This window comes from Sphingomonas yabuuchiae, from assembly GCF_014199595.1.
Classification (GTDB): Bacteria; Pseudomonadota; Alphaproteobacteria; order Sphingomonadales; family Sphingomonadaceae; genus Sphingomonas; species Sphingomonas yabuuchiae.
This window is the reverse complement of the sequence record NZ_JACHNX010000001.1, coordinates 391,284-502,678: the sequence shown is the minus strand read 5'-3', so window position 1 is coordinate 502,678 and position 111,395 is coordinate 391,284. Positions and strand designations below refer to the sequence as shown.

At 66.5% G+C, this 111,395-nt stretch carries 116 protein-coding genes, 2 tRNA genes and 1 pseudogene (2 of these 119 cut by a window edge); 58 read left to right on the top strand and 61 right to left on the bottom strand.

From position 1 onward, the window contains the following. The 6 genes from GGQ89_RS02465 to GGQ89_RS02440 form a co-directional block, all read right to left on the bottom strand. Positions 1–231, bottom strand: the beginning of a protein-coding gene (locus GGQ89_RS02465; RefSeq protein WP_338112392.1) for a thermonuclease family protein. Its footprint begins 312 nt before the window's first position; 231 of the gene's 543 nt are visible here — the first part of the coding sequence; the start codon lies at positions 229–231; its stop codon lies off the left edge, out of view. 345 nt (positions 232–576) lie between these two features. Next, positions 577–792, bottom strand: a complete 216-nt coding sequence (locus GGQ89_RS20370) for an SH3 domain-containing protein (protein WP_380865497.1) — start codon at positions 790–792, stop codon at positions 577–579. Between the two features lie 48 nt (positions 793–840). Next, positions 841–1,809 (bottom strand): hypothetical protein, encoded by a 969-nt coding sequence (locus tag GGQ89_RS02455; protein ID WP_156360969.1) that lies wholly within the window; start codon positions 1,807–1,809, stop codon positions 841–843. After that, a complete protein-coding gene (locus tag GGQ89_RS02450) occupies positions 1,809–3,083 on the bottom strand; it encodes a hypothetical protein (protein ID WP_184103777.1) in 1,275 nt (424 codons plus the stop codon). Before GGQ89_RS02450 ends, GGQ89_RS02455 begins: the two co-directional genes overlap by 1 nt. After that, positions 3,083–3,919, bottom strand: coding sequence for a hypothetical protein (locus tag GGQ89_RS02445; protein ID WP_056430388.1), 837 nt, complete (start codon positions 3,917–3,919; stop codon positions 3,083–3,085). Before GGQ89_RS02445 ends, GGQ89_RS02450 begins: the two co-directional genes overlap by 1 nt. Next, positions 3,909–5,339 (bottom strand): hypothetical protein, encoded by a 1,431-nt coding sequence (locus tag GGQ89_RS02440; protein ID WP_056430392.1) that lies wholly within the window; start codon positions 5,337–5,339, stop codon positions 3,909–3,911. The genes GGQ89_RS02445 and GGQ89_RS02440 overlap by 11 nt, the downstream gene beginning before the upstream one ends. A gap of 718 nt (positions 5,340–6,057) precedes the next feature. Between GGQ89_RS02440 and GGQ89_RS02435 the strand changes: the two genes are divergently transcribed. The 3 genes from GGQ89_RS02435 (at position 6,058) to GGQ89_RS02425 (ending at position 8,615) form a co-directional block, all read left to right on the top strand. Next, positions 6,058–6,780 carry a hypothetical protein gene (locus GGQ89_RS02435; RefSeq protein ID WP_184103775.1) on the top strand — a complete coding sequence of 241 codons (723 nt, stop codon included), beginning with the start codon at positions 6,058–6,060 and terminating at the stop codon, positions 6,778–6,780. A 5-nt stretch (positions 6,781–6,785) separates the two neighbouring features. Then, a complete protein-coding gene (locus tag GGQ89_RS02430) occupies positions 6,786–7,610 on the top strand; it encodes a hypothetical protein (protein WP_184103773.1) in 825 nt (274 codons plus the stop codon). Positions 7,611–7,817: 207 nt separating this feature from the next. Further along, positions 7,818–8,615 (top strand): hypothetical protein, encoded by a 798-nt coding sequence (locus GGQ89_RS02425; RefSeq protein WP_184103771.1) that lies wholly within the window; start codon positions 7,818–7,820, stop codon positions 8,613–8,615. A 205-nt stretch (positions 8,616–8,820) separates the two neighbouring features. Here GGQ89_RS02425 and GGQ89_RS02420 read toward each other — a convergent pair whose 3' ends face one another. The 7 genes from GGQ89_RS02420 to GGQ89_RS02390 all read right to left on the bottom strand — a co-directional run bounded on the left by GGQ89_RS02420 (position 8,821) and on the right by GGQ89_RS02390 (position 15,538). Next, positions 8,821–9,324 carry a hypothetical protein gene (locus tag GGQ89_RS02420; RefSeq protein WP_184103769.1) on the bottom strand — a complete coding sequence of 168 codons (504 nt, stop codon included), beginning with the start codon at positions 9,322–9,324 and terminating at the stop codon, positions 8,821–8,823. 441 nt (positions 9,325–9,765) lie between these two features. Next, positions 9,766–10,197, bottom strand: a complete 432-nt coding sequence (locus tag GGQ89_RS02415) for a hypothetical protein (protein WP_184103767.1) — start codon at positions 10,195–10,197, stop codon at positions 9,766–9,768. Between the two features lie 12 nt (positions 10,198–10,209). Further along, positions 10,210–10,860, bottom strand: coding sequence for a hypothetical protein (locus tag GGQ89_RS02410; protein WP_184103766.1), 651 nt, complete (start codon positions 10,858–10,860; stop codon positions 10,210–10,212). A 175-nt stretch (positions 10,861–11,035) separates the two neighbouring features. Further along, positions 11,036–11,695: a hypothetical protein gene (locus GGQ89_RS02405; protein WP_184103764.1), complete on the bottom strand. Its 660-nt coding sequence runs from the start codon at positions 11,693–11,695 to the stop codon at positions 11,036–11,038. A 29-nt stretch (positions 11,696–11,724) separates the two neighbouring features. Then, entirely contained in the window at positions 11,725–14,127 is a 2,403-nt protein-coding gene (locus tag GGQ89_RS02400) for a S8 family serine peptidase (protein WP_338112391.1), read from the bottom strand. Between the two features lie 632 nt (positions 14,128–14,759). Further along, the gene (locus GGQ89_RS02395; protein WP_184103762.1) at positions 14,760–14,996 is read right to left on the bottom strand and encodes a helix-turn-helix domain-containing protein; all 237 of its coding nucleotides are present in this window, start codon (positions 14,994–14,996) and stop codon (positions 14,760–14,762) included. Beyond that, positions 14,996–15,538, bottom strand: a complete 543-nt coding sequence (locus tag GGQ89_RS02390) for a hypothetical protein (protein ID WP_240456574.1) — start codon at positions 15,536–15,538, stop codon at positions 14,996–14,998. The genes GGQ89_RS02395 and GGQ89_RS02390 overlap by 1 nt, the downstream gene beginning before the upstream one ends. 170 nt (positions 15,539–15,708) lie before the next feature. Between GGQ89_RS02390 and GGQ89_RS02385 the strand changes: the two genes are divergently transcribed. Beyond that, on the top strand, positions 15,709–16,887 hold the full coding sequence (locus GGQ89_RS02385) for a S8 family peptidase (RefSeq protein WP_184103758.1): 1,179 nt from the start codon (positions 15,709–15,711) through the stop codon (positions 16,885–16,887). 384 nt (positions 16,888–17,271) lie between these two features. On the opposite strand, the gene GGQ89_RS02380 is transcribed toward GGQ89_RS02385, so the two are convergent. Beyond that, positions 17,272–17,529, bottom strand: coding sequence for a hypothetical protein (locus GGQ89_RS02380; protein ID WP_184103756.1), 258 nt, complete (start codon positions 17,527–17,529; stop codon positions 17,272–17,274). 6 nt (positions 17,530–17,535) lie between these two features. Further along, positions 17,536–17,886: pseudogene (gene dnaE2, locus GGQ89_RS02375) on the bottom strand (error-prone DNA polymerase); the annotation flags it as partial. Positions 17,887–17,904: 18 nt separating this feature from the next. On the opposite strand from dnaE2, the gene GGQ89_RS02370 reads away from it, so the two are divergent. Both GGQ89_RS02370 and GGQ89_RS02365 read left to right on the top strand, forming a co-directional pair. Continuing rightward, complete coding sequence (locus GGQ89_RS02370; protein ID WP_184103754.1) at positions 17,905–18,063, top strand: hypothetical protein; 159 nt, start codon at positions 17,905–17,907, stop codon at positions 18,061–18,063. Next, entirely contained in the window at positions 18,063–19,169 is a 1,107-nt protein-coding gene (locus GGQ89_RS02365; RefSeq protein WP_184103752.1) for a hypothetical protein, read from the top strand. Before GGQ89_RS02370 ends, GGQ89_RS02365 begins: the two co-directional genes overlap by 1 nt. A gap of 92 nt (positions 19,170–19,261) precedes the next feature. On the opposite strand, the gene GGQ89_RS02360 is transcribed toward GGQ89_RS02365, so the two are convergent. The 6 genes from GGQ89_RS02360 to GGQ89_RS02335 all read right to left on the bottom strand — a co-directional run bounded on the left by GGQ89_RS02360 (position 19,262) and on the right by GGQ89_RS02335 (position 23,866). Continuing rightward, positions 19,262–19,636, bottom strand: a complete 375-nt coding sequence (locus GGQ89_RS02360) for a hypothetical protein (RefSeq protein ID WP_184103750.1) — start codon at positions 19,634–19,636, stop codon at positions 19,262–19,264. Positions 19,637–20,153: 517 nt separating this feature from the next. Beyond that, entirely contained in the window at positions 20,154–20,513 is a 360-nt protein-coding gene (locus tag GGQ89_RS02355; protein WP_076715035.1) for a tetratricopeptide repeat protein, read from the bottom strand. Positions 20,514–21,293: 780 nt separating this feature from the next. Continuing rightward, on the bottom strand, positions 21,294–21,719 hold the full coding sequence (locus tag GGQ89_RS02350) for an ExbD/TolR family protein (RefSeq protein WP_042486322.1): 426 nt from the start codon (positions 21,717–21,719) through the stop codon (positions 21,294–21,296). Between the two features lie 34 nt (positions 21,720–21,753). Next, positions 21,754–22,233 (bottom strand): ExbD/TolR family protein, encoded by a 480-nt coding sequence (locus tag GGQ89_RS02345; RefSeq protein WP_042486325.1) that lies wholly within the window; start codon positions 22,231–22,233, stop codon positions 21,754–21,756. Between the two features lie 100 nt (positions 22,234–22,333). Then, a complete protein-coding gene (locus GGQ89_RS02340) occupies positions 22,334–23,128 on the bottom strand; it encodes a MotA/TolQ/ExbB proton channel family protein (RefSeq protein WP_056430507.1) in 795 nt (264 codons plus the stop codon). 54 nt (positions 23,129–23,182) lie between these two features. Then, positions 23,183–23,866 carry an energy transducer TonB gene (locus GGQ89_RS02335; protein ID WP_042486331.1) on the bottom strand — a complete coding sequence of 228 codons (684 nt, stop codon included), beginning with the start codon at positions 23,864–23,866 and terminating at the stop codon, positions 23,183–23,185. Between the two features lie 215 nt (positions 23,867–24,081). Here GGQ89_RS02335 and GGQ89_RS02330 point away from each other — a divergent pair, with 215 nt between their 5' ends. Continuing rightward, on the top strand, positions 24,082–24,975 hold the full coding sequence (locus GGQ89_RS02330) for a hypothetical protein (protein WP_240456573.1): 894 nt from the start codon (positions 24,082–24,084) through the stop codon (positions 24,973–24,975). Here GGQ89_RS02330 and GGQ89_RS02325 read toward each other — a convergent pair. Both GGQ89_RS02325 and GGQ89_RS02320 read right to left on the bottom strand, forming a co-directional pair. Beyond that, complete coding sequence (locus tag GGQ89_RS02325; RefSeq protein ID WP_076715031.1) at positions 24,951–25,238, bottom strand: Rossmann fold domain-containing protein; 288 nt, start codon at positions 25,236–25,238, stop codon at positions 24,951–24,953. The two genes, GGQ89_RS02330 and GGQ89_RS02325, sit on opposite strands and share 25 nt — an antisense overlap. A 5-nt stretch (positions 25,239–25,243) precedes the next feature. Beyond that, positions 25,244–25,612, bottom strand: coding sequence for a dihydroneopterin aldolase (locus GGQ89_RS02320; RefSeq protein ID WP_042486371.1), 369 nt, complete (start codon positions 25,610–25,612; stop codon positions 25,244–25,246). A 111-nt stretch (positions 25,613–25,723) separates the two neighbouring features. Here GGQ89_RS02320 and GGQ89_RS02315 point away from each other — a divergent pair, with 111 nt between their 5' ends. The 4 genes from GGQ89_RS02315 to GGQ89_RS02300 are packed head-to-tail and all read left to right on the top strand — an operon-like array spanning position 25,724 to position 28,594. Further along, positions 25,724–26,233, top strand: coding sequence for a GNAT family N-acetyltransferase (locus GGQ89_RS02315; RefSeq protein ID WP_184103748.1), 510 nt, complete (start codon positions 25,724–25,726; stop codon positions 26,231–26,233). Positions 26,234–26,283: 50 nt separating this feature from the next. Continuing rightward, a complete protein-coding gene (locus tag GGQ89_RS02310) occupies positions 26,284–26,856 on the top strand; it encodes a DUF1285 domain-containing protein (protein WP_184103746.1) in 573 nt (190 codons plus the stop codon). After that, positions 26,853–27,446: a CoA pyrophosphatase gene (locus tag GGQ89_RS02305; protein ID WP_056430519.1), complete on the top strand. Its 594-nt coding sequence runs from the start codon at positions 26,853–26,855 to the stop codon at positions 27,444–27,446. Before GGQ89_RS02310 ends, GGQ89_RS02305 begins: the two co-directional genes overlap by 4 nt. Further along, a complete protein-coding gene (locus tag GGQ89_RS02300) occupies positions 27,434–28,594 on the top strand; it encodes a CCA tRNA nucleotidyltransferase (protein ID WP_184104036.1) in 1,161 nt (386 codons plus the stop codon). Before GGQ89_RS02305 ends, GGQ89_RS02300 begins: the two co-directional genes overlap by 13 nt. Here GGQ89_RS02300 and GGQ89_RS02295 read toward each other — a convergent pair. The 3 genes from GGQ89_RS02295 to GGQ89_RS02285 all read right to left on the bottom strand — a co-directional run bounded on the left by GGQ89_RS02295 (position 28,585) and on the right by GGQ89_RS02285 (position 33,186). After that, positions 28,585–30,255 carry a putative bifunctional diguanylate cyclase/phosphodiesterase gene (locus GGQ89_RS02295; protein WP_240456572.1) on the bottom strand — a complete coding sequence of 557 codons (1,671 nt, stop codon included), beginning with the start codon at positions 30,253–30,255 and terminating at the stop codon, positions 28,585–28,587. The genes GGQ89_RS02300 and GGQ89_RS02295 overlap by 10 nt on opposite strands. A 155-nt stretch (positions 30,256–30,410) precedes the next feature. After that, on the bottom strand, positions 30,411–32,663 hold the full coding sequence (gene parC, locus GGQ89_RS02290) for a DNA topoisomerase IV subunit A (protein ID WP_184103744.1): 2,253 nt from the start codon (positions 32,661–32,663) through the stop codon (positions 30,411–30,413). Positions 32,664–32,796: 133 nt separating this feature from the next. Then, positions 32,797–33,186, bottom strand: coding sequence for a hypothetical protein (locus tag GGQ89_RS02285; RefSeq protein ID WP_184103742.1), 390 nt, complete (start codon positions 33,184–33,186; stop codon positions 32,797–32,799). Between the two features lie 277 nt (positions 33,187–33,463). Between GGQ89_RS02285 and purC the strand changes: the two genes are divergently transcribed. From purC to purQ, 3 genes are read left to right on the top strand one after another with little or no spacing between them, the layout of a single operon-like run. Beyond that, positions 33,464–34,243 (top strand): phosphoribosylaminoimidazolesuccinocarboxamide synthase, encoded by a 780-nt coding sequence (purC, locus tag GGQ89_RS02280; protein WP_184103740.1) that lies wholly within the window; start codon positions 33,464–33,466, stop codon positions 34,241–34,243. After that, complete coding sequence (purS, locus tag GGQ89_RS02275; protein ID WP_042486357.1) at positions 34,243–34,473, top strand: phosphoribosylformylglycinamidine synthase subunit PurS; 231 nt, start codon at positions 34,243–34,245, stop codon at positions 34,471–34,473. Before purC ends, purS begins: the two co-directional genes overlap by 1 nt. Continuing rightward, on the top strand, positions 34,473–35,141 hold the full coding sequence (gene purQ, locus GGQ89_RS02270) for a phosphoribosylformylglycinamidine synthase subunit PurQ (protein WP_056430531.1): 669 nt from the start codon (positions 34,473–34,475) through the stop codon (positions 35,139–35,141). The genes purS and purQ overlap by 1 nt, the downstream gene beginning before the upstream one ends. Positions 35,142–35,448: 307 nt before the next feature. Here purQ and GGQ89_RS02265 read toward each other — a convergent pair whose 3' ends face one another. Next, the gene (locus tag GGQ89_RS02265) at positions 35,449–36,183 is read right to left on the bottom strand and encodes a queuosine precursor transporter (RefSeq protein ID WP_184104032.1); all 735 of its coding nucleotides are present in this window, start codon (positions 36,181–36,183) and stop codon (positions 35,449–35,451) included. 80 nt (positions 36,184–36,263) lie between these two features. Here GGQ89_RS02265 and GGQ89_RS02260 point away from each other — a divergent pair. Beyond that, positions 36,264–36,340: transfer RNA gene (locus GGQ89_RS02260), tRNA-Arg, on the top strand. A 64-nt stretch (positions 36,341–36,404) separates the two neighbouring features. Here GGQ89_RS02260 and GGQ89_RS02255 read toward each other — a convergent pair. Further along, complete coding sequence (locus tag GGQ89_RS02255) at positions 36,405–39,152, bottom strand: TonB-dependent receptor (protein ID WP_184103738.1); 2,748 nt, start codon at positions 39,150–39,152, stop codon at positions 36,405–36,407. Between the two features lie 227 nt (positions 39,153–39,379). On the opposite strand from GGQ89_RS02255, the gene GGQ89_RS02250 reads away from it, so the two are divergent. Both GGQ89_RS02250 and GGQ89_RS02245 read left to right on the top strand, forming a co-directional pair. Then, entirely contained in the window at positions 39,380–41,308 is a 1,929-nt protein-coding gene (locus tag GGQ89_RS02250; RefSeq protein WP_184103736.1) for a BCCT family transporter, read from the top strand. 92 nt (positions 41,309–41,400) lie between these two features. Continuing rightward, entirely contained in the window at positions 41,401–42,228 is an 828-nt protein-coding gene (locus GGQ89_RS02245) for an undecaprenyl-diphosphate phosphatase (protein ID WP_184103734.1), read from the top strand. Here GGQ89_RS02245 and GGQ89_RS02240 read toward each other — a convergent pair. From GGQ89_RS02240 to GGQ89_RS02200, 9 genes are all read right to left on the bottom strand, one after another. Next, positions 42,212–43,474 (bottom strand): spinster family MFS transporter, encoded by a 1,263-nt coding sequence (locus tag GGQ89_RS02240; protein ID WP_184103732.1) that lies wholly within the window; start codon positions 43,472–43,474, stop codon positions 42,212–42,214. The two genes, GGQ89_RS02245 and GGQ89_RS02240, sit on opposite strands and share 17 nt — an antisense overlap. A 227-nt stretch (positions 43,475–43,701) precedes the next feature. Beyond that, positions 43,702–45,255 (bottom strand): glutamine-hydrolyzing GMP synthase, encoded by a 1,554-nt coding sequence (gene guaA / locus GGQ89_RS02235; RefSeq protein ID WP_184103730.1) that lies wholly within the window; start codon positions 45,253–45,255, stop codon positions 43,702–43,704. Positions 45,256–45,573: 318 nt separating this feature from the next. After that, positions 45,574–45,996, bottom strand: a complete 423-nt coding sequence (gene rplQ, locus GGQ89_RS02230) for a 50S ribosomal protein L17 (protein WP_056430546.1) — start codon at positions 45,994–45,996, stop codon at positions 45,574–45,576. 245 nt (positions 45,997–46,241) lie between these two features. Beyond that, positions 46,242–47,306 (bottom strand): DNA-directed RNA polymerase subunit alpha, encoded by a 1,065-nt coding sequence (locus tag GGQ89_RS02225; protein WP_056430549.1) that lies wholly within the window; start codon positions 47,304–47,306, stop codon positions 46,242–46,244. An 88-nt stretch (positions 47,307–47,394) separates the two neighbouring features. Next, on the bottom strand, positions 47,395–47,784 hold the full coding sequence (rpsK, locus tag GGQ89_RS02220) for a 30S ribosomal protein S11 (RefSeq protein WP_042486392.1): 390 nt from the start codon (positions 47,782–47,784) through the stop codon (positions 47,395–47,397). 95 nt (positions 47,785–47,879) lie between these two features. After that, the gene (gene rpsM / locus GGQ89_RS02215; RefSeq protein ID WP_042486395.1) at positions 47,880–48,248 is read right to left on the bottom strand and encodes a 30S ribosomal protein S13; all 369 of its coding nucleotides are present in this window, start codon (positions 48,246–48,248) and stop codon (positions 47,880–47,882) included. A gap of 158 nt (positions 48,249–48,406) precedes the next feature. Beyond that, on the bottom strand, positions 48,407–48,655 hold the full coding sequence (locus GGQ89_RS02210) for a hypothetical protein (RefSeq protein ID WP_056430553.1): 249 nt from the start codon (positions 48,653–48,655) through the stop codon (positions 48,407–48,409). 163 nt (positions 48,656–48,818) lie between these two features. Continuing rightward, on the bottom strand, positions 48,819–50,174 hold the full coding sequence (locus tag GGQ89_RS02205; RefSeq protein ID WP_056430556.1) for a sensor histidine kinase: 1,356 nt from the start codon (positions 50,172–50,174) through the stop codon (positions 48,819–48,821). Further along, positions 50,171–50,863, bottom strand: coding sequence for a response regulator transcription factor (locus GGQ89_RS02200; RefSeq protein WP_056431327.1), 693 nt, complete (start codon positions 50,861–50,863; stop codon positions 50,171–50,173). The genes GGQ89_RS02205 and GGQ89_RS02200 overlap by 4 nt, the downstream gene beginning before the upstream one ends. 360 nt (positions 50,864–51,223) lie before the next feature. Between GGQ89_RS02200 and GGQ89_RS02195 the strand changes: the two genes are divergently transcribed. After that, the gene (locus GGQ89_RS02195) at positions 51,224–52,684 is read left to right on the top strand and encodes a sensor domain-containing diguanylate cyclase (protein WP_184103728.1); all 1,461 of its coding nucleotides are present in this window, start codon (positions 51,224–51,226) and stop codon (positions 52,682–52,684) included. A 146-nt stretch (positions 52,685–52,830) separates the two neighbouring features. Further along, the gene (locus GGQ89_RS02190; protein WP_184103720.1) at positions 52,831–55,002 is read left to right on the top strand and encodes a primosomal protein N'; all 2,172 of its coding nucleotides are present in this window, start codon (positions 52,831–52,833) and stop codon (positions 55,000–55,002) included. A 301-nt stretch (positions 55,003–55,303) separates the two neighbouring features. Here GGQ89_RS02190 and GGQ89_RS02185 read toward each other — a convergent pair whose 3' ends face one another. From GGQ89_RS02185 to GGQ89_RS02155, 7 genes are all read right to left on the bottom strand, one after another. After that, a complete protein-coding gene (locus tag GGQ89_RS02185) occupies positions 55,304–55,555 on the bottom strand; it encodes an ATP synthase F1 subunit epsilon (RefSeq protein WP_056430567.1) in 252 nt (83 codons plus the stop codon). A 1-nt stretch (position 55,556) separates the two neighbouring features. Next, positions 55,557–55,739 carry an eL24 family ribosomal protein gene (locus GGQ89_RS02180; protein WP_184103712.1) on the bottom strand — a complete coding sequence of 61 codons (183 nt, stop codon included), beginning with the start codon at positions 55,737–55,739 and terminating at the stop codon, positions 55,557–55,559. Further along, positions 55,739–57,211 (bottom strand): F0F1 ATP synthase subunit beta, encoded by a 1,473-nt coding sequence (atpD, locus tag GGQ89_RS02175; protein ID WP_056431330.1) that lies wholly within the window; start codon positions 57,209–57,211, stop codon positions 55,739–55,741. The genes GGQ89_RS02180 and atpD overlap by 1 nt, the downstream gene beginning before the upstream one ends. Continuing rightward, positions 57,211–57,804, bottom strand: a complete 594-nt coding sequence (locus GGQ89_RS02170) for a hypothetical protein (RefSeq protein WP_184103711.1) — start codon at positions 57,802–57,804, stop codon at positions 57,211–57,213. Before GGQ89_RS02170 ends, atpD begins: the two co-directional genes overlap by 1 nt. Continuing rightward, positions 57,804–58,679: a F0F1 ATP synthase subunit gamma gene (locus tag GGQ89_RS02165; RefSeq protein ID WP_184103709.1), complete on the bottom strand. Its 876-nt coding sequence runs from the start codon at positions 58,677–58,679 to the stop codon at positions 57,804–57,806. The genes GGQ89_RS02170 and GGQ89_RS02165 overlap by 1 nt, the downstream gene beginning before the upstream one ends. Positions 58,680–58,805: 126 nt before the next feature. Beyond that, on the bottom strand, positions 58,806–60,335 hold the full coding sequence (gene atpA / locus GGQ89_RS02160) for a F0F1 ATP synthase subunit alpha (RefSeq protein ID WP_056430575.1): 1,530 nt from the start codon (positions 60,333–60,335) through the stop codon (positions 58,806–58,808). 7 nt (positions 60,336–60,342) lie between these two features. Further along, positions 60,343–60,912 carry a F0F1 ATP synthase subunit delta gene (locus GGQ89_RS02155; RefSeq protein WP_058734780.1) on the bottom strand — a complete coding sequence of 190 codons (570 nt, stop codon included), beginning with the start codon at positions 60,910–60,912 and terminating at the stop codon, positions 60,343–60,345. Between the two features lie 221 nt (positions 60,913–61,133). Here GGQ89_RS02155 and GGQ89_RS02150 point away from each other — a divergent pair, with 221 nt between their 5' ends. Next, the gene (locus tag GGQ89_RS02150) at positions 61,134–61,976 is read left to right on the top strand and encodes an Ada metal-binding domain-containing protein (RefSeq protein ID WP_184103707.1); all 843 of its coding nucleotides are present in this window, start codon (positions 61,134–61,136) and stop codon (positions 61,974–61,976) included. A 97-nt stretch (positions 61,977–62,073) separates the two neighbouring features. On the opposite strand, the gene murI is transcribed toward GGQ89_RS02150, so the two are convergent. Beyond that, on the bottom strand, positions 62,074–62,871 hold the full coding sequence (gene murI / locus GGQ89_RS02145; RefSeq protein WP_184103705.1) for a glutamate racemase: 798 nt from the start codon (positions 62,869–62,871) through the stop codon (positions 62,074–62,076). A gap of 103 nt (positions 62,872–62,974) precedes the next feature. On the opposite strand from murI, the gene plsY reads away from it, so the two are divergent. The 4 genes from plsY to topA all read left to right on the top strand — a co-directional run bounded on the left by plsY (position 62,975) and on the right by topA (position 67,981). After that, complete coding sequence (plsY, locus tag GGQ89_RS02140; protein WP_184103703.1) at positions 62,975–63,580, top strand: glycerol-3-phosphate 1-O-acyltransferase PlsY; 606 nt, start codon at positions 62,975–62,977, stop codon at positions 63,578–63,580. Then, on the top strand, positions 63,573–64,652 hold the full coding sequence (gene dprA, locus GGQ89_RS02135) for a DNA-processing protein DprA (RefSeq protein WP_184103700.1): 1,080 nt from the start codon (positions 63,573–63,575) through the stop codon (positions 64,650–64,652). Before plsY ends, dprA begins: the two co-directional genes overlap by 8 nt. Next, complete coding sequence (locus GGQ89_RS02130; RefSeq protein WP_184103697.1) at positions 64,649–65,152, top strand: GNAT family N-acetyltransferase; 504 nt, start codon at positions 64,649–64,651, stop codon at positions 65,150–65,152. The genes dprA and GGQ89_RS02130 overlap by 4 nt, the downstream gene beginning before the upstream one ends. Positions 65,153–65,377: 225 nt before the next feature. Further along, the gene (topA, locus tag GGQ89_RS02125) at positions 65,378–67,981 is read left to right on the top strand and encodes a type I DNA topoisomerase (protein ID WP_184103694.1); all 2,604 of its coding nucleotides are present in this window, start codon (positions 65,378–65,380) and stop codon (positions 67,979–67,981) included. Positions 67,982–68,142: 161 nt separating this feature from the next. Here topA and GGQ89_RS02120 read toward each other — a convergent pair whose 3' ends face one another. From GGQ89_RS02120 to panC, 3 genes are all read right to left on the bottom strand, one after another. Next, entirely contained in the window at positions 68,143–68,397 is a 255-nt protein-coding gene (locus tag GGQ89_RS02120) for a hypothetical protein (protein ID WP_221238811.1), read from the bottom strand. 56 nt (positions 68,398–68,453) lie between these two features. Next, positions 68,454–68,759, bottom strand: coding sequence for a hypothetical protein (locus GGQ89_RS02115; RefSeq protein ID WP_056430602.1), 306 nt, complete (start codon positions 68,757–68,759; stop codon positions 68,454–68,456). Positions 68,760–68,834: 75 nt separating this feature from the next. Next, on the bottom strand, positions 68,835–69,680 hold the full coding sequence (panC, locus tag GGQ89_RS02110) for a pantoate--beta-alanine ligase (RefSeq protein WP_184103688.1): 846 nt from the start codon (positions 69,678–69,680) through the stop codon (positions 68,835–68,837). A 75-nt stretch (positions 69,681–69,755) separates the two neighbouring features. On the opposite strand from panC, the gene GGQ89_RS02105 reads away from it, so the two are divergent. From GGQ89_RS02105 to pgmG, 3 genes are read left to right on the top strand one after another with little or no spacing between them, the layout of a single operon-like run. Next, the gene (locus GGQ89_RS02105) at positions 69,756–70,571 is read left to right on the top strand and encodes a division plane positioning ATPase MipZ (protein WP_184103685.1); all 816 of its coding nucleotides are present in this window, start codon (positions 69,756–69,758) and stop codon (positions 70,569–70,571) included. A gap of 10 nt (positions 70,572–70,581) precedes the next feature. Next, complete coding sequence (locus tag GGQ89_RS02100; RefSeq protein ID WP_056430611.1) at positions 70,582–70,851, top strand: J domain-containing protein; 270 nt, start codon at positions 70,582–70,584, stop codon at positions 70,849–70,851. Then, a complete protein-coding gene (gene pgmG / locus GGQ89_RS02095; RefSeq protein ID WP_338112390.1) occupies positions 70,841–72,229 on the top strand; it encodes a phosphoglucomutase/phosphomannomutase PgmG in 1,389 nt (462 codons plus the stop codon). The genes GGQ89_RS02100 and pgmG overlap by 11 nt, the downstream gene beginning before the upstream one ends. Before the next feature lie 145 nt (positions 72,230–72,374). On the opposite strand, the gene GGQ89_RS02090 is transcribed toward pgmG, so the two are convergent. Then, entirely contained in the window at positions 72,375–73,481 is a 1,107-nt protein-coding gene (locus GGQ89_RS02090) for a M14 family metallopeptidase (RefSeq protein WP_184103683.1), read from the bottom strand. 4 nt (positions 73,482–73,485) lie between these two features. Further along, positions 73,486–74,103 (bottom strand): DUF4136 domain-containing protein, encoded by a 618-nt coding sequence (locus GGQ89_RS02085; RefSeq protein WP_184103680.1) that lies wholly within the window; start codon positions 74,101–74,103, stop codon positions 73,486–73,488. 184 nt (positions 74,104–74,287) lie between these two features. On the opposite strand from GGQ89_RS02085, the gene ykgO reads away from it, so the two are divergent. Together ykgO and GGQ89_RS02075 are read left to right on the top strand one after the other, a co-directional pair. Next, positions 74,288–74,413 (top strand): type B 50S ribosomal protein L36, encoded by a 126-nt coding sequence (gene ykgO, locus GGQ89_RS02080; RefSeq protein ID WP_003046794.1) that lies wholly within the window; start codon positions 74,288–74,290, stop codon positions 74,411–74,413. A gap of 9 nt (positions 74,414–74,422) precedes the next feature. After that, positions 74,423–75,082 (top strand): HAD family hydrolase, encoded by a 660-nt coding sequence (locus GGQ89_RS02075; RefSeq protein ID WP_184103678.1) that lies wholly within the window; start codon positions 74,423–74,425, stop codon positions 75,080–75,082. A gap of 100 nt (positions 75,083–75,182) precedes the next feature. Here the strand turns inward: GGQ89_RS02075 and GGQ89_RS02070 are convergent, their stop codons facing one another. Continuing rightward, positions 75,183–75,785 carry a L,D-transpeptidase family protein gene (locus GGQ89_RS02070; protein ID WP_184103676.1) on the bottom strand — a complete coding sequence of 201 codons (603 nt, stop codon included), beginning with the start codon at positions 75,783–75,785 and terminating at the stop codon, positions 75,183–75,185. Between the two features lie 197 nt (positions 75,786–75,982). Between GGQ89_RS02070 and GGQ89_RS02065 the strand changes: the two genes are divergently transcribed. From GGQ89_RS02065 to GGQ89_RS02010, 12 genes are all read left to right on the top strand, one after another. Then, the gene (locus GGQ89_RS02065) at positions 75,983–76,696 is read left to right on the top strand and encodes a murein L,D-transpeptidase catalytic domain family protein (RefSeq protein ID WP_076714979.1); all 714 of its coding nucleotides are present in this window, start codon (positions 75,983–75,985) and stop codon (positions 76,694–76,696) included. Positions 76,697–76,878: 182 nt separating this feature from the next. Then, positions 76,879–77,541 (top strand): ATP phosphoribosyltransferase, encoded by a 663-nt coding sequence (gene hisG, locus GGQ89_RS02060; protein WP_058743947.1) that lies wholly within the window; start codon positions 76,879–76,881, stop codon positions 77,539–77,541. Next, entirely contained in the window at positions 77,538–78,833 is a 1,296-nt protein-coding gene (gene hisD, locus GGQ89_RS02055) for a histidinol dehydrogenase (protein ID WP_184103673.1), read from the top strand. Before hisG ends, hisD begins: the two co-directional genes overlap by 4 nt. Beyond that, positions 78,830–79,246 carry an aminoglycoside 6'-N-acetyltransferase gene (aac(6'), locus tag GGQ89_RS02050; RefSeq protein WP_184103670.1) on the top strand — a complete coding sequence of 139 codons (417 nt, stop codon included), beginning with the start codon at positions 78,830–78,832 and terminating at the stop codon, positions 79,244–79,246. The genes hisD and aac(6') overlap by 4 nt, the downstream gene beginning before the upstream one ends. A 158-nt stretch (positions 79,247–79,404) precedes the next feature. Further along, positions 79,405–79,860 carry a transcription antitermination factor NusB gene (nusB, locus tag GGQ89_RS02045; protein WP_042490521.1) on the top strand — a complete coding sequence of 152 codons (456 nt, stop codon included), beginning with the start codon at positions 79,405–79,407 and terminating at the stop codon, positions 79,858–79,860. Positions 79,861–79,875: 15 nt separating this feature from the next. Continuing rightward, the gene (thiL, locus tag GGQ89_RS02040; RefSeq protein WP_184103667.1) at positions 79,876–80,781 is read left to right on the top strand and encodes a thiamine-phosphate kinase; all 906 of its coding nucleotides are present in this window, start codon (positions 79,876–79,878) and stop codon (positions 80,779–80,781) included. Between the two features lie 82 nt (positions 80,782–80,863). Beyond that, positions 80,864–82,840: an alpha/beta hydrolase family protein gene (locus GGQ89_RS02035; protein ID WP_240456569.1), complete on the top strand. Its 1,977-nt coding sequence runs from the start codon at positions 80,864–80,866 to the stop codon at positions 82,838–82,840. A gap of 174 nt (positions 82,841–83,014) precedes the next feature. Beyond that, complete coding sequence (gene infA, locus GGQ89_RS02030; protein ID WP_007403889.1) at positions 83,015–83,233, top strand: translation initiation factor IF-1; 219 nt, start codon at positions 83,015–83,017, stop codon at positions 83,231–83,233. 14 nt (positions 83,234–83,247) lie between these two features. Further along, positions 83,248–83,817, top strand: a complete 570-nt coding sequence (locus tag GGQ89_RS02025) for a Maf family protein (protein ID WP_056430646.1) — start codon at positions 83,248–83,250, stop codon at positions 83,815–83,817. Then, a complete protein-coding gene (locus GGQ89_RS02020) occupies positions 83,810–84,760 on the top strand; it encodes an Rne/Rng family ribonuclease (protein WP_184103664.1) in 951 nt (316 codons plus the stop codon). Before GGQ89_RS02025 ends, GGQ89_RS02020 begins: the two co-directional genes overlap by 8 nt. Then, on the top strand, positions 84,757–84,924 hold the full coding sequence (locus GGQ89_RS02015) for a DNA gyrase inhibitor YacG (protein ID WP_076714963.1): 168 nt from the start codon (positions 84,757–84,759) through the stop codon (positions 84,922–84,924). The genes GGQ89_RS02020 and GGQ89_RS02015 overlap by 4 nt, the downstream gene beginning before the upstream one ends. A 31-nt stretch (positions 84,925–84,955) precedes the next feature. Further along, positions 84,956–85,031, top strand: a tRNA-Phe gene (locus GGQ89_RS02010). A 276-nt stretch (positions 85,032–85,307) separates the two neighbouring features. Here GGQ89_RS02010 and GGQ89_RS02005 read toward each other — a convergent pair. Beyond that, positions 85,308–86,864: a hypothetical protein gene (locus GGQ89_RS02005; protein WP_240456568.1), complete on the bottom strand. Its 1,557-nt coding sequence runs from the start codon at positions 86,862–86,864 to the stop codon at positions 85,308–85,310. A 167-nt stretch (positions 86,865–87,031) separates the two neighbouring features. Continuing rightward, entirely contained in the window at positions 87,032–88,606 is a 1,575-nt protein-coding gene (locus GGQ89_RS02000) for a S1C family serine protease (RefSeq protein WP_244955747.1), read from the bottom strand. Between the two features lie 52 nt (positions 88,607–88,658). Between GGQ89_RS02000 and GGQ89_RS01995 the strand changes: the two genes are divergently transcribed. Together GGQ89_RS01995 and GGQ89_RS01990 are read left to right on the top strand one after the other, a co-directional pair. Continuing rightward, positions 88,659–90,197, top strand: a complete 1,539-nt coding sequence (locus GGQ89_RS01995) for a TadA family conjugal transfer-associated ATPase (RefSeq protein WP_076717907.1) — start codon at positions 88,659–88,661, stop codon at positions 90,195–90,197. Positions 90,198–90,291: 94 nt separating this feature from the next. Next, positions 90,292–91,524 (top strand): aspartyl protease family protein, encoded by a 1,233-nt coding sequence (locus GGQ89_RS01990; RefSeq protein ID WP_240456603.1) that lies wholly within the window; start codon positions 90,292–90,294, stop codon positions 91,522–91,524. Here GGQ89_RS01990 and GGQ89_RS01985 read toward each other — a convergent pair. The 5 genes from GGQ89_RS01985 to GGQ89_RS01965 form a co-directional block, all read right to left on the bottom strand. Then, the gene (locus tag GGQ89_RS01985) at positions 91,518–91,769 is read right to left on the bottom strand and encodes a 3TM-type holin (RefSeq protein ID WP_184103661.1); all 252 of its coding nucleotides are present in this window, start codon (positions 91,767–91,769) and stop codon (positions 91,518–91,520) included. The two genes, GGQ89_RS01990 and GGQ89_RS01985, sit on opposite strands and share 7 nt — an antisense overlap. Continuing rightward, positions 91,766–92,323, bottom strand: coding sequence for a glycoside hydrolase family 108 protein (locus tag GGQ89_RS01980; RefSeq protein ID WP_184103658.1), 558 nt, complete (start codon positions 92,321–92,323; stop codon positions 91,766–91,768). Before GGQ89_RS01980 ends, GGQ89_RS01985 begins: the two co-directional genes overlap by 4 nt. 191 nt (positions 92,324–92,514) lie before the next feature. Then, entirely contained in the window at positions 92,515–93,414 is a 900-nt protein-coding gene (locus GGQ89_RS01975; RefSeq protein ID WP_184103655.1) for an ROK family protein, read from the bottom strand. Between the two features lie 77 nt (positions 93,415–93,491). Continuing rightward, a complete protein-coding gene (locus GGQ89_RS01970; RefSeq protein WP_184103652.1) occupies positions 93,492–94,292 on the bottom strand; it encodes an acid phosphatase in 801 nt (266 codons plus the stop codon). Between the two features lie 16 nt (positions 94,293–94,308). Further along, complete coding sequence (locus GGQ89_RS01965) at positions 94,309–94,722, bottom strand: MerC domain-containing protein (RefSeq protein ID WP_244955746.1); 414 nt, start codon at positions 94,720–94,722, stop codon at positions 94,309–94,311. A 145-nt stretch (positions 94,723–94,867) separates the two neighbouring features. On the opposite strand from GGQ89_RS01965, the gene GGQ89_RS01960 reads away from it, so the two are divergent. Further along, entirely contained in the window at positions 94,868–97,975 is a 3,108-nt protein-coding gene (locus GGQ89_RS01960; RefSeq protein ID WP_244955745.1) for a glycoside hydrolase family 2 TIM barrel-domain containing protein, read from the top strand. After that, positions 97,972–100,236, top strand: a complete 2,265-nt coding sequence (locus GGQ89_RS01955; protein ID WP_184103649.1) for a S9 family peptidase — start codon at positions 97,972–97,974, stop codon at positions 100,234–100,236. Before GGQ89_RS01960 ends, GGQ89_RS01955 begins: the two co-directional genes overlap by 4 nt. A gap of 144 nt (positions 100,237–100,380) precedes the next feature. On the opposite strand, the gene GGQ89_RS01950 is transcribed toward GGQ89_RS01955, so the two are convergent. Beyond that, positions 100,381–100,866 (bottom strand): SspB family protein, encoded by a 486-nt coding sequence (locus tag GGQ89_RS01950; protein ID WP_042486441.1) that lies wholly within the window; start codon positions 100,864–100,866, stop codon positions 100,381–100,383. Positions 100,867–100,938: 72 nt separating this feature from the next. On the opposite strand from GGQ89_RS01950, the gene hisB reads away from it, so the two are divergent. The 8 genes from hisB (at position 100,939) to GGQ89_RS01910 (ending at position 106,757) form a co-directional block, all read left to right on the top strand. Then, positions 100,939–101,526, top strand: a complete 588-nt coding sequence (hisB, locus tag GGQ89_RS01945; protein ID WP_058752125.1) for an imidazoleglycerol-phosphate dehydratase HisB — start codon at positions 100,939–100,941, stop codon at positions 101,524–101,526. Then, complete coding sequence (gene hisH / locus GGQ89_RS01940) at positions 101,523–102,128, top strand: imidazole glycerol phosphate synthase subunit HisH (protein ID WP_184103646.1); 606 nt, start codon at positions 101,523–101,525, stop codon at positions 102,126–102,128. The genes hisB and hisH overlap by 4 nt, the downstream gene beginning before the upstream one ends. Then, on the top strand, positions 102,125–102,859 hold the full coding sequence (hisA, locus tag GGQ89_RS01935; RefSeq protein WP_076714949.1) for a 1-(5-phosphoribosyl)-5-[(5-phosphoribosylamino)methylideneamino]imidazole-4-carboxamide isomerase: 735 nt from the start codon (positions 102,125–102,127) through the stop codon (positions 102,857–102,859). Before hisH ends, hisA begins: the two co-directional genes overlap by 4 nt. Further along, positions 102,856–103,617, top strand: coding sequence for an imidazole glycerol phosphate synthase subunit HisF (gene hisF, locus GGQ89_RS01930; RefSeq protein ID WP_056430683.1), 762 nt, complete (start codon positions 102,856–102,858; stop codon positions 103,615–103,617). Before hisA ends, hisF begins: the two co-directional genes overlap by 4 nt. 387 nt (positions 103,618–104,004) lie before the next feature. Further along, a complete protein-coding gene (locus tag GGQ89_RS01925; protein WP_168371492.1) occupies positions 104,005–104,160 on the top strand; it encodes a hypothetical protein in 156 nt (51 codons plus the stop codon). A gap of 32 nt (positions 104,161–104,192) precedes the next feature. After that, positions 104,193–104,507, top strand: coding sequence for a phosphoribosyl-ATP diphosphatase (locus GGQ89_RS01920; RefSeq protein WP_076714945.1), 315 nt, complete (start codon positions 104,193–104,195; stop codon positions 104,505–104,507). A 17-nt stretch (positions 104,508–104,524) separates the two neighbouring features. Then, positions 104,525–104,902 carry a histidine triad nucleotide-binding protein gene (locus GGQ89_RS01915; protein WP_184103644.1) on the top strand — a complete coding sequence of 126 codons (378 nt, stop codon included), beginning with the start codon at positions 104,525–104,527 and terminating at the stop codon, positions 104,900–104,902. A 316-nt stretch (positions 104,903–105,218) separates the two neighbouring features. Continuing rightward, the gene (locus GGQ89_RS01910) at positions 105,219–106,757 is read left to right on the top strand and encodes an amino acid permease (RefSeq protein WP_056430689.1); all 1,539 of its coding nucleotides are present in this window, start codon (positions 105,219–105,221) and stop codon (positions 106,755–106,757) included. 128 nt (positions 106,758–106,885) lie between these two features. Here GGQ89_RS01910 and GGQ89_RS01905 read toward each other — a convergent pair whose 3' ends face one another. Next, positions 106,886–107,878, bottom strand: coding sequence for an adenosine kinase (locus GGQ89_RS01905; RefSeq protein ID WP_076714942.1), 993 nt, complete (start codon positions 107,876–107,878; stop codon positions 106,886–106,888). Positions 107,879–108,006: 128 nt separating this feature from the next. Between GGQ89_RS01905 and GGQ89_RS01900 the strand changes: the two genes are divergently transcribed. From GGQ89_RS01900 to GGQ89_RS01885, 4 genes are all read left to right on the top strand, one after another. Continuing rightward, the gene (locus tag GGQ89_RS01900) at positions 108,007–108,681 is read left to right on the top strand and encodes an EI24 domain-containing protein (RefSeq protein ID WP_184103640.1); all 675 of its coding nucleotides are present in this window, start codon (positions 108,007–108,009) and stop codon (positions 108,679–108,681) included. Then, the gene (locus tag GGQ89_RS01895) at positions 108,678–109,058 is read left to right on the top strand and encodes a hypothetical protein (protein WP_184103637.1); all 381 of its coding nucleotides are present in this window, start codon (positions 108,678–108,680) and stop codon (positions 109,056–109,058) included. Before GGQ89_RS01900 ends, GGQ89_RS01895 begins: the two co-directional genes overlap by 4 nt. Continuing rightward, positions 109,058–109,678 carry a LysE family translocator gene (locus tag GGQ89_RS01890; protein ID WP_184103634.1) on the top strand — a complete coding sequence of 207 codons (621 nt, stop codon included), beginning with the start codon at positions 109,058–109,060 and terminating at the stop codon, positions 109,676–109,678. Before GGQ89_RS01895 ends, GGQ89_RS01890 begins: the two co-directional genes overlap by 1 nt. A 178-nt stretch (positions 109,679–109,856) precedes the next feature. After that, positions 109,857–110,093, top strand: coding sequence for a hypothetical protein (locus tag GGQ89_RS01885; protein ID WP_056430701.1), 237 nt, complete (start codon positions 109,857–109,859; stop codon positions 110,091–110,093). A 91-nt stretch (positions 110,094–110,184) separates the two neighbouring features. Here the strand turns inward: GGQ89_RS01885 and GGQ89_RS01880 are convergent, their stop codons facing one another. Beyond that, positions 110,185–110,586 (bottom strand): HIRAN domain-containing protein, encoded by a 402-nt coding sequence (locus GGQ89_RS01880; RefSeq protein ID WP_184103631.1) that lies wholly within the window; start codon positions 110,584–110,586, stop codon positions 110,185–110,187. A 98-nt stretch (positions 110,587–110,684) separates the two neighbouring features. On the opposite strand from GGQ89_RS01880, the gene GGQ89_RS01875 reads away from it, so the two are divergent. Continuing rightward, a protein-coding gene (locus tag GGQ89_RS01875; protein ID WP_184103628.1) for a M1 family metallopeptidase crosses the window boundary here: on the top strand, positions 110,685–111,395 show its 5' end (the start). The gene runs 1,146 nt beyond the window's last position; only the first 711 of its 1,857 coding nucleotides appear in the window; the start codon lies at positions 110,685–110,687; the stop codon falls past the right edge of the window.

Genomic DNA, 111,395 nt, shown 5'->3' with positions numbered 1-111,395 from the left:
GCCACCGACATGGCATATCGTGAACTTCGCGCCGTCCGACGTCGCCTCCCCCACCATGGCCATCGGAGCTGCCGGGTCCGCCTCGACGGGCGGAGGGGATCTCGACGGCCCGTGCGGCGCGATCGAAGTCTCAGCCGGTCCGCCACCTACGCCCTGCGGCACCGAAACGCCGATCAGGGTGCCGAGCGACACGGTGCCTATCAACACCATTGCCAGCAGGGCACGGCTCACACGCTCGACGCCGGGATCGGCGCAACCACATCGATTGGCAGGATGAGGGTGTCGTCAGACGCCATAGCGCTTGTTGCCTCCGCTCGTGATGCAGTAGCGGCCGCCGCGGGGACCGACGCAGACGCCACCCCCGCCGCATGGACAGCTGCCGCCGCCGTCATACAGCCCCCGGGACCGGCTGCAACGCGTTCCCGATCGTGCGGACCGGGCGGATCGCGCCACGTGCTGGCTCCTGGGGGCGCGATGGATGCCGAGACCACGCTCATACGAGCGGTCAATATTCGCGCCTGCCCACTTCCGCCCCGCGGCTCGCGCAGCAGGCCACGTGTCATACGTGGCCAAGGATCAGACGAGCAGGTCGCTTCGCACCCAGCACGCCGCAAGACGCGGCGGGTCGACGCGGGTCCACGCGCCCTCGGTCGAGACGACAGCCACATCCTCTCCGCGCCGCAGCGTCCCTACGACCGTAGCGTTTGTCCGCGGCGCCATGCGGCAATTAACGTCGTTCCCACCGACGACAGCCGCGTGGGCGCCGACCGCCCAGAGCAGTGCGGTCGCCATCAGAAACATTCGCAGTGCCCCTCATGCGCGTCCCCTCGATGCCGGACGTCACGCCCGGTTCTCATACTTGTAGAAATGCCCCTCCACCCACAGCAGAAGCGTCTTGTAGCGGCGCTTTTCCGAAGCGCCGGTGCGGTCGGTCACCATTACGAAGAAACGGCAACCGTGGGCCTCGCCCCAGTCGAAGAGCGGCTTGGTCATTGCCTGGAATCCAGGCCCCTGCAGAACCCGTCCATAGGCCATGTTCGAAAGGGGGAGACGCACCTGCTCTGCGCGCCGGTTCGGAAGCGCCCGGTCCCGCGTCACGATTCCGCCGGACGTCAGGGTCACGTCGAAGATGTATTCAGGTGACCCCGTGCGCGTCGCCCAGCAGGCCGGCTTCTCCGAGCCCTTGCCGAGCGCCTCGAGGCGTCTGGCGGCATAGGCCATGCTCCCCTTCAGGCGCTCGTTCTCCAATCTGGTCGAGAGCACGCGGTCTGCGACCGCCCGTTCGCCGGAGGGCAGATCCGCCAGGGTCCCCTTGAGCGCATCCCGCTCGGCCGCGATGTCCGCGATGCGACGGCGCAGATCCTCTCCGCGCCGCTCCATGTCGCGATCCGGATCGGTCCGATCCGCCACGGAGATCCCACTCCGCGAAGCAGTCTCTTCGGATTCGCTCGCGGCCTGCTCCGCCTTCGATACTGCGGCGGAGGCCTGCCCCAACCGACGCTCGGCTTCCACGACCGCGTCCTGCCGCACGGCGGTATCCACCAGCTCGCGCGCCAGCGACCGCGCAGCCGCGGGATCGGCCGCCTTCTCCCTCAGCATCCGCTCGACTCGAGACGCAGCACGCTCCTCCGGCACCGCGCGCTTCAGGCCGGCGATCTCGCGGTTTTTCGCCAGCAGCGCTGCCCCGAATGCCAGAAGCAGGACGAAGATGACGAGGATGCCGAGCTCCGCCAGCGTGAGGCCGAGCACCAGACCCTTGCGGTATGTCGCATTGTCCCTTTCGACGGAGCGGTCGGTTCCGAACGCCATCAAGCGGGCGGCCGTTCGTGGAGGGTGTGCACCGGCGGAACGTATGGCTGAACGAGGGAAGCCTCATCGTTCGAAGGCTCCGCTGGCGGCGGTGCGGCATTCGCCGCTTCAACCCGCTCCATCGCCGCTGTCGCGCGGTCGATCACCGACCGGACCTGCTCCTCCACGTCGCCAAGCGCCTCGCTGATCCGCACCGGCTGAGCCTCCATGGCTTCCGCCGCGATCTCCGCGCGCTCTATGGCCGCAACGGCGCGTTCGAGACCCGCCGCCTGCGCCTGCAGCGCGGCCGAAGCCTCCGCCGCGACCCGACCGGCGTCGACCGTCTCCCTGCCCATGGCGACCACTGTCTCGAGGCCCCGGTCCAGCTGCTCCCTCGCGCCCGCAAGGCGTGCCTCCAGCCCCTCGGCCGCCGAAGACAGCGCCGCGAACCTCTGCTCCACGCCGTCGATGGGGCCGACGCCCTCCTCCATGCGCTTGGCCAACCGGTCGACCGCCGCGGAAAGGCGCCGTCCGACGGTGTTGAACTCGGTGTTGCGCTCCATCGAGACGCGCAGACCGTCGTCCCAGCGGGACTGAGACGCATCGAGCGCACCGCGAAGCGCATCGCTCGCCTCCGACAGCCTGGCCGCTGCGCCGCCCAGCTGGGATTCCAGTCCCTTCGAGGCTCCGGCAAGCCCTTCCGCGCTCTGCGACACCGCGTCGCGCAGTCTGCCGCCGGCCTCGTCGAGCGTCGCGCCCAGCTTCTCACGCATCTCCTCGATGGCGTCGGCCACCGATTGTCGGCTCGCCCGCGCGGCCATGCCGAACTCCGCACTCGCGTTCATCATCTCCACCTTCAGTCGCCGCGAGGCCTCCGCGAGCTGCAGCCGCGCCTCCTTCTCCGTCTCGAAAGGGTCGCTGCGCATCTGGCTGAATACGACGCGTAGCGTCACGCCGACCAGCGTCGTGGCCAGCGCGACGCCGAAGTTCGCGACGATCTCCTCCGCCGTCCCCCCTGCTGAGAACTGGGCGAGGGATACCGAGAGGCTGACTAGGGTGAAGATGAAACCCAAGTAATAGAGGTTGTCGCCTATCTGGTCGGCCCGCGCACGGTAGTATCGACGGACGATCAGGGAGGCATATGCGGCCATCACTAGGCAGGGCGCTATGGTCACAAACATCTGCCTCACGCCGAACGTCTTCAGCAGCATGATCGACGCCGCGCCAGCCAGAGCCGCCGCGAGAAAGGCTCCCGCCTGCACCGTCGCGGTGCCCTCCTCCACCTTCATCCGCATCAGTTCCTCCCCGGCAGCGGCGTTGACCGCCGCACCCTCGCACCTGAGGTGCCGAACCACCCCTCCCAGAAGTCCGCGAATGCCGGCGACACCTGGAGCGCGTCCTGAGCCTCGCGCCTGATGACCAGCAGTTCGACGTTCACCCCCTCCAGCTGCGCCGGTATCGCCTCACCGGCCCGTTCTGCCGCCCGGTCGTCCAGCGGCCCACCATACATCGAGTAGGCCCGCGAATTCTGAATCAGGTCCGACGCGACCAGCAGTCGGCGAGGCAGCCTCGACGTCGCCGGCGGGAACGCCGCCACCGTCACAGCCTGCACCCCCTCCAGGATCGGCGACGCATCCGACTTCGGCACGTCGAGCACGCCGTCGAGCGCTTTCGCCAGCGGGCGCTCGAACTGCTCGTCATGACGCTTTTGGACGAGTTCGGGTGAAGAGGTGAGCTGATCGACGTCGGCCTTCGTGCCCGGATTACATTTGGCGAACAGCGGCTGGAGCAGGGCGCTCTCGTCCGACCCGGCCGCGAATATCTTGAGCATGCCGAATCGCGGCAGGTCGTCCGCCGCGGCGAGGACCCGCGATCTGATCGCGGCCTGCGTCACCTTCGACGCCGGATCGGTCACATCCACGACAACGGCCGTCACGGCCGTCGGGCCACCCGAGGGACACAGCGTATCGGTATCCAGGGCCGGATTGGACCGGCCAGCGTAAAGGTAGAGACCGCCGATGCCGAGCAGGACGAGAACGCCGACGACGAAGAGTGCGACGCCCCGCCTGAACTGGCCGGTCTCGCGCTCTCTGCGCCGATTGCGTGCCGGCGGTCGGCGATCACGGGACATTCGAGGCCTCCAGGTCGTCAAGCGAACGGAGGCGCGTCATGGCCCGCTCGTGCGCCTCGTTGAGCCTATCGGACTGCGCGTCCAGCTCGGCCTTTGCTTCCGAAGTGATGCGCGAAACCTCCTCGTCGGAATATCGGATCTCGCCATAGGACGGCGACGCGCCGCGCGGCATCTCCCACCTGCGGTTGAAGTGCGCCGGCACCGGCGTCGACCGGGCTCTCCGGTTCGCCTCGCGGTATATACCGAGAAGATCGTTTCCGAGCCGCTCGAGGAAACCAAGATGGGCGTCGTAGCCGCGCGTCGTCCGGGCGATCGCCTCGTGGATCGATCGGCTCTCCGACCGTCGGCGTGTCAGATCGTCATGCTCGGAATTCATGCTGTCGTGGGCATCCTCGTAGGCTGCGCGGATCGCGTCGAGGAGGTCCTGCCGGTCGTCGAGATAGTCCTGACGCCGCTCGTCGAACGCCCGCGAAGGGCGGTCATAGCCGAAGTAGGGGTCTCCCATACGACGCCCATCGACGAGGGCGATGATCGAGAAGGCGCCACCCAGCGCGAACATCGTCAGCGACGCCGCATCGAGTCCGGAGAAGGCACCGTCCCGGATGGTTCGCATCGCGACGGCCCCTGGATGTTCCGGATCGACCGAGAACGCCGAGCGGTAGTGAGCGACCATGAGATTGAGGAACGTCGCCGCCGCGACATAGGATGCCAGTACCGCCCAGCCGACGATCCGCAGTGCGACGAACCGATGCCAGACGAGCGTCGTGCCGACCCGGCCGCCCCCCCAACCAATACCGATGTTAAGTGCGGCAAAGATGGCCGCCTGGAACCAGCCCCCGACAAGCCCGAGCGGACTGCCTTCGGCGAAGAACACGCCGTTCAGAAGCATCTCGACGATCAGCACGACGAACAGGACGCCATACAGGAACCACCGCTGACCCGACGTGCGTGGATAGTCGGCCGGTCGATCAATTCCGTGCTTCTGGCGGAACGTCGTCAGATGACGCTCCGCTTCGAGCATGTCCCGACGCAGCGGGTTGAGCCGATCCACGCCTTTCGCCGCCTCGCCCTCGATCGCCGCCACGCCGATGTCAGCCGCAGAACGGATCTGGCTCACCTTGGTGTCGAACTCGAGATCGAAGATGCGGTCGCGGTAGGTGTTCATCATATCGCGGAACTGGTTGTCCGCGTTGGCGCGCTCCCTCTCGATCCTATCGACGATCCGCGTCTCCACGAGGTCGAACTCCGTGCGTTCGTTCGAGGGCTCCTCGTCCGCACCGCGGGAAAGTCCGTCGCGCTCGAGGTGGAGGTCGGTCGCCAACCGGTCGAGACGCGGCTGGACGAACGTCTCCGTGGACACGTCGTATGCATGGCTGGACTCGCCGGTCCGGCCCAGAAACGCTCCGATTCTGTCGAGCACCTGATCCCCCCGCGGCCAATTCCCCCATCGCGGACCGCAAGTCTTTGATAGCAGAGGACGGACCGGCGGCAAGGTTGCAAAGTGTCCCCACTGGTCAGATCGACACACCCGATCCGGACGAGTGCGGAATATCGGCCGCCAGCGGCCAGATCGCGGTCAGTCCAGACATAGGTGGCCGAGAATCGCGTGCAGTGAAGCGCGCAGATGGCGCCGCATGCCTTCCTCCGCAACCCGCGGCGTGTCTCGCGCCTGTCCGCGAGGCCCAGCACCGCGCTCGTCACCTGCTCGGAGTGCCGCATAAGGACGACCAGCCCCGCGCCGTTCGGGCCGTTGTCCGACTGCAGCTGTTTCCTGACCGTGCGCGAGTTGACGCCCGTGAGCATCGCCATCCGCTTGACCTGGATCGGCCCGTCTCCAAACTCGCGGCGCGTCCTCCTGCGAAAGGGTGGCCCTGATTTCGCTCACGGGATCGATCGGAAAAGTGTTTCCCGGGTTCGACCGAAACTTTCGGTCACCGACCGCGACGGCTTACAACCTCACAATTTTCAGTCGCGATCATAGCGGTAAAGCCAAGCCGATCCGCCAAGTCCGTGATCGGAGCGACGGCGCCGACAAACTGATCCTCGTTCCTGGCAAACTGATCCGCTCTATCGTTTGGATAAGAAGCCACGTCTGCACATCTCGTCGAAGCCTGACAACGAGATGGGAAGACATGCCAATGCCGAAGAAGAGCCGCAACGAGATCACCATCACCGACGCTCCCCGGTCCATGACCCGGACGATGGCGGGAGGCGGCGACCTCGTTCAGGTCGATGCCGTCTTCCACGTGCCGGCGGTGCATCCCGTCGGATCGGGACCGTGGAGCGAGGAGGCGGACAAGATCAGCTGGACCGACATGCCCACCGGCTACGGCTGCATCATGCGCCGTTCGCCGCTCGGCAAGTATCTCGCCGGATACGTGTCGGTCCCGCCCGGTCATCCGATGTTCGGTCGCGGCACCGGTTCCCTCAATGATCTCCTCATCGGCGTGCACGGCGGAATCGACTATGCCGCTGCCTGCCGAGCCTCCGAACCGGAAGACGTTTCGATCTGCCATCCGTCCGGCCGGGAGAAGCGCGAACGCGTCGTATCGCGATCGCACAGGCAGACGGTTTACGAGAACGAGGCTGCAAAGGGCCAGGGCCACGCCGACGCGTGGTGGTTCGGCTTCTCCTGCAATCAGATCGGCGACGTTCTCCCGGACGCGAGCTACTGCCGCCAGAAGAAACAGGAGCGGCTCATCGGAGGCGTGGAACCGATCTACAGGACCGAAGCCTACGTCTACCGCGAATGCGTCCGCCTCGCCGCCCAGCTGAAGGCCATCGAGGAAGGACGCGATCCGCGCGATGCCGATCCCGGCCCGTCGGCGTCCAGCCACGATCCCTACCGGACGAGGGGGTGAGGATCATGGACATCGATCCCGAACTGCCCTGGGGCAACTGGCATCGCATCGAAGGCAGGTCGAGCGGCTCAGTCTACGTCGACGACGCGACGGGCGAGACGTGGCCATCGCTGCGTTCCGCGCTGTGGTGCGGTCGCCTCGGCATGTCCACCCAAAACGGTGAGCCGCCGGCCGAAGTGCTCGAACTCGTCCACGCCGTGCTCGCCGCCACCGTGCGAAGGGAGCCCGGATACCGTCAGCAGCTCGCCGATCTATTCGAAGGCAATAGGCTGTTCCAGCGCATGTTCCACCTCTGGCTTGCATCGACGGGTCTAGCGGTTCTGGCGCGGAATGGTGAAGGCGTAGGTGAACTCACGCCTGAAGGCTGGTCGGTGCTGCTCATGCTGGCTGCGACCCGGCCCTACGATGTCCGCCGCAACCGGCCGTCCGCTGCGACGATCGCGATGCTCCGCGAACTCGGCCTCGGCCCCGAGGATCGGGAAGTGCGGCTCGAACGGCTGGAGCGGGAGGCCCGTCGCTGGGATGCCGCCTTCCTCCGTTGCGACGAGGCGGGCAGACCGACCATCGTGCTCGCCAAACGTAGCGATGGTCCGGTGCCGGTCCTGCAGACGGTATGGACGCTTGGGTTCTCGACCAGGAACCAGCGTGACGGCTTCTACGACTGGCTCTGTCGGCACCTCGACCGCTGGCAGGCCTGGGGTGATCTCGCAAGCCAATACGACTCGACCAAGCTGACGCACAAGCTCCTCGCGGTGATGACGGAATGGATCGCAGAGCGTGACCATCAGGCACCGTTCGTCACCTGGCCCCGGCGCAACGAGACGAGCTGATCCGGGAAAGAGGCGATGACTGCATCGCCCGACATGCAGACCACCGGCTCGGCGAGGGCATAAAGCGATCTTCACGCCCACTGCGAGCCGGTCGGTCCGACATACCTCATACAGGGGCGCAAGGCCGCGGTCGCCCGGATGTGGGCACCTCTCTCGCTGCCGAGATCCACCCAACCGCGACGAGTCACACCGACCTGGGAGCCGGACATGAGCAAATGGCTGCTGCACATCGACGAGACGACCCGCGAACGAGTGATGCGCGTCATCGAGGAAGCACGGCGGACCATCCCCGATGATTGCCGCATCGTAGGGCGGATCCAGTGCGGGTTCGAGGCCATCGCCATCCGAGCGGTCGGCTCCCGCGGTGAACTGGAACAGGTGCACGTCTCGGTCGATGGCGAATGGTGCATGATAACGGCAAGGGCGATCGAGGGATCGCTTCCCGATACGTTGATGCTGACCGGCCCTCTCCTCCCCCGATCTCCGTCAGTGGTCAGCGGCGTCGACGACGTCCTGTCCAGCCTCGAGCACTGGCGTGACCGCCTGTCCGATCCGGAGACCATCGGCTCGACCGATCACGCGGCCGACATACGGCGTGATCTCTCGTATCTGGTCAGAGCCGTGGCTCAGCAGTTCGACAACCGCTGGTCGCAGGCGATCGTACGGTCGCGCGGTACCGGCCGTCATCGCATTCAACTCCGGCTCGCTGGCGACGCGAGCGGATCGACGGAAATGACTTTCGTATCGGGAACACGCCGATCCGGCGTCGGTGGTATGAGCAGGCAACTGGTCGAAGCGATCGACGGCATCGTCGGTGACCACACGCACGTGTCGGCATGGAGTGGAGCATGCCCGGCCGACAGGCTTCCCGTGACCATAGGTTCGACGCCCTGCGTCGATGTCGGTGACCCACGAGAGCACATGGCAACGATGCGGGGACATGCCGCTCTTCCCGATGGCGCCTTCCTGATCCGATCAGGCATCCAATCCTTTCGGGAGGACTGATGGATCAGGAGTCGGGGCTTCGCCGTGAGTAGAAGCGGGAATGTCTCGTGAAGTTCGGAGGACTAAGTCCCGGAGAACTGAAATGCTGACACTCATAATCGGAGCCGCCGTATTGACGGCTCCGACATCGCAAGAATCAGAAGGTCATCGAGCGCTACGGGCTCGGTCGGTTGTAGAGGCGGATGGTAACCACCGCAGCGAACCATCAGGAGCCGAGGGGCGCGGCTCCCGGCCCTGCGCCAGGCGCAGCTCCACCGGGAGCAGCGGCCTGCCTACGCGCGTCGTCACGCGCGTCTCGGGAGGTGGTGTAGCTCAGGAAGATGCCGAGCACCCCCAATGTGCCGAAGAGCAGCGTAGCCAGGTAACCGAGCAACGACAGGTCGAAGGAAGCGCGACTGAGCGCGATGCCGGCATCATTGCCAAACTGACGGCACGAGGTGGTGCTGCCCGGCCCGCTCTCGGAGGCGCGGCTTTCCTGCTGGTGAGCTTGGGTTGGCTGCTGCTGCTGATTGGTCGCACTCGCAGCTGGCGCATCGGCGGTCTGGCGTTGCTCACTGCGGGCGTCTCTCTGCTTGTCTATCTCTTGCAGGCATAGCGCAAGTCGTCTGTCCTGCCTTAATCCGACGTATGCGAACCCAACGACGCCGCCGACAAGCACGACGATGCACAACGCGATGAATACATTTCCGAAAGCTCGTTTAACCGTCACTGGATCAACCTCCTTGGCTGATATCGGACGTAGAACAGGGTTCGCTTACAAAATATTACTGCTCGCCACTTGCAGTATGCGTCGAAAATTGGCTTTCATAGATCGGATGATAGACCGTTGTCGTAACGGGGTCGCGGTACAGCCGCAGACTTACGCCATAGACTCAAGCGTCGGATGCCGCGCCGGTGTCACTAGCGAGTGCGGTTCGCCAGGATGGGTGGTTGGGCTGCTCCAGTGTTGAAGCGCACCTGCGCGGCATGCAGCGACACCGCTTCTCCTGTTTCGACAAGCAGCATAAGAGTGATGCATCATAATTCTATGAGCGATCTTCTGCCAGTGACAGGAACAGCGACGTGTCGATGCCGGAAGGACGCCCATTATCCTGTCGAACAACGAACATTCAGCAGTCGAGCGAGAAACTGATGGTACTCTTCGTCCACTTCAGGAGCCGCAGATCAGCGAACCCAGCATACTGGTGACGCGCCCTCGCTGATCGACGACCAACGTCGCGTCGGTGGTCACCGTTTCGTACCCCATCGCCCGCACGACGGCGGCGTCCAGTATCCGTACTTTCAGTCCTGGCGCCCGCCATGCGTCATATGTGAAGGGGAACAGCTCTCGCGCGCCCGCTGCTGGTTCGAGGACGACGACGCGTCCGGCAACTCGCGTCATGCCCGTCCGACCGTTGGCGGCGAACAGGACCGGCCCGTTCCTCCGGGCCGACCAGTAGCAGCCGGTCCCGTCCATGCCCGCCGCGCGCCAGTCGCGCATGGTGGTGGCTTGAAGCGGCCCGTTCCGCTTCAAGGTCGCAGCGGACGACGTCGCGGTTGTGGCGAAGCATGCCATCGTCATGAGCAGGGTCTTAAAACGCATCTTCCCCTCCATTCAGAACGCCGCGCGAGCCTTCTTCGGCACCAGCCGGTCGGCCGCGGCCATGACGGCGGCATTGTCCGCCTCCTCGGCGCGGGTGCCCCTAGTGGCGTTGATCGTGACGGCGTCCGAGGTGTCGATGATGACGGTCGGCCCCTCGCTGAAGACGATGCTTTCGCCGCAGCGGTAGCCCGCGTCGCACCACGATCCCCGCAGCTCCGTGCCCACCATGGGACGTCCAAATTTGGCCGCCAGCTGCCTGCGCAACGCCGGCAGATCCACCGTCCTGCCGTCGATGCGGAGCGAGAAGTCGTCGACGATGGAGCCCGACTGCACCTGAGCGAAGTGGATCGTCAGGCCCTCGCCATTCGGCCCACGGCAATCGATCTGCATCGTGCCGGTGGTGTAGGGAACGGGACCGCGTGCACGGGTCCGGTCCTTGACTTCGGCGGCGACGCGAGCGGCGAAGTCGGCTTCGTTGCCGAACGGCTTGCAGGCGTAGCTCGCGGACGCGAGCGCGGTCCGGACCTGCTGGATCGGCATGCCCAGCCGGACGCCCGCGACGTCCATCCTCAACGGACTCATACCGGTGGCTGCCGGCTCGATGGGTGCGACGGTCGTCAGCGGCATGGCGGCGGCGAGCAGGACGGCGATGATGGGGATCATGGCGTGCTTCTTTCGGAAGATGGTGGATGAAGGTCGGAAGGATTTGCGTTTCAGAGCATCGACGGGGTGACAGGGCCGACGATGGCGGCGGCATCGGCGACGTGGCGAACATCCGAGGCGCGACCGGTGCCGAAAGATGATGGGGCATCCACGGTCGGCATTGCCTGCGGGGCCGTCACAGCGCGTCCCAGCCGTCGTTCGTTCGTACGAGCGTGACGGTCCGTTCCTCGGGCCGAGTGATCTTGGAGTGCACGTTCTCGGGCAGGCCCGGCAGCGGCTCGACACCCCGATAGGTGAAGGTGACCTGCGACACCGTGCGGCCAGAGGCGTCGGCGGGATCGGTCCAGCGGACCACGTCGACGATCTCGCCCCTGGCGGCACAGACCCCCGGAAACGCGCGCATGCCGCTCGACGTCTTCGCCTCGACCGGTCGGTAGTACGCCTTGCCCCGGTCCGTCGGCGTGTAGCTGATCAGCGCCTGCCGGGTCAGCGGCAGAGTGAAGTCGGCACGTTTCGCCAGTGCGTTCAGTTCGGTGCGCGTCAGCAGACCGTCGCGTGCGGCCTCCTCGATCAACGTTCGGCTCCGGGCGTCGTCCGGGTCAGCCCCCTCGACGGGAGCGACCGGCACGATGATCGGAAAGGGCTGCGTCAGGTCGTCGTTCAGGCTCATGCGTTGGATCGGGATCGTGCGGCAGAAGATGTCGCTCGCCACCGGTTCCAGCGCCTTGCGGAAGTCCGCATCGTTCGGCGTCTTCGTATCCGAGCAGGCGGACAGCACGAGCACGGCCGCCACCGTGCCGACGAGCGGTGGGAGAATGTGTTTCATCGGTGACATGCGTGGTTCTCCTTTTCGATCGGGTACGGTCAGCGGATGGTCAGGGTCGCGAAGCCGGCGGTGTCGACGGCACCGGCGACATGTCCGGCATCGAAGGCATGGGCGACGCCGAACCTGACCGAGGAGTTCGGCGACAGCGCACGGGACCAGCCGAACTCGAGGTCCAATTCGCGCGCGTCAGGGGTAAGATCGACGGCCCCGGTCCTGGTCGTCAGCGTGCCGGAGACGAGATCGTACGACACCGGCATCAGCATCATGACGCGGGCGCGTTCGACGCGGAGCGGCGAGGACAGGCCGAACGTCGCCGTACCCCCGAACAGGCCGTGTGCGCCCTCGACCGCGAAGGCGGTGCCGATGACCGGACCGGTGAAGCGCATCGTGTCGGATCCGCCGTCGACCCTGGTGGTGGCTGCGGTGACGCGTGCGGAGACGGGGATGCCGACGACCATGCGTCGCACCGTAAGCGAGGCCATGGTGGTCCTCGCCCCACGCTGTCCAACACCGACGTCTTGGCTCATGCCCAACACGCGACCGCGCTCAGCAAGCTCGGACAGTTCGAAGCCGAAACCGGACGGCATGGCGAAGGAGGCGGAGCGCAACGATGCCCGTCCGTCGCGCGACGAACCGGCCGAGAAGCCGGCGGACCAGCCGTCGCCGGACCATGCCGAGGACATGCCGACCGGGGTCGCGACGACCGCGCGCAGCGGAGATCCGGCAACGCCGCCGCTTCCGCCGACGACGACGTTCGCGCCCAGCGTCACCGACTGGCCAAGGGCGGGCGAGAACGCGACCATCGACGGCCGGTTCGGGCGGGCCTGCCGCCAATAGTCGGGAACGGTGGAGGTGAAGCCGAGACGGGCGTCGGTGATCGTGGAGGCGGACGTCAGCCACGGCGGGTCGACCGGCGCGAGCATGCCGCCGGCAAGCAGCCCAGTGCCGCGCGTGCGGACCCCGGTTGCCGCCGTCATCCGGTAGTCGCGGCCGTAGCGGTCGAACACTGTCATTCCGCCGACGCTGCGGCCGATCACGGACGCGCCGCCGAACAGTGCCGACATGGTCAGCGAGGAGAAATTCGCCAGCGCCGTCTGCGCAGCTACGAAGGAAGCGGCGGGCGCCTGCGCCTGCATCGCCTGCCCGACGTCGAGCAGTCCCACTCCATAGAGTTGGTCGACGCCGGGGGTTCCGAGATCGGTGGCCGTGTCGAGCAGGATGCGACTGATCGTCTTGCCGCCGAGCTGCGGCCAGTACTGCTTGAGCAGGGCCGCCGCGCCGGCGATCGCCGGTGCGGCGAAGCTGTTGCCGGTGACGGTCGTGATGGAGCCGTCCTTCCCCACGACGTCGATGCTCGATGCGACGACCGCGAGGGTGCGATCCGCCAGCGCGCCGGGGGTGCCGTTGCCGCTCGGAGCGTGTAGGTTCCGGTCGACGCGGATCCCGAACAGGAACCAGTCCTTGTTGGCCAGATCGGTACCGACCAGGTTCTCGGCGATCTGCCCCGCGAAGCTGTCGAGGCCGACGTCGTTCGAGACGGAGTTAACGAGCAGACGGTCGCTGGTGCGCACCAGATCCATCGCCTTACGCTGATCAGCGGCGATCTGGCCGCCCGCGAAGCCGTTCAGGCTCAAGCTGATGACGAACGCGCCCTTCTCGACCGCGTAGGTGATTGCGGGAGCGATCAGCGCCGAGTTCGGACCGCCGCCCTCGGGAACGGGGCCGGACGTCGGACTGACGTTCGACATGTCCGGACCTGCGATCTTGAGCGCGAGCAGCGTCGCCTCCGGCGCTACGCCCTGCACGCCCTTGGCGTCACGGGCCGCCAAGGCGACCGATGCGGTCCCGCTGCCGTGACCGTTGTTGTCCTTCAAGTCGTAGCGGACGATTTCGGCGTCGCAGGTGGCGCAGCGGGCGATCTTCTGGTCGAACGAGGTGCTGTCCGCCGAGATGCGGCCCTTGAATTCGGCCTCGTCGACGTTGATGCCGGTGTCGATGACGGCGATCGTCACTCCCTTGCCGGTGATCCCGCGATCATAGGCATAGGCGGCCTTCATGCCGACCACGGCACCCGATGCCCTGTACTCCGCCGTATCCGCTGCCGAGGTCGGCGTGGGTGTCGGCACAGGAGTGGGTGTCGCCGATGGGGTGGGAGCCGGCGCCGCTCCGCCCGCCGAGTTGACGCCGCCACCGCCACCGCACGCGGCAAGCAGAATGGTCGCGGACACGACGGCCGAATTCCTGATGATGGCGAGCCGCCTGCTGCGGCATCCGATGAGTTCACCCACGCGCGAGTCCCCGTTCGCGTCGGTGCCGATCGGCTCCTCCAGCCGGCGGCACCGCCCTGTTGCCGAGGCGCGGTGCCGGCCCGTGAGCCGGAAGTTGAGAACCCGTGACAAGACGAGCGCGGACGTCTTTAAGCCGAAGCCCTGGACATACACGTCCGCCTCCCGGCCGAAACTGGTTCGGGCCGGGCATACGGCTACTTGTCATCAGGGTTCTCACGCCCCGGTCCGCCTGCTGGCGAACGCATCCGTTCTACGCTGAAGGTGTTAACAGGATCAATCGGCGTTCGGAGATTCCGAGTCGTTTATGATCGACGCCCATCCCGAAGCACGGGTGTGCGCTTCTCTACCCCGAGAGTGGACGCACTTTGCCACCGCCCGCCTCTGCACCACAGCCGGGCTTCCGAATGGCATGCAGGTTCGCCGCCGAACCGGAGCCCCGTCCGGTCCGTACAGACGGAGACGACCGCGTCCGACGTTCCGATGGAGCGCGATGCGATGTCATGCATGGAACGGGATGTCGTCACCTTCTCCCATGACGTTCGGATGATCTGTTCTGTTATGGGTGACGTCCGCGTCGCCCTAGGGTGACACGGACGTCACCCTCCCTGGTCCCCGAAGCCATGCTAGTTCCATACTGTTGGCTTCAGTCGATATGGCTCGCCATTCCATGCGCGAGTGACTCCTCATTCCGGCGTAACGACCTCAACCAGCATTCTAGAAAGCGATCGAGTTACGGGAATGTCCGGGTTTGGGCAGGAAGCGGGGCAAACGGATTATCGCCGGGGTCAATCGCCAGCATCCGGGCGAAGATCTTCGTCGGACGTTTCATAGGAGAGGATATCGCCCGGTTGGCAATCGAGGTAGCGGCAGATGGCGGACAAGGTGGAGAAGCGCACGCCCTTGACCTTGCCCGACTTGAGCAGGGACAGGTTCGATTCGGTGATGCCGATCGCTTCTGCCAGTTGCTTCGACCGGACCTTCCGCTTCGCGAGCATGACGTCGAGTTGGACGATCATCGGCATCAGACGAAACGGTCCAGGTCGCGCCGTGCCTTCAACGCCGCCTCGACCGCCCAGATCGCCGCGTAAGCGGCAAAGGCGATCAGAAGGCCGCCGGCAATCGGGGCGAGCAGGATCGTCGTGATGATCCGGAAGCCGGAGGGCATGCCAGGCGACAGCCATGTCTCCAGTGCGCTTTGGTGAACCGGACCGGCGAGCATCCAGACGATCGCCGCCTGCGAGGCGCGGCGGAGCCACGGCAGCGCCCTTTCGAGGGTATCGGCGCCGCTACCGCCCAGGCGCCGCAGCGCGATCCCGACGGTGCCGAGCAACGCCATGAAGGGCAGAAGGTCGATCGCCGCGATGCCAGTCAGCCCGATGCGAACATCAGTTCGCGCGACATGGGCATCGAACCGGGCGCGGTCGGGCGGCGACATCTCGATCTCCATCCGGCTTTCCTCCGGCAATAGCGTCGCGGCGCGGACATTCCACACGCAGCCATAGCCTCCGCCGCAGATCGGCCCGGTGCCTGGCATCAAGCCTGCGGCCGCGATCACGATCGGCATGACGGCTGCACTCAGCAGGAATAGCACTCCCGCCAACCGGCACAGACGTGCCTTGCGCGGAGGAAGAAAATAGCCGGAAGGCATGGACGACTTTCTGTTTGACGAAAATTTATCATCATCATACGGGTAAGCATTGCTTTTAACAGCGTCATACGACGGGGGCCAATGTGATGATGCGGGACGGCAGCGACGGCGAGGCAACGACAGGGAAAGGAACCTCGTCGGCGGCACCCCGTCACCGTCGCGTGCGCCGTCTGTCCCTCTTCCAGGCAAGATGGCTTCATGTCTCTGCATTGATTCCGGCGGCGCTGCTCGCCGCGTGCGGCGGAGGCGGCGAAGGAGCCAGCGGGACGGTCGTGGTAGTGCCTGGCCCTTCATCCTCCGGCACATCGCCGACGCCTACCCCCTCATCTACGTCGCCCCTCACCGCTCAACAGATCGAGGACCAACAATCGAACTCCGCAGCCGCAGCGAACGCCGACGCCGCCTATCTTGCGGGCGCGACCGGCCGCGGCGTCAAGATTGCGATCATCGACACCGGCATCACCCCAGGTCTGACCGAGTTCAGCAGCCGGATCGATCCTGCCAGCGCCGACATGGCCGGGACGCGCGGTTTGACCGATCCCAGTGGTCACGGCACGCTGATGGCGTCCGTAGCGCTTGCGGCACGCGACAGTCGCGGCATGCATGGCGTCGCCCCCGAAGCGACGCTTGTGTCCTTAAACGCATCAAACCCGGCGACCTGTCGTTCCGCCGACGATTGCCCTGCTTCGGCCGAGTTGCTCATCCGCGCGATCGATGCTGCCATCGACGCGAAGGTCCGGGTCATCAACATCTCAGCGACGACGGACGTCACGCACGAGACCCTCATCGCAGCCGTCCGCCGCGCCGCGGCCGCCGGCATCGTCACGGTAATCAGCGCCGGCAACAACGACGGCGACGCACGTCAGCCGCTGCTCCTTTCGCGTTCCTTCGCCGAAGCGGCTCCGGGGTGGGTGATTATCGCAGGCGGGCACGACATGTCCGGAGCCTTCGACTATCAACTGGCAAACCGAGCGGGGGGCAGTCCGGCGGCCGCCTGGTATTTGACGGCCTTGTCGCGGGACGTCGTGATGACCGATCGCAATGGCAGCCTGGTCCGCTACAGCGGCACCTCGCCGGCTGCCGCTGCGATCAGTGGTGCAGTGGCGCTGGTCGCGCAGGCGCGGCCCAACCTAACGGGCGCGCAGATCGTCACGTTGCTGCTCGCTAACGCCACGGACGCCGGGACGCCGGGTCCCGATAACGTATTCGGCAAAGGCATTCTCAACATTGCTGCTATCTTCACCGCCCTACCACCGGCTGGATGAAAATCCTGGCGGCGCACATAATCGAGCCAATCGACGTTTACTTTCCCACAAACGAACGGCCAGTGAGAATACCATGTCGATGGCTCAGTCGATCCGCTCTCAGTAGGCCCGTTTTCCCAAAATCCGTTCCCGAAACCGTTTTCCCAAAATGGCTTGGTCGACATGGTGTTACGGGAATGGAGGAATGCCCGATCGAAGTCGGGCACCGAGGAGGAACTGGCGGGCAGTTGCCGGAGGTCACGGACAGGGAGCGGTCCTCCGAGTCACTCGCGCATGGAATGGCGAGTCATATCGACTGGAGCCAGCACATACTTCACCGGACCCGCGGAAGGCGGGCGACGGCGATCATTGGCGGAGTCGGCACCGTCACCCGTGTTCGGATCGTCATCGCCTGGTCGAACCGAGCTGGCGCGCGATCCCGTTCAACGCGGCGGTGCACCCTTGCGCCCTGCCGATGTCGTGGTCCGTGCCGGCCGAGTTCCAGAACATGTCGAGCGGCCAGCGCTCCGGACAGTGCGCGATCAGACATCGCAACGCGAGACGGACCTCGATGGTGTCGACCCTGCCTCTACCCGACCTCGCCGCAGCCGAGCGCAGGATATCGAGCGACAGCTCGATGATGATCCGCTGATGACGCGACACGGGCGATCAATGGAAGTCGCGGGACTTCACCCGCACGACGGCTTCCGGATCCATGCCGGCGGCGTGCGGTGGCCAATAGCTGTCGCGCGGCCCCGGTCGCCAGCCCGCGTCGCCGCGATCGGGCGAGCCCGCATGCCGGGCACCGTCGCCGCGCCCGGTCGAATGCGGGAAGTCCATCTGGCCGACCTGGGCGAGCAAGGGCCCGTAATCGACGATCCGGTCGCAGATGACGTGGATCACCTCCCCTTCCTTCTGCACCCTCCCCTTCATACCGATCATCGCCGCCGACATGACCGTGCGGCGCTGCGCCTCGAACCGATCGGGCCAGAGGATGCCATTGGCGATGCCGGTCTCTTCACGGTTTCCGGCGGACACGTGGGTCGCGTCGCCCGACTGATCGGCATTGCGGCGTCGGATGCAGCCCTGCGCGGTGCGGACAAGGTCGAGGCTTACGATCTGAGCCGAGCGACACGCGAATTCGCGATCGGGGCGAAATGGCTCACGGACGACCCCTTCTCCCGGAAGGCGATCTGATGGACGCCTACGCCGTCCCCGCTCAGGCGCCCCGACGGCGCCTCCGCTTCGATCTCGACATCCGCGAAGACGAGAGCGTGCCCGGCGCGATCGCGCGCGCCGTCGCGGAGCACCACCTCGTCAGGATCGGTGCCGTGCTGAAGGAGGCGGGTCACGGCAGATACGCCGGGGCGACCCAGCTTGCGGACGCGACGACGTTCGCATCACCACGCGCAGGTGCGAGGCGCGGCGGGCGCCTCTACACTGGACACGAGGCCAATCGCATCCTGCCCGGCTTCGCCACGCACGCCACCGAGATCCGACGGCTCGGCCTCGTCGCGAGCCGCTCCGATGGTGCCCGGGGTATAATGGGATCGCTCCTCTACCACTCCGGTCCGATTGACGCCGCCGGCGCTTGCTGGCGCGACGCGACGCCCGTGACCACGATCGTCGCCCGGCTCCGCCTACCGCTCTATGCTGTCGAACAGATGATCGATTCCGGGCTGCTCGAACTCCTCGAAGACCCGATCCTGGCCGTTGTAATGCGGCGCAGGCAGGCCATCGCCTCGGTCTTCGACGATCTGCTCAGACGGCTGAGACGCCAAGCTCGTCGCCGCGCGCCGCCGTCCACTGCCCTGCCGATCGGTTGGGAGAGCCGTCGGATCGGCGGTGGCCCCAAACCCTGGTCGAAGATATTCGACGATCTGTTGGACGGGTCCATCCCGTTCTGGATCGACGGCGAACCGGACGCGGATCATCTGTTCGTGAATCCGGGCAGTCTTGATGCGTTCATCGACCATCGGCCGTCCGTCGGTCCTGAGCAGCCCTCCTATACTGCCGCTATATCTACCGGCGACGCTGCCGAGATGTTGAACGTCATTCCGAGACACGTCGTGCGGCTCGCATCCGCTGGAGTATTAACGCGGACTGCGGGGCTACGAGCGATGACGATTCCCATGGACGAGGTGGAGCGGGTAGCCCGTCGGCACGTCTCTGCGGCTGAACTGGCGCGTCGGGCGCGCACGTCGGCGGAAGCGGTGAACGAGCGTCTCCGGATCGCGGGCTTTATCCCGTTCCACGGTCTGTGGGACCGAACCGCAGCACTCGGTGCGTTGCCCCTCGCGTGAGGGCGGCATCCCTCACGAAGGTCGCGTTTCCGGCGCGGTCACCTTCGCCCGACATCTTCGATTCTTGGCTGAACGGTGGGTTTGCGCCGGTATCAGCGAATAAGGAACATGACATGAAAGTTCTCGTACTGAGTCATCTGAACGTCAACGACCGTACCAGCGTCGTTCAGGCGCTCGACACCACGCTCGATGCGCTGCCGGGCCTCTCGCGGTCCTGCACCGGATGGGGGGATCGCGGTCGCAGGTTCATGCAGTTCCAGCACCCCAGGCGCGGCGGCCCATTCGACGTCGGAATTCATTTCACGGTTGAGGCGACCCAGACCATGCTCCGGTATCAAACCGTCGTCGACTAAAAGCGCATCCACACAACCATCATCGGGGCGCTGGACGGCATACACCCGACACGCGGGGAGACGATGGAGGATACCGTCGAACGGGTCCGAGGCTGGCGCGAGGAAGCCGGGCATGTCGCCGAACCGGATCGGGTCGAGGAATACGCCAGCGCCAGGCGTGCAGCGTCGATGGCTCTGCTCACAGCGGCGTGTCGCCTAGACGACGGATGGTCGAGCGCGATGGCGGAATTGGGGTCGTCGGAGTCTTAGCCCCGCGTCATGCTCGGCTACCCCGACAACCCCATTTTCGCCATCGCGGAGGCGTTCCAATGTGGCTGCGAGCTGATGCCGATCGAACGTGATGCAAGCGACGAGGTTTGAGGAGGTCGCCCGGCTCGGCACACTCAACGAAACGCACGTGCTGCCGTTGGTTCAAGCGACCCGGTGGGAGCCGTCGCGTCGGAGGAGCCGTGCGACGAGTGTCATAATAAGGTTGTGCCAACGATAATAGCGCGAATTGCCCGGAGGCGGTTCCTGTCAGCTCTTAGGCGGGAATTTAGCAAGAGGCGGGCTGGCGCGGTATCCTACCGGTCCGCGCCACGCCGGTCGGGCATGTCCAGACGCCTCGGCATCCGGACGTGCCCTTATCGATTTACCGCGAGGCGATCGTCTGCGGCAGATGGCGCAGACCCGTGCGGGCCACGGTGTGCGATGACAGGATCGCGCCCGACGGCATATCCATCGCAATAGCCTTTTCCTGCAGCACCGCGTCATACAGCGCGCGCGCATCGGCGGCGCGGCCGGTCTTGGCATAGACCGCGGCCAGGTTGAGCATCAGCTCTGGACTGTTCGGATCGGTGCGACGTTCCTCGAGAAGCGTCCGCTCTGCGGCGGTGAAATTGCCCGCCGCGATTTCCTGAAACCCCGTGCGCTGCGGCCATGAGTCCTGGGCCATGGCCGGGGCTGCCATGCCCGCCGCCGCCACAAGCAACACCGAAAACATTCCACGCATATCTCATCTCCTATGTTTCACTTTTGTGACTTGAGAGTGTCACTTTTGTGAAACGTGCGCAAGCGGGGAAAGATGCGCAATTTTGGGGCGATGGAAGTGGGTGCGGGGCGGCATTTTGGGAGGTTGTGCCCTGCCTCGAGTGGAGCGATAGTCGCACGTTGCGTTCGATGGGCCTGGCTATGTGCGGGTTCAGGACGAGACGGGCTGGTTTGTAAGGGCGCCTCAGCGATCCGCCTGTCTGGCGATCATCATGCATTGCGGATGACGGGGTAGCGGGGGGCTTGGCCGTAGACTTCGCTCAGGCTGAGCGGAAGTAGGGTACGATCGCAATGGGGTCGGGCACAGGCTTAGGCCCCGATGACAATGCCTTTGAATCAATACGAGCCCCTCCCCTTCAGGGGAGGGGTTGGGGTGGGGCCTTTCCACGAACGCCGCGCTTGCGGAAGCGCCCCACCCCTGCCCCTCCCCTGAAGGGGAGGGGTGGGTCTAACTTACGTCATCCCGCTTAAGACTCAGGCTCAGGCTCAGGCTCAGGCTCAGGCTCAGGCTCAGGCTCAGGCTCGGGCTCGGGCTTGGGCTTGGGCTTAGGCTTGGGCTTGGGCTTAGGCTTGGGCTTGGGCTTGGGCTTAAAATCAGCCACAGGCCCCACCCTCCGTCCAGCCTGAGCGCAGTAGATGGCCACGGGACACCATCACCATGCCGCCCTCCACCCCACCACAAACGAAAAAGGGCGGCCTCCGGAGAGACCGCCCCATTTCATCACCGACCTGATCGAAAGGATCAGAAGTCGTTGCGATACTGCTCGTTGCCGATGAAGCCGAGCTTCGTCACCGCCGAACGCTTGATCACGGCCAGGGTCTCGTCGACCTTGGCGTACTTGGCGTCGGGGGCCGGCTGGAAGTGCAGTTCCGGTTCCGGGTTCATCGCGGCGCTCTGGTCCAGGAACTGGCGCAGCGTCACCTCGTCGACCGGGGCACCGTTCCAGGTGACCGTGCCGGCAGCGTCGATACCGATCTTGTTCTTATCGGTGTTCACGACGGTCTGCGGCGTGTTCGAGTTGACCGGCAGGTCGACCTTCACCGCGTGAGTCTGGATCGGGATGGTGATGATGAACATGATGAGGAGCACGAGCATGACGTCGATCAACGGCGTCGTGTTCATGTCCATCATGGGCTCGCCATCATCAGATCCGGCGCTCATTGCCATGGCGTGCTAACTCCTATTCTGTCCGCCCGGCCGATCAGGCGCGGGGGTTGCCGCCGGGGGGCGGCTCGGAGATGAAGCCGACCCGGGCGAAACCGGCCTGCTGCATCGTGAAGATGGTGCCGCCGATGCACCGATACGGCGTGTTCACGTCGCCACGGATATGCGCTTCGGGCAGCTGGTCGGGCGTGATGTTACCCACACCGCCCAGCCGTTCGACCTCGGCCTTCAGCTTTTCGACCGCGCGGGTGCGCAGTTCGTCCGAGCTGACCGGGGTCAGGTTCCAGTACACCTTGCACTGGCCATTCTCGCTGGTGACCGAGAGCGACACGTTTTCCGGCTTCGTCGTGGTCGGATCGAAGCGGACGTTCGGCAGCTTCAGCGGAACGGTCTGAATCACGACCGGAACCGCGATCAGGAAGATGATGAGGAGCACCAGCATGACGTCCACGAGGGGCGTCGTGTTGATCTCCGACATCGGTTTCTCGGCGGAGTCACCGCCAACGCTCATCGCCATGAGAGAGCTATCCTATCCATGCATTCTTGCGCCGCCCCGAAATGGACGGCGGGGGGTGGCGGAGCGATGGTCCGAAAACCGCCGCCCCGCCCCCTTAAGCTCAGGCGCGGGTCTGAACGCCACCGGCCTGACCGGCGGTGGTAGTGCCAGCCGGAGCCTTGACGGCGGCCGGCTTGGCCGCACCGGCAACCGCCGGACGAACCGCACCGTTCGAGGCCAGGAAGCCCAGCACGTCGTTCGAGAACGACGACAGGTCTTCCGCGATGCCCTTGTTACGACGCTGCAGCCAGTTGAAGGCGAGCACCGCCGGAACGGCGACGACGAGACCCAGAGCGGTCATGATGAGCGCTTCACCGACCGGACCGGCGACGGCATCGATCGAGGCCTGGCCCGACGAGCCGATCTTGATGAGCGCGCGGTAGATGCCGATAACGGTACCGAACAGCCCGATGAACGGCGCGGTCGCACCGACGGTCGCGAGGAAAGCGAGACCGCCGCCCAGCTTCGAGTTGATCGCGGCTTCCGAACGCGCCAGCGAGCCGTGCAGCCAGTCATGCGCTTCGACCGGATCGGTCAGCTTCGAGTGCTGGTCCTGCGCGGCCAGACCGTCGTCGACGATCTGCTTGTAGGCCGAGTTCTTCTCGAGCTTGGCCGAGCCCTCGCGCAGCGAGTTCGCCGACCAGAAGCCCTGACGGACGCGCTTCGCCTGGTTGATGATCTTCTGCTGCTCGAACAGTTTCGAGAACAGGATGTAGAACGACACGATCGACATCAAGCAGAGGATGGTGAACACCGACTGCGAGATGAGGCCGCCTTCCTTGAGAGCCTGGCCGAGACCGTAGGGGTTTTCGGCACCGGCCGCGGCGCCGCCCGCGGCGAGGATGGTGGTGAGCATGGTTGGTTAGGTCCTCTGACTAAAGCGTTAAATTTTTAAAAGTGGCCTGAGCCGTTATTCCTGCGGCAGCTGCCAGCGTACCGGAAGCGTGTAGGACGACGTGATCGCGTTGCCGTTCTGGTCGAGCGCGGGCGAGAAGCGCACGCGCGCCTTCGCGATCCGGCACGTCGTATCGTCGAGCGCACGATTGTTGCTGCTCGTCGTCACGACGCAATCGGTGACGCGTCCGTCGGTACCGACCGTCAGCTTGGCGACCACGCGACCTTCCGCGCCTTCGCGCTGGGCCGAGGGCGGATAAGCGTCGGGACCGAAGAACTGGCCCGGATTGCCCTTCAGGCCAGCAGCCTTCGACACCGCAGGCGGGGCCGGCGGAGCAGGCGGCGACGGCGGCGCAGGCGGGGCCGGCGGCGCAGTGGGCTGGCTCAGCGGAATCACGGTCGTCGTCGCGATCGTCGGCGCCTGGGTCGGCACGTTGACGATCGGCGGCGGCGTCACAACCGTCGTCGGCGGCGGCGGAACATTGGGCTGTTCCGGCGGCGGCGGGGGCGGCGGTTCCTCCGGCGGGGGTGGGGGTGGCGGCTCTTGCACGTCGAACGTGTTGAGCTTTTCGGTCGCCTTCTTCACGTACTGGTAAGCCAGCCCCGTGACGAAGGCATAGCCCAGAGCAGCATGGATGAGCACGACGATAACGATCGCGACCACCTTGCCCCCGGACATCTTCTGGTCAGTATAGGCCATTCAGCAACGAAACTCCTCAGTCTGCCAGTTTCGCCTCGCCGTAGCGTGGGGACGTGGGAAACTCCTGCCATGCTCTTTCGGCATGCGGCAGAGCCTTGGACCCTATCGTGACGGCTGGCGCGGTGCAATCAGTTTGTCGGACGTAATAAACGTACAACCTGCGCATGACGAAATTATTTCTGTACCGTTAATGAGCAAAGGAGTAGCGCGAAGCTATGAATCCCCTGTCCCACGCCATTCGCGCTGGCGCTTTGACGCTGTCGATTCCCCTGTTCGCCGCCGCCCTGCCCGCCCAGATGGCGACCGCGCCGTCGGCCCGGCCGGGTGATTCGATGGTAGCGCAAACAGGACCGGGCTATGCCGACCTCGCCGACCTGGTGCTGTCGGCCCCGGTCATCGCCGATGCCACCATCCGATCGGCGACCGCGATCAAGGGCGCGGAGGCCGCCGGGGTCGCGCCGGGCCATCAGCGTTTCTATATAGAGGCCGATATCGGCACGCTGATCCGCGGTGCGGGCGGCCTGCCTGCGCGGGTCGGCTATCTGTTCGACGCCGCCACCGATGCGCGGGGCCGTGCGCCGAAGCTCAAGAAGATGCGGGTGCTGATCTATGCCCGCCGGGTGCCCAACGCCGCCGACCAGCTTCAACTCGTCGCACCCGATGCGCAACTGCCCTGGACGCCCGATACCGAGCAACGCAGCCGGACCATCGTCCGCGACGCTTTGTCCACCGACGCGCCGCCGGTCATCACCGGCGTCGGCAATGCCTTTTACGTGCCCGGCAGCCTGCCCGGCGAAGGCGAGACGCAAATTTTCCTGACGACCGCCAACAACCGGCCCGTCTCGCTATCCGTATTGCGTCGCCCGGGCGAGGAGCGGCGCTATGCCGTGGCGCTGAGCGAGATCGTCGACGAATCCGCCGCGCCCCCGGCGCGCGACACGCTGCTCTGGTATCGGCTGGCCTGCGCGCTGCCGGAATCGCTGTCCGATCGCAGCACCGCCTCGCTGGGGCCGGAAAATGCCCAGGCCGCGCGCGAGGATTATCGGTTCATCTTGCAGAAGCTCGGCCCGTGCGGGCGCGAGCGTCAGATGCCGACGACCAGCGACTGACCCGTGACCGCGTGCGCGGCGGCAAGATAATCGACCGCCGCCGCGACCGCTTCGTCCGCCGCCCCCTCGGCCGGGATCACCGCGTTGATCCGCGCTCCCGGCGCCGCCGCGATGGCGAGCGGGGCGATCGCCGCCTCGACCATCGCCTGGGACAGTGCGTCGCGACCGGGACGGATCACCAGCACCAGATCCTCGCCAGGATACCCGGCGACGACGCCCGCGATATCGGCGTCGGGCGCCAGATCGACTCGCCGCGCCGTCATGTGGCTCAGCGCCGGTGGCGGACCAGGGTGATGCCGATCGCCTCGCCATCCTCGGCAATGGCCAGCTTTACGATCTTCACCTGCACGCGGCGGACCCGCTTGTCCTGAAGGAACAGCGTATCGCAGATATGGTCGGCAACCCCTTCGATCAGTGTGAAATGCACGCCTTCGGGCAGCTGGGTCGCGGCATGTTTCAGGTCGAGATAGTTTTTGGACTCGGTCAGCGGGCTGTCGGGCGTGTAGCGCGCCGGACAGTCGAGATCGACGGTCAGCGAGATGCGCAGCGGCTGCGGCAGGTGCGTTTCCTCGGAGTAGATGCCGGTCAGCACCTGGACTTCGAGGTCGTGGACTTCGAGCTGGAGACGGTCTTCCATTCCTGCGCCTGTAGCAGAGCGCACGCCGAAGGAAAGCTTGCATCCCCCCGCCGTCGCGCTAAGGGCGCGCGTCCCCCTCCCCGTATCACCGGACTTCGCCTCTTGCCTGTGATGACCGCCCTTGTCCCGCTCGACGCGGTCGCACCCGAGGCGGTCGAGGCACTGCTGGACCGCGCCTTTCCGCCCGGACGGCAGGCGCGCACCGCCTATAAGGTGCGGGGCAGCGTGCGGCCGATCGCCTCGCTGTGCTTCGCCGCGGTCGAGGAGGATCGGCTGATCGGGTCGATCCAGTGCTGGCCGGTCGCGCTGACCCAAGACGATGGTCTCGTGCATCCGATGGTGATGGTCGGTCCGGTCGCGGTCGATCCTGATCGCCAGCAGGGCGGGATCGGGCGCGAATTGCTGCATCACATGCTGGACGCGGCGGCGGCACAGGGGCTGGACCGCGCGATGATGCTGATCGGCGACCCGGAATATTATGGCCGCTTCTTCGGTTTCTCCGCCGAGCACACCGCCGATTGGCGACTGCCCGGCCCGGTCGAGCGGCACCGGCTGCTGGCGCGCGGACCCGATGTGCCGGCGCTTGCGGGCATGCTCGGCCCCGATCCGGGGCAGGTCTGAATCGCGCAGGCCTTTACCTGCCCGCCCCGCATCCCTAACTCGGGTCCATCATGCCGATGGCACCGCCCCCCGATCTGTCCGCGCTGAGCCTGGCCGAAATCGTCCAGGCGATGGAGGCGCAGAAGCTGCCCCCCGTCTCGCAATGGCATCCCAGCCATTGCGGCGACAGCGAGATGCGGATCGCGCGCGACGGCACCTGGTACCATCAGGGTAGCCCGATCACCCGGCCCGCCATGGTGCGCCTGTTCTCCACCATCTTGCGGCGGGAGCCCGATGGCCGTCACGTGCTGGTCACGCCCGTCGAAAAGCTCGACATCGCGGTCGAGGACGCGCCCTTCGTCGCCACCGCACTAAAGGCCGAAGGACAGGGCGAAAACGGTCGCTTGGTATTCCAGCTCAGCACCGGCGAACTGGTCGCGGCGGGGCCGAACCATGGCCTGCGCTTCGTGGAGGGCGAGGACGGCCCCCGCCCTTATGTGCATGTCCGAGACGGGCTGGAGGCGCTGATCGCGCGGCCGGTCTATTACGAACTGGCCGAACGCGCGCTGGCGAGCGAGGGCGAAGCGCCCGGCGTGTGGAGCGACGGCGTCTTTTTTCCCCTGACGGCGTCGCCCGCCGCATGACGCTGGCCGAAAGGCTGGCAGCGGCGATGGCGCGGATACCGGCGACCGACCTGCTGACCGGCGACGGCGTCGAGCCGCATGAGATCATGGCGACGCCCACTGCCGCCGCCGTGCTCGTGCCCGTGACCGATCGCGCCGAGCCGGGCGTGCTGCTGACCCAGCGGACCGAGACGCTCCGCAACCATGCCGGGCAGATCGCCTTTCCGGGCGGCCGCGCCGATCCCGGCGACGTGGATCTGGTCGCGACCGCGCTGCGCGAGGCCGAGGAGGAGATCGGGCTTTCTCCCGCCACCGTCACGGTCGTCGGGCTGGCCGATCGCTATCGCACCGTCACCGGGTTCGAGGTGACGCCGATCGTCGGCGTCATCCCGCCCGACCTGACACTGACCCCCGCCGAGGCGGAAGTGGCGGACCTGTTCGAGGTGCCGCTGTCCTTCCTGCTCGATCCTGCCCATCACCACCGGGTCAGCGCGCCGTGGCGCGGACGGACCCGCCATTTCTATGAGATCCTATGGAACGACCGGCGCATCTGGGGCGCGACTGCCGCGATGATCGTCAACCTGTCGCGGCGGATGCAATGGGCGGCATGACGCCCGGCACCGCACCCTGGGCCGACCGTCCCGAATTGATCGCGCTGGCCGCGCGGCTGGAGGCGCGGTTCGTCGGTGGGGCGGTGCGCGACATGCTGCTGGGCCTGGCCGTTGCCGATATCGATCTGGCGACGCCGCTCTCGCCCGAAACCGTCATCGACCGGGTGCGCGACAGCGGGTTCAAGCCGGTGCCGACCGGCATCGCGCATGGCACGATCACCGCCGTGCTGCCCGAGGGCCCGGTCGAGGTCACGACGCTGCGCCGCGACGTGTCGACCGATGGCCGCCACGCCGTGGTCGCCTTCACCGATGACTGGCGCGAGGATGCGGCGCGGCGCGACTTCACGATGAACGCACTCTATGCCGATCCCGCGACCGGCGAATTGTTCGACTATTTCGGCGGTCTGGACGACCTGAAGGCCGGGCGGGTGCGCTTCATTGGCGACCCGTTGCAGCGGATCGCCGAGGATCATCTGCGCATCCTGCGCTTCTTCCGCTTCCATGCGCGCTTCGGCCAGGCGGTCGACGAGGCCGGACTGGCCGCCTGTGCCGCGCGCGCCAACGACCTGATGGCATTGTCGCGCGAACGGATCGCGGCGGAGTTGCTGAAACTGCTGGTCGCCGCCCGCGCCGTGCCGGTGGTCGCGCTGATGGTCGAGCATGGCATCTTCCGCGCGGTCATCCCCGAGATCGATGCAGAGGGCGTGAAACGGCTGACCCGGCTGGCCGAGCGCGAAGACGCAGCGAAAATCGCGCCCGACGCGATCCGGCGACTCGCCGCCCTGCTACCTCCGCCAGCCGCCGAGAATGTCGGGGCGCGGCTGAAACTGTCCAATAGCGACCGCAAGCGGCTGATCGCCGCGACCGCCGGATCGGGCGACGAGGGACCGCGGGCGCTGGCCTATCGCGCGGGGCTGGTGAGCGCGATCGACCGGCTGTTGCTGGCGGGCGAATCGATCAAGCCGATTCGCGACTGGACGCCCCCTGCCCTGCCACTGACCGGTGGTGCACTGGTCGAACGCGGGATCGGCAAGGGGCCGGAGGTGGCGCGGCTGCTTCGCCGGATCGAGACTCAGTGGATCGCCGAAGGCTTTCCGGATGCCGAACGAGTCGGCCGCATCGCCGACGAGGCGGTGGCTCAGGCCTGATCGGCGATCATCGCCCAGGCGGCATCGGGATCGAGCGGGCGGGCATAATAATAGCCCTGTCCATGGCTGCACCCCAGGGCGGCCAGCGTCTGCCCGAGTTCGACTGCCTCGATTCCCTCGGCGGTGGTCTTCATGCCCAGGGCCTGCGCCAGGCCCAGGATCGCACGGACGATCGCGATCTTGTCGCGGTCGGCCAGCATGCCGGAGACGAAGCTGCGGTCGATCTTCAATATGTCGATCGGCAGTTTCTGGAGATAGGCCAGGCTGGAATAACCGGTGCCGAAATCGTCCATCGCGATGGTGGGGCCCAGTTTCTTCAGCGCATTCATGATCGCGCTGACCCGGTCGGGATCACCCACGATCGCGCTTTCGGTCAGTTCCAGGATCAGCCGCTCGCCCGCGACGCCCGCCCTGGCCAGCGCCGATTCGATCAGTGCGGGAATGTCGTCGCGCTGCAACTGGATCGCCGAGACGTTGACCGACATGCGCACGCCGCAGTCCCCGCCCGCCCGCCGGTCCCAGTCCGCCAGCTGGAGCAGCGCCTGGTTCGCGGCCCAGCGGCCTAGCGGCACGATCAGCCCCGATTCTTCGGCCACGGGGATGAAATCGGCCGGCGAATGATCGCGCCCCTCGGCATCGCGCCACCGCGCCAGCGCCTCGAACGCGATGGTGCGGCCGGTGCTCAGGTCGCAGATCGGTTGATAGGCGAGGTGCAGTTCCTCCTGCTCGATCGCGCGGCGCAGCGCGGTCTCCATGGCGAACTGGGCGCGCGCGATGGTGAAGGCCTGGGGATGATAGACCTCGGTCCGCCCCGCCGCCTTGGCATGCTTGACCGCAAACTGGGCGTGCCGGATCAGCTCCTCGGCGTCCTCGTCCAGCCCTTGGTTGAAGGCGATGCCGACCGAGGCCTCGACATTGACCTCATAGTCGGTCAGCCGGAACGGCGAACGCAGGGCCCGGTCGATCCGTTCGGCAAGGATATGCGCCTCATCCTCGGTGCCGTCGATCAACATCAGGATGCCGAACTCGTTGCCGCCGATCCGCCCGATCGAGTCGCGGGACCGCAGGGCTCCCTTCAGGCGGCGTGCCACGGTGATCAGAAGTTCATCGCCGACCAGCGAGCCCATACAGGCGTTCAACCGACCGAACCGGTTCAAATCGATCACCAGCACTGCGTGACGCTGGCCATTGGCCACCATCGCCTCGATCAGGTCGCCGAAACCCTGTCGGTTGGGCAGCCCGGTCAGGCTGTCGGTCATCATTTCGCGACGCAGGCTGCGTTCGGTGTGGTGCTGTGCCGTATGATCGACCAGCATCAGCACATAACCTTCGCCATCCCCTTCGGCGGCGTGGGTCAGGGTCGCTTGGAAATAGCGACAGTCGATGACCTCGCCGACGGCCAGCGGAAACTCGATCGAGGCCTGGTTCGACGCCAGGAACCCGTCGATTCGCTTGGCCACCTCGGCCAGTAGGCCAGCCTGGGTCCGCGAGTCGTTCAGTGCGGCGCGGCGATAGGCATCGTTGCTGGCGGCCACGACCGGCACGCCCTTCTCGATCAGGATTTCGGCCGCCGGAATTGCCATGATGCTGATCGCGCACGACGTCAGCGACCCGAAATTCCGGTTCGAAGAGCGTTGCAGCGGATGAGCGATCGTTGCCATCACTCATCCGCGTAACCCGCGAACGTTAAGAGCGCCTAAAATTCCAAGAATTTTACGGTTAACGTCGTGTGGCAGAGTCTTCCGGCGTCACCGTTGGATCGACATGATCCGCGACTGATTTCGCCCTTCCCCGCAGGGAAGGATGTACGGGTGGCTCAATCGAACCGATTGTCGCGCGGGAAGCCGGTCGGCGGCATCCGCCCCGCCGCCCCGCGTGCGGTGCGCCAGGCCGACAGGTCGGATTCGGTCCGTACCCGCCCGGTATCGCCGCCCATCGGCCAGCTCAGCCCATCCTTGAAAACAAAGGTCGTCGCATCCGACAGCCCGCCGTCACGATAGCGTTGGAGCTGGACGCCGGTGCCGCGGGACAGCTCGACGAACTCGGTCAGCGGGAAGACCAGCAGCTTGCGGTTGTCGCCGATCGCCGCGACATAATCGTCCTCGGCACCGACCGGACGCACGACCTTCAGCAAGGACCCGGCGCGCGGGGTCAGCACGGTCTTTCCCTTTCGCGTCTCGGCAATGGTGTCGGCAGTCGGCACGATGAAGCCGCGTCCGTCCGACGCTGCGACCAGCAGCTTGGTCGCGCGGGCCGCCGGCAGGAAACCGACGATCCCGATCGATCCGTCGAGATCGATCATCGCGCGCACCGGTTCGCCAAATCCGCGCCCGCCGGGCAGCTTGTCCGCCGCCAGCGTGAAGAACCGCCCGTTCGCCGCCGCCAGCAGCAGCTTGTCGGTGGTCTGGGCATGAAAGGCAAAGGCCGGGCCGTCGCCTTCCTTGAACTTGGCGGTGTCCGCCGAGGCGAGGTCGACATGCCCCTTCATCGCGCGAATCCAGCCGCGCTGCGACAGGATGACGGTGATCGGCTCGCGTTCGATCATCGCCTCCAGGGGAATGTCGCGAGTCGGCGCGGCTTCCTCGATGAGCGTGCGGCGCGCGCCCAAAGCGGTTTCGGGGCCATAGCGGTCGCGGATCTTGCCCAGATCCTTCTTCATCCGCGTCCGCTGACGCTGTTCGGAGCCGAGCAGCAGCGTCAGCTGCTCACGTTCCTTGTCGAGCTTGTCGCGCTCGCCGCGAATCTCGAACTCCTCCAGCCGCCGGAGCGAGCGGAGGCGCATGTTGAGGATCGCCTCGGCCTGCCGGTCGGTCAGGCGGAACTCCTCGATCATCACCGCCTTGGGCTCGTCCTCGGTGCGGATGATCTCGATCACCCGGTCGAGGTTGAGATAGGCGACCAGATAGCCGTCGAGCAGCTCGATCCGGTCGGCGATCTTGCCCAGACGGTGTTCGGAGCGGCGGCGCAGCACCACGAACTGATGCTCGACCCATGCCGCCAGCGCCTCGCGCAGGGACATGACGCGCGGGGTGCGATCCTTGTCGAGCACGTTGAGGTTCAGGCTGACCCGCGTCTCCAGGTCGGAGAAGCGGAACAGCCCGTCCATCAGCACCTGCGGATCGACGGTGCGCGCGCGCGGTTCGAGGACGATGCGGACCTGCGCATCCGATTCGTCGCGCACATCGGCCAGGATCGGCAACTTCTTGTCGTTGATCAGTGTGGCGATCTGTTCGATCAGCTTGCCCTTGGCGACGCCGTAGGGGATTTCGCTGATGACGATCTGCCAGCCGCCGCCCTTCTCGCGCTCGATCTCCCAGCGCGCGCGGACGCGGAAGCCGCCCCGCCCCGTCGTATAGCTTTCGCGCAATATGGCGGGCGCATCGACGACCATGCCGCCGGTCGGAAAGTCCGGCCCCCTGACCAGCGCCAGGATCGCATCGTCATCGGCGTCCGGCTGATCGACCAGCAGGATCGCGGCTTCCAGCAGTTCGGCGGCATTGTGCGGCGGGATGCTGGTCGCCATGCCGACCGCGATGCCGCTCGCGCCGTTCGCCAGCAGGTTCGGGAACAGGCCGGGGAACAGCTCCGGCTCCTGCTCCTCGCCATTATAGGTCGGGCGATAGGCGACGGCGTCCTCATCGAGCCCGTCCATCAGGTCGATCGCGACCTGGGTCAGCCGCGCCTCGGTATAGCGATAGGCGGCGGCGTTATCACCGTCGATATTGCCGAAATTGCCCTGCCCGTCGACCAGCGGATAGCGCAACGCGAAATCCTGCGCGAGGCGGACCATCGCGTCATAGACCGACTGGTCGCCATGCGGATGGTATTTACCGATGACGTCACCGACGACACGCGCGCACTTCTTATACCCCGAGGCCGGATCAAGCTTCAGCAGCCGCATCGCCCAGAGAAGACGCCGGTGAACGGGCTTAAGGCCGTCGCGCACATCGGGCAACGAGCGCGCGGTGATCGTCGACAGCGCATAGACGAGATACCGCTCCGACAATGCGCTGTCGAAGGGTGCGTCCAGAATGCCGACGGGAGGATTGTCGCGGAGATCGATCGCCATGGAAGCCCAGCTTCTAGCAAGCCCGTGGGGCCGGGGCAATCGGGCGGATCAAATCGGGAACGATTACTAACGATACGGCAAAGCGGGCGCGATTCTCATCACGCCCGCTTCCTCTCCGGCAAATGGACCGGGGTCAGGCCTGGCTCGCCTGCGCCTGGGTCACATCCTGCTGGAAGTGATCGCCCGCGGCCACCGTGCAGTTCTGGAAGGCGACGGGAGTGAAGGTCTCGACCCCGGCGATATCCTCATCGGTCTTCACCTTGCCATGTGGCCCACGCACCGGCTGGAAGGCGACGACTTCGGGACGGAAGGTCGCAAGGACATCTGCCGTATCGCGGCAGGCGACCGTGCGCTCCGTGTTGCCGTTCTTCACCACCGCGATGGCCTCCATGCCGTTGGCGAGCGGGACCCGCGCCTGCTCCCAGATTTGCGGCTGGTGCGCCGCATGCATGGGGCGCGCCACGGCAGTTCCCGCCGTCAGCATCAGGGCTCCACCAACAACACCGATCATCAGCTTGTTCATGACTACCTCCTTTGCAAGCATAGCCAGAACCCGTGATCTACCCGATCAGTTTCCGTTACTTTCCATCTTACAATTCTTTAATCCGTCTTCCAAAAATTGTTCATCATGTATTGCAGATGACGGCACCGTCATCCTTGACGATACCGTCCATCAGGCCATGCCCATATGGCGCCCAACTCCATTGCGCCGCCGCGCCCCTTCCATTATAGGCGCGCCATCCCGCCTCGGGCCTCAGCATGGGGGCGCCGGGGCTGTACTCATTTCAGGGGACCGCCGCATGGCTCGCCGCCGCCAAATCTACGAAGGCAAGGCCAAGATCCTGTACGAGGGCCCCGAGCCCGGCACGCTGATCCAGTATTTCAAGGACGACGCCACCGCGTTCAATGCCCAGAAGAAGGGCACGATCAACGGCAAGGGCGTGCTGAACAACCGTATCTCCGAGCATGTCTTCACCATGCTCGACCATATCGGCGTTCCGACCCACTTTATCCGCCGCCTGAACATGCGCGAGCAGTTGATCCGCCAGGTCGAGATCGTGCCGATCGAGGTCGTGGTGCGCAACGTCGCGGCGGGCTCGCTGTCCACGCGTCTGGGCATCGAAGAGGGCGTGAAGCTGCCCCGCACGATCATCGAATATTATTATAAGGACGATGCGCTGGGCGACCCGATGGTCACCGACGAGCATATCGCCTGCTTCGGCTGGGCCAGCCAGGAAGAGATGCACGACATCGCCGACCTGGCGATCCGCGTGAACGACTTCCTGTCGGGCATGTTCGCCGCGATCGGCATCCGCCTGGTCGACTTCAAGCTGGAATTCGGCCGCATCTGGGACAACGACTTCGGTCGCATCATCCTGGCCGACGAAATCAGCCCCGATGGCTGCCGCCTGTGGGACATGACCACCAACGAGAAGCTGGACAAGGACCGGTTCCGCCGGGATCTGGGCGGCGAGGTCGAGGCCTATCAGGAAGTGGCGCGCCGTCTGGGCCTGCTGCCCGAGGGGGGCGACACCGCCGTCCTCGATCTGGAAGAACACCGCAAGAGCCGGGGCAAGTAATGAAGCTGAAGATTTTCGTCACCCTGAAGCCCGGCGTGCTCGACCCGCAGGGCAAGGCGATTCACCATGCGCTGGAAAGCCTGGGCTTTGCGGGCGTCAATGACGTGCGCGCAGGCAAGCTGATCGAGCTGGAAGTCGCCGACGCGACGACCGACGCGCAGATCGACGAGATGTGCCGCCAGTTGCTCGCCAACACCGTGATCGAGAATTACCGGGTGGAGCGCGCCTGATGAAGACCGCCGTGATCGTCTTTCCGGGCTCGAACTGCGACCGCGACCTCGCCGTCGCGCTGGAGGCGGTGACGGGCGTCAAGCCGGCCATGGTCTGGCACGGCGACAGCGAACTGCCCGAAGGGCTGGGGCTGATCGGCGTGCCGGGCGGCTTCTCGTATGGCGACTATCTCCGCTGCGGCGCGATCGCGGCCCGTTCGCCGATCATGCGCGCGGTGGTGGAGTCGGCGAACAAGGGCACGCCGGTGTTCGGCGTGTGCAACGGCTTCCAGGTGCTGGCCGAGACCGGCCTGCTGCCCGGCGCGCTGATGCGCAACCGCTCGCTCAACTTCGTGTGCCGCGACGTGAACCTGGAGGTGGCGAACACCGACAGTGCCTTCACCCGCCTGTACGAACAGGGCGAGACGATCCGCATCCCAGTCGCGCATCATGACGGCAACTACTTCGCCGATGCCGACACGCTCGACCGCCTGGAAGGCGAAGGCCGCGTGGCCTTCCGCTATGCCGAGGACGTCAACGGCTCGGCCCGCAACATCGCGGGCGTGCTGAACGAGAAGCGCAACGTGCTGGGCATGATGCCCCACCCCGAGCGCCGCATCGAAGCCGCGCACGGCGGCGACCATGGCCGCCGCTTGTTCGAAGGCCTGCTGGAGATGGTGGGGGCCTGACCCCACCCAGCCGTTCAGCCTGAGCGAAGTCGAAGGCCACGGGATGACATTTGAAAAGGGAAGCGAGGCAACTCGCTTCCCTTTTTTATTCACGCGAAGCCGCGAAGACGCAAAGAAGATGTTGGTTCGCGCAGAGGCGCAGAGAACGCGGAGGTGTCCGGCCTCGCGGAAACCTTATCCCTTCTGCCGCGCCCCGGTGACAGACATAGGCCGGCTGCCGCCGGATACGACACCTCTGCGTTCTCCGCGCCTCTGCGCGAACCAATCTCAAACCCTTTGCGTCATCGCGTCTTCGCGTGAACCCAACTCAAACCCGCGCCCGAAACGGCGTGAAGTCCGTGCCCTCGTCGAACACATCCACCCCCTCGGCCCGCTTCAGCCAGCCGACGATCAGATAGGTCACCGGCGTCAGCAGCACTTCCCAGCCCACCTTCAGCGCCCATTGCGTGAACAGCACCACGACCACCAGATGCGGCGTCCAGCCTTCGGCTCCCCAAAAGGCCAGCGGATAGAAGATCAGGCTGTCCACCCCCTGCCCCACCAGCGTCGAGCCGATGGTGCGTGACCAGAGGTGCCGCCCGCCGGTCCACAGCTTCATCCGCGCCATCACATAGGCATTGACGAACTCGCCCGCCCAGAAGGCGCAGACGCTGGCCAGCACGATGCGCGGCACCTGGCCGAAGATCACCTCATAGGCGGCCTGATTGGTCCAGGTCGGTGCCGGGGGAAGTGCCACGACGACAAAGCTCATGAACGCCATGAACAGCACCGCCGCCGTCCCCGCCCAGATCACCCGGCGCGCGCGGGCATAGCCATAGACCTCGGTCAGCACGTCGCCGATGACATAGCTCAACGGAAAGAACAGGATGCCTGCCCCGAACGGCCACTGCCCGACCAGCGGCAGGTCGATGACCGCCACCTTGCCCGCGCCGATGACGTTGGACAGCAACAGGATGGTCACGAACGCCGCCATGACGAAGTCGAACCAGCGAAACGCGCCGCGTTCCATGTCGCGATCCGCCACCACCCGTTCCACGCCCATACCGATCCCTTCACCGTGAGCGGCGACATTTATCGCCATTCCCAACCCACGCAAACCACGCTAGGGACACCGGCATCCGCGCGTCCGTAGCTCAGTTGGATAGAGCAAGGAGCTTCTACCTCCTCGGTCGGGGGTTCGAATCCCTCCGGGCGCGCCAATAATCACATCACCGGACGAACCCTGGCGGGAGAGCGCCACGCGCGCCCTCCCCCGGATGGCCGTCACCAGCGCGTGCGCAGCGTCATGCCATAGGTGCGCGGTTCGGCCAGATAGGATCCGAACAGCGTATTGGCGGTCGCATAGGTCGGCGCGCCGAAACGCTGGACCTGCGACAGGCTGCCCGAGCCCTGGAAGGGCATGTTGAAGGCGACCTGCTGATAGTTGGTGTTGAGGATGTTCTGGCCCCAGAATTCCAGCGCCCAGCGCTGGTCCTTGCCGTGCAGGCCGATGCGCGCATTCATCAGGAAGAAGCCGTCCTGCTTCTTTTCGGCGAACAGGTCGGAGCCGGTATTGTAGTCGCTGGTCATGCGGCCATCAATATAGAACAACGCCGTCAGCCCGGTCCCGGCGATCGGCGGCGTCCAGCTGGCCGAGCTGGTCACGACATGGCGCGGCGCGTTCGACATCATGCTGCCGGGCAGCAGGAACAGCGCGTTGCTGAGCGGCTCGCCCGCGTCGCTGCCGACCAGGTTGCGGGCATAGTTGGTATGGGCATAGGTATAGCCCAGGTTGAAGGTGACGTCGCGCGTCGGGTACATGCCCGCTTCCAGCTCGATCCCTTGCGTCACCACACCGGCCTTCACCTTGCCGGTGCAGCGCCCCGTATTGGGCGAGTCGTCGCGGTCGGCTCCGCCCAGATCACTGCTGCACGCACTGATATTCTGAACGATATAGCCGGTGCCGTTGAAGGTGTTCAGCTGGAAGTTCTTGAACTCCGAGCGGAAGGCGGCGGCGTTCAGCGTGAAGGTGCGCGAGGTGAACTTCACGCCCAGCTCATAGGCGTTCACCGTTTCGGGATCGAAGCGCAAATTGGTGACCGACGCCGCCGTCGGCGTCCCGAACACGTTCGGGGTCAGGTCCGACCGCTCCAGATTATAGCCGCCCGCCTTGTAGCCGCGCGCATAGGAGCCATAGACCAGCGTGCTGGCCACCGGCTTCCACGACACCACGGCGGTGCCGGTGAACTGCCCCTCGCTGATCGAGTCGGACAGCGGCAGCCCGGTCAGCGCGGACGAGGAATTGCCGTTGCAGCTCAACGTCACGATGCCCCCGGCCAGATTGGCCAATGTCGGATTGCCGCTCAACAGGAACGGACGAAGCGCGGCCTGCTGCAACGGGCAGGCGGTGTTGTTGTTCTCGAAGCTCGCGCGCAGCCTCTTGCGTTCGTTGGTGTAGCGAAGCCCGCCGGTCAGGCTCAGCGTGTCGGTCACGCGGAAGATATTGTGGGTGAAGAAGGCATAGTTGGTGCTCGTCTGGTCATAGAGATCGCGCAGCGAGCCGACATTGTTGATCGTGCTCAGCCGGTCGATCGTCCCGACCAGCGTCGGCCCCAATGCGCCCGTCAGGACGGCACGCCCCGCCGCGCTGAGGCAGCCGGGATTGGCGGGGTTCTGCAACGCCGCCGTCGGGTTGATCGTCGCGACGACGCGGCAGGCGGAAAAGGCGCCATATTGCGAGCCGAAGGTCAGATTGTCCGACACCTGAAGGTCTTCATGCGCGAAATAGCCGCCGATCAGCCAGTCGAGCCGGTTGTTCAGGATCGAGCCGCTGAGCCGTGTTTCCTGGGTGAAGGTCTTGAACTGGCGATAGGCCAGGCCGTTATTCGGGCGATCGATGATGTCGACATTGCTATAGTCGACATCGCCCGCACCGCCCGCCTTATATTCGCGATAGGCGGAGATGGAGATCAGCTGGACCTTGCCGATGTCCCAGCCGACACGCGCCGACACGCCATAATCCTCGGTCACGTTGGAATAGGCGTGCCCCGGCGTCTGCGCGATCCGACGGTTATAAGGATCGCCCGCGCTGGGCAGGACACCGCCCAGGCTGCGCAGGATGTTGACGATGCGGTTCTGCGGGTTGATCGCCGCATCGCCCGGCACGCCCGGCGTCGGATCGACCTTCTCGCGCGTGTCGATATAGACCGCGCCGCAGCACTTCTCGTCGCGGTGGGTATAGTCGCCGATCAGGCGGATCGAGAAATCGTCCGTCGGCTTCCAGAATAGCTGGCCACGCACGAACGCGCGTTTGCGGTCGTTATAGTCGGTCTGGTTGACGACGTCGTACAGAAAGCCGTCGCGCTTGTTGTACACACCGTCGATCCGGAAGGCGAGCGTGTCGCCGATCACCGGACCGGTCACGCCGCCGGCGACGCGCACGGCATCGTAGTTGCCGTAGCTGACCTCGCCATAGCCGCCATATTTGAAGGCGGGATATTTGGTGTAGATGCTGATCGCACCCGCCGAGGAATTGCGCCCCGACAGCGTGCCCTGCGGCCCGCGCAACACCTCGATACGCTCGACCTCGCCCAGATCGTTGAGGCCCGAGCCGGTGCGGCTGCGATAGACGCCGTCGATGAACACCGCGACCGAGCTTTCCAGGCCGGGATTGTCGCCCACCGTGCCGATGCCGCGAATCCGCGCCGTGGCATTCGCCTCCGAGCCGGTCGAGCTGACCAGCAGCGAGGGCGCCAACTGGGTCATCTGGCGGATATCGGTCGCGCCCGAATTCTGCAGCGCGACGGTGCCATAGGCGCTGACCGCGATCGGCACGCTCGACAGCCGTTGCGAGCGGCGGGTGGCCGTGACGACGATATCCCCGTTATTCGGCGACTCGGCCTGCGGCTTCTTCTCGTCCGGCTTGTCCTTCGGTGCGGGCGCGGGTGCCACCCCGCGCAAACCCTGGGCCGAAGCCGTTCCCGTTACCGCCAACGCCGCCGTCGATGCCAGCAGCAGCCCCCATAGTCGCATGACGTACTCCCCAGAATCTTATGTCGTTGATCCAGGGCATAACGGAACAATCATACCGGCCGGTTAAGCCGGACGCGGATACAGGGACTTACGACCATTTCGACCGTTATTATGGCTGTCTCCCTACCCTCTTCTCCCGGTCGCCGCACGCTGTGGCCCGATCCCGTGCCGTGCCTGCTTCGGGCCGCCCATTCGCCATTCCGGCCCACCAATGCTAACCCATTGATATGATGAAGAGTGAAATCAACCCGCGCGTCTTCTGGGGCGCCTCCGGGATCATCGCGCTGCTGCTGGTGACGACTTTGGCCATGCCCGGCACCGCCGATGCCGCGTTCAAGGCGGCGCAGGCCTGGGCGATCGACACGTTCGGCTGGTTCTATATCTCGGCGGTCGCGGCGTTCCTGGTCGTGGTGCTGGCCTTGGGCTTCGGCCCTGCGGGCAAGCTGAAGCTGGGGCCGGACGATGCCGAGCCGGACTTTCCCTATCTGTCGTGGCTGGCCATGTTGTTCGCGGCGGGCATGGGTATCGGCCTGATGTATTTCGCGGTCGCCGAGCCGATCCAGCATTATATCTCGCCACCCGAAGCGCCCAGCGGCACCATCCTGGCCGCGCGCGAGGCGATGGCGATCACCTTCCACCATTACGGCGTCCATGCCTGGGCCATCTATGCGCTGGTCGGCATGAGTCTGGCCTATTTCACCTATCGCAAGGACATGCCGCTGACCCTGCGGTCGGGCCTGTCGCCGATCCTGGGCAAAAGGATCAACGGCCCGCTGGGCGATGCGATCGACATCTTCGCGGTGTGCGGCACGGTGTTCGGCGTCTCGACCTCATTGGGCTTCGGCGTGTCACAGATGACGGCGGGGCTGAATTACGAATATGGCGTGCCCGACACGCTGACCGTCAAGATCGCGGTCATCGTGCTGGTGATGGGCGCGGCCACCCTGTCGGTGCTGAGCGGCGCGGATCGGGGCATTCGCCGCCTGTCCGAGCTGAACCTGGTGCTCGCCGTCCTGCTGATGCTGTTCGTGATGGCGGTCGGACCGACCCTGTTCCTGCTGCGCGCGCTGGTCCAGAATTTCGGCTTGTATCTCGATCATTTCGTGAAGCGCACCTTCACCCTCTATGCCTATGAGCCGCGCGCCTGGATGGCGGACTGGACGCTGTTCTATTGGGCGTGGTGGATCGCCTGGTCGCCCTTCGTCGGCATGTTCATCGCCCGCATCTCGCGCGGACGGACGATCCGGGAGTTCGTGATCGGCGTGCTGTTCGTGCCGACCGCCTTCACCTTTCTGTGGATGACGGTGTTCGGCAACACCGCGATCTCGCTGGATCTCGGCGGTGCGCATGGCGGGATCGCCGACGCGGTGCAGGCGAATTTGTCGACCGCCTTGTTCAAGTTCCTCGAATATCTGCCCGCCGCCAGCGTCACCTCGACGCTCGCCATCGTCCTGGTCGGTTTCTTCTTCGTGACCTCGGCCGATTCCGGCGCTTTGGTCATCGACACGCTGGCCTCGGGCGGCACCGAGGAGACGCCGCGCTGGCAGCGTATGTACTGGTGCGTGCTGCTGGGCACCACGGCGACGCTGTTGCTGGTCGCGGGCGGATTGGGCGCGTTGCAGTCGGCGACCCTGCTCGCCGCCCTGCCCTTCTGCTTCATCATGCTGTTGCTGGCGGTGGGGCTGGTGCGTCAGACCAATGCCGATCTGGCGGGGGTGACGTTGCCCGGTGACGGCCCGGCGATCAGCGAGCGGATCAAGCGGTTGATCGTGCCCGCCCGCCGCACCGACATCCTGGCCCAGCTTCACGCACAGGGCGAACCGGCGCTGCAATCGGTCAAGGAGGCGCTGGAGGCCGAAGGCTGGACCGCCAGCCAGTTGGACAGCGCGGAGGACAAGGTCGAGCTGACCATCACCGCGCGCGAGGGTCGCCCGTTCGTCTATCGCCTGTCCCCCCGCTCGCGCCCGCTGCCCGCCTATACCGCGCTGGAGGCGCCCGAGCGTCGCCGCAGCCTCGCCTGGATGCTCGCGGCACAGACCAATGGCGAAACGGGCTTCCGCGACCTGACCGGCTTTACCGTCGGGCAGATCGCGAACGATGTGCTGACCCAGCTGGAGCGCTGGCGACTGGCCGAGGCGCATCGCAAGCACGGCTGACACGGCGGAACGATGGGTCGGGCGACTTTCGGGGTGCCCCTGATCGTCCCCCGGCCTATGGCGGGCACCGCACATAAAGGTTCGTACTCATAATGATTTGGTTGGAAGCGCTGTTCCTGGGCCTGTTGCAGGGCATCACCGAGTTCCTGCCCGTATCGTCGAGCGCGCATCTGCGCATCGCGGGCGCCCTGCTCCCCTCCGGCAACGATCCCGGCGCGGCCTTCACCGCCATCACCCAGATCGGCACCGAAGCGGCGGTGCTCCTCTATTTCCGCAACGATATCTGGCGCATCGCCATGGCCTGGCTGGGTTCGGTGATCCGCCGTCCCGCCACCCTGTCCCCCGACGCGCGTATGGGCTGGCTGGTGATCCTCGGCACCCTGCCGATCGCGGTCCTCGGCCTGTTGTTCAAGCATCAGATCGAAGGGGGGCTGCGCGACCTGCGCATCACCGCGACGATGCTGATCGTCTTTGCGCTGGTGCTGGGCGCGGCCGACCGGATCGGGGCGAAGCGCAAGCCGCTGGAGCGGCTGGGGTGGCGCGACGGCCTGATCCTGGGTTTTGCGCAGGCGATGGCGCTGGTCCCCGGCGTGTCGCGCTCCGGCGGGACGATCAGCGTGGGGCTGTTGCTGGGTTACACGCGCGAGGCGGCGGCGCGTTACTCCTTCCTGCTGGCGATCCCGGCGGTGCTGGCGTCGGGCCTGTTCGAACTGGCCGATAGCTGGGGACGGTTCGGGACGTTCGGACCGGGGCCGACCTTGCTCGCCACCCTGGTCGCCTTTGTCAGCGGTTACGGCGTGATCGTCGTCTTCCTGCGGCTGGTATCGACGCGCGGCTATCTACCCTTCGTGATCTATCGCATCGTTGCGGGTGCGGCGGTCTTCGCGATGCTCGCCTGGAACATCATTCCGGCGCGGTGAGCGGCTCCACCCAGTCGCGGCGCAGATGGGGACCGGCCATCCCGACCAGCAGCGCCGCGACCGCATAAAGGCTGAGGCCGCCCAGCATCGCATGGCGCAACGCGTCGCTGCCATAGAGCGGGGTCAACGCATCGGACAGCGCCCCCAGCGCATAGATGCCGCCGCCCAGCCCGATCAGGTTGTTGATCAGCAGGAAGAGCGCGGCGGCCGTCGCGCGTTCGGGCGGTGCCACCAGATGCTGCACCGCCGACAGCACCGGCCCCAGCCACGCATAGGACAGCGCCTGGGGCAGCAGGAACAGCGCAAAGGCGATGCGCACATCCCCGCCATGCATGCCGCCCGCGAACAGCGGAATGCTGACCAGATAGGCGAAGGCCGGGATATAGCCGAACCACGCCCGATCCCGCGCGCCCAGCCGGTCGGCCAGCCAGCCGCCCGCCACGATGCCGCCGACACCCCCGATCAGCAGCAGCCCCGCCAGCAAATGCGAGGTCGCAATCAGATCCAGCCCGAAGCTGCGCCGCATCAGGCTGGGCAACCAGAAGGCCAGGCCATAGCCGATCATCGAGCCGCTCGCCGCGCCGAAGGACAGCAGCCAGAAGGACGGCTTGCCTGCCAGGGTGCGCGCGACCGTGGCGAAGGCGGGCTTGCTCGCCACCGGGGCAGCCCTGGGCTTGTCGCGAACGATCAGCCGGACCAGCGGCGCGATCAGCATTCCGGCCAGCCCGACCGCGATGAAGGCCGTCCGCCAGTCGATCCGCGCGGCGATATAGCCGCCCGCCAGCACACCGGCCGCCGATCCCAGTGGAATCCCCAGCGAGTAGACGGAAAGCGCCAGTGCGCGGCGACGCGGTGGGAAATACTCGCTGATGATTGCATAGGACGGCGCGACGCCTCCCGCCTCACCGATGCCGACGCCCAGCCGCGCGAGGAATATCTGCCAGAAGCCGGTCGCCAGCCCGCACAGCGCGGTAAAGCCGCTCCACAGCACCAGCGAGCCCGTGACGACCCGGCTCCGGCTCGTCCGGTCGGCCAGCCATGCCAGCGGCACGCCCAGCGTCGAATAGAGCAGTGCGAAGGCGATCCCGCCGAGCAGCCCCAACTGCCGGTCGCTCAGCCCCAGCTCCTGCTGGATCGGCGCGGCGAGGATTGCGAGGATCTGCCGGTCGACGAAGTTGAAGATATAGACGACCAGCAGCATCGCCAGCACCAGCCGAGGGCGGGTGGATTGGGTTATGATCGGCATCATTTCATTCCTCCCCTTATAGGGGAGGGGGACCATGCGCAGCATGGTGGAGGGGTGTCCCGGTTCGTGGGAACGGTCTACCCTCGCGAATGGTGACACCCCTCCGTCAGGGCTGCGCCCTGCCACCTCCCCTTACAGGGGAGGAATAAACGGCATCTACATCCGCGGTGCCTTGCGGCACCGGATAACCAAGCCGCAGCCCCGCCCTGCGGGATCGCGAGCCTTGGTTATTCCCACTCGATCGTGCCGGGCGGCTTGCTGGTATAGTCGTACACGACGCGGTTGATGCCCTTCACCTCGTTGATGATCCGGGTCGTCACGCGCGGCAGGAAATCGCCGGGGAAGTCGAAGGCCTGCGCGGTCATCCCGTCGACCGACGTCACCGCGCGCAGCGCCAGCACCGAGTCATAGGTGCGGCCATCGCCCATCACGCCGACCGAACGCACCGGCAGCAGCACCGCAAAGGCCTGCCAGATCGCGTCGTATAGACCCGCCTTGCGAATCTCGTCGAGATAGATGGCGTCCGCCTTGCGCAGGATGTCGCAACGCTCGCGCGTCACTTCGCCGGGGATGCGGATCGCCAGGCCGGGTCCGGGGAACGGGTGACGGCCGACGAACACGTCGGGCAGGCCCAGCTCGCGACCCAGCACGCGGACCTCGTCCTTGAACAGCTCGCGCAGCGGCTCGACCAGCTTCATGTTCATGCGCGCCGGAAGGCCGCCGACATTGTGGTGGCTCTTGATCGTCACCGACGGGCCGCCGGTGAAGCTGACGCTCTCGATCACGTCGGGGTAGAGCGTGCCCTGCGCCAGGAATTCGGCCCCGCCGATCTTCTTGGCCTCGGCCTCGAACACGTCGATGAAGGTCTTGCCGATGAACTTGCGCTTGGCTTCCGGGTCGGTGACGCCCGCCAGACCGTCCATGAACAGGTCCTGCGCGTCCACATGGACGAGCGGGATGTTATAATGGCCGCGGAACAGGCTGACGACCTGCTCTGCCTCGCCCTGGCGCAGGATGCCGCCATCGACGAAGACGCAGGTCAGCTGGTCGCCGATCGCCTCGTGGATCAGAAGTGCGGCCACCGACGAGTCGACCCCGCCCGACAGGCCGCAGATCACCCGGCCCTCACCCACCTGCTCGCGAATCTCGGCGATCTTGGCGGCGCGGAACTCGGCCATGGTCCAGTCGCCGGAGACCCCTGCGACATGGCGCACGAAATTGGCGATCAGCTTGGCGCCGTCGGGCGTGTGCACGACTTCGGGGTGGAACTGCATCGCATAAATGCGGCGCTCGTCATTGGCGATGATCGCATAGGGCGCGCCGGGGCTAGTCGCGACGACGCGGAAGCCCGGCGCCAGCGCCGTCACCTTGTCGCCATGGCTCATCCAAACCTGGTGCCGCTCGCCCGTCGCCCACAGGCCGTCGAACAGGGTGCATTCGCCCTCGACGGTGATGAACGCCTCGCCGAACTCGCCGCTGTCGCCCTTTTCGACCTTGCCGCCCAGCTGCTCAGTCAGCGCCTGCTGGCCATAGCAGATGCCCAGCATCGGCAGGCCGCTGTCGAGGATCGCCTGCGGAATGCGCGGGCTATTCTCGTCGACGACCGAGGCGGGGCCGCCCGACAGGATGACCGCGGCGGGGTTGATCCGCGCGAACGCCTCGGCGGCGGATTGGAAGGGAACGATCTCGCTATAGACCCCCGCCTCGCGCACGCGGCGTGCGATGAGCTGGGTGACCTGGCTGCCGAAATCGACGATGAGGATGCTGTCCGGGTGCTCCATGGCGGTCCGATAGCGATGTCTTTTGCGAAAAGCTACCGGGGCGGACGTGTTTCCGTAGAGTGAATGACCGTCATGGAGATGCCGTAGAAGGGCAAACCGCAATTCTTGGCACGCCCCCCTCCCGCAGGCGGGAGGGGATGGGGGAGGGAACGCCACAAGCGATGGTCTCCGTGAGACACCCTGCCCCCCCCCCCCCGGCCCCCTCCCGCCTGCGGGAGGGGGAGCGCTTGCTCACGGTTGGGGAGCAAGACACAAACGAAAAGGGCCGCTCCATCGCTGGAGCGGCCCTTCCTCGAAGGTCTTCGAGAAGCGCGTAAATTACGCGGCTTCGTCGAAATCTTCCTCGTTCATGACCGGACCCGAATCCTGGCCCTTCGCCGAGACGTCGCGATCGACGAACTCGATGATCGCCATCGGCGAGGCGTCCGACGCGCGGATGCCGGCCTTGATGATGCGGGTGTAGCCGCCGTTACGATCGGCATAGCGCGACGCCAGAACGTCGAACAGCTTCACCAGCTGCGCATCGTCGAGCAGACGGGCATGGGCCAGACGACGGTTCGAGAGACCGCCCTTCTTCGCCAGGGTCACCAGCTTTTCGACGTAAGGACGCAGTTCCTTCGCCTTGGCGACGGTGGTGGTGATCTGCTCGTGCTTGATGAGCGCGGCCGACATGTTGCGGAAAAGCGCGGTACGATGAGCCGAGGTACGCTGCAGCTTACGGCCGCCGACGCGATGACGCATGGGTAGTTCCTTCGTTCGTTAAGGGGCCGTGTCACGGAACCCCAGAGCCGGTGACCGTCAAGGCCGTCACCTTCGCCTGTCTTGTTGCCCTCCGGCTTTCACCGGGGAGCGGGTCAGCAAAGCTGCTGGAGAGCCGGACCGGATCACGGCATAGCCGCGATCCTGACGTCGAACGGGTCGCCCGTGGGCGACCCGCCGGCCGGGCTTGCGCCGTGTCGCGGATAGCGTCGCTATCCGCGTGCGGCTCAGCCCATGATCTCCTGTTCCAGCTTCTTGGCCATTTCCTCGATATTCTCGGGCGGCCAGCCGGGGATTTCCATGCCCAGGCGCAGACCCATGGACGACAGCACTTCCTTGATTTCGTTCAGCGACTTGCGGCCGAAATTCGGAGTGCGCAGCATCTCGGCTTCGGTCTTGCCGACCAGATCGCCGATATAGATGATGTTGTCGTTCTTGAGGCAGTTCGCCGAACGCACCGACAATTCCAACTCGTCGACCTTCTTGAGAAGGTAACGGTTGATCTGCTGCGCGTCGCTCTGCGGCTCGCCACCAGCGGCGGGGATCGCCGCCTGGCCCACGGGGGCCGCGCGGGTGAGCGCCGAGTCGTCGAAGTGCACGAACAGCGCCAGCTGGTCCTGGAGGATGCGCGCGGCATAGGCCACGGCGTCTTCCGGGGTGACGGTGCCGTCGGTCTCGATCGAGAGCGTCAGCTTGTCATAGTCCAGGTCCTGGCCGACGCGGGTCGGATCGACCTTGTACGACACCTGACGGACCGGCGAATAGAGCGCATCGACGGGGATCAGACCGATCGGCGCATCGGCCGGACGGTTCGACGCGGCGGGGACATAGCCCTTACCGATGTCGGCGGTCAGTTCCATGTTGAACGTCGCGCCTTCGTCGAGATGGCAGATCACCAGGTCCTTGTTCATGACCTCGATGTCGCCCGACACGGCGATGTCGCCGGCCTTGACGGTGGCGGGACCGGTCGCCGACAGCTGGAGACGCTTGGGGCCTTCGCCCTGCATGCGGATCGCGAGCTGCTTGACGTTCAGCACGATGTCGGTGACGTCTTCACGCACACCGGCGAGCGACGAGAACTCGTGCAGCACGTTCTCGATCTTGATCGAGGTCACCGCCGCGCCCTGGAGCGACGACAGGAGCACGCGGCGAAGCGCGTTGCCCAGCGTCAGGCCGAAGCCACGCTCCAGCGGTTCGGCAACGAACGTCGCCTTCCGCTTGCCATCGCCACCCTTTTTCTCGAGCGCGTTGGGCTTCTTCAGTTCCTGCCAGTTCTTTGCGTTGACAGACACGTGGTTCCCCTGAGTTGTGGGCCGGAACGGGGACGGTTCCAGCCATGGAGAGAGGCATGGCCGACTCGTCAGCCGGCCATGGGAAGCATCAGACGCGGCGACGCTTGGAAGGCCGCACGCCGTTGTGCGGGATCGAGGTGACGTCGCGGATCGAGGAGATCTGGAAACCGACCGCCTGCAGCGCGCGCAGCGCCGACTCGCGGCCCGAACCCGGACCCTTCACTTCGACTTCCAGGGTGCGGACGCCGTGCTCGGCGGCCTTCTTGCCCGCGTCTTCCGCTGCGACCTGCGCCGCATACGGGGTCGACTTGCGCGAGCCCTTGAAGCCCATCATGCCGGCCGACGACCACGAAATGGCGTTGCCCTGGGCATCGGTGATGGTGATCATGGTGTTGTTGAAGCTGGCGTTCACATGGGCGACGCCGGCGGTGATGTTCTTGCGCTCGCGACGGCGAATGCGCTGCGGTTCACGTGCCATTAGATGATAATCCTGACCTGATATCCTGATGCGGAGAGCGGCGGGCGGTCAGCCACAAGCCTGCCTCCGGCGGATTAATTCGTCCCCCGGACGAATTACTTCTTCTTGCCCGCGATCGGCTTCGCCTTGCCCTTGCGGGTGCGCGCGTTGGTGTGCGTGCGCTGGCCGCGGACCGGCAGGCCCTTGCGGTGACGCAGGCCGCGATAGCAGGCCAGGTCCATCAGGCGCTTGATGTTCATCGCGGTTTCGCGACGCAGATCGCCTTCCACCGTGTGATCGGCGTCGATGGTCTCACGGATCTGCAGCACTTCCTGGTCCGAAAGGTCCTGGACGCGACGATCAGCGGCGATGTTCAGCTTGGCAGTGATCTGCTTCGCCTTGGCCGGACCGATGCCGTGGATATAGGTCAGCGCGATCAATACGCGCTTGTTGGTCGGGAGGTTGACACCCGCAATACGTGCCATGAAACTTGTTCTCCTAGCTCCACGGAGCATGGCATGGCCGCACATGCTCCATCTCAACGCGATGGTTCCGCCACGCGGAATGGCGACGCACGTAACGCGCGCGTCGTTCAACCGGGGGTGTTGGAAGGACGGTCAGTTAGGCCCCGCGCAACATCCTGTCAAGCGATCGGTTCCACAAACTTCGCCGATTGCAGCCGCTTGAGCGTCAGCCAGCGGCGGAAGGACACGACCGCCCACACGATCTCGACGACGCCGAACGGCCAGGCGCCTTGGAGAAATCCATAGGCCGACCCCGCGACGCACCCCAGGCAGAAGCCCAGCGTCCACCAGTGCGACCCCGATTCCATCGCATAGCAGACCAGGGTGAAGGAAACGGCGAGCAGGCCGAACAGGGAAAGCGTGTCCATGCGCCGGGGTGTAAAGCGCTGAGGCAGCGGGGCAAGTCCGATCCTCCCCGACACGGGGAGGTGGCAGGCGCAGCCTGACGGAGGGGGCTTCCACACAGGACGCCCCTCGCCGCACGCCCCCTCCACCGGCTTCGCTGGTCCCCCTCCCCGTGCCGGGGAGGATTTATGGAATCACCAGCCGCGCGATCAGGCCGGGCGCATTGTCGGCCAGATCGAATCGTCCGCCGTGCAACCTTGCCACCGCCTCGATCAGCGCCATGCCCAGCCCGGCCCCCGGAGTCGTGCGGGCGGTGTCGAGTCGGCCGAAGCGCTTCAACGCCTGCGCACGGTCCGCCTCGGCGATGCCGGGGCCGTGATCCTCGACCTGAAAGATGATTCCCTCCGCCCCCTCGCGCAGCCGCAGCGTCACCTCACCGCCCGACGCGCCGTGCTTCAGGGCATTGTCGATCAGATTGGACAGCGCCTGGCTCATGAGTTCGCGGTGCAGCGGCAAGGGCGCAGGGCGCGCCTCCACGTCGATCAGGAAGCGCAATCCGGCCTCCTCGGCGACCGGGGCGTAGAGTTCGCCGATCTCCTCGACCAGTTCGACCGGCGAGGCCAAAGTAAAGCGGTCGCGCGTCACCGACTCGGACCGGCTGATCTCGATCACCATGGTCAGCATCCGCATGATGAGATCGGTTTCGACCAGCAAGCCGCCCAAAGCGGCCTCGCGCTGGGCCGGGTCGGCGATCAGCACCGCCTGCTCGGTCTTGGTGCGCAGGCGGGCGAGCGGCGAGCGCAGGTCGTGCGCCAGGCTGTCGGTGACGACTCGCAGCTCGGCCATCAACTGCTCGATCTTGCCGAGCATCGCATTCAGCCGCTCGGCCAGCCGGTCGAAGGCATCCCCTTCGTCATTCCCGTCGCGGACCAATCGCACGCGGCGGGTCAGGTCGCCCTCGCCCGCCGCATCGATCACCGCGACGATGGTATTGAGCCGCCCCGTGACATAGCGCGCGAGCACCAGCCCAGTGCCCACCCCCAGCATCAGCGACAGGAACACCGCCAGCGCCAGCGCGCGCTCGATCGCCACCTGCTGCGCCTCGATCAGGTCGAGCGGACGCCCGACCAGCAGCCAGTCATGGCCAATGGGATGGAGCGTATACCCCGCCTCCCGCGCGTTCCACACGCCGTCGCGGCCCAGCACAGCGATGCGGAACGGCGTGTCGGCCAGCGGCACGGCCAGATGGCGCGGCGCATAGCCCGCGATCCGGTGCCCCTGCGGATCGAAGATCGCCAGCACCAGCGACACGTCGCCCGGCTCGCGCGCTTCCTTGATCGCATCGGCGAGGGCCGGCAGCGCCCCGGTCCGCCATACGGCGCGCAGGGCATCGGCCTGTTCGACGATCTCGCGGTGAAGCGCCGCCACCGCATCCGCGCTGGTCTGTTTCCAGATGAAGCCGACCAGCGCCAGATTGGACACCAGCGCAAGGATGATCGACAGCAGCGCGATCCGCGCCGAGATCGTCAGCCGGGGCTTCACCCTTCGACGGCCAGCCTATAGCCCGCGCCGCGCACCGTATGCAGGATCGGGCTGCCGAACCCCTCTTCCAGCTTGCGACGCAGCCGCCCGATATGGACGTCGACCACGTTCGATCCCGGGTCGAAATGATAGTTCCAGATCTTCTCCAGCATCATCGTGCGGGTGACGACCTGGCCCGCATGACGCGCCAGGAACTCCAGGAGGTTGAACTCGCGCGCGCCGACCGGGATGATCTTGCCCGCCCGCGTCACGGTGCGCGCCAGCAGGTCGATCTCCAGATCGCCGACGCTCAGCTTGGTGCGGGTCGGCTCGGACGCGGCGCGGTCGGAGCGGCGGACCAGCGCCTCGATCCGCGCCGACAGCTCGGCGAAGGAGAAGGGCTTGCACAGATAATCGTCCGCGCCCGCCTTCAGCCCGTCGACCCGGTCGTCGACCGTGGCGAGCGCCGAGAGCACGAGCACCGGCGTCGAGATACCCGCGGCGCGGATCGCGCTGACCATCGCCAGCCCGTCCAGCCGCGGCAGCATCCGGTCGGCGATGATGAGGTCGAATATGCCCTCGCTCGCCAGGAACAGGCCATCGCGGCCGTCCCCGCATTGCTCGACGGCATAACCCGCCTCGGCCAGCCCCTTGGCGACATAGGCGGCGGTCGAGGCGTCATCTTCGACGATCAGGATTTTGCGGCTCATCGGCTCGTCTGCTCCGTCATTGGGCGACATTCATCATTGCGGCGGCATCGCGAGGTCGCTCGATCCCGGCTCACCGCTGCTGCCGCCAAGGAAAGACCGGCGGGAAGCGCTCTTCCCGCCGGCCGCGACGGCACCCCCGGGAGTGTCGGGTGCCGAGCTCTGCGAACTCCGTGGGGCAAAGGGCTACAGCCCGTCGGGATACCCCGGGGTGACCACAATGTGACAAATGCGTCATCCACCCCATCCGCGGTTCGGCCGGTCGCGTTCTGTAATTTCGATCACACAAAAAGCCGAATAAATTCTTATGCTTCCGTCCATTTTTAAGGTTCTGAAAACTCTTTTGGTTATGGTCCGCACATCATGATGGAAGCCCCCCTTACCATCCCCGCGCCGTTCGACGAGGAACGCCGCCTGGCCACGCTCCAGGCGCATGCGCTGCTCGACAGCGAGCCGGAAGCGGAGTTCGATGCGCTCGTCTCGCTGGCCGCCGAGATGCTCGGCTGCCCGGTGGCGGCGTTGACCCTGGCGGACCGGGACCGTTTCTGGGTCAAGTCGGCGATCGGCGACCTGCCCCGACAGATGCCGCGCAACGTCGCCTTTTGCGATCATACCATCCACTCAAGCGATGTGACGATCGTCCCCGACCTCAGCCGCGATCCGCGTTTCGCGGTCAATCCGTTCGTGACGGGCGAGGCGGGGACGCGTTTCTATGCGGGGATGCCGATCCGTGTGCCCGATCTGGACGGCGCGCCCCAGGCGATCGGCTCGCTCTGCGTCATGGACGCCACGCCGCGCTCGCTGAGCCCGGCGGGGGAACAGACGTTGCGCCATCTGGCGCGGCTGGCCGAGGCGCTGATCGCCGCCCGCGCCATCGCCCGACGTGCCAATGCGATGGCCGAACTCAGCGAGCGACAGGCCGCCGATCTGCGCGCCAAGGACCGTACCGTCCGCCAGGTCGAGCGGCTGGCGATGATCGGATCGTGGCGGATCACCCTGGCTGACGGTCAGGCCATGTGGTCCGAGGGGGTATACCGCATCCACGAACTGAACCCGGGCCAGCATTTCACGGTCGACCAGGGCCTGTCCTATTACCCGCCCGCCGCGCGCGAGGTGCTGCGCAATACCATCGCGCAGACGGTGCGGACCGGCGATCCGTTCGACATCGAGTTGGACTTCATCACCGCGCTGGGCCGCAAACGACGGGTCCGCGTGATGGGCGAGCGCGAGATGCTGGACGGCGAGCCGCACGGGCTGGTCGGCATGTTCCAGGACGTGACCGAGCGCCACGCGCTGGAAACCCAGCTGCGCCGCAATGCGGATACCGACGCGCTGACCCTGCTCGCCAACCGCGCCGCCTTCGACCGGACGCTGGAGGCGGCGATCGCGGAGTCCGTCGGCAAGGGCGAGCCGCTGGCGCTGGTCCTGATCGATCTGGACGGCTTCAAGCTGATCAACGACACGCTGGGCCACCCGGCGGGGGACGAGGTGCTGCGCATCGTCGGCCAACGCCTGCGCTCCGACTGGCTGGACGGCAGCTTCGTCGCGCGACTGGGCGGCGACGAGTTCGGACTGATCGTCCGCGACCCTGCGCTGCTGACCGATATCGACGCCCTGCGCGTGCGGATCGAGGCGTTGCTGACCATCACGATCACCATCGACAAGCTGACCATGAGTTGTGCGGGCACGGTCGCGGTGACGCTGCGCCCCGAGGATTGCCGGACCAACCGCGATTTCATGCACCATGCCGATAGCCGCCTCTATGGCGCCAAGCGCGACCGGGTGGGCGAACGCCGACGCGGCGATCGGCGACGGGCGGGTTAGGTCAAATCGGAACGCGTCTTGTTTTATCCTCCCCTCTCCCCTCTGCGAGGGGCGAGGGAAGTACATGTCTTCAAATGTCGATCCGCCCTGGACCGCGTAGCACTGGCCCCTTCCCTCGCCACCGTGCCGCCCCATATAGCGGACCCATGTCTTCGCGCGTCCGCGTCCTTGTCCTGAACTCCGCGCTCGGCCCTCTCGACTATCGTGTGCCGCACGGGATGACGGTCGAGCCGGGGTCGATCGTCGTCGCGCCGCTCGGGCCCCGCCAATTGCTCGGCGTGGTGTGGGAGCCGGAGCGGATGCCCTCCGACGCCGAGGTCGGCGACAATCGCCTGCGCCCGCTGCTGGGCGTGGCCGATGCGCCGCCCCTGCCCGATGCGCTGCGGCGGCTGATCGAATGGACGGCGGACTATTATCTCGCGCCGCCCGCTGCCGTCGTGCGCATGGCCCTTTCGTCCACCTCGGCGCTGGAAGGCGCGCGGACCGTCACCGAATATCGCGTCACCGGCCATGTCCCCGACCGCCTGACCCCGCAGCGGGCGCAGGCGCTGGAGCGGATCGGCGACCGCCAGGGTCTGATCCGCGAGTTGGCGACGATGGCCGATGTCTCCGACGCGGTCATCCGAGGGCTGGTGAAGAACGGCGCGATCGAAGGCGTCGAGGTCGATATCGACAGCCCCTTTCCCCTCCCCGACCCCGACCATCACCGCCCCGCCCTGTCTGAGGACCAGCGCACGGCGGCGGACATTTTGGTCGCGGGCGTCACCGCGCATAGTTTCCAGCCGGTGCTGCTCGACGGCGTGACCGGATCGGGCAAGACCGAGGTGTATTTCGAGGCGGTGGCGCAGGCGATTGCCGAGGGGCGGCAGGTGCTGGTCCTGCTTCCCGAGATCGCACTGACCGAGCCGTTCCTCAAGCGGTTCCACGACCGCTTCGGCTGCGAGCCGGTGGCGTGGCATTCGGGCCTGCGCTCGTCGCAGCGACGCCGCGCCTGGCGGGCCATCGCCAGCGGCCAGGGGCTGGTGACGGTCGGCGCGCGCTCGGCCTTGTTCCTGCCCTATCGCAATCTTGGGCTCATCGTCGTCGACGAGGCGCATGAAACCAGCTTCAAGCAGGAAGACGGCGTTCATTACCACGCCCGTGACGTCGCGGTGATGCGCGGCAAGTTCGAGCCCTGCCCCGTCATCCTCGCCTCCGCCACCCCCGCGATCGAGACGCGGCAACAAGTCGCGCTAGGCCGCTATACCGAGGTCAAGCTGCCCGGCCGCTTCGGCCCCGCGCAGATGCCGACGATCGAGGCGATCGATCTGATCCAGAACCCGCCCGAGCGCGGCCGCTGGATCGCGCCCAAGCTGGTCGCGGCGATGAAGGATGTGCTGGAGAAGCGCGAACAGTCGCTGCTCTATCTTAACCGGCGCGGCTATGCCCCGCTGACCTTGTGCCGGACCTGTGGGCATCGGTTTCAATGCCCCAACTGTACTGCCTGGATGGTCGAACACCGGCTGGTCCGGCGGCTGGCCTGCCATCATTGCGGCCATGTCCTGCCCACGCCGCGCGCCTGCCCCGAATGCGACGGCGAGGATACGCTGGTTGCCTGCGGCCCCGGCGTCGAGCGGATCGCCGACGAGGCGACGGCGCTGTTTCCGGAAGCGAAGATCGCGGTCGTCACCTCCGACACCATCTGGTCCCCCGCCAAGGCGGCCGAGTTCGTCGGGCGGATGGAGGCGGGCGATATCGATATCGTCGTCGGCACGCAGCTGATCACCAAGGGCTATCACTTCCCCAACCTGACCTTGGTCGGCGTGATCGACGCCGACCTGGGTCTGGACGGCGGCGACCTGCGCGCGGCGGAACGGACCTTCCAGCAGATCCGGCAGGTGTCGGGGCGTGCCGGGCGGGGGGCCAAGCCGGGGCATGTCTTCATCCAGACGCACAGCCCCAAGGCGCAAGTGATGCAGGCGCTGGTGACGGGCGATGCGGAGGCCTTCTATACGGCCGAGACCGAGGCCCGGCGCGATGCGGATGCGCCACCCTTCGGCCGCTATGCCGCGATCATCGTGTCCTCGGAGGATCAGGGGGCGGCCCAATCGGCGGCCAATATGATCGCGCGCGCGGCCCCCAAGGTGGACGGGATGCATGTCTTCGGCCCCGCGCCTGCGCCGTTGGCGATGCTACGCGGGCGGCATCGGTTTCGGCTGCTGGTCCATGCCCGGCGGGCGCTGGCAGTGCAGGATGTGATTCGCGAATGGCTGGGCGAGCTGGAATGGTCGGCCAAGGTGCGGGTCGCGGTGGATGTGGATCCGTACAGCTTTTTGTAAGCGCGCCGATCGCCCCAAACACGCCCCTCCCGCAAGCGGGAGGGGATGGGGGAGGGAAAGGCCGCGGGCGGGCCCTCCCCAAACCCCTCCCGCAAGCGGGAGGGGCTTACCGCATGGGGACGGGTTTTCCCTTGGCCTTCGACTTCGCTCAGGCTGAACGGATGTTGCTGTAAGACCCTGTTCCCCTCGCCCCGTTCAGCCTGAGCGAAGTCGAAGGCCACGCCCCGCCCTCACCCCAAAGAAAAACGGCCGCGACTTCCGCCGCGACCGTCTCAAAACCCGGTGAAAAGGCGAAAAAGCCTTACCCCGCATGCTCCGCCAGAACGGTCAGGCCCTTCGGCCCCACCTCGGCGAAGCCACCACGGATCTGGATCGATTCCGGCTCGCCCTTTTCGGTGCGGTAAACCTGGATCGCGCCGTCGCGAACGGTCGACATGAAAGGCGCATGGCCCTCCAGCACGCCGAAATCGCCCTCGGTGCCGGGGACGACCACCATATGCACCTCCTCCGAGCGGAGGAGCTTTTCGGGGGTCACGAGTTCGAAGTGCAGCATGTCAGGGTCTCGTTTCAATCGCGCGGTCGAACGCGGTAATGGCCGCGTCGAACTTGTCCCGGCAACCAGGATTGCAGAAGCCGACCGCCGCGCCGCGATAGACCGTCAACCCGTCGTCGCTGATCGGCTTACCCGACCAGGGACAGACATCGTTGACCGCGTCCTCGCGGCGCGGCGCGGACATCAGGCTTCCTGCGCCAGCTTCTCGGCCTTGGCGACGGCTTCGTCGATGCCGCCGACCATGTAGAAGGCCGCTTCCGGCAGATGGTCATACTCGCCGTCGACCACCGCCTTGAACGAACGGATCGTGTCTTCGATCTGGACGAACTTGCCCGAGATGCCGGTGAAGACTTCCGCGACGTGGAAGGGCTGCGACAGGAAGCGCTGGATCTTGCGGGCGCGCTGGACGGTCAGCTTATCCTCTTCGGACAGCTCGTCCATGCCCAGGATCGCGATGATGTCCTGCAGCGCCTTGTAGCGCTGGAGCAGCGACTGGACCGCACGGGCCGTCTCATAATGCTCCTGGCCGACGATGCGCGGCTCGAGCACGCGGCTGGTCGAGTCGAGCGGGTCGACGGCCGGGTAGATGCCCAGCTCCGAGATGGCGCGGTTGAGCACCGTCGTCGCGTCGAGGTGGGCGAACGAGGTGGCCGGCGCCGGATCGGTCAAGTCGTCGGCGGGCACGTACACCGCCTGCACCGAGGTGATCGAACCCTTGTTGGTCGAGGTGATGCGCTCCTGCAGCGCACCCATGTCGGTCGACAGGGTCGGCTGATAGCCCACGGCCGACGGAATACGGCCCAGCAGCGCCGACACTTCCGCACCCGCCTGGGTGAAGCGGAAGATGTTGTCGACGAAGAACAGCACGTCCTGGCCTTCCTGGTCGCGGAAATATTCCGCGATGGTCAGACCCGACAGCGCGACGCGAGCGCGGGCGCCCGGCGGCTCGTTCATCTGGCCGTACACCAGCGCGACCTTCGAGCCCTCGCTGATCGCATTGCCCTCGGCGTCCTTGGCGATCACGCCCGCGTCGAGGAATTCGTGATACAGGTCGTTGCCCTCGCGGGTTCGCTCACCGACGCCCGCGAACACCGAGGTGCCGCCATGGCCCTTGGCGATGTTGTTGATCAGTTCCTGAATCAGAACCGTCTTGCCGACGCCCGCGCCGCCGAACAGGCCGATCTTGCCGCCCTTGGCGTAGGGGGCGAGAAGGTCGATGACCTTGATGCCGGTGACCAGAATCGCGCTCTCGGTCGACTGCTCGATGAACTCGGGCGCCTTTGCGTGGATCGGCGCGCGCAGGTCGGTGGCGACCGGACCACGCTCGTCGATCGGCTCGCCGACGACGTTCAGGATGCGGCCGAGCGTCGCCGGGCCGACGGGCACGCGGATCTGCGCGCCGGTGTCGGTCACGGTCTGGCCGCGGGTCAGACCCTCGGTCGTGTCCATCGCGATCGTGCGGACGGTGTTCTCGCCCAGATGCTGCGCGACTTCGAGCACCAGACGGGTGCCGTTATTGTCCGTCTCCAGCGCCGACAGAATCGCGGGCAGGTGATCGGGGAAGTGAACGTCGACGACCGCGCCGATGACCTGGGCGATCGTGCCGACATTGTTGGTGGCCGTGGTCGGCCGGATGTCCTCAGCGGCGGTTGCCATCATTGCTTCCTTGGTTCGGTAGAGCCCGAAATCGCTTCGGGGCGGGCTTCGGGGCGGGTAAAGGTTACGACCAGACGGCGGCCACCGTCGATCTTGTCACGGGTAACACGGTAATCGGCGCCGGTCAGGTGGCCGGTGGTGGCGCTTTCATTCTGGATCGCGGCCGTGACCGCATCCTTGCCGTCCAGACCCAGCTGATCCATCGGCTTGGTCACCCAGCGGATGAACTGCGTCTTGGCGAACGGGCTGGTCTCGAGATTGACGAGGTCGAGCGAGAAGCGGACTTCGTTCAGCCGCGCTGCGTCGCCCTCGACGATCAGATTGCCCATATTGACCGGCGACACCGACGGATCGGCCATCGGGGTGGCTTGGGCGATCGCACGGTGCACACCCTTGACGGGCGCGTAACCGCTCATGCGAAAGCCCATCCGGTCGAGCAGGCTGACCGTCTCGGGCGCATGGCCGAACACGGTCGCCCAGCCGCCCGTCACGAACGGCGTCGGCGAAGCCTTGGGCGCGTCCTTCGGCTGGTCGGACGCCTGGCCGCATCCGGCCAGAGCGACCGTCAGGCCCAGAAGGAGCGCAAGACGCATCAGAGCGCCTCGGCGCCCGAGATGATTTCGACCAGCTCGGTGGTGATCGCGGCCTGACGGGTCCGGTTATACTGGATCGACAGACGGCGGATCATGTCGCCCGCGTTGCGCGTGGCATTGTCCATCGCGTTCATCTGCGAACCGTAGAAACCGGCCTGGTTTTCCAGCAGCGCGCGGAAGATCTGCACCGCGACGTTGCGCGGCAGCAGCGCGTCGAGGATATCTTCCTCGCTCGGCTCGAACTCGGCGACCGCCTCGACCGACGTCTCACCCTTGCTGGGCGCGGGCATCGGCACGGGGATCAACTGCTGCGAGACGGGGTCCTGCACCAGCGCCGAGACGAACTTCGAGTAGAACAGATGCGCCACGTCGAACTCGCCGCGCTCGAACCGCGCGATCAGATCGTCGGCGATGACGCGCGCGTCGTCGAACTCGGGCGCCTTGATCGCGCTCATGTCGTGATCGGCGAGGATCGCGTTCGGGAAGAAGCGCTTCAGCACGCGCCCCTTCTTGCCCGCGAGGTAGAACTTCACCGTCTTGCCCTGCGCGGTCAGCTCTTCGGCCTTGCGGCGCGCGGCGCGGACGATGTTCGTGTTGAACGCACCCGCCAGACCACGCTCCGAGGTGGCGACGACCAGCAGCTGGACATCGTCCTTGCCGGTGCCCGCCAGCAGCGGCGACGCACCGACGCCACCGACGCGTGCGGCCATACCGGCCATCACCGCTTCGAGACGCTCGGCATAGGGACGGCCGTTCTGCGCCGCGTCCTGCGCCCGGCGCAGCTTGGCGGCGGCGACCATCTTCATCGCCTTGGTGATCTTCTGGGTCGACTTGACCGAGTTGATCCGGATCTTGAGGGCCTTGAGGGACGCCATCTTAGTCCTTCTTCTCCCTCCCCACGGGGGAGAGGGCCGGGGTGAGGGGCTGCCACGGATGAGACGGCCTGTCTGGCGCCCCTCACCCAACCCTCCCCCCGGAGGGGAGAGGGCTTACATGCCGTCTTACGCGAAGATCTTCGCGAACTGGTCGAGCGCGGCCTTGAGCTTGCCCTTGGCCTCGTCGCCCAAATCCTTGGTGTCGCGGATCATCGCCAGCACATCGGCGTGATCGTTGCGCAGATAGGCGAGCATCGCCGCTTCGTAGCGGACGACCTGCGCCACCGGCACGTTGTCGATATAGCCGTTGGTGCCCGCGAAGATCGACGCGGTCTGCTCCTCGAAGGGCAGCGGCGAGAACTGCGGCTGCTTGAGCAGCTCGGTCAGGCGTGCACCGCGGTTCAGCAGCTTCTGCGTCGAGGCGTCGAGGTCCGAGCCGAACTGCGCGAAGGCGGCCATTTCGCGATACTGGGCCAGCTCCAGCTTGATCGAGCCCGACACCTTCTTCATCGCCTTGGTCTGCGCGGCCGAGCCGACGCGGCTGACCGACAGACCGACGTTGATCGCCGGGCGGATGCCCGCGAAGAACAGGTCGGTTTCGAGGAAGATCTGGCCGTCGGTGATCGAGATCACGTTGGTCGGGATATAGGCCGACACGTCGCCCGCCTGGGTCTCGATGATCGGCAGCGCGGTCAGCGAACCGGCGCCGTTGGCGTCGTTCATCTTGGCCGCACGCTCGAGCAGACGGCTGTGCAGATAGAAGACGTCGCCAGGATACGCTTCACGGCCCGGCGGACGGCGCAGCAGCAGCGACATCTGGCGGTACGCGACGGCCTGCTTCGACAGATCGTCGAACACGATCAGCGCGTGCATCGCGTTGTCGCGGAAATACTCGCCCATCGCGGTGCCGGTGTACGGCGCGAGGAACTGGAGCGGAGCGGGCTCCGACGCGGTCGCGGCAACGACGATGGAATATTCCATCGCGCCATTCTCTTCGAGCGTCTTGACCAGCTGCGCCACGGTCGAGCGCTTCTGACCCACGGCGACGTAGATGCAGTAGAGCTTCTTCGACTCGTCGGTGCCGGCGTTGACCGTCTTCTGGTTGATGAAGGCGTCGATCGCGACGGCCGACTTGCCGGTCTGGCGGTCGCCGATGATCAGCTCGCGCTGGCCACGGCCGACGGGAACGAGCGCGTCGATCGCCTTCAGGCCGGTCTGGACCGGCTCATGCACGCCCTTGCGCGGGATGATGCCCGGTGCCTTCACCTCGACGCGGCGACGCTCGGTCGCCTCGATCGGGCCCTTGCCGTCGATCGGGTTGCCCAGACCGTCCACGACGCGGCCCAGCAGGCCACGGCCGACCGGCACGTCGACGATGGTGCCGGTGCGCTTGACGGTGTCGCCTTCCTTGATCTCGGCGTCCGAGCCGAAGATCACGACGCCGACATTGTCGGCTTCGAGGTTGAGGGCCATGCCCTGCACGCCATTGGCGAACTCGACCATCTCGCCCGCCTGGACATTGTCGAGGCCGTAGATGCGCGCGATGCCGTCACCGACGCTCAGCACCTGGCCGGTCTCGCTGACCTGGGCCTCGGTGCCGAAATTGGCGATCTGGTCCTTGATGACCTTGGAGATTTCTGCGGCGCGGATATCCATGGGAACGTCAGCCTTTCATCGCGCTGGCGAGCGCATTCAAACGGGTGCGGATCGAGCTATCGATCATCTGGGAACCGATGCGGACGACAAGCCCGCCGAGCAGGTCGGGATCGACCGACAGGTCGACCGACACCTCGCGGCCGACGCGGGTGCGCAGCTGCTGCTTCAGCTCGGCGACCTGTCCTTCCGTCAGCGGGTGGGCGCTCGTCACTTCGGCCGCGACCTCGCCGCGATGGCGGCTGGCCAGCTGGCGGAAGGCACGGATGATCTGCGGCAGCGCCGAGAGGCGCCGATTCTCGGCGAGGACGCCGAGGAAATTCTTGGTCACCCCGTCGAGGCCCAGCGTATCGGCGACCGCCAGGATCGCCTTGACGGCGGCCCCGCGCGCCACGACCGGGCTCTTGGTCAGTGCGACCAGATCCTTATCGGCGGCCAGCGCATCGCGAAGGGTCACGAGGCTCGCCTCGATCGTGTCGATCGAACGGCCCTGTTCAGCCGTTTCGAACAGCGCGAGCGCATAACGTCCACCCAGGCTCGCCTGGATGCCGCCTGTGCCGCTTATAGTACCGCCGGACATCTCCACGGATGCGAATTCCTCGAACAACGAACGGGTTGGCCCCATGGGGAACGGGGCGCGAAAAACGCGCCTCCGATGGGTTGGCGGGCGGTTAGCATCGGGAACCTTTGGATGCAAGCTGCGTGGCACATGTTATGACAGGTTGGTGACGCAAGCGTGAGAGCTTTGGCCGCAAGCCGTGGGATGAAAGCCACAATGGATTTTGCCACAATCGTCCGGCCATGACCGACACCCCGCCCGCTGCGGCCCGCGACGCCATCGACGAAGACGCCGCCTGGGCCGCCTTCGCCGCGCGGGACCGGTCCTCTGACGGGCGGTTCGTCGTCGCGGTGAAGACGACCGGTATCTACTGCCGCCCGAGTTGTGCGGCACGGCGCCCCCGACGCGAACATGTCCGGTTCCTGGACAATCCACAGGCCGCGCGTGCGGAAGGGTTCCGCGCGTGCCTGCGCTGCCTGCCCGATACGGTGGCGCGCGACCGGCAGGCGGTAGCGGCGGCGATCGCCCTGATCGAGGCGGCCGATGCCCCGCCGTCGCTGGAAACGCTGGCGGCCCAGGTCGGCTATGCCCCGCATCATTTCCACCGGCTGTTCAAGCGCGCGACCGGGGTGACGCCTGCCGCTTATGCCAGGGCGCGTCGCTCCGCCCGCGCCGCACAGGCGCTGGCCGCCGAACCCAGCATCACCGCCGCACTGTACGAGGCGGGCTATGCCGCCCCCAGCCGCTTCTATGCGGACAGCGACCAGCGGCTGGGCATGGCGCCGGGACAATGGCGGCGTGGCGGCGAAGGCGTGAGCGTCGGTTGGACCATCGCGCCTTCGCCGATGGGGCCGCTGCTGGTCGCGACGACCGACCGGGGCATCGCCCGGATCGCCTTCGAGGAGGACGAACAGGCGCTGGTCCGCTCGCTGCCCGCCGCCGATATCCGCCCGGCGGACGAACCCCGACGCGACCAGATCACCCGGATCGTCACCGCGACCGACATTCCCGACCCGCAGCTTGCCGAACCCGCGCGGCGTACCGCCTTTATCGAGGCGGTGTCGCGGGCGCTGCTGGGGGCATGACCGACCGGGAGTTCGTACGTCATCTACGCCCCGACTTGGCCTGGGTTAGCTGGGCTTGGCGCGCGCCCCTCGTCCGTTCAATGCGAACGAAGGGCCATCAAAGAGCTTCGATCCGCGTGAACCCCCGCGCCGCCAGCCCGGGCGCCAGCGCATGTTCCCGGTCGCCGAGCCGCGTGAACACCGCCACGCCCTCGCCCGCCGAGGCGGGCCAGTCCTGTCCCTCTGTCAGGAACGCGATTCGCCGTGCGATGCCAGGCCCGCCGTCGACGAAACGCATCGGTCGAGGGGCCGCCGCCGCCAGTTCGGCCTCGACCAGCGGGAAATGGGTGCAGGCATTGACGATGACGTCGATGGCGTCGCCGCCCTCTTGCCCGAACAACCCGCCCAGCACCGCCGCAAAGGCTCGGGAGGAAAGGGCCTCGCCACGCAGCTTCGCCTCGGCCAATTCCACCAGTTCGGCCGAGCCATGCCGGACCACCCGACAATCGCCGGCAAAGCGCGCCGCCAGATCGTCGACATAGGCCTGCCGCACCGTCGCGCGCGTGCCCAGCACGCCGATGGTGCGCGTCTCGCTCATCGCCGCCGCCGGTTTGATCGCAGGCACCGTGCCGACTACCGGCAGGTCCAGCGCCGCGCGCACGGCGGGCAGTGCAATGGTCGAGGCCGTGTTGCACGCGATAACGATCAGGCGCGGCCGATACCGCTCCGCCAGCCGCCCGAGCAGCGCGGGCACCCGGCCCGCAATCTCCGCCTCGGTTTTCTCGCCATAAGGAAAGCCCGCACTATCGGCGACATAGACGAAGGGCGCGGTCGGCAAGGCGGCGCGTGCAGGCCCCGCGATCGACAGCCCGCCCACACCGGAATCGAAGAACAGGATGGGACGCGCATCGCTCATCCCCGCCTCATAAGCGCCGTGCGCGTCCGAAACCAGAGCCGCGCCGGATTGGACAGGCCAGCACGCATGTTCTATGTCTGTCCCGGAGCACAGGGGAAGACTATTGCCGACCGAAATCATCTGGGGGCCGCCGACCTGGGCCTTGCTGATCGGCTATCTGCTGGGGTCGATTCCGTTCGGCATCATCCTGACCCGCGCCGCTGGGGCGGGTGATCTGCGCAGCATCGGGTCGGGTAATATCGGCGCGACCAATGTGCTGCGCACCGGCCGCAAGGGACTCGCCGCCGCGACGCTGATCCTCGACATGCTGAAGGGGGTGGCCGCCGTATTGCTCGTCCGACACTGGCTGCCCGGTGAGGAAGTGCTGGCGGCGGCGGCCGCATTCGTCGGGCATTGCTACCCCATCTGGCTGAAGTTTCGCGGGGGCAAGGGTGTCGCGACGTTGATGGGGGTCGTCACCGCGCTCTACTGGCCGCTGGGTGTCGTCTATGCGGTCGTCTGGCTGGGCCTGCTCGCCACCATCCGTATCTCGGCCGTGGCGGGGATGACGGCGGCGGTCAGCGCACCGCTGGCGGCGGCGGTGATGGGCCGCTTCGATCTGGTGCTGCTGCTGATCGCACTCGCGCTGATCGTCGTCTGGAAGCATGGCTCGAATATCGAGCGTCTGCTGGCCGGGACCGAACCCCGTATCGGCAAGAAGCGTGACTGACGCCCGGTTCGCGCAGCTTCGGCTGTTGCGGACGCATGGCATCGGACCCGTCACCTGGCGACAATTGATGGCCCGATTCGGCGAGGCGCAGGCCGCGCTCGACGCCCTGCCCCATCTTGCCCGGCGCGGCGGCGGAGAAGCACCCAGGGCCGCCGACCCGGCGGGGATCGCGCGCGAGATCGAGGCGGTCGCACGGCTCGGCGCGCGTCATGTCCTGCTGGGTGAGCCCGATTACCCCGCGCTGCTCGCCGAACTCGACACCGCCCCGCCCGCATTGATCATACGCGGCGACATGGGCCTGGCGCAGCGCGGCGGCGTGGCGCTGGTCGGTGCGCGCAACGCCTCGGCCGCATCGTGCCGCTTCGCACGCGGGCTGGCGCAGGACCTCGCGGCGCAGCGCGTGCCCGTCACCTCCGGACTGGCGCGCGGGATCGATACGGCGGCGCATATCGGCGCGCTCGAGGGCGGCACGATCGGCGTCATCGCCAGCGGCATCGACATCGCCTTCCCGCCCGAAAACGCCCGGTTGCAGGAGGAGGTCGCCACGCGCGGCCTGCTGATCGCCGAGCAACCGCCGGGCACGCAGCCGCTCGCTCGCCATTTCCCCTCGCGCAACCGGATCATCGCAGGGCTCGCGCAAGGCACGGTGGTGGTCGAGGCCGCGCCGCGCTCCGGCTCGCTGATCACCGCACGGCTGGCGGGTGAGGCGGGGCGCGAGGTCATGGCGGTGCCCGGCCACCCCGCCGATCCGCGCGCGCAAGGCTGCAACATGCTGATCCGCGAGGGCGCGACGCTGATCCAGTCGGCGGGGGATATCCTGGAACAGATTCGCCCCATCGACGCCCGCATGGTCCGCGCGCCCGAGAGTCGCTACGCGCCGCCGCCGCCGCAAGAGGCGAGCGATGGCGACCGGCAGCGGGTGAGCGATCTGCTCGGCCCGGTCGCGGTGACGGTCGACGAACTCATCCGCCAGAGCGGACGCCCCTCCGCCATCGTCCAGACGATCCTGCTGGAACTGGAACTGGCCGGACGGCTGGAGCGCCATGCGGGCGGGCGGGTGGCGCTGACATGATTCAGACCGAACGCCTGACCCTGCGCCCCTATGAGGTCGCGGACTACGACGACTATGCCGCGATGGTTGCCGATCCGGTGGTGGTCCGCCACGCCGGTGCGCCGATGACCGGCGAGGAAGCGTGGATGCGATTGCTGCGCTTCATCGGCTATTGGTCGGTGTTCGGCCACGGAATGTTCGCCGTACTGGATCGGACGACCGGGCAATATATCGGCGAGACTGGATTCATGGATTTCCGGCGAGAGGTCGCGCCCAGGCTGGACAGTATGCCGGAGGCCGCCTGGGTCTTCACCAGCGCCGCCCATGGCAAGGGCTATGCCTATGAGGCGGCGGCCGCCGCGCATCGCTGGATGGACGAGCATCATGCACCGCCCGCGACCCAGTGCATGATCTCACCCGCCAACCAGCAATCCATCCGGCTGGCGGAGAAGCTGGGTTATGTCCTGCACGACCGACCGCATTATCGGGGGGAGGCCATGCGCTTCATACGAGAGGTCTGAGCGTGGCCTTCGACTCCGCTCGGGCCGAACGGATGGCCGAACGGATGGAAGTATCTGCGGCCTTATATTCCCAAAACTCCGTTCAACCTGAGCGAAGTCGAAGGCCACGCCCCATTACAAGCCCCCGTCCCAACCCCAGCCGAACCCGCCCTCAACCCCGCTTGACCTCCCCCCGCCCCCTCCCCATCCTCGCGTACACACGTAAGGGACGTAGTTTTACCACTCATGCAGCTTGTCATCGTCGAATCGCCTGCCAAGGCGAAGACCATCGAGAAATATCTGGGTTCGGACTACCGCGTCCTGGCGAGCTATGGTCACGTCCGCGACCTGCCGCCCAAGGACGGCTCGGTCGACCCCGACCAGAATTTTTCGATGGAGTGGGAGAATTACGCGGACAAGGCGCGCCAACTGAAGGCGATCGCCGACGAGGCCAAGAAGGCCGACCGCCTGATCCTGGCCACCGACCCTGATCGCGAGGGCGAGGCGATTTCCTGGCACGTGCAGGAGGTTCTGAAGAACCGCAAGGCGCTGCCCGACAAGGTCGAGCGGGTGACGTTCAACGCGATCACCAAGCCCGCCATCCTGCACGCGATGCAGAATCCGCGCGAGCTGGATACCGACCTCATCGACGCCTATCGCGCGCGCCGGGCGCTCGACTATCTGGTCGGCTTCACTTTGTCGCCGGTGCTATGGCGCAAGCTGCCCGGCGCCAAGTCGGCGGGCCGCGTCCAGTCGGTGGCGCTGCGCCTGATCGTCGGGCGCGAGCGCGAGATCGAGGCGTTCCGGCCGCAGGAATATTGGTCGGTGACGGCCGATATGGAACAGGACGGCACGCCCTTCGTCGCGCGCCTCGTCCAGTGGGAGGGCAAGAAGCTCGACCGCCTGTCGATCGGCAACGAGGGCGACGCGACCCGCGCCAAGGCCGATGTCGAGGCGGGCCGTTTCCAGGTCCAGTCGGTCGAGACCAAGCCCGCGACGCGGAACCCGCCGCCGCCCTTCACCACCTCCACGCTGCAACAGGAGGCCGCGCGCAAGCTGGGCTTCTCGGCCGATCATACCATGCGGATCGCGCAGCAGCTCTATGAGGACGGTGCGATCACCTACATGCGTACCGATGGCGTCCAGATGGACGGATCGGCCATCTCGGCGGCGCGCAAGGCCGTGGCCGAGCGCTATGACGGGTCTTACGTCCCCGACAAGCCGCGCATGTACCAGTCCAAGGCAAAGAACGCGCAGGAAGCGCATGAGGCGATCCGCCCTACCGATTTCAGCCGCGACCGCGCGGGTTCTGGCGATCATGGCCGCCTCTACGACCTGATCTGGAAGCGCGCGCTGGCGAGCCAGATGGCGTCGGCACGGATGGAGCGCACCACCATCGACATGGCCGACGGCACCGGCCGCCATACCTTACGCGCCACCGGCCAGGTCGTGCTCTTCCCCGGCTATCTGGCGCTGTATGAGGAAGGCCAGGACGACAGCCAGGACGAGGAAGCCCGCCGCCTCCCCCGCCTGCGCGAGGGCGATGCGCCTGCGAAGAAGGAAGTGAAGGCCGAGCAGCACTTCACCCAGCCGCCGCCGCGCTTCTCCGAAGCCTCGCTGGTCAAGCGGATGGAGGAACTCGGCATCGGGCGTCCGTCCACCTATGCCTCGATCATCAAGACGCTGAAGGACCGGGCCTATGTCCGCGTCGAGAAGAACCGCTTCTTCGCCGAGGAGAGCGGACGACTGGTGACGGCGTTCCTGGAGCGCTTCTTCGAGAAATATGTCGGCTATGACTATACCGCCGAGCTGGAAGAGGAGCTGGACGACGTGTCTGGCGGCCGTGCCCAGTGGCAGGCGGTGCTCGACGCCTTCTGGCGCGATTTCAAGCCACGCACTTCGGAAGTGATGGAGCAGCAGCCCTCGGCGATTACCGCCGAACTGGATCAGTTCCTGGCACCCTATTTGTTCCCTGAGAAGGCGGACGGGTCGGACCCGCGCCTCTGCCCCAATTGCGGCGAAGGCAAACTGGCGCTGCGTGGCGGTCGATTCGGCGCGTTCATCGCCTGCTCCAACTATCCGGAGTGCAAATATACCCGCCGATTCGCCCAGGGCGGCGAAGGGGCTGGCGAGGACACCGGGCCGGAAACGCTCGGCCAGGACCCCGAAACCGGCCTTCCGGTCGAGCGCAAGTCGGGGCGGTTCGGCCCCTATATCCAGCTGGGCGAAGGCAAGGACGCCAAGCGCGCTTCCATCCCCAAGGATGTCGATCTCGATCTGGAATGGGCATTGAAGCTGCTCAGCCTGCCGCGCACCATCGGCAACCACCCGGAAACGGGCGAGCCGATCACCGCGTCGATCGGGCGCTACGGCCCCTATCTGGCGCATAGCGGCAAATATGCGCGCCTTACCTCCACCGCCGATGTGTTCGAGACGGGCATGAACGCCGCCGTGGTCAAGCTGGCCGAAGCGGCGGCGGGCGGCGGACGTGCCGCGCGGGGCACCGCGTCGCGCGAGCCGCTCAAGGTGCTCGGCAAGCATCCGCGCACCGAGGCGGAGATCAAACTGATGGAAGGGCGCTACGGCCCTTACGTCACGGACGGCGAGACGAATGCGACCATCCCCAAGACGGTCGACAAGGACCAGCTGACGCTGGAAGAAGCCGCGCAACTGATCGACGCGCGCGCGGCGGCCGCTCCGGCACGCAAGAAACCCGCGAAGAAGGCGGCGGCGAAAAAGGCGCCTGCCAAGGCCAAGGCAACGGCCGACAAGAAGACCGCCGAGAAGAAGGCACCCGCCAAAAAGGCACCTGCCAAGAAAGCCCCGGCAAAGAAGACGAGCGAAGCCTGAGTCGAATATGATCCCGTGAGCTGATCCCGACCCGCCCCGTTCGGGCGGATCAGCGCGCGGCGGTCCGCCGGTTCCAGGCCGCGTCTATCCGGCGCTTTTCACCAACCCTGGTGGCGGTTGACATATCAAGGGCAGTCTCAACGCCCGATATATGTCGCGCCTCAGGAGTTCGTCTGCTCCACCAACGGCAAGAGCTTGGCGAAACCTCGACGAAAGAGCAGCGCGACGGCCAATCCGATGATTCCGGCCAGAGACCGGCCACGGGAGCTATTGGCCACCATCCAGCGCGGCAAGCCAGCATAGCGTTCGAGCATGATCGTTACGGACAGGCTGACGGCTATCGTGACCACAAGGTGAACGGCGAGACGCCAAAAGCTGACGGTCACCTTGCCATCGCTCACGCCTTGTTCCGTCATTATCCCACACATCCCGTCATCACGACCACCAATGGCCATGCTGCGTTAGCGTGGTGTCAGGCCGCGCGCATCTGTGGCATGTTGCCGTACAGGAAAGCACGCGCCTGGCGCTGAGCCTCGGCGATCTCGCGCGCGGTCATGTCGCCCGCCACTTCGGCGCGGGCGATCTGCGCCGGCAGGAAGCCCGCGACCGCGGCCAGGTTGAACCATTTGTGCGCCTCGACCAGGTCCAGGCGCTTGCCCCCCGAGCCGGTCGAATAGGCGACCCCCAGGTCGTACATCGTCGCACCATCGTCGGTCGCCACCTGATCGGCGAACCGGCTTTCCATCAGGAATTGTGCGGATTTGCTGCTATTGGCCATATCCTGCCCCTCTGTTCGGACCCCCTCTGCGTCCGACACTGGGTGTATGGCCATAACGGTCACAAATTGGTTAACTCATGACAGGTCGGTGACGGCGATATTATCGATCAGTCTGGTCGATCCCATACGGGCAGCGGCCACCAGACGGCGCGGGCGCTCTACGGTGCAATCGAGTGAAAGTGTTATCGCGTCGACCAGCTCGACATAATCCACTTCGAACCCGGCGGCGGTCAGGGTCGCGCGGGCATCGCCCAAAACGGTCGCTGCGTCCTCGCCCCGCCCGATGGCCCGGGCCGCGACACCCAGCGCGCGCGGCAGCGCAACCGCCTTGGCTCGCTGTTCCTCGTCGAGATAGATGTTGCGCGACGAGAGCGCGAGGCCGTCATCGTCGCGCTGGGTCGGCACGCCGACCACGTCGATGGGGAAGTCGAGGTCGGCGACCATGCGGCGGATCACCGCCAGCTGCTGGAAATCCTTCTCGCCGAAATAGGCCGCGTCGGGGCCGACCTGGTTGAACAGCTTGGCGACGACCGTCGCGACCCCGTCGAAATGGCCCGGGCGCGATGCACCCTCCAGCCCTTCGCTGACGCCGTCGACGCGGATCGAGGTCGCATGGCCCTCGGGATACATCACCTCGACGCCGGGCATCCACAACAGGTCGCAGCCCGCCTCGGTCAGCATGCGGATGTCGGACTGTTCGCGCCGGGGATAACGGCCCAGATCCTCGCCCGCGCCGAACTGCTTGGGGTTCACGAAGATCGACGCCACGACCTTGGTGCCCGGCCGCTTCGCCGCTTCGACGAGCGCGATATGCCCGGCGTGGAGCGCGCCCATGGTCGGCACCAGCGCCACGCGCGCGCCCTCGGCACGCAACGCGGCGAGTGCCTCTACCAAGGCTTCGCGATCCCGAATGACTTGCACTGATTTTACCCCTCGTTCCCCACGCCGAGGGCTTCTATGTAGGGTGGCAACGGGGATCAATAAGGAAGCGACGAGTTGCCGGAACGGCTATCTTCAACGCACGTGATTGTCTTTGCCAATGAAAAAGGTGGCACAGGCAAATCGACGACGGCGGTTCATGTGGCGATCGCGCTGGCCGCCAAGGGCGCACGCGTAGCGTGCCTCGATCTGGATCATCGCCAGCGGACGGTGGGCCGCTATCTCGACAATCGGGCCGAAACGATCAAGCGCACCGGGCACAAGCTGCCCATGCCGGCCCATGCGACTCATACCAGCCAGACCGAGGAAGGGTTCGAGGAACTCTGGTTCGGTCTGTCGCAGGATGCCGATTTCCTGATCGTCGACACACCGGGGCGCGACGATCATTTCGCGCGGACGGCGGCGGCCCTGTCCAACACGCTGGTCACGCCGATGAACGACAGTTTCGTCGACTTCGACCTGATCGGACAGGTCGACCCGGAGACGTTCCAGGTCACGCGTCCCAGCTTCTATTCGGAGCTGATCTGGGATGCGCGCAAGCAGCGGGCGCGCGCCGACGGCACCACCATCGACTGGGTCGTGCTGCGCAACAGATTGCAGCATATCGAGGCGCGCAACATGCGCCGCGTGTCGGATGCGCTGACCGACCTGTCGCGCCGCGTCGGCTTTCGCGTGATCCCCGGCTTGGGCGAGCGCGTCATCTATCGTGAGATGTTCCCCAACGGCCTGACCATGATCGATGCCAAGGAATTCGGCGCAATGGGCCTGGGCCATGTCGCCGCGCGTCAGGAACTGCGCGAGATGATGGCCGCGCTGCAACTGCCCGAAGGCGGAGCGGACGCTGGAGCCAAAGAGGCAGACGCCGCCGCATGATGGGGGCCGCATGAAATGGCTAATCGCGCTGGCGGTCATCTGGCTGGTGTGGCGTTACATGCCACGCCCGACCAAGCCGAAACTCGCGCCCCGGCTGCCGCGTGACGAGGCGGACGCGCTGGCGATCCTGGACCTGCCGCCGGGCGCGGATGCCGAGGCGATCCGCCAGGCGCATCGTCGCCTGATCGGGCAGGTCCATCCCGATCGCGGCGGCTCGGCCGACCTGACGCGGCGGGTGAACGCCGCGCGCGACCTGTTGCTGGCGCGCCGTGACGCCTGATCCTGGGACCGAGCGAATCGCCGCGATCCACCCGAGCGCCTGCCGCGAATATGACGTGCGCGGCACCGTGCCCGAGACGCTGGACGAGGGCGCGGCCTATGCGGTCGGGCGCGGCTTCGCCACACGGGTACGGCGGGCGGGCGGCACCCGCGTCGTCGTCGGGCGCGACGGGCGGCTGAGTTCCCCCATGTTGGAGGCCGCGCTGGTCGACGGGCTGACCGACAGCGGCGTCGATGTCGTACGGATCGGCCTGGGCCCCACGCCGATGGTCTATTTCGCCGAAGCGACTTTAGGGGTGGACGGCGCCGTACAGGTAACGGGCAGCCATAATCCCCGCGACGACAACGGCTTCAAGATGGTGCTGCGCCATCGCCCCTTTTTCGGCGAGGACGTTCAGGACCTGGCGCGCATGGCGGCGACGCGCGACTGGACCCAGGGTGCGGGGAGCGTCGAGCAGGTCGATATCCTCGACGCCTATGTCGACCGGCTGCTGGCCGGTTATGCGGGCGGTGAATACCGCATCGGCTGGGATTGCGGCAGCGGCGCGGCGGGCCCCGTCATCGAAAAGCTGGTCCAGCGCTTGCCGGGTGAGCATCATACGCTGTTCACCGATGTGGATGGTCATTTCCCGCATCATCACCCCGATCCGACGGTCGAGGCCAATCTAGACGCGCTGAAGCGACTCGTGGCGGACAGACGCCTCGATTTCGGATTCGCTTTCGACGGCGATGGTGACCGGATCGGCGCGATCGACGGACAGGGACGGGTGATCTGGGGCGACCAGATTTTGATGCTGCTGGCGGGCCCTGCCCTGACCGAGCATCCGGGCGCCCCGATCGTCGCGGACGTGAAGGCCAGCCAGGCGCTGTTCGACCATATCGAAGGCCTGGGCGGACGGCCGGTCATGTGGAAGACCGGCCACAGCCTGATGAAGACCAAGATGCTGGAAACCGCAGCCCCGCTGGGCGGCGAGATGTCGGGGCATATGTTCTTCGCGGGCGAATGGTATGGATTCGACGATGCCCATTATGCGGCGATCCGCCTGATCCGCAGCGTCCATTTGGCGGGTCGTTCGATGACCGAACTGCGCGGCGCGATGCCCCTGATGGTCGATATTCCCGAAACGCGGATCGCGGTGGCCGAGGCGGACAAGTTCGCCATCGTGAACCGGGTGGCGGCGGCGCTGGCTCGGGATGGGGCCGAGGTCAACGATACCGATGGAGTCCGGGTGCGGACGGCGGACGGCTGGTGGCTGCTACGGGCGTCCAATACGCAGGCCGCGCTGACGGTGCGCGCCGAGGCCGGGGATAGAGCCGGACTGGAGCGGGTCTTGGCGGAGTTGGACGGCTATCTGGCGGCGCAGGGGGTACGCCGGTAATTTGGCGAGGCTCGGGACGTGGCCTTCGACTTCGCTCAGGCTGAACGGAGCGAGGGGGTTTACATTTTTGCCCCAACCGCCGTTCAGCCTGAGCGAAGTCGAAGGCCAAGGGGAGCCCTATCGCAAGGGCTCCCCAAAACCCCGATCAGATATCCCCGATCATCTCCGACAGCACCTCCAGGCAAGACACGCCCAGCTTGGCCGAACGCTCGCCGGACCAGCCATGGACGCGGTCCGGGTTCGGGGCATGGTCCTTGAACGGCATTTCCAGCGTCACCGACACCGCACCGAATCGCTCGGCGAGCTGGTTGGTCGACATGGCGAGGTTGGCATTGCCCGCGCTCGACTTCTCATAGCCCATCTGGGTCTGGAAATCGGGCGTATGCGCAGCCAAGCGGCGGCCGAATTCATAGAATTTGGCGCCATGTTCCTCGGTCCAGCTCGGGATGCCCTCGAACCCGGCGATGAAGTTGGCCGGAATCGCCTCGTCGCCATGCGCGTCGATCGCGAAATCGACGCCGGTCTGGTCCATGCGATTGCGCACGCACAGCACTTCGGGGCTGCGCTCGGGCGTCGGGTCGTGCCATTCGCGGTTGAGGTTCACACCCGCCGCATTGGTGCGCAGATGCCCGCGTCGCGTGCCATCGGGGTTCATGTTGGGCACGACATGGACCGTCGCCGCCGCCAGCAGCGACTCGGCCGCCGGGCCGGTCAGCCAGTCGAGCGCGCCCTCCATCCACCATTCGGCCATCGATTCGCCCGGATGCTGGCGGGCATAGAGCCACACCTGCTTCGGGCCGGAGCCGAGGCGGAAATAGTCGATCGGCTGGCCGTCCAGGCTCTGGCCGATCTCTTCGTGATGAACACCCTTCGCGGCGATTCGCGCGATCAGATCGTGGTGACGTTCCATCGTATAGGGCTCGAAATAGGCGAACCACGCGACGTCCAACTCGCCTGTCCACTGCCATTCCAGCACGCCGCCCGCATAGCGGGTCGGCGTCATCCGCCATTCCTGCCGGTCGGTCGAGGCACGGACCTGATAATTCGGCCAGCCATCGGGAAAGGCCGAATCCGCCCCGTTCAGGATGCGGAAGGTCAGCGTCCGTCCCTTCGCGCCGCCGACCCGGAAATAGAACCACTGGTAAAAGTCGGAATCCTTGTCCTTGACGATCTCCAGGTCGACCCGGTCGCCCTCGATCGCCACCACGCGGATATTGCCGCCGTCGAAGGACGCGTTGATGGTCAGGGTCATCGCCTTACTTCACCTCGATCGTGCGGCCCGATTCGCCGGGGAATTTGGTGAACAGCGCATCGGCGAGCTTGGCGGCCTGCGCCTGCGCGTCCAGCTTGGCGAGGGCCTGAACCGGCGCGATGTTGCGCGCGCTGCCTTCCCAGATAGGCGACTGGTCCACGCGGCGCTTGATCTGGACCGACAATTCGGTGCCGATGATCTCCTGCGGCTGGCTCTTGCCGATCGGGAAGCTCAGCCCCCCGCCCAGCCCCACGCCGCCGCCACGACCGCCCGAGAAGCTGCCGCCGCCCAGACCGATCGAGAAGGGCGAGGGACGCGGCGGGCCCAGCCGGTTGGCGCGGGTGAAGTTCACGGTCGCGATGAAGTCGGGCTGCGCATCGCCCTGCGCCAGCGAATAGCCGTTGCGCAGCAGCGCGGTTTCGACCGCAGCGGCATAGGTCTTGAACTCGATGCTGGCCGGGCCGGTGGCCGACAGCGGCTCGACCCGGATGGTGCCGCGCGCGATCGGCTGCCCCAGGTGATAGCGGATTACCTCGGTCGGCGGCAGGCGCCCGCCCGTGGTGGAACAGGCGACCAGCGTTCCGGCGGCAGCCGCGAGGATCAGGAGCGAGCGGGCTTTCATGCGTCGAAGACCTTGAGATGTTACGGATGGGCAACGCATGACATATGAGGGATGATCCGGCGGCGGAAGAGGGCGCGGCGATCATGACCCATCCGTCATGCCGGAACCTTGACTTAAGCGCCGGTTGCCACTAGGCGGCGACGCTTTCCAGATCACCCTCCAGTTCAAAAGAAGCGAATCGATCATGAAGATCCGCAATTCCCTGAAGTCGCTCAAGGATCGTCACCGGGACAACCGCGTGATCCGCCGTCGCGGCCGCACCTATGTCATCAACAAGACCAACCGTCGTTTCAAGGCGCGCCAGGGCTAATCAGCCCTGATGCCGATCGAATCGAACGTGACGGACGAACAGTCCGTGACGCGCGCCGATCGGCCGACCGCCGTCATCTTCGACGTCGGTCGTGTGCTTTACGACTGGGATCCCCGGATCCTGTATCGGCGCCTGATCGCAGACGATCGGGCGCTCGATGCATTTGTGCGCGATGTCGTCACCACCGAGTGGCATTTCCAGCATGATGCGGGCCGCGACTTCGCCGACACCTCGGCGGAGCTGATCGTGCTGTACCCGCAGCATCGGGAATTGATCGCCGCCTGGGGCCCGCGCTTCAGCGACAGCATCGGCGATCCGATCGCCGGAATGCATGAACTCGTCGCCGAACTGGATGCGGCGGGTGTGCCCTTGTTCGCGATCACGAACTTCAGCCATGAATTTTGGCCGCCCTTCCGTGCACGCGAATCGGTGCTGTTCGATCGCTTCCGCGACATCGTGGTTTCGGGCGACGAAAAACTGGTGAAGCCCGATCCCGCCATCTATCGCCTCGCGCTCGCCCGATTCGGGCTGGAGCCGGGGCAGGCGGTATTTATCGACGACAATCGTGCGAATATCGATGCGGCGGCGGCGTTAGGCATTCACGCGCTGCACTTCACCGACGAAGCGACGCTTCGGCCGCAGCTTCGGGCATTGGGATTGGTGACCTAGCCGCACAGTTGGCCCGTGCGCTTCGACTTCGCTCAGCGTGAACGGCCTTTAATACCAAGTCCCATTCAGCCTGAGCGTAGTCGAAGGCCACGCTCGAACCTCACCGCGACAACGACGCCAATTGTGCCTCGTTCGCCTGGCTGGCCTCCGTCTGCAACAGTGCCGGATCGAAATGATCCCCCACCATCTGATCGGTGACGATCACGGTCGTCCCCACCGAGGTGATCGAAAACAGCTTCTTCGCAAAGGCCGCAGGCAGCCGGATGCAGCCATGCGAGTCGGGGAAACCGGGATTGTTGCCCGCATGAAGCGCGACACCATCCCAGGTCAGGCGCTGCATGAACGGCATGGGAGCCGCATTATACAGGTTGCTGCGATGCATCTCGCGCTTCTGAAGGATCGGGAAGACGCCGACGGGCGTATCCTTGCCGTCCTTGCCGGTCGACACCGCAGCCGCCGCGACCATCGTGTCGCCCCGATAGACATAGGCACGCTGCATCGGAATGCTGACCACCACCGTCACCGGCTGTGCGATCGGATCGACCGCCGTCATCTGCGGATCGGCCCAGACGAATCGATTGGGGGCAAGAGCGGCGGCGGCCTGTGCCACCGTGGCGGTCCCCGGCCCGTCCTCGGCCAGAGCCGGTGCGGCGAAACCCAGCGTCGTAGCACCCAGCAGGGCGGCAAAAGCGAGAGCCTTCATATCCCTTTTCCTTGGCGAGTTCACAAAATATTAAACCCGTCAAGCGACAATTGGTGCCAAGCGAAAATTTTTGCGATGCGACGGAACTTTCGCTGAATCGATGGAACCAAGCGATCAACCGATGGGCCGATGGGCAGAAAAATGGCCTGACCTTTGCTACATAGGTCTTGCGGGAATTCTGGGGTTGAAGGACCAAAATGCACGATAATCTGGACGCGGCGCCGGGTCGGCGCGCGCTGTTGAAGAACGCGCTGGTGCTCGCCGGGGCATTGGCGGTTCCGGGGGCGGTGAGTGCCCGGGGACGGCTGACGGCGGGCGATCTTCGCCCGGTGCGCCAGCCTCCGATCCCGAGCCGTCCGACCGTTCCGGCAGTGCCGCAGGCGATCCTGGCCTCGTCGCGGGTCGTTCGTCCGGCGCTGCTGCGTCAGGCGATGGCCTCGCTACAGAAACACGGTTCGCAGGTGCGGCAGCGCGACCGGATGGCGATCGTCGATTTCGCGGTCGGCTCGTCCGAACCGCGCCTCCATTTGGTCGACCTGATCAGCGGCAAGAGCACTTCGCTGCTCGTCTCGCACGGCAGCGGGTCGGACCCGTCGCACAGCGGCTATGTCCAGCGCTTCTCCAACGCGTTCAATTCGAACGCCAGCAGCGAGGGCGCCTTCCTGACCGACAATTATTATGTCGGCAAACATGGCCGGTCGCAGCGTCTGGTCGGGCTGGACCCCACCAACGACAATGCGCTGGGCCGTGCGATCGTGATCCACTCGGCCTGGTACGCCAATCGCGACATGATCCGCAGCCACGGGATGCTGGGCCGCAGCCAAGGCTGCTTCGCGGTTGGCGAGAACGACCTAGACCGCGTGTTCGCCAATCTCGGCCCCGGCCGGATGATCTACGCCGCCAAGGTGTAACGATCTCAAATCCTCCCCGGCACGGGGAGGTGGCAGGCCGCAGGCCTGACGGAGGGGGGATCGCCACGCGGGACGTCCCTCGCGGCATGCCCCCTCCACCATCCTGCGGATGGTCCCCCTCCCCGTACCGGGGAGGATAAGAATTGCGATCCTGGGTGGCGGGGGTTAAGCCCCCGATCCTCATGGCCCAACCGCTGATCATCGCCGTCCCCAAGGGACGCATCCTGGCCGAGGCGTTGCCGTTGCTCGCCGCCGCTGGCATCCGGCCCGAACCGGCCTTCACCGACAAGGACAGCCGCGCGCTGCGCTTCGCCACCGATGTCCCCGGCATCGAGCTGATCCGCGTCCGCGCCTTCGACGTCGCCACCTTCGTTGCGCATGGCGCGGCGCAGCTGGGCATCGTCGGATCGGACGTACTGTCCGAATTCGGCTATTCCGAGCTTTACGCGCCGGTCGACCTGAAGATCGGCCATTGCCGCATCTCGGTCGCCGAGCCCGCCGCGATGGCGGAGAGCGATGATCCGCGCGGGTGGAGCCATGTCCGCGTCGCGACCAAATATCCGCATATCACCAGCCGCCACTTCGCCGCGCGTGGGGTACAGGCGGAGTGCGTCAAGCTGAACGGCGCGATGGAGCTGGCCCCGACTTTGGGCCTGGCGCCGCGCATCGTCGACCTGGTGTCCTCGGGCCGTACGCTGAAGGAAAACGGGCTGGTAGAGGTGGAGGTGATCGAGGAGGTTACCTCGCGCCTGGTCGTCAACCGTGCCGCGATGAAGACGCGGGCGCAAGTCGTGCCGCTGGTCGAGGCGTTCCGCCGCGCCGTGGCCGAGAAGGAAGCGGCATGATCCGTCTCGATACGCAGGAACCGGGCTTCGCCGCCGCGTTCGACGAACTGGTCGATGCCCGGCGCGAAAGCGATGCCGATGTCGCGCGCGATGTGCAGGTGATCCTGCGCGCGGTTCGCGACGATGGCGAGGCGGCGGTGGCAGCCTTCACCAGGCAGTTCGACGGCCATGACCTGGCCGAGACCGGCTGGCGGATCGAGCCCGCCGATTGCCGTGCGGCCTATGAGGCGCTGGAGCCCGAACTGTGCGCCGCACTCGACCTCGCCGCCGCGCGCATCCGGGCCTATCACGAAAAGCAGAAGCCGACCGACACCGACTATGTCGATGCACAGGGCGTGCGGCTGGGCGCGCGCTGGACGGCGGTGGATGCGGCGGGAATCTATGTCCCCGGCGGACGCGCGGCCTATCCCTCCTCGCTGCTGATGAACGCGATCCCGGCCAAGGTGGCCGGTGTCGAGCGGCTGGTGATGGTCACCCCGACGCCCAAGGGCGAGATCAACCATCTGGTCCTCGCCGCCGCGCATCTGGCGGGCGTGGACGAGGTGTGGCGCGTCGGCGGCGCACAGGCGGTGGGCGCGCTGGCCTATGGCGCCGGGCGCATCCAGCGGGTCGATGTCGTCACCGGCCCCGGCAATGCCTGGGTCGCGGAGGCCAAGCGCCAGGTCTATGGCATGGTCGGCATCGACATGGTGGCGGGCCCGTCCGAGATCGTCGTGGTGGCGGACGGCCGGAACGACCCCGACTGGATCGCCGCCGACCTGCTGAGCCAGGCCGAGCATGACACCGTCACCCAGTCGATCCTGTTCACCGATGACGCCGACTTCGCGACCCGTGTCGCCGAAGCCGTCGACCGGCAGATCCCCGAACTGGCGACCGCCAGCGTCGCACGGACCGCCTGGGACGCGAACGGCGCGATCATCGTCGTCGATTCGCTGGAGGCGGCCATACCGCTGGTCGACCGACTGGCGCCCGAGCATCTCGAACTCGCGGTGGACGATCCGCAAGCGCTGTTCGACGGGCTGCGTCACGCAGGCTCGGTCTTCCTGGGCCGCCATACGCCGGAAGCCATCGGCGATTATGTGGCCGGGCCGAATCACGTCCTGCCCACGGGCCGCCGCGCGCGTTTCGCCAGCGGGCTGTCGGTGCTCGACTTCATGAAGCGGACGAGCTTCCTGGGCCTGACCGAGACGGCGCTGAACGAACTCGGCCCCGCGACGGTGGCGCTGGCCCATGCCGAGGGGTTGCCTGCGCACGCCAAGTCGGTGGCGCTGCGGTTGCGGCTCAACCGATGATCGTCGCGCCCGCCGCGCCGGAGCATCGGGAAGGATGGCTGGCGTTGCGGGCGGCGCTCTGGGGAGAGGAAGCGGGTGATCCGGCGGACCTGTCAGAAGGCGACGGGAATTTCGTCGCGCTGGAGGATGGCCGGGTGATCGGTTTTGCCGAGGCGGCGGTCCGGCATGATTACGTCAATGGCTGCGACACCTCGCCGGTGCTGTTCCTGGAAGGGCTGTTCGTCGATCCCGACCATCGCCGACAGGGCGTTGCCGGGGCGCTGGTCGCGGCGGTGGCGAACTGGGGCCGGGCGCGAGGGTGTACGGAATTCGCCTCCGATGCCGAGATCGACAATGTCGACAGCCATGCGCTGCACCGGGCACTGGGGTTCATGGAAACCGAGCGGGTGGTGTATTTCCGCCGGGAATTGTGATTGACCTTCAGCCCTTGGCCTTCGACTTCGCTCAGGCTGAACGGCTGTTGAAATAATTGCCCTCGCCCCGTTCAGCCTGAGCGAAGTCGAAGGCCTCGTCCATGCCCCCTCACCCAAAACACGTGACGGATTGACGACAGCCCGGTAAAGGCCCGCCAATGACTCGTCCTCCAGCCCGTACCCAGGCGCGCGCCGCCGCGCGCCTTGCCGCCGTTCAGGCGCTTTATCAGCATGACATGGAACAGACCCCGCTGGCGGCTTTGCTCCACGAATTCCACAATCACCGCATCGGCGCGACCATCGAGGATGTCGAATATGCCGATGCCGATATCGATTTCTTCGACGATGTCGTGAAGGGCGTGCAGGCGCGCCTGGGCGAGATTGACGTGATGATCGAGGGCAAGCTGGCCAAGGGCTGGACACTCAACCGTCTCGACAAGCCGATGAAGGCGATCCTGCGCGCCGGGACCTATGAACTGATCGCACGCCATGACGTGCCGGTCGGCGCGGTCATCAGCGAATATGTCGATGTCGCTCACGCCTTCTACGAAAAGCGCGAATCGGGCTTCGTCAACGGCCTGCTCGACGCGATCGCCAAGGTCGCGCGGGCGTAACGCCCGACCGCCCCGATGAACGAGGCGGACTTCATTGCCGCGTTGCGCCGGATGCCGCTGCATCCCGGTGCGCGCGGACTGATCGACGACAGTGCGGTGCTGACCGCCGCGCCGTTGGTCGTCACCACCGACACGCTGGTCGAAGGCGTGCATTTCCTGCCCCACGACCCGCCCGCCGATATCGCGTGGAAGCTGGTCGCCACCAACCTGTCCGACCTGGCCGCCAAGGGGGCGCTGGTCGAGGGGGTGCTGCTCAACTATCCGCTGGATGATTCCGCCTGGGACCGCGCCTTTCTGGATGGTCTGGCGGCGGTCCTGAACCATTTCGACGCGCGGTTGATCGGCGGCGATACCGTGACGTTGCGGGGACCGCGCAGCCTGACGCTCACCGCCTTCGGTCGCGATGCCGCCGCCCCCGCCCGCGATGGCGCCAAGGCGGGGGACGCGCTGTGGGTCACGGGCACGATCGGCGATGCCGGTCTGGGGCTGGTGATCGCGCAGGCGGGCCATGGGCCGATCGCGCTGCGCGACGCCTATCGCCGCCCCTATCCCCGCCTGACCGAGGGCCGTGCGCTCGGCCCCGTCGTCCATGCGATGATGGACGTGTCGGACGGCCTGCTGATCGACGCGGGCCGAATGGCCCGGGCCAGCGGGCTGGCGGTGACGGTCGCGCTCGATACGGTCCCGCTGTCCGAAGAGGCGCGGGCGTTCGGCGGCACGGACCGGGCAGCACGACTGGCCGCCGCGACCGCCGGGGACGATTACGAACTGCTCTTCGCCCTGCCCGCCGGGATCACACCGCCAGTCGCCGCCACGCGCGTCGGCAGTTTCGCGCCCGGCCATGGCCTGACCCTGACCGACTCGGGAAAGCCGATCCCGCTGCCGCCCCGTTGGGGCTATGAGCACCGCCCCGAACGCTGAATCCCCTTTCCTCCCTCCGTTACGCTGTTAATCTGGATTGGTTCGGCTCCTGGGGAGTGGCGCCGACATGGGGGGATCGGGAATGCGTGGGGTAAGGAAGCTGGGCGCGTCGGTGACGGCGCTCGCATTGATGACGCTGACGGGCATGACGCAGAATGCGGGCCAAACAACGGCCGCCCCACCGGCCGCCCCGGCCAGCCCAACCGCCGCAACGGGCCCCCTGTCGGTCGAGGCCTTTGCCGCGCTGCCCGAGTTCGAGGGGCCTGCCCTGTCGCCCGACGGCACCCGCATCGCGGGCAAGCGGGCGCTGAACGGCAAGCAATATCTGATGGTCGCCCCGCTGATCAAAGGCCAGGGAAAGACAGCGCTGGCCGCGCTCAGCGACAAGGTCGACGTCAACTGGTGGCGCTGGGTCAATGACGAATGGCTGGTCGTCGGGCTGGGTAGCCAGGACACGATCCAGGGCGAGGAATATTATGTCACCCGCCTGATCGGCGTCCGCGCCGACATGACGAAGATGGTGAAGATCGACTGGGACAATTCGGGCTTCCGCGCCGACGAGGTGCTGTGGACCGCGCATGACGGCACCCCGCGCCTGCTGTTCGCCAAATCGACCGGCATCTATTCCATGTCCGAGGTCTATCCTTCCGTCTACGAAGCGGACATCTCGACCGGGCGGGTCAAGCGGATCGCGAACGGGCAGACCGATGTGTGGGACTGGTATGCCGACGGCCAGGGCCAGTTGCGCATGGGCGTCCGCTATAGCGACGAGACCCGTCAGAAGAGCATCCTCTATCGCCAGTCCAACGCCGAGCCCTTCCGCACCATTGCACGCGCCAATGGCCGCAAGGACGAATCGGTCCTGGTGCCCAGCGTCTTTCGGACCGATGGCACCGCGCTGGCGATCGATGACAGCGACGGATATGACGCCCTGTACGAGGTTTCGCTGCCCGACCTGAAGCTGGGTCGCAAGCTCGGCACCGTCACCGGCTATGATATCGACGGCATCATCAAGACCGCTTCGGGCGACGATATTTCGGCGATCCGCTACACCGACCAATATTATCACGACGCCTGGACCGATCCGCGGATCAAGGAATTGCAGGCGGCGCTCGACAAATCGGTGGCGCCGCGCCGCGCCGAGATCGTGTCCTGGAACACCGCCCGCACCCGCTTCCTGGTGACGGTCAGCAGCCCGTCCTCGGCGGGGTCGCTCTATTATTGGGATACCGATTACGGCAACATGCAGTTCCTGTCCTGGGCCAATTCCCAGTTGAAGGGCCAGCGGCTGTCGCCCGTGCGTACCCTGCGCTATCCGGCGCGTGACGGCACCTCGATCGAGGCGATCCTGACCATGCCGCGCGGACGCGGGACCAAGAATCTGCCGCTGATCGTCATGCCGCATGGCGGCCCCTTCGCCCGCGATTCCGAGAGTTGGGACTGGTGGAGCCAGTATCTGGCCGAACTGGGCTATGCGGTGATCCAACCCAATTATCGCGGCTCCTCAGGCTATGGCACCGCCTTCGCCAAGAAGGGGCAGGGCGAATGGGGCCTGAAGATGCAGGACGATCTGGACGATGCGGTCGCCTGGCTGGCCAAGGAAGGCATCGCCGACCCCAAGCGCGCCTGCATGGTCGGGGCCTCCTATGGCGGCTATGCCGCGATGCGTGCGGCCCAGCGCAACAGTGCGCTCTATCGCTGTGCGGTGTCCTATGCGGGTGTGTCCGATCTTCAGGCGATGAAGCGGTACGATTCGCGTTTCCTGTTCGGCAAGACGCGTGCCGACTGGCTGCAGAAACAGGCCCCCGACTATCACGCCGTCTCGCCTCGCTTCGGCGCGGCCGACATGGCGATCCCCCTGCTGATCGTCCACGGCAAGGAGGACAAGCGAGTCCCGGTCAACCAGTCGCGCATGATGGTGTCCGCGCTGAAGGCGGCGGGCAAGCCGGTGAACTATATCGAGCAACCGCTGGCCGACCACCACTTCACCCGCGCCGAGGACCGGCTGGAATTCCTGAAGGCGATGGCCGCATTCCTGGAAAAATATAACCCGGCGTGACGGGGTTCATTCCTCCCCTGCAAGGGGAGGAATTGAGCGAGGCAAACATCTTGCCCAACCCCCTCACCAACCCCATATCGAGGGCTGATTCGGCGTGCCTTTCCTTTTCGGCCCATTGCGGCTATGGCGGCGCCTCTTCGACATACCCTATAACACGACGAACCGAGGTATTTTTTGGCCAAGGAAGAACTGCTCGAGATGCGCGGCCGCGTGGTGGAACTCCTCCCCAACGCGATGTTCCGCGTCCAGCTCGAGAATGATCACGAGATCCTAGGACATACGGCGGGCAAGATGCGCAAGAACCGCATCCGCGTGCTGGTCGGCGACGAAGTGCTCGTCGAGCTGACGCCGTACGACCTGACCAAGGGCCGGATCACCTACCGCTTCAAGTGAGCGACCGGCCCTATATGCCGCTCGTCCTTGCATCCTCCTCCCCGCGCCGCCGCGATCTGCTGGCGCGGCTGGGAGTCGTGCCCGACCGAGTCGCCTCGCCCGATATCGACGAAGCCCCCCGTCCCGCCGAGTTGCCCCGCGTCTACGCGCTACGGCTGGCGGTGGAAAAGGCGCATGCGGTTGACCGTGCGGACGGCGAGATCGTCGTCGCGGGCGATACCACCATCGCGCTGGGCCGTCGCATCCTGCCCCCCGCCGAGACCGAGGACGTCCAGCGCAAGCTGCTGCGCCTGATGTCGGGGCGGCGGCATCATGCGCTGTCCGCGGTGTGCGTCATCGACGCCACCGGCAAGGCGCGCACCCGGCTGGCCGACACCATCGTGGCGTTCAAGCCGCTCTCCGACGACGAGATCGACGCATACATCGCGTGCGGCGAAGGGCTGGGCAAGGCCGGGGGCTATGCCATCCAGGGCCGCGCCGAGGCGTTTGTGCGCTTCCTGCAAGGGTCGCATTCCGGCGTCATCGGCCTGCCGCTGTTCGAAACCCGCGCCCTGCTGAAGGCCGCTGGGCTGCCGCTTGTCTGAATGGCTCTATGAGGCCGGGATCGGCGAGGCCCGTGCCGCGCTGGTCGAGGATGGCCGCATCGTGCAGGCCGCGACCGAGCTGACCGGCACGCTGACCGTCGGCACGGTGGCCGAGGGGCGGTTGGTCGAGCTGCTCCCCGGTCGACAGGGGCGGGTGACGTTGAATCAGGGCGGCGACGTGCTGCTGTCCCCGGTGCCGAAGGGCATGACGCAGGGGGCCGCGCTGACCGTCATCGTCACGCGCGAGGCGATTCCCGAGCGCGGCCGCGCCAAGCTGCCCAAGGCGCAGCTCGCCCCCGAAGACGCGCGCGCCGCCCCCGGCCTCGATCTGCGCGCACGAATCGCCGCGACGGGCTTTCCCGTGCGTGAGATCCTCCCGCATCAACCCGACGACCTCGAAGCGGCGGGCTGGTCCGAACTGCTCGACGAGGCGGCGACCGGCGAGATCGGTTTCGGTGCGGGCGTGCTGCGCATGACCCCGACCCCGGCGATGACGCTGTTCGACGTCGACGGATCCCCCCCGCACGAACCGCTGTCGATCGCCGCTGCCCGCGCGGTGGCGGAAAGCATCCTGCGCCACGGTATCGGCGGGTCGATCGGCATCGACTTCCCCACGCTGGAGGGCAAGGGCCCGCGCCAGGCGGTGGCGGAGGCGCTGGACGCCGCCCTCCCCCTCCCCTTCGAGCGGACGGCGGTCAACGGCTTCGGCTTCCTCCAGATCGTCCGCCCGCGCCCCCGCGCCTCGATCCCCGAGCGTCTGGCCATCGACCCCATCGGCGCCCGTGCCCGCGCGCTGCTGCGGCAATGGGAGCGCGAGCCGCCCGGCCCCCCGCCGACCTATCCCGTATCCGGCGCTGTCCATGACCGCCTGATGGCCAATCCCGCCTGGCGCGAGGCGCTGGAGCGCCGCACCGGCCGTCCCCTGCAACTGGAACGCTCATGACCACCTGCCCGATTTGCGACAAGCCGACCGCCCCGGACCACGCCCCTTTTTGCTCGCGCGGGTGCAAGGATCGCGACCTTCTGCAATGGCTGGGCGAAGGTTATCGCATCCCGGTCAAAGAAAATGATGAAGAAGGGCTGGACATAGGAGAAAGCCACCCGTAAAGGCACGCCTCCAATCGCAATCGCGGTGTGGGCCCAAGTAGCTCAGTTGGTAGAGCATGCGACTGAAAATCGCAGTGTCGGTGGTTCGATCCCGCCCTTGGGCACCATTTTTCCTACATTGATGGTGTTTTGACGGTTCGCTTGTGGCGGACTGTTTTCATTTGGCCGGGCTTATGTCCGTGGCTTTCTACGCTACGCCCATTCTTTCCGGTTCATCGATCCGCGTTCGGCAAAGCTACCGGCACGCTTGCCAAGACCATCCAGGTCGGCGCCCGCGTCGCGGCAGCCGTTGATCGATATGCGAGAAGCAAAATCGGCACAGCGCAGGCCGCCCCAGGAACATGATCGGCCTGCGCAACGGAGGGGCGGATACGCAAACCGCGCTACTCCTTGCCGCCCTCTCCCGATGCCTTGGCCAGCGCGGCCTTCACTGCATCCTGATTGCCGCTGTCGAGCAGCGCGAGCAGTGTCGCCGCCGGGTTGTCGGGTCGCGCGTGGGGATCATAGGCTAGCGGACGCAGCGTGCGCTTCGCCTGGTCGATCTGTCCGGCCGCAATCTGCTGGCTGGCCAGCATGAAGCGCAGCCCCTGATCCTGCGGCACCAGCTCGAAGGCCCGTTCCAACCCGTTCACCGCCGATTCGCGCGGACGCTCGCCCGCCATACGGAAGCTGCTGTAGAAGACTGCCAGCGGCTCGGCCGCGTTGGGATCGGCGCGGTTGGCGCGGATGATCCAGCTGCGCGCCTCGTTCCACCGCGCCGGGTCCTTGCTCTTGTCGCTGGCGGCGCGGCGCAGATGGAGCAACCCCTTGTAGAGCAGCGCCTGTTGCAGGTCGGGCTTCACCGCCAGCGCCCGATCCGCCGCCGCCTCGGCCGCCTGATCCTGGCCCGCGTCATAGGCCATTTCGGCGAACCAGCCCTGCGCGACCGCGTCCTGCGGAAACGCCGCCGCCACGGTCGAAGCTCGCGCATAGACCTCGCCCGCCGTGTTGCGATTGACGCCGCGATCCGACTGCATCCGGGACGGGATCATCGCCTGTTCGCCCGCGCTCAGCACGCGAACGGACACATCGGTCTTGGGCAGCCGCTCGAACCGGACGAGCATGCCGGGAATCTTGCTCTGGCCCAAATAGCGACCTAGCTCGCGATCCAGCTGTTTGAGCGATCCGAACGCCTCGTTGCCCGCATCGATACTGGGCTTCCCCTGATTGAGCAGGCTCAGATAGCGGTTGAAATTCGCCACCCGCGTCGCATCGAACATCAGATAATGGGTCAGCAGCCAGCCCCGGCCATAGACCTGTTCGGTTTCCATATCGCTCAGCTTGCGGCGCGACGAATCGAACAGTGTCTCGATCGGCAGCTTGGCGGCGTCGAGCAGGCCATAGGCGCGATGCTGGGCCGCGACGCCGAGCATGATGCCTTCGCGCTCGAATCGCGCGGTCCCGACGAACTCGGCCGCGCCCTCGGAATACCAGGCCGGATAGGCGACCTGCGAATTGCCGAGCAGGAAGTGATGGGCATATTCGTGGAACAGCACCTGTTGCGGCTGGAGCGCATTGGGGCCCTCTTCGTCACTCCGCATCGGCGTGAAGGCGACCGAGCCCGAAACCCGGCCCTGATAGAAACCGGCGATATGGTCGCCGCCCTTGCCATAGAGCCGCCGCACCGCCGACACCGTGGGCAGGACATAGACGGTGACGGGATTGCTCTCCTGCCCGTCGATCTCGGGCTTGCCGTAGAGATAGCGCAGCGAACCGTCGAACTGCTCGAGCCGCGTCGCCATGGCGCGGATCGCCTCTTCGGACATGTTTCCGTAGAGGATGAAATGCTTCGCCCGCGCCTCGCGCCATTCCGCCTGGGCGGGCGTCGCCGCCAACAGGCCCAGACATGTCATCATCGCGGCCGCCATCCAGCGGCGCGCACCCATTGCCCCCTTGGTCATCTCCGGCCCTCCCAAGCCGCATCGATCAGGGTCGTTATGTCGTCGAAACGATGGCGGCGGCGCAAGCCTCTTCGGCCCTATCGGCAGTCATATACCTCCCCCTTTCCCTCTCCCCTCCACGAGGGGAAAGGGTAAAAGGCCGGGACGGACGCTACCCCGTCCCGAGATCAGCGGGCCGAGCGGCAGCTATAGACCAGCTTTTCATTGGGCAGCGGCGGCAATTGCTGGCGGATCTGGGCCTGTTCGCCCTCCAGGTTCTGGAGCGCCTTGTCGGTCTTCACGCAGGCGTTGGGCGTGCTGGGCTGATGCAGCTTGCGGATCGCATCCATCGTGGCGGCGGGCAGCATGTAGCGAGTCTGGGTATAGGTGCGCGTGACCGGATCAAAGCGGGCGACGGTCACGGTCGGCTCGTCCTCGGGCACGATGATCCGCTGCCAGCCGCCCTCGCCTTCCAGATACTGGACCTGGCCATCGGCACAGCCCTTGGCACCCCAGTCCAGCCGCGTCTCGGCGGTCGAGGAGACGGTGATCCGGCTGCGATCGGGGATCAGCGTGCAGATCATCGGGCCGATCGCCGTGCCGGGCGCATTCGCGCTCGCGGCCGTCACCAAGGTCTCGCGCGGCAGATGAATCTCGGCGGAGGGGCGCAGCAGGAACACGACCACCGCCGCGACGATCGCGATGCCGCCCGCCGACACGGTCCAGATCGCCGCCCGCCGCGACCCGCGCGACTCCAGCAGCCCCGCACCACCGACCGCCAGCGCGCCGCCGACCAGCAGCAAAGCCGCCACCGCCATCACATTCTCGCGCAGCCGCTCCGCCTCACCGCGCGCGGCGTTCAGCGCCTCCTCGCGGCGCAGCGCCGCCGCATTGGCCGCCTCGCGCTTGGCGGCGGCCGCCTCGACCACGGCGCGGGCATCCGCCGCGCTGTCCTCGCGCAGCCGCTCCTCGATCGAGGTGCAGGGCACGCCGACCGAGGCATAGGGCTGTTTCGCCTCGCGCAGGAACGCCATCAGTTCGGTATCGGCGATCGCGAAGCCGAAGGTCGAATCACCGTCATCGGCGCGGGTCAGCGCCGAGTTGACCCCGATCACCCGCCCGCACGGATCGAGCAGCGGCCCGCCCGAATTGCCCCGCGCGATGCTGGCGGTGTGCAGCAGCACCTCGATGCCCGTCAGCGCCCGACGGCCCGAAGCGACGCCCTGCGACCGGACGGGCGACAGCGGGCGAATATAGTCCGCCGCCGACTGCGCCGTCGCCAGGTCGACATTGCCGGGATAACCCAGCGCGATGACCTGATCCCCCTCGGTCACGGGGCCGGTGAACAGGGCGACGGGCGGCAGCTTCGCCTCGCTGACCTCGATCAGCGCCAAGTCGCGGCGCGAGTCATAGGCGATGACCCGGCCCTGATAGGATTTGCTGCCCTCCGACGGCACGACGCCGATTACGACATTGTCGGGATAGCGCTCGGCCAGTTCGACGACATGGGCATTGGTGACGATGCGGTTGGGCGCCACCGCGAAGCCCGAGCCATGGCCGAACCCGGCCACCTGATCGTCGACCATCGCGATGGTGACGACCCGCACCACGCCGCGCGCGGTCGCGGCTATATCGTCTGCCCCGGCCATGGCGGGCGACAGTCCGACCAGGGTCAGGAGGACGGCAAGGACGAACCGGCTGAGCATCGGGACAGGGCCATATCCCGCCCTTTCCACCGCCTGCAACCGGGATCGGTTAGGCATATGGTAAATCTTGGCATTTAGGGAATCGCCGGATGCCATGGGGAATGTCGGGATGAGTGCGTTCGGTCGCCGTCAGGGTTTGGGAAGCGCAGGCGGTGGGCGCCCGGCCTTCGGCGTCGCGCGCCCGATGCACGGCCCCGGCCCAAATTCCGGTTCCACCACGCGCCCCGATCCCGATTCGCCCGCCCCCGGCGGCGGCTCGCAATTCCCGCCACTGTCCGCACTGGAAGGCGCGATCGCCGCGCCCGGCACGGCCGCCGACGCGATGCAGCGCCTCGCCGAACGCCAGGCCGCTTCCATCGATCCGACCCCGGCACGCGGCGAAGGGTTCGAAGCGTCGATCCACCGCATCAAGGAACAGGTCCTCCCCCGCCTGCTCGAACGCGTCGATCCGGAGGCCGCCGCGACGCTGGGCAAGGACGAGCTGGCCGAGGAATTCCGCCCGATCATCGGCGAGGTGCTGGCCGAGCTGAAACTGACGCTCAACCGGCGCGAACAGTTCGCGCTGGAAAAGGTGCTGGTCGACGAGCTTCTGGGCCTCGGGCCGCTCGAGGAGTTGCTGGCCGACGCCGACATCACCGACATCATGGTGAACGGGCCCGAGCAGACCTATGTCGAGCGGAAGGGTCGGCTGGAGTTGGCCAGTATCCGTTTCCGCGACGAGGAGCATCTGTTCCAGGTCGCGCAGCGTATCGTGAATTCGGTCGGCCGCCGTGTCGACCAGACCACGCCGCTGGCCGACGCCCGCCTGAAGGACGGCAGCCGCGTCAACGTGATCGTGCCGCCGCTGTCGCTTCGCGGCACCGCCATCTCGATCCGCAAATTCTCGGCCAAGCCGATCACGCTCGACATGATGGCGAACGGCGGATCGATGAGCGAGGACATGGCGACGCTGCTGAAGATCGCCGGGGCGTCGCGGTTCAACATCGTCATTTCGGGCGGCACCGGCTCGGGCAAGACGACGATGCTGAACGCCCTGTCCAAGATGATCGACCCGGGCGAGCGCGTGCTGACGATCGAGGACGCGGCCGAGCTTCGCCTGCAACAGCCGCACTGGCTGCCGCTGGAAACCCGTCCCGCCAATCTTGAGGGTCAGGGCGAGATCAGCATCCGCGACCTCGTCAAGAACGCCCTGCGCATGCGGCCCGACCGGATCATCCTGGGCGAGATCCGCGGGTCGGAATGTTTCGACCTGCTCGCCGCGATGAACACCGGCCATGACGGATCGATGTGCACGCTCCACTCCAATTCCCCGCGCGAGGCGCTGGCCCGCATGGAGAATATGGTGATGATGTCCGACATCAAGGTGCCCAAGGAGGCGATCAGCCGCCAGATCGCCGACTCGGTCGACATGGTCGTCCAAGTCAAGCGCCTGCGTGACGGCAGCCGCCGCGTGACCAACATCACCGAGGTGATCGGCATGGAAGGCCCGGTGATCGTGACGCAGGAGCTGTTCGCCTTTGAATATCTGGACGAGGGCACCGACGGAAAGATCATCGGCGAGTATCGCTCGTCGGGCCTGCGCCCCTATACGCTGGACAAGGCCAAGCAGTTCGGCTTCGACAAGGCGCTGCTGGAGGCGTGTCTGTAGGGGATCGACATGACGTCGCCCACCTCGCGCGTTTTCCGATACTGCGCACGCCACCTCGCGCGCAGCTTCCCGCTTCGCTAGGCGTTGGGGCGTGATGCGTTTCCTGCTCTATCTGCTTCCCGTCCCCCTATTGCTGACCGCCGCGATGATGGCGCCCCGCGAGCCCAAGGCGGTTCCTGCGCAGGAGGATGTCGTCGCCGCTGCCGCGCGCGATCCGGGGGTTTCGACGCTTGCGCCGGATGCCGAGGAGCGGTGGATTCCGTTTCAGCTGACGCCGGGCAACCAGATCCGTTTCGCCATGACCATCGACGGGCAGAAGGTCGGCGCGATCCTCGATACCGGGGTCAGCTTCACCTTGCTGTCCCAGGCCTCACCCATCGCCGCCAAGGCCAGGGTGCGGCCCGGTGGACAAGCCAGCGCGATCGGCGGGGCGGTGGCGATCGGGTGGATGCCGACGCGCAGCTTGTCGCTGGGCGGGCTGACCCGCAAGGGCGGCGGGGTGGTGGTCGCGCCGCTGCCTGCGCTCGCGACCGGGGATGCGACGCCGGTCGACCTGCTGGTCGGGCGCGACCTGCTGGCGCCGCACGCGCTCGACATCGATTATGCCGCCAAGCGGTTTCGCCTGATCCCGTCGGGTCGCATGCCCTTTACGGGCGCGACCGCCCCGCTGACCGTGTCGACCGAGCGGCGCGTCTATGAGAGCATGGTCGGGCTTGGCGCGGCAAAGCTGTCCCCGGTCATCGTCGATACCGGCGACGGCTCCGCGCTGACCGTTACCCAGGCGGGCTGGCGGGCGGCGAGGCTTACCGGCTTGCCGACCACCACCGCGATCGGCTTCGGGCTGGCCGGGCCGACGGTCAACGACCTGGCCATCGTGCCGAGCGTGCGGCTGGGCAGCCTGACCGCGCATGAGGTGGAGGTGCGGGTCGAACCGGCCCAGGGATTCAGCGAATCGGTCGGCGCGGCCGGGCGGATCGGATCGGGCTTCCTGCAACGCTATCGCGTGCTGCTCGACCCCGGCGCGGGCCGGATGATCCTGAAGCCCGGCCCGCAGGCCGACATGCCCGCCCAGCGATCGACCGCCGGGCTGTTGATGGGCGTGGCGGGCGACCGCCTGCGCGTGCTGCACGTCATGCGCGGCGGCCCGGCGGCGGCAAGCGGCTGGCGCGAGGGTGACACGATCTGCGCCATCGACGGACAGCCCATTCCGCGCGACTATGTCGACAGCCCCGTCGCCCGCTGGACGGTGGGCAAGCCGGGCACGGTGGTGCGTTTACGCACCTGTGACGGACAGGACCGGACGCTGACGCTCAAGCGCTTCTACTGACGCGACTTTCCCCATTCGCGCGCGACGGTATAGCCCAGATAGCCGGTGCCGAAGAGCGCATAGAGCGGCTCAGGGATAGCGGCGAGATACTGCGCCATGCCGTGCACCATCGCCGCCGCCATGCCCGGCCGCACGCCCGCCAGCAGCCCCATCGGGATGCTCCAGAGCAGCAGCGCGTACATGACATAAAGAAAGGTCGGTCGCGCCCGGCGGGTCCATAGGTCGGTGTCCGGCTCGCCGCTCATGACAGCCGGTCCGCAAGCCAGCCGTAGAGGAACGCCTCATTGGCGGGACGTCGCTCGGCGAGCGTCAGATAGCGTTCGCCCTGCAATGCCTCGACGGCCTTGAGCAGCACGACTTCGCCCGCAGCGCCCCGGTGGCGGAGAAAGGCGTCAAGTGCCGCCAGCGTCACCGCTCCGATCCGTCCGTCCGACGCCAGATCGGGATAGTCGCGCGCCCCGCGATTAAGCGCATTCAGCGCCCGTTGCAGGAACGCGGCCGCGACGTTCGGCCCCATATTGACGCCGGTGTCGAACAGCTCCTCCGCCAGCCGGGGAGCGCGCGCCGCCACCCGGTCGAAGCCGGGCGCGGTCCAATAGAGGCGGCGGTAAATGGCCTCGGCCCGGCCCAGCGGCAGGCGGCGCATCGGCCCCGCATAGCCATCGGCGCGCGCCACCGCCTCGGTAATGCCGAACCGCGTCGCGCCGCCGCGATCGGCGGGATGGTCGCTATAATCCCCCTCACGCGCGATGACCTGCGCGATCATCGCATCGACGCGTGCTTCGTCCCCCTGCCCCATGATGCTCTCCCCCCGTTACGGGGAAGGAGGAACCATATCGGTTCGTTGTAGGACAGCATTTTCTAAGATTCCTCCCCTGCAAGGGGAGGTGGCGCGCGCAGCGCGACGGAGGGGTGTCCCCCTCTCGATAGCGGGACACCCCTCCACCAGCTTCGCTGGTCCCCTCCCCTTGCAGGGGAGGAATGATGGCGTCAGTCCAGCACCGTCCGTGCCAGCGCCAGCGTGCCGAGCGGCCCGGCCTGGTCGCCCAGTTGGGCATGGACGATGCGGTTGGCGACTTCCGCCGCGTTGACGAAGGGCAGATAGCCCGACAGCTTTTCGACCGTCGCGGCACGCACCATGTCGAGCAGCTGCGGCTGGCCCACGCCAACGCCGCCGCCGATCACGATCCGCCCGCAGGCCAGCGTCAGGAACAGTCCGGCAAAGCTCTCCGCCAGCGCATCCGCGACGAAGGTCCAGGCGGGATCGTCCGACGCCAGCTCCTGCGCCGGGCGACCGACGCGCGCCGCGATGCCGGGGCCTGCGACCAATCCTTCCAGGCAGTCGCCATGGAACGGGCAGGCGCCCGCGAAATCGTCGCCCGCCATACGGCGGACCCGGACATGCCCCGCCTCCGGGTGCATCCGGCCCGACACCGGCTGGCCGTTGACGATGATGCCCATGCCGACGCCGGTGCCGACCGTGACATAGACATGGTCGGCCAGCCCGCGCGCCGCGCCCCACTGCCCCTCGGCCAGCGCCGCGCCGGTCACGTCGGTATGGATCGCGACGCGTTCGCCAAAGCCCTCGGACAGCGCACCCGCCACGTCCGCCCCCGCCCAGCCCGGCTTGGGCGTGGCGAGCATATGGCCATAATCCGCGTCGGTCTTGTCGAGCGCGATCGGGCCGAAGCTGCCGATGCCCAGCGCCTCCGGCTTATACTGCTCGTGCCATTCGGCCAAGCGCTGGCGCAAAGCGGCCAGGGTGACGGCGGGGGTCGTGGTCGGCAGGCGCTCGGACACCAGGATGTCGCGCCCGCGCCCGATCAACACAATCGATTTCGTACCGCCCAGTTCAACCCCTGCGACGATCCGATCCTGTGCCTCGGTCATTCCATTCTCCCGCCAGACGCTTTGCTTAATCGCTGCGCGCCTGCGCGAAACCGCGCCGGGTGGTCAAGGGGCGGGGATCAGAAAATCGGTTGGGCTACCAAGGCCGCCTCGCGCTGGCAGGCGGCGGCGTCGGGGCGGGGGGTGGCGGGGTCGCGGCGCAGCGCGTCGACTTCGGCGCGCGCGGCGGCCAGGTCGCGCTGGAAGGCCGGGCTCTGCGACAGCGCGGTCAGCGTCACGGTGGCCGACAGACGCCCCGCCTCGACCGCGCTGGCATTGTGCACGCCGCAGACGATCCGGCTTTCCCCAAAGGCCCGCCCCCGCGCCAGGATCGGCGCGGCGCGGTCGGGGGCGATCTCGGCCAGCAGCATCGCCCAGGTCCACCCCGCCGTGGTGTGGCCCGAAGGATAGTCATAGCTGCCCTGCAACTCGCTCGCCGGTTGGCAGGTCGGGCCGCGATCGATCAGATAGGGGCGCTGGCGCTTGTAATAGCGCTTGGCGATGCCCGATCCGCGCGCGGTGTCGGAGCCTGCGCCGCCGATCAGCCGTATCGTCGCGGGCGCGTTCTGCGGCGTCAGTGCGATCCCCAGCGCGCAGGAGAAATCACGCGCCATATCGGTCTCGCCCAGCTTCACGTCGTTGGTCGCCATCGCCCAGCGGGGCGAGCCGACGAACCGGCGGGTTTGACGAAAGATCGCCCGGTCGGCCTGTCCCCGCGCATCGTCCGGCTTGGGTGCGGGCGGCAATATGGTCAGCAGGTCGAAGCCGGTGGCGGGCAGATAGCGGGACGGCTCGTCGCCTTCCCGCGGCTGGGCCATGACGGCGGTACAGGCTACCGCGATCAGCGCGGCGGCGATGGCGCGGGCGACGGCTTTCGACATGGGCACCACGTCCTTGTTACAGGGTCATCAGTCGGTAAAGATTGGTGGCGCGCAGATTGGCGACATGCGCGACGGCCAGCACCAGCCCGCCCGCCACGGTCAGCGCGGTTCCCATCCCCTGCCCCTCGAACGCCAGCCCGAGCATCAGCAGGATCAGGCCGAACATGCCCACAATCATCGGAAAAACGACCCGATGCCGCCGCCATCCGCCAAACAGCGTCAGGCCACTGAGCGGTACGGCCAGCGCCAGCATGACGATATGGAACACCTCGCCCAGATCGGCCCATTCGGCGATGGCGGGCAGAAAGGCGATCAGCACCGGCAGAACCAGACAATGGATCAGGCACAAGGTCGAGGCCGAGATAGCCAAGGCATCCATATGCCGGAACCGGCCATGATGGCTGCGAGACAGGGGTGCATCATCGACCATAAGCGCCTATTGATACATTGTATCATTATTGGCAAGGCATCATTGCAGGGCTTTGCATTCGTATTCCGTATAATATAGCGTTGCCCGTGATACGGGACAGGAGGACAGGATGAAGACAGGCACCAGGCTTTGGCTGAGCACGAGCATGTCCGTCCTGATGGCAGGAGCTTCGGCCGCCCAGGCCGCCCCCGACCAAACCGCCCCCGCCCGGCCCGATTGGGAGAACCCCGCCGTCAACCATATCGGCGCGGAGCCGATGCACACCAGCTTTGCCGGATTCGAGTCGCGTGCCGCCGCGCTGGCCGGTAATGTGGCCAAGTCACGCTATCACCTCTCGCTCGATGGCCGGTGGCGGGTGCATATGTCCCCCAATCCCGAGGCGCGGCCGCTCGGCTTCGAAGACCCGGCCCGCGACGTGTCGAGTTGGCGCGAAGTGGCGGTGCCCGGAATCCTCCAGGCACAGGGCTTGAGCCGCCCGGTCTTCGTCGGCAGCGGCTATCCCTTTCCCCGCAACGAACCGTTGATCGAGCACCGGCTGAACGAGGTCGCCTCCTATCGCCGCGACTTCACGGTGCCCGCGCATTTTGCCGGACGCCGGTTGCTGCTGAACATCGGTGCGGCGGGCGCGGCCTATTATCTCTGGGTCAACGGCCAGAAGATCGGCTATTCCGAGGACTCCAAGCTCCCCACCGAATTCGACATCAGCCGTGCCGCCAAGCCGGGCAAGAATGTCATCGCGATCGAACTCTATCGCCATGCGGACGGCAGCTATCTGGAGGATCAGGATTTCTGGCGCGTCAACGGGATCGAGCGGTCGATCACCCTCTATGCCGCGCCGCAGACGCATATCCGCGACTTCGGCATAGACGCCGGGCTGACCCATGACTATCGCGACGGCACGCTGTCGGCCCAGGTCGATCTGGCGGGTGCGGCGCAGGCTGTCGCCGTGCGCGCGACGCTGCTCGACGGCAAGCGGACGGTCCTGACCCGGACCGCGACGCCGACCGGCACCAGCGCGACGATCACCGCCGAGGTGCCAGGCGTGAAGCCCTGGAGCGCCGAGGACCCCAATCTCTACACGCTGCTCGTCGAACTGCTCGACGCCAAGGGCAAGCTGATCGAGGCGACCAGCCGCCGCATCGGCTTCCGCACCGTCGAGGTGGCGGGCGGCGAAGTCCGGGTGAACGGCAAGCGAATCATGATCCGCGGCGTCAATCGCCACGAGCATGATCCCCGTACCTTCCGGATCGTGTCCGAGGAAACGATGCGCAAGGACATCGAGTTGATGAAGGCGGCCAATATCAACGCGGTCCGCACCTCGCACTATCCCAACGACCCGCGCTGGTATGATCTGGCCGACGAATATGGCCTGTACGTGATGGACGAGGCCAATATCGAGAGCCACGGCTATCTGAGCCTCACCCAGGAAAAGGGCGGTCCGACCCTGAACCTGGGCCACAAGCCCGAATGGGCCGCCGCGCATCTTGACCGGGTGCAGCGCATGGTCGAACGGGACCGCAATCACCCCTCGGTCATCTTCTGGTCGCTGGGCAATGAGAGCGGCGTCGGACCGAATTTCGAGGCGGCGGCGAAGTGGGTCCGCGAGCATGACAAGACGCGGCTGATCAACTTCCTCGGCTACAGCATGAGTGGCTGGCGGCACCCGACCAACGCCTATGTCGACATCTTCGCCCCTATGTATGACGATGTCGAAAAGCTGGCCGACTATGCCACCCGCCCCGAATTCACCCAACCGCTGATCCTGTGCGAATATGCCCATGCGATGGGCAACAGCCTGGGCGACTTCCAAGGCTATTGGGATACCTTCCGCAAATATCCCAAACTGCAAGGCGGCTTCGTCTGGGACTGGGTCGATCAGACGATGATCCTGAAGGACAAGGATGGCCGCCCCTATTGGGGGCAGGGCCTGGACTATGATCCCGATCCCAAGGATGCGGGGCTGCACGGCGACGACAGCCCCGTGGGCGACGGCGTGATCCAGTCCGACCGGACGCCCGACCCCGAATATTATGAGATGGCGCATGTCCAGTCGCCGATCCACTTCACTCATGAGGGCGGCGGCTGGCAGGTGGTCAACCGCCACGACCATATTGATCTGTCGCGCTTCACGCTGGACTGGACGGTGCTGGAGAATGGCGTCGAGACGGCGCGCGGCAGCATCGCGACGCCTTCGGTCGCCGCCGGCCAGACCGCGCCGCTGTCCTTCACCCTGCCGCCTGCAAAGGACGCCGCCGCCGAACGCTCGCTGATCCTGCGCGCACGGACCAAAGCGGGTGCGATCCCGCCGCTGCCCGCAGGCCAGGTCATCGGCTGGGAACAGTTCGCGCTCTCCGCCCCCGCCTTCGCCCCCGTCTCCACCGCAGCCCCCGCCGGGTCTGTCGTCCCCGAAGAAAGCGCCGATGCGATGACGCTGAAGGCCGGCAATGCCGTGCTGGAGATCGACCGGACGACCGGCCTCGTCCGCCGTTACGCCCGTGACGGCAAGACGCTGCTGACCGGCGGCACGCCCAATTTCTATCGTTCGCCGACCGACAATGACGTGGGCGCGGGCGTGCCCAAGAGCCATGCGATGTGGCAATATTTCTCCGACCATCGTCGCCTCGACGCCATCCGGCAGGAGGGCAATGCCATTATCGTCGATCACGACATGGGCGTCGGATCGGTCAAGATGCAGACCCGCTGGACCATGGCACCCGACGGCGCGGCGACCGCGACGGTTCGCTTCGTGCCGCTGCGCATGACGCTGCCCGATCCGTTGCGCATCGGCCTCGCCTTCGCGACGCCGGGGCAGCAATTCACGCAGGTCAGCTGGTTCGGGCGCGGTCCGTGGGAAAGCTATGCCGACCGCAAGACCGGCGCGATGATCGCGCGCTGGGACGGCAAGCTGGCGGACCAATTCCATGACTATGCCCGGCCGCAGGAGAGCGGCAACAAGACCGATGTACGCTGGATTCAGCTGACCGGCACCGGCACGGGTCTTCGCGTCACGGGCGCGCAGCCCTTGTCGGTCAACGCCCTGCCCTTCCCTTATGCCGATCTTGCCATGAAGCCGCCCGCACAGGCGCATAGCTCGGACATCCGCCCGCATGGCGACGGTACGCTGCTGATCGACGCCGCCCAGGTCGGGGTCGGCGGCGATACCGGCTGGAACCTCGATGGCCGCGCGCACATGCCTTACCGTATCGCGCTCCAGCCGCTGACCTACAGCTTCACCATCGGAGCCGCCCGTTGAAGCGTCTTTTCACCCTTGCCCTGTTACTGACCACGACGCCGGTCGCCGCGCAGACCGTACCCGACCGGATCGCCACGTCGCTGGCGCTTCGCGACCAATGGCAATGGCTGACCCGCGACATCGCCTCGCCCGCCGAGTGGGACGCGGATGGGCGGCATTTCCATTATCGCAAGACCGTGGCGGGGGGTTTCGCATTCGTCGATATGGACGCCGCCACCCGCGCAAAAGCCCCCGCCTTCGACGCCGCTGCCTTGGCGCCCGCGCTCGCCAGGGTCATGGGCGAGTCCGTGGCCCCCTTGCGCCTGCCCTTCGAGCATTTCAGCTACACGCCCGACCATTCGGCGATCCGCTTCTCGATCGGCTATGACGACACCGTCTATCGCTGCACCCTCGTCCAGCCGGTCTGCGCAGTCATCCCGCCCGAAAACGCCAGCCGTCCGCGCGGCTTCGGCGTGGTGCGTGACCTGCGCGTAGCCGCCGACAACCACCCCCGCCTGTCACCAGACGGTAGGCTGGAGGCGCTGGTCCTCGACGACAATCTGGTCGTGCGGGCAGCGAATGGCGGCAAGGAGGTCTGGCGGTCCCAGGACGGCAGCCCCGGCAATTTCTACGACCCCGAAACCATCGCCTGGAGCCCCGACGGCCAGCACATCGCGCTTCAGCGCGTCCGCCCCGGCTATGCCCGCATGGTCACGCGTGTCCTCGCCGCGCCGCCGGGCAAGGTCCAGCCGCAAGTCGTCCAGCAACTCTATCCCAAGCCCGGTGATGCGGTGGACCAGGAAGCACCCGTGCTGTTCCGCGTTTCGGATGGGACGCGCACCGACATCGACCCGAGCCTGTTCGCGGGCGCCTATACCCTCTCCGCCCCCGAATGGCGGGCCGACAGCCAGAGCTTCGCGTTCAACGACCTGAAGCGCGGTTTCGGCGAGACGAAGATCATCGCAGTCGATGCCGATACCGGCCGGGCGCACGCCGCCGTGACCGAGACCGCCAAGACCTTCGTTTTCCGCGACCGCATCTGGTCGCATGACGTGAAGGGGCTGGGCCGTGAAATCCTCTGGGCCTCGGAGCGCGACGGCTGGCGGCATCTCTATCTGGTCGACGGCGCGACCGGTCGGGTGGTGCGCCAGATCACCAAGGGCAACTGGCTGGTCCGCGACATCGTGCACGTCGATGACGAGAAGCGCCAAATCTGGTTCTCGGCCAGCGGCTTCGTGCCCGGCGAGGACCCCTATTACAAACACTGGTTCCGGGTCGATTTCGACGGCCGCAACCTGACGCGCCTGACAACCGAGAATGCGACCCACGAGGTCCGCTTTGCCCCCGACATGGCGACCTATGTCGACGTCTATTCGCGCACCGACCTGCCTGAAACGATGGAACTACACGACGCGCGCGACGGTCGCCTGATCCAGACTTTGGAAAAGGGCGACATCACCGCACTGACCGCCGCCGGATTCCGCCCGCCCGAACGCTTCACCGCCAAGGGGCGTGACGGCAAGACCGATATTTACGGCCTGGTCGTCCGCCCGCGCAATTTCGATCCCGCCAAGCGCTATCCGGTGATCGAGAACATCTATGCGGGCCCGCACGACAGTTTCGTGCCCAAGGCGTTCTGGCCGTTCGGCGGCTTCTCCGGTGGCGACAAGGTCATGGGGATGCAGCAGCTCGCCGACCTCGGTTTCGTCGTCGTGATGATCGACGGCATGGGCACCGCCAATCGGTCCAAGGCCTTCCACGATGTCGCCTGGAAGAATCTGGCCGATAGCGGCTTTCCCGACCGAATCGCCTGGATGAAGGCGCTGGCGGCCAAGGACCCCGGCGTCGATATTTCCCGTGTCGGCATCTATGGCGGCTCGGCGGGCGGGCAGAGCACGCTCAATGCGCTGCTCTTCCACCCCGAATTCTACAAGGCCGGGGTCGCCTATGCCGGGTGTTTCGACAACCGGATGGACAAGATCGACTGGAACGAACAGTGGCTCGGCTATCCGGTCGACCAGAGCTATCTGGACGCCTCGGGCGTGGTCCACGCCAAGCAGCTACAGGGCAAGCTGATGCTGGTCGTCGGCGAACAGGATTCCAACGTCGACCCTGCCAGCACGACCCAGGTGGTCGATGCACTCATCAAGGCGGACAAGGATTTCGACCTGCTGGTCATTCCCGGCGGGGAGCATACGGCGGGGCGCAGCACAGGGCCGGTGGCTTATGCCATGCGGCGCCAATATGCCTTTTTCCTGAAGGCTCTGCGCGGGGAGGAGTGATCCTCTCCCATTCCTCCCCTGTAAGGGGAGGTGGCAGGGCGAAGCCCTGACGGAGGGGTGTCCCGCTATCGAGAGGGGTGACGCCCCTCCACCATCCTGCGGATGGCCCCCCTCCCCTTACAGGGGAGGAATTATGGGAACCTCTTACTTCTTCCGCTTGAAATCCACCGCGACGACGTTGCTGCCGTCTTCGACCGGCTTGGCGACCGGCTCGTCATTCTCGGCCGAGCCGTGCGGATCGGGATCGCTCTGCGGATCGTCGGCGACGTGGAAGCCAAGCTCGAACTGCACCTCGGGGTCCTGGAAACGGGTGATCGCCGAATAGGGAATCACCAGCTTCGACGGCACCTGGTTGAAGCTGAGGCCGACCGAGAAGCGATTCTCGTCCACCGTCAGGTCCCAGAAGCGATTCTGCAGGACGATGGTCATCTCGTCCGGGAATCGCTCGACCAGCCGCTGCGGGATGTCGACACCCGGCGCCTGCGTCTTGAAGGTGATATAGAAATGGTGCGTGCCGGGCAGGTGCCCCGTCTCCGCCACCGGGCCGAGCACACGCCCCACCACGGCGCGCAGGGCCTCCTGCACGATGTCGTCATAGGGGATGAGGCTGTCGGGCAATCCTTCGGTCATATCCCTTGGACTAGCGGCCTTTGATCGCGGGTCAAGATTGCATGGGACGGATAGGTGTTTAAGGGAGGGGCCATGCGCACCGCCACCGTCCACCGCGCCACCGCGGAAACCGTCATCGACGTCACCGTCAATCTCGACGGCACCGGCGTCTATCAGAACGCCACCGGCATCGGGTTTCTCGACCATATGCTCGACCAGCTGTCGCGGCATTCGCTGATCGACCTGTCGGTCAAGGTTCAGGGGGACCTGCATATCGACGGGCACCACACGACCGAGGACAGCGCGCTGGCGATCGGACAGGCCTTCGCCAAGGCGCTGGGCGACAAGCGTGGCATCTACCGCTATGGCGAGGCGCTGTCGCCGATGGACGAAGTGCTGACCCGCACCGCGCTCGACATTTCGGGGCGGCCCTGGCTGGTGTGGAAGGTGCCGTTCACCAATCCGATGCTGGGCACGCTTCAGACCGAGATGATCGAGCACTGGTTCCACAGCTTCGCGCAGGAGGCGGGCATCACGCTCCATGTCGAGCTGCTGCACGGCCACAACAACCATCACATCGCCGAAAGCATCTTCAAGGGCCTGGCCCGCGCGCTGCGGATGGCGGTGGAGATCGACCCGCGCAAGGCCGATGCCATCCCCTCGACCAAGGGCATGCTGTGACGCTGGCGCTGATCGACATCGAGTCGGGCAATCTCCACTCGGTCGACAATGCCCTGCGCGCGGCGGGGGCGAGCGATGTGGTCATCACCGCCGACCCGGACGTGATCGCCAAAGCCGACCGGATCGTGCTGCCCGGCGTCGGGGCGTTCGGCGCCTGCGCGGCGAACCTGCGCGCCGTCGACGGACTGGAGGAGGCGCTCTGCGACGCCGCCCTCACCCGCGCGCGGCCTTTCCTGGGCATTTGCGTCGGTATGCAGTTGCTCGCCGACGCCGGCGACGAGATGGGCGAGCATCGGGGCTTGGGCTGGATTCCCGGCCGGGTGACGCGACTCGCCCCCGCCGACCCGTCGGCCAAGGTGCCGCATATGGGCTGGAACGATGTCCAGCCTGTGAGCGAGCATCCGCTGATCGTGCCCGGCGAGGCCTATTTCCTCCACAGCTATGCCTTTACCGGCGAGCATGTGCTGGCGACCACCGATCATGCCGGCCCCGTCACCGCCGCGATCGGCCGCGACACGGTGGTCGGCGCGCAATTCCACCCTGAGAAGAGCCAGCGTTATGGCCTCTCCTTCCTCACCCGTTTCCTGGAGTGGCATCCGTGAGCCTGATCGTCTTCCCCGCCATCGACCTGAAGGGCGGCCAGGTCGTCCGTCTGGCCGAGGGCGATATGGACCGCGCCACCGTCTATGGTGACGATCCTACCCATCAGGCGATGCTGTTCGCCGAAGCGGGCGCGCAGCATCTGCACGTCGTCGATCTGGACGGCGCCTTTGCGGGCGAGTCGGTCAATGGCGAGGCGGTGCAGGCGATCGTCAAAGCCTTTCCCGGCCATGTCCAGCTGGGCGGCGGCATCCGCAAGCCGGAGAATGTCGAGCGCTGGTTCGACCTGGGCGTCTCGCGCGTCGTGATCGGCACGGCGGCGCTGGAGAATCCGGATTTTGTGCGCGACATGGCCAAGGCCTATCCCGGCGGCATCGTCGTCGCGGTGGACGCCAAGGACGGCATGGTCGCGACGCGCGGCTGGGCCGATGTGTCCGACGTGTCGGTCGAGGACCTCGCCCGCCGGTTTGAGGATGCGGGGGTCGCCTCGCTGCTCTTTACGGACGTGGGCCGCGACGGGATGCTCAAGGGCTGCAACGTGCCCGCCACCGTCGATCTGGCACGCGCGGTGCGTATCCCGGTCATCGCCAGCGGCGGCGTGGCGGGTATCGGCGACATCCATATGCTGGCGCTTCATCATCAGGACGGCGTGGAAGGCGTCATCACCGGCCGCGCACTGTATGACGGGCGGCTCGATCTGGCGGCGGCGTTGTCGGTGGCGGCGGCCGCATGACCGTCCGCGCGCGCGTCATCCCCTGCCTCGACGTCGCCAATGGCCGGGTGGTCAAGGGCGTCAACTTCGTCGACCTGATCGACGCGGGCGATCCGGTCGAACAGGCCCGCGCCTATGACGCGGCAGGCGCGGACGAGCTGTGCTTCCTCGACATCACCGCCAGCCATGAGGCGCGGGGCACCATCCTGGACGTGGTGCGGCGGACGGCGGCGGTGTGCTTCATGCCGCTGACCGTCGGCGGCGGCGTGCGCACGGCGGAGGATGCGCGCGCACTGCTGCTGGCGGGGGCGGACAAGGTGGCGGTCAATTCCGCCGCCGTCAGCCGCCCGGAGGTCGTTTCCGACATCGCCGAGCGATTCGGCAGCCAATGCTGCGTCGCCAGCGTCGACGCGCGGCGCACGGCGGACGGCTGGGAGGTGTTCACCCATGGCGGGCGGCGCGCGACCGGGATCGATGCGGTCGAACACGCGCTGCGCCTGGCCGAACTGGGTGCGGGAGAGTTGCTGGTCACATCGATGGATCGCGACGGGACGCGGGGCGGATACGACCTGGAACTCATCCGCACCATCGCCGACCGGACCAGCGTGCCGGTCGTGGCGTCGGGCGGCGTCGGCGGGCTGGACGACCTGGTCGCGGGCGTGCGCGACGGGCATGCTTCGGCGGTGCTGGCGGCGTCGATCTTCCACTTCGGCGATGCGTCGATCGCCGATGCGCATCGGGCGCTGGCGGCAGCGGGGGTACCGGTTCGGGCGCATTGATTTTCGCGCGGAGGCGCGGAGACGCGGAGGCTTTGGTAGCCGGGTGGACGGTGGCCTGCGTATCTGACCGGGAGAACGTCTCCCGATCGATAGGGCAAGCGCCCCAATCCCCGTTCAGCCTGAGCGAAGTCGAAGGCCAAGGGATAACCGCGCCACTGGGCAGAGCGCCGGACGTGCGCTTCGACTTCGCTCAGCGTTAACGGAGGGGGGGAGGTTGCGAGCGGAAGACTTGAACCGGCTGTGTGGCGGCCAATTGCCAACCCCACAACCGTACTCTCCGCGTCTCCGCGTCTCCGCGTGAACCAAAAAATCTTCGCGGCCTCGCGTCTTCGCGTGAATCAAAAACCCCCGAATGACCCAAGCCCGACACGCTGCTAAACTACCCCCATGCCGCTCGCCATCCTGACCGCCGCCACCGCCCATACCGGAGCGCCGCAGCCGCGCCGTCATCCCGAATGGTCCGACATCGGCCTGTTCGTCTTCGCGATCGGTGCGGTCTGGCTGCTCCGCCACCTGATGCGCCGCCGCAACCGCAAGGATTGACGTCAGCGCTTCCCCGCGCCACCCACGCCGTCATGGACATGTTCGACCGCCTCGAAACCACGATCCGCGCGCGCCGGGATGCGGGCGATGCCGCCACCTCCTATGCCGCCAGCCTGTTCGCCAAGGGGCGGCCGAAGATCGCGCAGAAGCTGGGCGAGGAAGCGGTAGAGACGGTCATCGCCGCCATGGCCCAGCCCGACAAGATCGTGTCCGAGGCCGCCGACCTGATGTTCCACCTGATCGTCCTGCTCGCCGATACTGGCCACACGCTCGACGACGTTCGCGCCGAACTGGCGCGGCGCGAGGGCGTGTCGGGCCATGACGAAAAGGCCGCCCGGCCCCGCTGATCCCCTGGAGAGTTTCGATGCCGATCGACGCCACCCTGCCCTATGACGACCAGAATATCTTTGCGAAGATCCTGCGCGACGAAATCCCGTCCAGGCGGGTCTATGAGGATGAGTGGGCGGTCGCCTTCCACGACATCGCGCCGCACGCCCCGACCCATATTCTGGTGATCCCGCGCGGCCCCTATGTGTCGTGGGACGATTTCGCAGCCCGCGCGAGCGAGGCGGAGATCGCCGGTTTCGTCAGGGCCGTCGGTCATGTCGCGCGTGAGGCAGGCGCGGTCGAGCCGGGATACCGGCTGCTGGCCAATATCGGGCCGGACGCCGGGCAGGAAGTGCCGCACCTCCACGTCCATATCCTGGCAGGCAAGCCGCTCGGCCCGATGCTGGCGCGCTGAACGAGCCACCTGGCACGCCCCTCCCGTAAACGGGAGGGGATGGGGGAGGGAAACGCCACGGGCGACAGGCTCGGTGAGACACCCCGCCCTCCCCAAACCCCTCCCGCCTGCGGGAGGGGCTTACCGCGCGATACCAAACGGCGGCCCTATACTTCGGAGCAGGCGGAAGAAGGGCTTTAATCTCCTCCCCCGACCGCATCCCACGCACCTTAGGGATTGCGCGTAATAAAATTGCAGCTAACTTCCCGGATCATTCACCAAACGCCGGGCGTGTCCCAAGTCGGGGCCGCCCTTCCCTCGGGGGGATTGGACATTCATGATTTTCGGGCGCGTTAAGCCTCTGGACGCCATTTTGGCGACCGCCGAGAAGAAGGGGCTGCAACGATCGCTAGGCGCGTTCCAGCTTACCATGCTGGGTATCGGCGCCGTCATCGGTACGGGCATCTTCGTTCTCACCTCCGAAGCCGCGCAGAAGGCGGGGCCGGGGATGATGTTGTCCTTCGTGCTGGCGGGCTTCGTCTGCGCGGTGGCGGCTTTGTGCTATTCCGAGCTGGCGTCGATGGTGCCGGTCGCGGGCTCGGCCTATACCTATACCTATGCGGTCATGGGCGAGCTGCTGGCCTGGATGGTCGGCTGGGCGCTGATCCTGGAATATGCGGTCGGCGCATCGGCCGTCGCCGTCGGCTGGTCGGGCTATGTGGTGGGGCAGCTCCGCAACCTGCTGGGCATCGACATACCGATGGAATGGGTCAACGGCCCGTCGTCGGGCGGTTACATCAACCTGCCCGCCGTGATCATCTCGCTGCTCGTCACCTGGCTGCTGGTCATCGGCACCACCGAGAGCGCACGGTTCAATGCGATCCTGGTCGCGATCAAGGTCGCCGCGCTGACCCTGTTCATCGCGCTGTCGGTGCCGGTCATCAACGGCGCGCATTTCGAGCCGTTCATGCCGACCGGCCTGACCGGCGTGGCGGGGGCCGCAGCATCGATCTTCTTCGCCTATGTCGGCTTCGACGCGGTGTCGACCGCTGCCGAGGAGACCAAGAACCCGCAGCGCAACGTGCCGATCGGCCTGATCGCCTCGCTGTTGTTCTGCACGGTCTTCTACCTGCTGGTATCGGCGGGCGCGATCGGCTCGCCGCTGGGCGCGCAGCCGGTGCGCGACGCCGCCGGTGTCGTGCTGTCGCCGGGCACGTCGGAACTGGCCGCGCAGTGCAAGGCGATCGTCGCCAGCGGCGCGACCGAGCCGCTGTCCTGCTCGCGTGAGGCGCTGGCGCATGTCCTGCGCACCATCGGCTGGGAAAAGATCGGCAACCTGATCGGCCTGGCCGCCACGCTGGCGCTGCCGTCGGTCGTGCTCATGATGATGTTCGGCCAGACCCGCGTGTTCTTCACCATGGCGCGCGACGGCCTGCTGCCCGAAAAGCTGGCCTCGGTGCATCCGCGCTATCGCACGCCGCACGTGGTGACGATCGTGACCGGCATCGCCGCGACCTTGGCCTCGGCCTTCCTGCCGGTCGGCAAGCTGGCGGACTATTCCAACTCGGGCACGCTGTTCGCCTTCTTCATGGTGGCGCTGTCGGTGATGGTGCTGCGCAAGACCGATCCGACCCGCAAGCGTCCGTTCCGCACGCCCGCCGTGTTCATCGTCGCGCCCGCCGCGATGATCGGCTGCGCGTATCTGTATTTCTCGCTGCCGCTGGTCGCGATCCTGGTCCTGCCGGGTTGGGGCGCAGTGGGTCTCGCGATCTACTTCCTCTACAGCCGCAAGCGCAGCCATGTCGGGCGTGGCATCGTCGATGTGGTGGACGATCCCGCGATGCAACCAGAGGTTGCCAAGCCGCTCGATCGCTGATCGACTTTCGCGGAGATACGAAAAAGGCCCGGAGGAGCGATCCTCTGGGCCTTTTGCTTTGGGGCCTGGCCCCTCCACCATCCTTCGGATGGTCCCCCTCCCCAAGCACGGCTTGGGGAGGATCGGGATTAGAGGCTGGCGGCCAGGGCCTTCAGGTCGACCTGGGGCCGGGCGCCGAAATGGCTGATGATCTCGGCCGCGCAGGCCGCGCCCAGCGTCAGCGAGGCCTTCAGGTCATGGCCATGCGTCTGGCCATAGAGGAAGCCCGCCGCGAACAGGTCGCCCGCGCCCGTGGTGTCGACCACCTTGTCGACCGGATGGGCGGGCACGGTCACGCGCTCGTCCCCGCGCTGCGCCAGCGCACCCTTTTCGGCGAGCGTGACGACCAGCGTCTCGACCTTGTCCTTCAGCGAGGCAATGGCGGCCTCGACATCCGCCGTCTCGGTCAGCGCGACGATCTCGGTCTCGTTGGCGAAGATCACGTCGATCATGCCACCATCGATCAGCGCGTGGAAATCGGCGCGGTGGCGGTCGATCACGAACTCGGCCGAGGCGGTGAAGGCGATCTTGCGGCCCGCCGCGCGGGCGACCTCGATCGCGGCGCGCATCGCGGCGCGCGGCTCTTCTGGATCCCAGAGATAGCCCTCGATATACAGATAGGCCGCATCGGCGATCAGCGCCTTGTCGAGCGCTTCGGCGGGCAGATAGTGCGAGGCGCCGAGAAAGGTGTTCATCGTCCGCTGGCCATCGGGGCTTACGAAGATCATGCAGCGTGCGGTGGTCGGCTGGCCGGGACGCACCGGCGTGTCGAACTTGACGCCCGCCGCACGGATGTCGTGGCTGAACACCTCGCCCAGCTGATCGTCGGCGACCTGGCCGATGAACGCGGTCTTGCCGCCCAGCGCGGCCATGCCCGCCAGCGTGTTGGCGGCCGACCCGCCCGAAATCTCGCGACCGGGCCCCATCTTGGCATAGAGCGCGTCGGCTTCTTCCGGCGAAAAGACGAGCTGCATCGCGCCCTTGGTCATGCCGTTCTCGGCGATGAAATCGTCCTCGGCCGGGCTGAGAATGTCGACGATGGCATTGCCGATCGCCACCACGTCGTAAGTGGGGTTGGTCAAGGTACGGACTCCGGGAAACAAGCTGTGATGTCGCCGCCCTAGTCAGCACGCTACCCCCGCGCAAGGGAGCCGCCATACGGCCCCGTACCGCATTGACTTGCCCATGCCGCCCGCGCCATCGAAGGGCCATGATCCGCGCCTTTTTCCTGTCGCTCGCCCAGTTGGGCGATCCGGCGATCCGCCGGGTCCTGATCCGTTCGCTGGGCGTGACGCTGGGCGTCTTCGCGCTGGCGGGCGTCGCCTTGTGGTACGGCATGCGCGCGGCGCTGACCGGATGGCTGGGCGCACAGGCGGACGGATGGTCGGCCGCCTTCACCTTTGTCGTCGAGCTGCTGGCGCTGTGGCTGGCCTTTCGCGCGGTCGCGGTGGCGGTGGTGGGCGTGTTCGCCGACGATATCGTCGCGGCGGTCGAGGCGCGGCATTACCCGCATGCGCTGGCGAGCGGCAGGCCGGTTTCCTTCGCACGCGGCACGGCCATGGGTCTGGGCTCGGCCGCGCGGGTCATCGCGGTCAATCTGATCCTGCTGCCCCTGTACATCGTGCTGCTCGTGACCGGCGTGGGCACGGCGGCGGCGTTCCTGCTGGTCAATGCCTGGCTGTTGTCGCGCGACCTGGGTGACATGGTGGCGGCGCGGCACATGGACCGCGCCGCCATGCGTCGCTGGCGCAAGGCGACCGGGCCTGCGCGCTTCCTGCTGGGGCTTGCCGTCGCCGCCCTGTTCGTGGTTCCGGGACTCAATCTGCTCGCACCCGTCCTGGGGGCGAGCATGGCGACCCATTTCTTTCACAGGAGACAGGCGTGACCCGCCTCATCGCGCTGCCGCTGCTGGCCCTGACATTGCTGGCGGGCTGTACCGTGCCGCAGACCGCCGCGCCGGTGCGCAGTGGCGGCATGGCCCCGGTGCCCGTCCCCTATACCAGTGTCGGGCTGGAGCGGGTGATCGGACAGGACGCCGCCGGGCTGACCAAGTTGTTCGGCACGCCCGATGCCGATGTCCGTGAAGGCACGGCACGCAAGCTGCAGTTCCAAGGCAGCTTCTGCGTCCTCGACGCCTATCTCTATCCCAAGGACGGGGTCGAGCCGCGCGTCACCTATCTGGACGCGCGCGAACCCGATGGCAGTTCGATCGACCGGGCGAGCTGCGTCGCGGCGCTGACCCGGCGCGACGGCGGACGCTGATGCGCCCCGACCTGTGGTTCGCCTTTGTCGCGGCGACCCTGGTCATCGGGCTAATCCCCGGTCCCGGCGTCGCGGCGATCCTGGGCTATGCGATCGGATCGGGACGGCGGACCGCCTTTGCCTCGGTCGGCGGGCTGATGCTCGGCAATCTGGCCGCCTCGACCGCCAGCCTGCTGGGCATGGGCGCGGTGCTGGCGGCTTCGTCCTTTCTGTTCGGGCTGTTGAAATGGGCGGGTGCGGCCTATCTGATCACGGTCGGTGCCATAGGGCTCTGGCGCGCACGCAATGCCGATGCGGTGGCGATTCGCCCGCGCCTGATTTCGCCACGCGCCGCCTTTCTGGGCAATCTGGGCGTCGGCACCTTCCATCCCAAGACCATCCTGTTCCTCGCCGCCTTCGCACCGCAGTTCATCGACCCCCATCGCCCCTATTGGTCCCAGGCGGGGATATTGGTGGTGACGTTCGTGCTGGTGCTGGCGCTGACCGACGGCTGCTATGCATGGGCGGCGTCGAGCGCGGGCGGACTGTTGCGCTCGCCACGGGCACAAGCCTGCGCACAGCGGGCAGGCGGTGGAGCATTGATTTTCGCCGGAGTGGCAACGGCCGCCATTCGTCACTGATCCCGATCATTTAGGCCTAGAAACGATCGCATCCTGATTAACGACTGCGACATTTGTTCCACGCCTTCGTCTAAAAAATGATGCAGTGCGGGAACAAATTTACGCGGCCATGCTTTTGCGCTATCGGGACGATGAACACCACCGCGTCTTGGCGGTCGTTCGCCATGGGAGATTGATTATGATGAAGTTCCTGTCTGCTGTCGCCGCTACGGCTCTGGTTGCTGCTCCGGTCGCCGCTGCGCCGACCAACCCGGCTGCCAGCCTGTCGGTTTCGAAGTCGGTTCGCGCTTCGGCTCCGACCGCCAAGGGCAACAAGCTGGCCGGCGGCGGCATCCTGGCCGCTCTGATCGCCGCTGGCGTCGTCGCGATCGGCGTCGTCGCCGTCGTCAAGGACGACAGCGCGGACAGCAACTGATTGTCGCGGGCGGGAGCAATCCTGCCCGGACCATCACCGCTCAGGCGGATGGAAAGGGAGCCGGTTTCGGCTCCCTTTTTTGTGGCCCGCTTCAGGCCCCCCATTCGGGGCCGTCGGGATCGGGGAAGAAATCATCCTCCTCTTTCTCCGGCAGAGGCTCGGCCGCACGGGGGATGGTCGGTGTACCGCCGCCGAAACGCACCCGGATATAGGCCACCGAGCCTTTCAGCCCCTGATATACCGCCTGTACGTCCTCTCCACGCCGCATCCGCGCACCGACCAGCGGCGCTCGCTCGGCGGAGAGATAACCCACCTGTACATCGCGGGCGCTGAAGACGGCGATCGCGTGGGGATCATGGCGGTTGCGCGGCTCGGGGCGCAGGCTCACCGGATCGCCGATGGCCGAGGCGAGCAGCTCGAACCGCCGATTGCTCCGCGCCTTGTCCTCATTGGGAAAGTCGATTCCGACCACGGCCAGCGTCAATTCGTCCATGCCGCCTAACTGGTTATGCGAAGCCCCTGCGTCCAGAGCCCTCCCATTCATCGGCAATCCGGCTATGGTGCAATCATCCTGTCCCATTCGGAGTGCCCATGCCCCTGGCCGCCCTGGCGATACTGCTCGCCGCCCAATCCCCCGCCCCGAACGTCGCGCCGGTCCTGACCTCCGCCGATGCGCGTGACGTTCACAGCTATGCGCAGCCCCTGGAAGCGCGGGTCACCCATGTCTCGCTGAACCTCTATGCCGATTTCGACACCCATGTGATGCGCGGGATCGCGACCCTGTCGGTCGATGCCAAACCGGATGCCAAGCGGCTGGTCGTCGACGATAACGGCCTGCGCATCGTCACCGTCACCGACGCGCAGAACCGCCCCCTGCTCTACACGGTCGGCGCGGTCGACAAGGTGCACGGCGCGCCGCTGACCATCACGCTGAACGGCAACCGCACGATCAAGATCGCCTATGCCTCGGCGCCGGGGGCCAAGGCGCTGCAATGGCTGTCGCCCGAACAGACGGCAGGTAAGACACAACCCTATCTGTTCAGCCAGGGCGAGGCGATCCTCAACCGAAGCTGGATCCCGACCCAGGATTCGCCCGGCATCCGCCAGACCTGGGACGCCACCGTCAACGCCCCCTGCGCGCTGACCGTCGTGATGAGCGGCAAGCGGACCGGCGAGACGCCGTGCAATGACGGCCGCCACACCGCCAGTTATCGCATGGACAAGCCGGTCGCCCCCTATCTGATCGCGCTGGCCATCGGCGACCTGAAATTCAAGCCGCTCAGCGCCAACACGGGCATCTGG

Bases quoted from the DNA above. Each gene is read 5' to 3' on its own strand.
- ykgO (WP_003046794.1), top strand. From the start codon at position 74,288: ATGAAGATCCGCAATTCCCTGAAGTCGCTCAAGGATCGTCACCGGGAC.
- GGQ89_RS02115 (WP_056430602.1), bottom strand. From the start codon at position 68,759: ATGGCCAATAGCAGCAAATCCGCACAATTCCTGATGGAAAGCCGGTTC.
- purS (WP_042486357.1), top strand. From the start codon at position 34,243: ATGAAGCTGAAGATTTTCGTCACCCTGAAGCCCGGCGTGCTCGACCCG.
- GGQ89_RS01915 (WP_184103644.1), top strand. From the start codon at position 104,525: ATGCCGATCGACGCCACCCTGCCCTATGACGACCAGAATATCTTTGCG.
- atpA (WP_056430575.1), bottom strand. From the start codon at position 60,335: ATGGATATCCGCGCCGCAGAAATCTCCAAGGTCATCAAGGACCAGATC.
- GGQ89_RS01885 (WP_056430701.1), top strand. From the start codon at position 109,857: ATGATGAAGTTCCTGTCTGCTGTCGCCGCTACGGCTCTGGTTGCTGCT.
- guaA (WP_184103730.1), bottom strand. From the start codon at position 45,255: ATGGAGCACCCGGACAGCATCCTCATCGTCGATTTCGGCAGCCAGGTC.
- murI (WP_184103705.1), bottom strand. From the start codon at position 62,871: ATGAGCGATGCGCGTCCCATCCTGTTCTTCGATTCCGGTGTGGGCGGG.
- GGQ89_RS02315 (WP_184103748.1), top strand. From the start codon at position 25,724: ATGACCGCCCTTGTCCCGCTCGACGCGGTCGCACCCGAGGCGGTCGAG.
- GGQ89_RS02345 (WP_042486325.1), bottom strand. From the start codon at position 22,233: ATGGCGATGAGCGTTGGCGGTGACTCCGCCGAGAAACCGATGTCGGAG.
- GGQ89_RS02425 (WP_184103771.1), top strand. From the start codon at position 7,818: ATGAGCAAATGGCTGCTGCACATCGACGAGACGACCCGCGAACGAGTG.
- GGQ89_RS02410 (WP_184103766.1), bottom strand. From the start codon at position 10,860: ATGATCCCCATCATCGCCGTCCTGCTCGCCGCCGCCATGCCGCTGACG.
- GGQ89_RS02165 (WP_184103709.1), bottom strand. From the start codon at position 58,679: ATGGCGTCCCTCAAGGCCCTCAAGATCCGGATCAACTCGGTCAAGTCG.
- GGQ89_RS02195 (WP_184103728.1), top strand. From the start codon at position 51,224: ATGATGGAAGCCCCCCTTACCATCCCCGCGCCGTTCGACGAGGAACGC.
- GGQ89_RS02240 (WP_184103732.1), bottom strand. From the start codon at position 43,474: ATGCCGATCATAACCCAATCCACCCGCCCTCGGCTGGTGCTGGCGATG.
- GGQ89_RS02445 (WP_056430388.1), bottom strand. From the start codon at position 3,919: ATGTCCCGTGATCGCCGACCGCCGGCACGCAATCGGCGCAGAGAGCGC.
- parC (WP_184103744.1), bottom strand. From the start codon at position 32,663: ATGGCGATCGATCTCCGCGACAATCCTCCCGTCGGCATTCTGGACGCA.
- GGQ89_RS02100 (WP_056430611.1), top strand. From the start codon at position 70,582: ATGAAATGGCTAATCGCGCTGGCGGTCATCTGGCTGGTGTGGCGTTAC.
- GGQ89_RS02180 (WP_184103712.1), bottom strand. From the start codon at position 55,739: ATGTCCGCGCCGCGCCGCGAGGACGCGGTCAACGATGTCTGTCCCTGG.
- rpsK (WP_042486392.1), bottom strand. From the start codon at position 47,784: ATGGCACGTGAACCGCAGCGCATTCGCCGTCGCGAGCGCAAGAACATC.
- GGQ89_RS02065 (WP_076714979.1), top strand. From the start codon at position 75,983: ATGCACGATAATCTGGACGCGGCGCCGGGTCGGCGCGCGCTGTTGAAG.
- GGQ89_RS02430 (WP_184103773.1), top strand. From the start codon at position 6,786: ATGGACATCGATCCCGAACTGCCCTGGGGCAACTGGCATCGCATCGAA.
- GGQ89_RS02450 (WP_184103777.1), bottom strand. From the start codon at position 3,083: ATGCGGATGAAGGTGGAGGAGGGCACCGCGACGGTGCAGGCGGGAGCC.
- GGQ89_RS02355 (WP_076715035.1), bottom strand. From the start codon at position 20,513: ATGCGTGGAATGTTTTCGGTGTTGCTTGTGGCGGCGGCGGGCATGGCA.
- GGQ89_RS01900 (WP_184103640.1), top strand. From the start codon at position 108,007: ATGATCCGCGCCTTTTTCCTGTCGCTCGCCCAGTTGGGCGATCCGGCG.
- GGQ89_RS02075 (WP_184103678.1), top strand. From the start codon at position 74,423: ATGCCGATCGAATCGAACGTGACGGACGAACAGTCCGTGACGCGCGCC.
- GGQ89_RS02360 (WP_184103750.1), bottom strand. From the start codon at position 19,636: ATGCCCGGCTTCCTCGCGCCAGCCTCGGACCCGTTCGACGGTATCCTC.
- GGQ89_RS01910 (WP_056430689.1), top strand. From the start codon at position 105,219: ATGATTTTCGGGCGCGTTAAGCCTCTGGACGCCATTTTGGCGACCGCC.
- GGQ89_RS02455 (WP_156360969.1), bottom strand. From the start codon at position 1,809: ATGGCGTTCGGAACCGACCGCTCCGTCGAAAGGGACAATGCGACATAC.
- GGQ89_RS02320 (WP_042486371.1), bottom strand. From the start codon at position 25,612: ATGGAAGACCGTCTCCAGCTCGAAGTCCACGACCTCGAAGTCCAGGTG.
- GGQ89_RS02385 (WP_184103758.1), top strand. From the start codon at position 15,709: ATGATGCGGGACGGCAGCGACGGCGAGGCAACGACAGGGAAAGGAACC.
- GGQ89_RS02190 (WP_184103720.1), top strand. From the start codon at position 52,831: ATGTCTTCGCGCGTCCGCGTCCTTGTCCTGAACTCCGCGCTCGGCCCT.
- GGQ89_RS02150 (WP_184103707.1), top strand. From the start codon at position 61,134: ATGACCGACACCCCGCCCGCTGCGGCCCGCGACGCCATCGACGAAGAC.
- GGQ89_RS02090 (WP_184103683.1), bottom strand. From the start codon at position 73,481: ATGACCCTGACCATCAACGCGTCCTTCGACGGCGGCAATATCCGCGTG.
- GGQ89_RS01985 (WP_184103661.1), bottom strand. From the start codon at position 91,769: ATGAGCGGCGAGCCGGACACCGACCTATGGACCCGCCGGGCGCGACCG.
- GGQ89_RS01925 (WP_168371492.1), top strand. From the start codon at position 104,005: ATGCCGCTCGCCATCCTGACCGCCGCCACCGCCCATACCGGAGCGCCG.
- topA (WP_184103694.1), top strand. From the start codon at position 65,378: ATGCAGCTTGTCATCGTCGAATCGCCTGCCAAGGCGAAGACCATCGAG.
- purQ (WP_056430531.1), top strand. From the start codon at position 34,473: ATGAAGACCGCCGTGATCGTCTTTCCGGGCTCGAACTGCGACCGCGAC.
- GGQ89_RS02325 (WP_076715031.1), bottom strand. From the start codon at position 25,238: ATGACGGCGCGGCGAGTCGATCTGGCGCCCGACGCCGATATCGCGGGC.
- GGQ89_RS02250 (WP_184103736.1), top strand. From the start codon at position 39,380: ATGATGAAGAGTGAAATCAACCCGCGCGTCTTCTGGGGCGCCTCCGGG.
- GGQ89_RS02155 (WP_058734780.1), bottom strand. From the start codon at position 60,912: ATGTCCGGCGGTACTATAAGCGGCACAGGCGGCATCCAGGCGAGCCTG.
- GGQ89_RS02025 (WP_056430646.1), top strand. From the start codon at position 83,248: ATGCCGCTCGTCCTTGCATCCTCCTCCCCGCGCCGCCGCGATCTGCTG.
- GGQ89_RS01920 (WP_076714945.1), top strand. From the start codon at position 104,193: ATGGACATGTTCGACCGCCTCGAAACCACGATCCGCGCGCGCCGGGAT.
- GGQ89_RS02255 (WP_184103738.1), bottom strand. From the start codon at position 39,152: ATGCGACTATGGGGGCTGCTGCTGGCATCGACGGCGGCGTTGGCGGTA.
- GGQ89_RS02310 (WP_184103746.1), top strand. From the start codon at position 26,284: ATGCCGATGGCACCGCCCCCCGATCTGTCCGCGCTGAGCCTGGCCGAA.
- GGQ89_RS02120 (WP_221238811.1), bottom strand. From the start codon at position 68,397: ATGACGGAACAAGGCGTGAGCGATGGCAAGGTGACCGTCAGCTTTTGG.
- GGQ89_RS02265 (WP_184104032.1), bottom strand. From the start codon at position 36,183: ATGGGCGTGGAACGGGTGGTGGCGGATCGCGACATGGAACGCGGCGCG.
- GGQ89_RS01975 (WP_184103655.1), bottom strand. From the start codon at position 93,414: ATGACCGAGGCACAGGATCGGATCGTCGCAGGGGTTGAACTGGGCGGT.
- GGQ89_RS02130 (WP_184103697.1), top strand. From the start codon at position 64,649: ATGATTCAGACCGAACGCCTGACCCTGCGCCCCTATGAGGTCGCGGAC.
- GGQ89_RS02015 (WP_076714963.1), top strand. From the start codon at position 84,757: ATGACCACCTGCCCGATTTGCGACAAGCCGACCGCCCCGGACCACGCC.
- GGQ89_RS02170 (WP_184103711.1), bottom strand. From the start codon at position 57,804: ATGCGTCTTGCGCTCCTTCTGGGCCTGACGGTCGCTCTGGCCGGATGC.
- GGQ89_RS02415 (WP_184103767.1), bottom strand. From the start codon at position 10,197: ATGCGTTTTAAGACCCTGCTCATGACGATGGCATGCTTCGCCACAACC.
- GGQ89_RS01950 (WP_042486441.1), bottom strand. From the start codon at position 100,866: ATGACCGAAGGATTGCCCGACAGCCTCATCCCCTATGACGACATCGTG.
- GGQ89_RS02305 (WP_056430519.1), top strand. From the start codon at position 26,853: ATGACGCTGGCCGAAAGGCTGGCAGCGGCGATGGCGCGGATACCGGCG.
- GGQ89_RS02335 (WP_042486331.1), bottom strand. From the start codon at position 23,866: ATGGCCTATACTGACCAGAAGATGTCCGGGGGCAAGGTGGTCGCGATC.
- GGQ89_RS01960 (WP_244955745.1), top strand. From the start codon at position 94,868: ATGTCCGTCCTGATGGCAGGAGCTTCGGCCGCCCAGGCCGCCCCCGAC.
- GGQ89_RS02035 (WP_240456569.1), top strand. From the start codon at position 80,864: ATGCGTGGGGTAAGGAAGCTGGGCGCGTCGGTGACGGCGCTCGCATTG.
- GGQ89_RS02070 (WP_184103676.1), bottom strand. From the start codon at position 75,785: ATGAAGGCTCTCGCTTTTGCCGCCCTGCTGGGTGCTACGACGCTGGGT.
- GGQ89_RS02395 (WP_184103762.1), bottom strand. From the start codon at position 14,996: ATGCCGATGATCGTCCAACTCGACGTCATGCTCGCGAAGCGGAAGGTC.
- GGQ89_RS01890 (WP_184103634.1), top strand. From the start codon at position 109,058: ATGCGCCCCGACCTGTGGTTCGCCTTTGTCGCGGCGACCCTGGTCATC.
- nusB (WP_042490521.1), top strand. From the start codon at position 79,405: ATGACTCGTCCTCCAGCCCGTACCCAGGCGCGCGCCGCCGCGCGCCTT.
- GGQ89_RS02390 (WP_240456574.1), bottom strand. From the start codon at position 15,538: ATGCCGATCGTGATCGCGGCCGCAGGCTTGATGCCAGGCACCGGGCCG.
- thiL (WP_184103667.1), top strand. From the start codon at position 79,876: ATGAACGAGGCGGACTTCATTGCCGCGTTGCGCCGGATGCCGCTGCAT.
- GGQ89_RS02085 (WP_184103680.1), bottom strand. From the start codon at position 74,103: ATGAAAGCCCGCTCGCTCCTGATCCTCGCGGCTGCCGCCGGAACGCTG.
- GGQ89_RS02000 (WP_244955747.1), bottom strand. From the start codon at position 88,606: ATGCCTAACCGATCCCGGTTGCAGGCGGTGGAAAGGGCGGGATATGGC.
- GGQ89_RS01880 (WP_184103631.1), bottom strand. From the start codon at position 110,586: ATGGACGAATTGACGCTGGCCGTGGTCGGAATCGACTTTCCCAATGAG.
- GGQ89_RS02005 (WP_240456568.1), bottom strand. From the start codon at position 86,864: ATGACCAAGGGGGCAATGGGTGCGCGCCGCTGGATGGCGGCCGCGATG.
- GGQ89_RS01965 (WP_244955746.1), bottom strand. From the start codon at position 94,722: ATGGTCGATGATGCACCCCTGTCTCGCAGCCATCATGGCCGGTTCCGG.
- GGQ89_RS02330 (WP_240456573.1), top strand. From the start codon at position 24,082: ATGAATCCCCTGTCCCACGCCATTCGCGCTGGCGCTTTGACGCTGTCG.
- hisB (WP_058752125.1), top strand. From the start codon at position 100,939: ATGCGCACCGCCACCGTCCACCGCGCCACCGCGGAAACCGTCATCGAC.
- GGQ89_RS01995 (WP_076717907.1), top strand. From the start codon at position 88,659: ATGAGTGCGTTCGGTCGCCGTCAGGGTTTGGGAAGCGCAGGCGGTGGG.
- GGQ89_RS02405 (WP_184103764.1), bottom strand. From the start codon at position 11,695: ATGTCACCGATGAAACACATTCTCCCACCGCTCGTCGGCACGGTGGCG.
- atpD (WP_056431330.1), bottom strand. From the start codon at position 57,211: ATGGCAACCGCCGCTGAGGACATCCGGCCGACCACGGCCACCAACAAT.
- GGQ89_RS01970 (WP_184103652.1), bottom strand. From the start codon at position 94,292: ATGTCGAAAGCCGTCGCCCGCGCCATCGCCGCCGCGCTGATCGCGGTA.
- hisF (WP_056430683.1), top strand. From the start codon at position 102,856: ATGACCGTCCGCGCGCGCGTCATCCCCTGCCTCGACGTCGCCAATGGC.
- GGQ89_RS02245 (WP_184103734.1), top strand. From the start codon at position 41,401: ATGATTTGGTTGGAAGCGCTGTTCCTGGGCCTGTTGCAGGGCATCACC.
- GGQ89_RS02340 (WP_056430507.1), bottom strand. From the start codon at position 23,128: ATGCTCACCACCATCCTCGCCGCGGGCGGCGCCGCGGCCGGTGCCGAA.
- GGQ89_RS01990 (WP_240456603.1), top strand. From the start codon at position 90,292: ATGCGTTTCCTGCTCTATCTGCTTCCCGTCCCCCTATTGCTGACCGCC.
- GGQ89_RS02200 (WP_056431327.1), bottom strand. From the start codon at position 50,863: ATGAGCCGCAAAATCCTGATCGTCGAAGATGACGCCTCGACCGCCGCC.
- GGQ89_RS02435 (WP_184103775.1), top strand. From the start codon at position 6,058: ATGCCGAAGAAGAGCCGCAACGAGATCACCATCACCGACGCTCCCCGG.
- GGQ89_RS02210 (WP_056430553.1), bottom strand. From the start codon at position 48,655: ATGGACACGCTTTCCCTGTTCGGCCTGCTCGCCGTTTCCTTCACCCTG.
- GGQ89_RS20370 (WP_380865497.1), bottom strand. From the start codon at position 792: ATGGCGACCGCACTGCTCTGGGCGGTCGGCGCCCACGCGGCTGTCGTC.
- rpsM (WP_042486395.1), bottom strand. From the start codon at position 48,248: ATGGCACGTATTGCGGGTGTCAACCTCCCGACCAACAAGCGCGTATTG.
- GGQ89_RS01980 (WP_184103658.1), bottom strand. From the start codon at position 92,323: ATGGGGCAGGGGGACGAAGCACGCGTCGATGCGATGATCGCGCAGGTC.
- GGQ89_RS02295 (WP_240456572.1), bottom strand. From the start codon at position 30,255: ATGGCAACGATCGCTCATCCGCTGCAACGCTCTTCGAACCGGAATTTC.
- GGQ89_RS02285 (WP_184103742.1), bottom strand. From the start codon at position 33,186: ATGAACAAGCTGATGATCGGTGTTGTTGGTGGAGCCCTGATGCTGACG.
- hisG (WP_058743947.1), top strand. From the start codon at position 76,879: ATGGCCCAACCGCTGATCATCGCCGTCCCCAAGGGACGCATCCTGGCC.
- purC (WP_184103740.1), top strand. From the start codon at position 33,464: ATGGCTCGCCGCCGCCAAATCTACGAAGGCAAGGCCAAGATCCTGTAC.
- GGQ89_RS02300 (WP_184104036.1), top strand. From the start codon at position 27,434: ATGGGCGGCATGACGCCCGGCACCGCACCCTGGGCCGACCGTCCCGAA.
- GGQ89_RS02185 (WP_056430567.1), bottom strand. From the start codon at position 55,555: ATGCTGCACTTCGAACTCGTGACCCCCGAAAAGCTCCTCCGCTCGGAG.
- rplQ (WP_056430546.1), bottom strand. From the start codon at position 45,996: ATGCGTCATCGCGTCGGCGGCCGTAAGCTGCAGCGTACCTCGGCTCAT.
- hisD (WP_184103673.1), top strand. From the start codon at position 77,538: ATGATCCGTCTCGATACGCAGGAACCGGGCTTCGCCGCCGCGTTCGAC.
- GGQ89_RS02365 (WP_184103752.1), top strand. From the start codon at position 18,063: ATGGACGCCTACGCCGTCCCCGCTCAGGCGCCCCGACGGCGCCTCCGC.
- GGQ89_RS02350 (WP_042486322.1), bottom strand. From the start codon at position 21,719: ATGGCAATGAGCGCCGGATCTGATGATGGCGAGCCCATGATGGACATG.